The sequence below is a fragment of the Burkholderia sp. S-53 genome (assembly GCF_025560745.1).
GTDB lineage: Bacteria > Pseudomonadota > Gammaproteobacteria > Burkholderiales > Burkholderiaceae > Burkholderia > Burkholderia pyrrocinia.
Genome location: NZ_CP090483.1, coordinates 1,189,701 through 1,305,043, shown reverse-complemented (window position 1 = coordinate 1,305,043; position 115,343 = coordinate 1,189,701). Strand labels below are relative to the sequence as shown.

Sequence of the window (115,343 nt, the reverse complement as noted above, 5' to 3'; positions counted from 1 at the left end):
CCACTACGCGACCGAGAATCTCGGCCCGTTCGCGGGATTCGTCACGGGCTGGACCTACACGCTCGAAATGGTGATCGTCGCGATCGCCGACATCACCGCGTTCGGCATCTACATGGGCTTCTGGTTTCCGGACGTCCCTCAATGGATCTGGGTGCTCGGGGTCGTCGCGATCATCTGCGGGCTGAACCTGTGCCACGTGAAGGTGTTCGGCGAGCTCGAATTCTGGCTGTCGATCATCAAGGTCGGCGCGATCGTCGCGATGATCGGCGGCGGTGTCGCGATCCTGCTGACCGGCATGCATTTCGGCCGTTCGGCCGACGTGCCGACGTTCGCGAACCTGTGGAACCATGGGGGCTTTCTGCCGAACGGTGTCGGCGGGCTGATCGCGTCGCTGTCGGTCGTGATCTTCGCGTACGGCGGGATCGAGGTGATCGGGATGAGCGCCGGCGAAGCGAAGGACCCGGAGCGCGTGATTCCGCGCGCGATCAACGCGGTGCCCGCGCGCATCCTGCTGTTCTACGTGCTGACGATGGTCGTGCTGATGTCGATCAGCCCGTGGACGGGCGTCGGTAACGAAGGCAGCCCGTTCGTGCAGATCTTCTCGGCGCTCGGCGTGAAGTCGGCCGCGACGATCCTCAACCTGGTCGTGATCAGCGCGGCGATCTCCGCGATCAACAGCGACATCTTCGGCGCGGGCCGGATGATGTTCGGGATGGCGCGGCAGGGCCAGGCGCCGCGCGTGCTGATGACGACGTCGCGGCACGGCGTGCCGTGGGTCACGGTGCTCGTGATGGCGGGCGCGCTGCTCGTCGGCGTGCTGCTCAACTTCCTGATGCCGAAGGACGTGTTCCTGGTGGTCGCGGCGATCGCGACGTTCGCCACGGTGTGGGTGTGGCTGATGATCCTGCTGTCGCAGGTGGCCATGCGCCGCCGCCTGTCGAGCGCCGAAGTCGCGGCGCTGAAGTTCAAGGTGCCGCTGTGGCCGGTGGCGCCGGCACTGACGATCGCGTTCATGGGTTTCGTGATCGTGATGCTCGGCTGGTTCGACGATACGCGTGTCGCGCTGTATGTCGGCGCGGCGTGGCTCGCGCTGCTCGCGGTCGTGTTCTACGCACGGATCCGCCCGAAGTTCGCACCTGCGTCACGTTGACGCACGGCTGACCTGCCTGCGCGGCGCGCCGGTTTCGGCGCCCGCTTCTTTCCCGGCTCCGCGCGGCGCCTGCCGCGCCGCGCAGCCGCGGACTTCCCCCCCTTCGCTTGCGCGATGCGCACGGCCCGGCCGGGCCGCGCACCGGCACGTCAGTGCGATGCCGCGCTCGCGGCCTCGGCCGGGTGGGCCTCGTCGTACGCGCGCTTCTGCGAAACCGCGTTGTACAGGATCGTCCCGATCACGAGCAGCACGGCCACGACGATCAGGATGCTCACGTTGCGGACAGGGTTCTTCTTGCGCTGATCGTTCATGGTCGGTACGTCTCCGGTCAAATTCGTCGAAGCGGGCATTCTACGCGCTTGCGCCACCGCCGCGCCGTCCCGTTTCCGATCCCCGCCCCTGCCTCCCCTGCCGCTCGCCGCAAGCTTTCATTTGATAATCGTTCCCATTTCGATCTAGAATCCGGAGTCTTTCATTATGTAATGTTCCGGGTCGCTCGGGCGGCAGGCGCGCCCCGGAACGCTCCCTCGTCCACCTGCCCCATCGGAGTCTCCATGTCGAATCCGCGCACCCGCCTGCTGCCGCTCGCCGGCGCCCTCGCCCTTGCCGCGGCCGCATTCGCGCCGCTGGCCCATGCGGCCGAGGAAGTGAGCCTGTACACCACCCGCGAGCCGAAACTGATCCAGCCGCTCATCGACGCGTTCACGCAACAGAGCGGCGTCAAGGTCAACACGGTGTTCGTGAAGGACGGCCTGCTCGAGCGCGTGAAGGCCGAAGGCGCGCAGTCGCCGGCCGACGTGCTGATGACGGTCGACGTCGGCAACCTGCTCGATCTCGTCGACGGCGGGCTCACGCAGCCGGTGCGCTCGAAGGCGCTCGACGACGCGATTCCCGCGAACCTGCGCGGCGCGAACGGCGACTGGTACGCGCTGTCGCTGCGCGACCGCGTGCTGTACGTCGAAAAGGACCTGAAGGTCGACGCATTCCGCTACGAGGATCTCGCCGATCCGAAATGGAAGGGCAAGGTCTGCATCCGCTCGGGCCAGCATCCGTACAACACGGCGCTCGTCGCCGCGATGATCGCGCACGACGGCGAAGCCGCGACCGAGAAATGGCTGCGCGGCGTGAAGGCGAACCTCGCGCGCAAGGCGACGGGCGGCGACCGCGACGTCGCGCGCGACATCCTCGGCGGCATCTGCGACGTCGGCCTTGCGAACGCGTACTACGTCGGCCACATGAAGAATGCCGAGCCGGGCACCGACGCGCGCAAGTGGGGTGACGCGATCAAGGTCGTGCGGCCGACGTTCGCGAACGCGAAGAGCGGCGGCACGCACGTGAACATCAGCGGCGCGACGGTCGCGAAACACGCGCCGCACAAGGCCAACGCGGTGAAGCTGCTCGAGTACCTCGTGTCGCCGGAAGCGCAGGCACTGTATGCGCAGGCGAACTACGAATACCCGGTGCGCGCGAACGTGAAGCTCGACCCGGTGATCGCGAGCTTCGGCACGCTGAAGGTCGATCCGCTGCCGCTGGCGGACATCGCGAAGCATCGCAAGCAGGCGAGCCAGCTCGTCGACAAGGTCGGCTTTGACAACTGACGTATCGTCCGCCGGCGCGCGCCGCCAGCCGTATCGGCCGCGCCTGCGGCCGCGCTCGGGCAGCCTGTGGCTGCTCGCGGCGCTGGCGATCGCCGCGGCGGTCGCGGCGCCGCTCGCGGTACTCGTGGCCGCCGCGTTCGACGCCGATCTCGCGCACTGGCGGCATCTCGCCGAATTCGTGCTGCCGCAGGCGCTCGTCAATACGCTGCTGCTGCTCGCGGGCGTCGGCGCGATCGTGTCGATCGTCGGCACCGGCTGCGCATGGCTCGTCACCGCCTACGACTTTCCCGGCCGCCGGATGCTGACGTGGGCGCTGCTGCTGCCGCTCGCGGTCCCCACCTACATCGTCGCGTTCGCGTATCTCGACCTGCTGCACCCGATCGGCCCCGTCCAGGGCGCGATCCGCTGGCTGCTCGGCTTCGACAGCCCGCGCCAGTTCCGCCTGCCGGACCTGCGTTCGCTGCCCGGCGCGATCTTCGTGCTCGGCTTCGTGCTGTATCCGTATGTGTACCTGAGCACGCGCGCGATGTTCGTCACGCAGTCCGCGAGCCTGCTCGAAGCCGCGCGCACGCTCGGCGCGGGGCGCGTCACGACGTTCTGGCGTGTCGTCGTGCCGCTCGCGCGGCCCGCGATCGCGGTCGGCGTCAGTCTCGCGCTGCTCGAAACGCTGAACGACATCGGCGCGTCGGAATTCCTCGGCGTGCAGACGCTGACCGTGTCCGTCTACACGACGTGGATCACGCGCTCCGATCTCGCCGGCGCCGCGCAGATCGCGCTCGCGATGCTCGCGATCGTCGTCGGGATGATCGTGCTCGAACGCTACGGGCGCCGCCGCCAGCGCTACGCGCATGGCCGGCGCATGCGGCCGATCGCAGCGCGCCAACTGACGGGCGCGGCCGCGTTGGGCGCCGCCGTGCTCGGCTGGCTGCCCGTGCTGCTCGGCTTCGGCGCGCCGGCCGCGTACCTCGCGGTCGAGACCGGCAAGCGGCTGCATCTCGTCGGCGGCGTGTCCGCACAGTTGATGACGGGGCTCGCGAACACTCTGACGATCGCCACCGCCGCGACCGCCGCGACGCTCGCATGCGGGCTCGTCGTCGCATGGGCCGCGCGCGCGCAACGCGACAGCGCCCGCGCGGGCCCTGCCCGCGTGTGTGCACGGATCGCGAGCCTCGGCTACGCGGTGCCGGGCACCGTGCTCGCGATCGGCCTGCTGATCCCGTTCGCGGCGGCCGACCGGCTGTTCGGCGCGATGCTCGGCCGCGACGGACTGATGCTGATGGGCTCGGCGACCGCGCTCGTGATCGCTTACACCGTGCGCTTTCTCGCGATTCCGGCCGGCAGCATCGAGGCCGGCCTCGCCCGCATCCCGCCGTCGCTCGAGCAGGCGTCGCGCTCGCTCGGCGAGACGGCCGGCGGCACGCTGCGCCGCGTGCACCTGCCGCTGCTGCGGCCCGCGCTCACGACGAGCGCGCTGCTGGTGTTCGTCGACGCGATGAAGGAACTGCCGGCGACGCTGCTGCTGCGTCCGCTGAATTTCGACACGCTCGCGACCTGGCTGTATGCGGAAGCCGCGCGCGGCACCTATGAGGAAGGCGCGGTCGCCGCGCTCGCGATCGTGCTGGCCGGGCTCGTGCCCGTGATCCTGCTCGCCCGCACCCGCCACAAGATCGGAGCCTGAACCCGTGAACCTGCTCGAACTCGACGACCTCTGCGTCGCCTACGACACGCCGCAAGGCCGCCGCACGGTGGTCGACGGGCTGAGCCTCGCGCTGCCGCGCGGCGATATCGGCTGCCTGCTCGGCGCATCGGGCTGCGGCAAGACCACCGTGCTGCGCGCGATCGCCGGCTTCGAACCCGTGCGCATGGGGCGCATCGTGCTGGACGGCGCGCCCGTCGCGGCGCCGTCGCTCGACGTGCCGCCCGAGCGGCGGCGCATCGGCATGATGTTCCAGGACTACGCGCTGTTCCCGCACCTGAGCGCGGCCGACAACGTCGCGTTCGGCCTGCGGCGCCTGCCGAAGGCCGAACGCCTGGCACGCGTCGCGGATATGCTCGAACTCGTCGGCCTCGCCGAATCCGGCAGCGCCTATCCGCACGAACTGTCGGGCGGCCAGCAGCAACGTGTCGCACTCGCGCGTGCGCTCGCACCGTCGCCGGAACTGCTGCTGCTCGACGAGCCGTTCTCGAATCTCGACGTCGATACGCGCGAGCGGCTCGCGTTCGAGCTGCGCGACATCCTGAAGCGCACGGGCCATACCGCGATCCTCGTCACGCACAACCAGGCCGAAGCGTTTGCGATCGCCGACCGGATCGGCGTGATGAAGGACGGCCAGCTCGCGCAATGGGACACGCCGTATGCGCTGCATCACCATCCGGCCAGCCCGTTCGTCGCGGATTTCGTGCGCCGCGACGCGCTGGCCGACGAACGTGCGCGCGCGCTGGCGCGCGGCCGCTGAGTCCGCGCCGCCGGCGCGATCCGCAACGGTGCCGCGTCGGTCGCGCGTCAAGCCGGCTCGGCAAGATCGCGCACGGGCAGCGCGGTCGAATACTTGATCTGCTCCATCGCGAACGACGAGCTGACGTCGAACAGCGGCACCGCGCGAATCAGCTGCTTGTAGACGCGGTCGTAGTCGTCGATGCCGGCGACGACGACGCGCAGCAGGTAATCGGTCTCGCCGCTCATCCGGTAGACCTCGACCACTTCCGGCATGTCGCGCACGGCCTGCGTGAAACGCTGCGCCCATTCCTCGGTGTGCTGGTTCGTGCGGATCGCGACGAACACGGTCGTGCCGACTCCGAGCTTGCGCGGATCGCACAGCGCAACCTGTGCGCGTATCGCGCCGGTTTCCTTCAGCCGCTGCACGCGCTTCCAGCACGGCGTCTGTGACAGGTTCACGCGCTGCGCCAGTTCCGCGATCGGCAGCGTGGCATCCGCCTGCAACAGCTCCAGCAGCTTGCGATCGATGGCGTCCATTTCTCCAGTCCCTCGTAGATAGAAATTTATTCTATGCATGCTGCACAACGGGGAACAATATGGAAACCGCCTGTCTGCGTCGACCGGTATAAATACCAATCCGGTACGAGCATCCGCCGCGCGCCGGCACGCGTCCGTCCAGGCGAAAAAGGCGACTCCACCCGTCAAGGTGGAATCGCCTCCAGTGCCGCCCGTTGCGGCTTGCACGCCGCGGCCGGGCCAGGCCGGCCCTCACGCGTCGCCAGCCGCCCGACCGCTCAATACGCGACCGTCGCGATCTCGCGCACGAAGCTTCCTTGCTCGAGCGCATCGACGAACGCGACCGCGTAGTCTTCCGCCGAGATCTTGCTGTTGCCCTGCGCGTCGACGATCAGCTTGCCGGCACCCGTGCGGAATGTGCCCGTGCGCTCGCCCGGCGCGATCATCGCGGCCGGCGCGAAGAACGTCCAGTCGAGATCGCCGGCCGTCTTCAGGTAATCGAACGCATCGCGGTGCGCAAGCGCGACCGCCTTGTACGCTTCCGGGAAGCCGTCGCTGTCGACCAGCTGCTTGCCGGGCGCGACTTCGAGCGAACCGGCGCCGCCCACCACGACGAGCCGCTTCAGGCCCGCCTGACGCGTGCCGGCAACCAGCGCCTTCGCCACCGCGACGACCTTCGCCGCATCGTCCTGCTTCGGGCCGTACGCGCTCGCGACGACGTCATGGCCCGGCAGCACGGCCGCGATGCTGGCCGCGTCGAACAGGTCGGCCGCCTTCGCGGTGATGCCGTCGCCGGCCGCACCGGGATTGCGCGACAGCGCGGTCACGCGATGGCCGCGCCGTGCGGCTTCCGCTGCGATGCGCGAGCCGATCATGCCGGTGGCGCCGAACAGCGCGATATTCAAGGTACGTTGCGTCATCATGATTCTCCGAAAAATGTTACCGAATTGATTACATATAAGACCGAAAAAAAACAGGGCGAATCCCCCGTTGCGCCGATCGCCGCGCCTGCGCGCCGCCCGGCTTCCTGCACTGCCTGCCGCCGGTCACCCGCTGGTGCGCCCTGCCCGTTGCGTACGCTGCTCCAGATCCAGCACATCCGCCGTTACGTCGGCCAGCGTGCGCGTGGCGAGCGATGCCTCCATCGCGCGCTGCGCGTCGCCGATGTAGTCGATCAGCACGCCCTGGATATGCCGCCCGACGAGACACGCGGGATTCGGCGCCTCGCGGTGCAGCGCGAACAATTGTGCATCGTCGACCGCGCGATACACGTCGAGCAGCGTGATCCCGCCGGGCTCGCGCGCGAGCAGCGCACCGCCGCCCGCGCCGAGCTGCGACGTGGTCAGCCCCGCGGCTGCCAGCATCGACAGCAGCCGGCGGATCAGCGCCGGATTCGTGTTCACGCTGCCCGCGATGATGTCGGACGACAGCGGTACGCCTTCCTGCATCGACAGCAAGGCGAGCACGTGGACGGCAAACGCGAACCGGCTGCTGGTATTCATTCCTGACTCACTCGACGACGCCGGCCCGGACTGCGGCCGGCGACAATATGTAACCATAATAATTACATTTTGCGGATTGCGCAAGCCCGCATCATTCTCCGCTTGCGGGCTTCGCGCCCGAAGCGTTCTGCTGGCTCCACTGCTGGAGCTTCTTGCCGGCTTCCGCGATTTTCGCACCGGCTTCCGACGCCGCGTGCCCGACGACCGCGGAAGCCGCCGCGTCGATCTGCGCCTGCGCAGCGGACGCGAGACCGCTCGCGGACAACGGCGGCACGGCCGACGCCGCGGACGCGATACCGGCCTTCGCGGCGTTGATCTGCTGGTTGACGGTGCTCGCGACCTGGTCGAGCGCCTTGGCCGCGTTGTTCGCGGCATCGGCGGCCGCGCTCGCGGCCGTATCGGGTTGGGCGACCGGCGCGCCGGACTTCTCGCAGCCCGCGAGCAGCAGCAGCGCACCGGCAGCCACGGCCGCCAGTGCGAACCCGGGCACGCGACGCGCCCGCGATGTCTTCATGTTCATCAGCAATCTCCGGCCGCGCGTCGCACGGCCTCGTGGTTGGACCGACGTCGATGATACCGCCTGTGGAACAGGCCCAATGACGACCCGTGATTAAAAATGCCTTTCAATTTCGGATTTGTCTGATTCACTCGCACGCGCGACGTCACTAAAGTGGGCACGCTTCAATCCGTTTCGTACGTGTCCCCTTTTCCCTCATGGCTTTCCTCGTCGACTGGCTCATCGCCCTGGCCGCGCTGCTCGCCGCCACCCTGTTCCTGTGCCTGCGCCGGCCGTCGGCGCGCCGCCTGGCCGAGGCCGGACGCCCGCGCCGCGTCGCGTCCGCGCGCCTGCTCACGCAGGCCGTGATCGCCTTCTGGACGGCCGCGCTGATCGTCGCGCAAGGCATCCTCGGCTCCGGCGGCGACGGCCAGTCGCTCGCGGGCTTCGCGGCGCTCGCGTTCGGCGCGTTCGGGCTGACGACCGCCGCCGCGTACTGGTCGGCGTGCGCGTTGCGGCTGCGCCGGCCGCGCGAACTGTTCGCGCGCCACTGACGCGCCAGATCGGTGCGCAACGGCATCTGCCGGCGCACCACGCCGCACCGGTTCGCACATCACGCGCACCAGTTCCGCACGCGCCGCACCACGCGCGTGCACATGATGGGCCCCCGGCTCGCGCCGCGCGTGCGCCGATACCGGGCACGATTCACCGGAATGCCGCGCCGCATGGTGCCAGAGCACCAATTCCGCGCGACCGTTCACCAAGTTGGCTCGATACTTGCGTTCCTTGCCCGTTTTTTGCGCAAGGAAGCCACGGCATGGTTGGTCTGAAATCCGGCGTCGACACACTGTTCCTGTTGATCGGCGCCGTCATGGTGCTCGCGATGCACGCGGGCTTCGCATTTCTCGAACTCGGCACGGTCCGCAAGAAGAACCAGGTCAACGCGCTCGTGAAGATCCTGGTCGACTTCTCGGTGTCGACGCTCGCGTATTTCTTCATCGGCTACACGATCGCGTACGGCGTCGAGTTCTTCGACGACATCGGCACGCTTTCCCAGCACAACGGCTACGCGCTCGTGCGCTTCTTCTTCCTGCTGACCTTCGCGGCGGCCATTCCCGCGATCGTGTCCGGCGGGATCGCCGAGCGCGCGAAGTTCAACCCGCAGCTCGTCGCGACGCTGATCATCGTCGGCTTCATCTATCCGTTCTTCGAAGGGATCGCGTGGAACGAACGCTACGGCGTGCAGGCCTGGCTCACGCACGCGTTCGGTGCGCCGTTCCACGATTTCGCGGGCTCGGTCGTCGTGCATGCGTTCGGCGGCTGGGTCGCGCTGCCGGCCGTGCTGCTGCTCGGCGCGCGCCACGGTCGTTACGCGAAGGACGGCCGGATCGCCGCGCACCCGCCGTCGAACATCCCGTTCCTCGCGCTCGGCGCGTGGGTGCTCGCGGTCGGCTGGTTCGGCTTCAACGTGATGAGCGCGCAGACGCTCGACAAGATCAGCGGCCTCGTCGCCGTGAACTCGCTGATGGCGATGGTCGGCGGCACGCTCGCCGCGTGGATGGCCGGCCGCAACGACCCGGGCTTCACGTACAACGGGCCGCTCGCGGGCCTCGTCGCGGTGTGCGCGGGCTCCGACGTGATGCATCCGATCGGCGCGCTCGTCACGGGCGCGGCGGCCGGCGCGCTGTTCGTCGCGATGTTCACCTGCGTGCAGAACAAGTGGCGCATCGACGACGTGCTCGGCGTGTGGCCGCTGCACGGGATGTGCGGCGCGCTCGGCGGCCTCGCGGCCGGCGTGTTCGGCCTGCCGGCGCTCGGCGGCCTCGGCGGCGTGTCGTTCCTGTCGCAACTCGTCGGCACGCTCGGCGGCATCGCGATCGCCACCGCCGGCGGCACGCTCGTCTACGGCGCGCTGAAAGCGACCGTCGGGCTGCGCCTCGACCGCGAAGCCGAATTCGACGGCGCGGACCTGTCGATCCACCGCATCTCGGCGACGCCCGAACGCGATTGAGCGCCTGACGGACGCCCGACACATCATTACGCTTTCAATTCAAAAAACTTTCATCGAGCGTCCTTACACTTCCGTCCAGTTTTCAATTTGCCTTCGCGAAGCTTGCCGATCGCCTGCTTCCGTTTCGCGAAGGCCATTCTTCCAACAACTGAAACTGGACTCCACATGCCCGCGTTGCCCAATGCCGCCCGTCGTCAGGCCCTGAAGATCCTCGCCGGCGCGCCGATGCTGCCCCTTTCCGGACTCGCGCTGCCGGCCCTGCTGACGGGTTGCGGCGGCGACGACAATCCGGCGTCGACGCCGGCCCCGGTCGCTGCCGCCTATACGTCGGCGGCGTTCTCGGCGATGGCCGCACCCACGCTCGACAACGCGGCCGCAATGGCCACGACGACGGTCGGCTCGACGCTGTCGGTGTCGTTCTCGGACGGCTCGTCGCGCAACTTCAAGCTCGCGTACCGGCCGTTCTTCGTGACCGGCGACATGGTGCCGGACGGCAAGGGCGGCACGACGCTCGCGGGCGGCTACTACGACATCAACAACCAGCCGATCATCGACCGTTCGGTAGCCGGCAAGGAGCGCCAGTTCTATTCCGACTGCCCGGACGGCAGCTCGCTGCTCACGCTGAAGAACGCGAATGTGCCCGGCGTGAAGGGCAACACGGTGTTCGCGGTCGTGCAGTTCGAATACACGACGCGCGACCAGGCCAGCGCATCGCAGTACGGCCAGTTGCCGTCGCCGATCGCGGTGCTCACGCTCGACCAGGATCCGGCCAGCGGCGCGCTGAAGGTCGTCAAGTACCACAACGTCGACACGTCGAAGGCGCACGGCCTGTGGATCACCTGCGGCGCGAGCCTGTCGCCGTGGGGCACGCACCTGTCGAGCGAGGAATACGAGCCGGACGCGACGAAGGCCGCGACCGACGCGCAGTTCAAGGCGTTCAGCAAGAACACGTTCGGCGACGAGACGAAGGCGAACCCCTACCACTACGGCCACCTGCCCGAGATCACCGTGAACGCGGACGGCACGGGCACCGTGAAGAAGCACTACTGCCTCGGCCGCATCTCGCACGAGCTGATCCAGGTGATGCTGGACCAGCGCACCGTAATGATGGGCGACGACGCCACCAACGGCGGCCTGTTCATGTTCGTCGCCGACAAGGCGGCCGACCTGTCGGCCGGCACGCTGTACGTCGCGAAGTGGACGCAGACGTCGTCCGCCGGCGCGGGCACGGCGACGCTCACGTGGATCAAGGTCGGCCATGCGACGAGCAGCGAGATCGAAGCGCTCGCGAACACGCTGAAGGCGTCGGACATCATGGACCTGACGACCACCGACCCGAACGATGCGAGCTACACGAAGATCCACTTCGGCGGCAGGTTCAACTGGATGCGCGTGAAGCCGGGCATGGAAAAGGCGGCCGCGTTCCTCGAGACGCACCGCTACGCGGCGCTGCTCGGCGGCAGCATGGCGTTCACGAAGCTCGAAGGCACGACCGTGAACGCGAAGGACAAGATCGTCTACACGGCGATGTCGCGGATCGAGACGTCGATGGTCAAGGGCAACGCGGTGTCGCGCGACGTCGCGGTGGACAAGAAGATCGCCGCGGGCGCCGTCTACGCGCTGAACCTGAAGGGCAGCCAGCGCGACACGGCGGGCAGCGCGATCGACAGCGAATGGGTGCCGGTCGACATGGGCGCGCCGGCCGCGCTCGTCGGCGAGGATCTCGCCGCGGCCGACGGGCTCGGCAACCTCGCGAACCCGGACAGGATCGCGAACCCCGACAACCTGAAGTTCTCCGAAAAGCTGCGCACGCTCTTCATCGGCGAAGACTCGGGCATGCACGTGAACAACTTCCTGTGGGCCTACAACGTCGACACGAAGTCGCTCGTGCGCGTGCTGTCGTGCCCGGCCGGCGCCGAATCGACGGGCCTGCACGCGGTCGACGAGATCAACGGCTGGACCTACATCATGAGCAACTTCCAGCACGCGGGCGACTGGGAATCGCCGCTGCACGACAAGGTCAAGCCGACGCTCGACCCGCTCGTGCGCGCGAACTTCAAGGACCGATTCGGCGCCAGCGTCGGCTACCTGACGGCCGAGCAGACCGGCATCAAGCTCGCGAAGGCCTGACCGCTTCGCGCGAGGGGGGCCTTGCGCGTGGCCGGGCGCCCCTAACCGGGCGTCCCTAGCCGGGCGCCCCTAGCCGGGCGCCCCTAGCCGGGCGCCCCTTTCTTCATCACCGTTCATTCGTCGGCGCTCCACGCCGGTTTGTGCGCGATGCCCAATGCGGGCATCGCGCTTTTTTTGCGCGCACGCCAGCTCGCGCGGCGACCGGTCGCCCGTCAACGCAGGCCGGACGGCGCCCGCCCCGGCAGGTAGCCGCCCGCGAACCCGGACAGGCTCGGGAAGCTCGCCGCCTGGGCAGGCGCGGCCGCGGCCGCGGACGCCGGCGCGGCATCGCTGGCCGGCAGGCTGAGGCCGGGCGCGAGGTACAGAAACTTCCACTTGCGGTAGGTCTCCTCGCCCTCGAAGTCCATGTAGCGCAGTGGAAATCCCGCCCGCTTGACCGTCGCCTGATCCGAGTTGCTGTATACGCCATAGAAACGATCGTCCCGCCACAGGAACGCCCAGTCGTTCTGTCCGGTAATCGGATCCGGATAGGCGCGGCGCAGATGATGCGCCGGCTTGACGAACCGGTTGTCGTCCAGCAGGTCGTCGACGGTTTGCGGGTACGCGCGCGCCAGACGGTAGTAGCGGACGATCGCCTTCCGGTACTGATCGCCGGCGAACAGCAGTTGCCGCTCGTCCTCGCGGCGCCGTTGCAGCGACCAGACATCCAGCGCCCCTGCCAGCGCGATCGACATCAGCATCAGTGCGATCAGCAGCGCCAGCAGCACGAGCCCGCGCTGACGCGCGGCACGCGGACGGCCGCGCATCGCGCGCGCGTGCGCGCCGTCGCGCGCCGTCCGGCCGGCCCGGTTCATTTCGCCGCCCCGGTCGCGGTCGGCGGTGCACCCTGCGGGCTGCTCGCGGGCGCCACGTCGTAGACGCCCGGCTTCGACTCGTCCGGCGACGCGACCGCCGCCCATTTGTCGTCGCCATTCACCGGGTCGAGCGGAACCGAACGCAGATAGTGCTTCGCGACCAGTTCGTCGAGCGTCTCCGGGTACTGGCCGTTGTCGCCGTAGTACTGGTCGATCGCATTGCGCATCACCGCGATGTTCTGCTGCCGGACCTGTTCCTTCCCGCGCTCGATGCTGTGCATGTAGCGCGGCACGGCCAACGTCAGGAGCAGGCCGATGATGGCCATCACGACGACGATCTCGATCAGCGTGAATCCGCGGAACCTGCGCGTGCGAGCGTGTTTCATGTTGCACCGTCACCATTGTTTGTACGGGATGCCGTTGATGCCGACGACCGCGGATTTCGACGTCACGTCGAACACGTCCTTGCCGGCCTCGGTGCTCCCGGACGTATCGCCGGCCGGTGGACCGCCGGCCGCAGGATCCAGCGGCGTGCCGTACGCGCGCACGTCCCAGGTCTCCTCGGCGGGGGTGTCGGGATCGCCGGCGAAGAACGGATCGCGCGGCACCCGGCGCAGGAACATCAGCAGGCCGCCCTTCGGATCCCGCGCGTTCTTCACGCCGGTCACCAGCACGGTCAGCGACGGCGGATAGCCGGACGCTTCCGCTTCCTTTTCGATCTGCCCCGCATCGCTTGCGTCCTTGTACGCGTCGAGCGCGGTGCGGATCTCGCGCAACGCGGTGCTCAGCTCGTGCTCCTTCTGGCGCTGCACGGCCAGCTCGGAAAACGGCATGACCGCGAGCGCGAGGATCGCCACGAGCGCGAGCGTGATCACCATCTCGATCAGCGTGAAGCCACGCTGCCCGGGATGGCCGGTGCAGCCGCTGCGCGTCGTGCCGGTCCGGGTAGCCACGGTTCAATTCCCGTTCTGAATCGGATGAAGCGGGTTTTCGTTCGGGATATCGCCCGCCGGCATCTGCAGCGTCGGAGGCGGCGCCGCTGGTGCTGCTGGCGCGGCCGGTGCCGCCGGCGCGGCAGCCTGCACGGCCGGCGCCGCCACCGGCGTCACGGTCGTGCCCGGGGCCGGCGCGACTTCGTTGCCCGCCGGCCCGGCCGCCTGCGCCGCGCCATCCGCGGGTGCCGCGCCCGCCGCGGGCGCGGGCAGCGCGGGCTGCGGCCTCGCGAAACGCCCGCCGTACGGTTCGGGCGGCGGCGTCGTGCGAGGCGCGGCAGGCATCTGCCCGAACGCGCCGCTCTCCGGCGACGGCTGCGCCCGGATCGCCGCCGCCTCCAGCGGCGACGGCGCCCTGCCGCCCGTGGTGCCGCCGCCCACGCTGCCGGGCATCGGCTTCGTCGCGGGCGTCGCGGCCGTGGCCGCGGCATCTTCCGCGTTCAGCGCCACCGGATCGAGCCGCAACTGGTCGGCGTGCACGTTGACGTCGGTGCCCGACCACACTTCCTGCGTGTCCGCATCCGCCGCAACCTGCGGCCGGACGATGTGCGGCGTGATCTGCAGCACGATCTCGGTCTTCTTGTGATCGCCTTCATGATCCGAGAACAGGCGGCCGAGCAACGGCAGCTGCCCGAGCCCCGGCACCTTGTTCGCGTTGCGGCGGTCCTCGTCCGAGATCAGCCCGCCCATGATCTGGGTTTCGCCGTCCCGCAGGCGCAGGCTCGTCGACGCGCTGCGCGTGCCGATCTGGTACGCGAGCGAGTTCAGCCCTTGCGAATTGCTGCTCTGGATCGTATTGGTGATGTTGCTGACCTCGAGATTCAGCTTGATGCCGACGTCGCCGTCGCGATAGACCTGCGGCTCCACCTCGAGCTTGATGCCGACATCGAGGTACTGGATCATCTGCGTGAACGACGGGCCGCTCGTGCTCGGCGTGCTCGAGCTCGAGATCACCGGCACCTTGTCGCCGATCATGATGCGCGCCTTCTCCTTGTTGCGCGTGCGGATGCGCGGGCTCGCGAGCAGGTTCGCGTCGGTGTCCGTCAGCTTGAAATCCGCGGTGGCGGACAGGCCGCTGACATTCAGCGCATTGACCGGCAGATGGTGCAGCGCGCCCCAGGTATTCGCCGTGCTCGGCGTCGATACCGTGAACGAGTTGGGCCAGTTGATGCCGAGCTGCGACATCCGCTCGTGCGACACCTCCAGCACCTCGACCTCGAGCATCACCTCCGGCTCCGGCAGGTCCTGGGCCGCGATCATCTCGTCGGCGACCTTGATCATGTCCGGCGTGCCGCGGATCGTCACGGTGTTCGCGTGCTCGTCGATCACGGCCTCCTTCACCTTCAACAGGCTCTTGAGCAGCGACTGGACCTGCTTCGCGTCGACGTTCGACAGCTGGAACGTGCGCACCTTGAGCTCCTGGTATTCGAGCTCCTTCGCGGGCGTCGCCGGGTAGATGAACAGCGTGTTGGCGTTCATCTGCTTCTTGTCGAGCTGGTTCTGCAACAGGATCATGTCGACCGTGTCCTGCAGCGACGCGTTCTGCACGAAGATCGTCGTCTTCAGGTCGGCACGCACGTCGCGGTCGAAGATGACGTTCAGCCCCGACGTCCGCGACAACGCCTCGAACACCATCCGCACGTTCGCATCGCGGAACTGCAGCGACACCGGCGTGCGCATGATCGACGAAGCGGCGAGCTTGTCGTCCCGTTCCGAGTGCTGCTGCCGGCGCTTGTCGTCGAGCTCCGATTGCATCCGCTCGGCCATCGTATTGCTCGGATCCTCGACCAGCACGCGATGCACCCGTTCGGCCGCCTGCGCGTACGAGCCGCGCTTCATCATGCGGTCCGCTTCCTGCAGGATCGCCAGATGCTTGCGGTCCTGCTCGATCATCGTGCCGATCCGGCGGGCGCGCTCGCTCGACGGATCGAGCTGGGTCGCCATGTAGTCGGACCGGGCCGCATCGTCGAACTGGTTCTGCTTGCGGAACTGGTCGGCGTTATCGAGCAACTGGTTGACTTCGGCGTTGCGCGCGTGCAATGCGTCGATCTTCACCTGCGCGTTGGTCGGATCGTCGTGCACGTTCGGCACATGCGCGCAGCCGCCGCACGCGAGCAGCGCCACGGCGATCGCCAGCGCGCGTTTCGTCGCGATCCGGCTCGCCGGCGCGTGCCGGAAATCGAACGTCGTGAAGGGCGAAAGGCAGGTCGATGGGCCGCTGTCCCCAGCGCGGCGCACACCCCGTGTGCATGAGGTTTTCATCTACTTTTCCCTTGGAATGGCCACCACCTGCACCTGGTTCAGCGGCAGATAGGTCAGCACCACGTTCGACTCCGAAACCGACTCGACGCGATACTGGCCATCGATCACGTCACCTGGCGAAACGATCAGCAACTGATCGCCGTTGCTGAGAAATACATGCGGCTTCGCCGCCTTGGCGTCCTGCTCGCCGACATAGGTGAACGGCACCGGCGGCGCCGACGGCGGCGCCGGGCGCGTGTCGGGCAGCGTCGGCACTACGACGGGCGGCGGCGGCAGCCATGACGACGCCGTGAACGGGTCGTGCGCCGCTTCGATGGACACCGGCGCGCGCAACGCGGCGAGCTTCTCCTGCGGCGTCGCCGCTGCCGTGCCGGCCGACGCCGGTCGTGGCGCGGCCGCGGACGCGGGCACCGCGGCGTGCGCGGCCGCCGCCGGATGCGCGGCGGTCCGTGCCGGCGGCGTATGCCCGGCGTCGCGATGCAGGCCGCCGAATGCCGGGACCGGCGCCGGCTGCTGCATCGCCGCGACCAGCGCGCGATACCCGGCGCCGGCGACGAGGACGCAGCACAGCGCCAGCGCGATGCGCCGGTGCGATGCGGGCTTCATGACGGCGGAAATCATGGCTGGGCGCTCCGGTAGATGAGTTCGAAGCGCACGCGCGCATCGAGGATGTTGCTGCCCACCGCGGGGCGCTCGACGTGGATTTCCTGCAGCGCCGCGTTCGGCACGTTGTTGAGCACCGACGCCAGAAATTGCCGGATCGCGCCGTACTGATCCTTGACCGGCAGCAGCACCTGATAGCGCGCGAAGCGCGCGCCCGACTCGGTCGTCACCTGGTACTCGGCGGAACCGAGCGTCAGATGGCTGTCGCGCGCCTGCGCGAAGATCGACGCGATGTCGTCCGCGCTGTGCGAGAACCGCGGGAACAGCTCGGGCAACGTGTCGAGCGCCACCGCGTCCGCCTGCGCGCCGCGCGCCTCGACCGGACGATGGCCATGCGCCGGTCGCACGAGCCCGGCCGGCGCCTGCATCGCACGCGTATCGGCTTCCAGGCTCGCGATCGCCGCGACCGCGATGGCCGCCGCGCCGATCAGCAGCAGGCCGACCAGTCCCGGCAGACCGAATGCGCGCCGCAACTCGAAACGCAGCGTGGCCAGGCGGTCCGTCAACCGATCGGTTTTCATGACGTCCTCCAGACGGCCGTGATCTGGAAACGCACCGGCTTGCCCGGTACGTTGTCCTCGACGAGATGACCGGTGAGCGTCGCTTCGCGCAGCACGACGCTCGTCTGCAGATACTTCAGGTACGCGATCATCGCGTCCGGATTCTTCGCTTCGGCCGTGATGCGGATCTGGCCTTGCGCCGGGTTCTGGTCGATGCCGATCAGCGCGACGTCGTGGTCGGGATAGTCCTCGACGAGCGAGAACAGCGTCTGCCACGGCACGGTCAGTTCGCGCAGCACCGCCTGGCTCTGCTTTTCCGCGAGTTTCGCGGCCGCCGTCGGCGGCGGCTTCACGACGTGCCGCTGCGCGAGCGTCCGATGCTCGGCGGCCTCCACGTTCGCCCGCGCGCGGCCGTTCTCCGCATACGCATGCCACAGCCATGCGCCGCACGCGGCCCACAGCAGCACGGCGACGCCCAGCAGGATCACCCCGCTCGTCCCGGTGCGGGCACGGCGCCGGCAAAAGTCGATATCGAGCATCGGCATCATGGTGCGTACTCCATCAGCCGGCACGCGGGCGACGCGTCGGGCGCCGGCCCCGGCAGCCGTACCGCGGCCGCGAATCGCGCGCCGAACGGCGCGAAGTCCGTGTCGATTCCGGTCAGATAGACCGGGCAGTCCTCGCGCTTCAGGCCGGCCCGCGTTGCCGAACGTTCGAACAACTGCTCCGCGAGTTCGGCCAGCCGCGACGCGTCGCCGGACTCGCCGGGAAAGAGGCGTTGCGCATCGTAGGCGGCCCAGCCGCCTCGCTCGATCATGACCGCCTGCATCAACGCATCGGCGACGACAATCAGCAGCGCATCGGCGCCGGCTTTCACCGCGATGCGATTCAGCGTCTCCGGAAGACCCGATCTCAGGCTGCGGATGCGGACCCGGGCGGCAGCCCCCGCGTCGTGGATGCCGTCGTGCAGCGTGCGCGACAGCGCGCCGGCGAACAGCGCGCGGCCGCCCTGCTGCACGCAGAAGCGCACGACCAGCGATGCACCGTCGATCCCGTACGTGTCGGAGAAATGGGCAAGCACGATTTCTTCGAGTTCGCGCATGCGCAACGCGCGGAAGTCGCCGCGCAATATCGCGTGGTGGCACCAGAAATCGTCGAGCACGACGTGCGCGCCGCGCGTCGGCGACCTTGGGACGCGCGCCTGCCCCTGCGCGGCGGCGGCATCGGCCGTGCCGCCGGGCGTTGCGGGTGTCGCGGCCAGCGCGGCGCGCAGCGCGTCGAGCACGCCCGTCTCGCTGCCGAACTGCGCGTCGGGAATCGCGACGCTGACCGGATCGGCGGCGAACGCGCGCTTGCGCAGTCGCCACAGTGCGGGCGAACGGATGCCGACGACGATCTCGCGCGTCCCGACGCCGATTGCAAGCGGGTTATTCAACCATCGTGACACGATTGATCTCCTCGAGCGTCGTTTCGCCGCGCCGCACCAGTTCGATGGCCGCCGACCGCAACGTCGTCATCCCGTGGCGCAGCGCCGCCGCCTTGATGTGCCCGAGCGGCGCGCGCTCCGACAGCAGTTGCCTCAGCTCGTCGTTCATGCGCAGCGCCTCCGCGATCGCACGCCGGCCGCGATAGCCGCTGCCGCGGCACATCGCGCATCCCGCGCCGCGACGAAACAGGTAGCTGCCGGCCGTATCCGGGTCGATGCCCGAGCGCACGAGCGCATCCGCGCCCACGTCGTCGTCGGCCAGGCAATCGGGGCAGCACTGGCGCAGCAGCCGCTGCGCGATCACGCCGTTGAGCGCGGAGACGAAGCTGTACGGATCGACCTCCATGTTCGTGAAGCGGCCGATCACGTCGAACACGTTGTTCGCGTGCACGGTCGTGAACACCTGGTGGCCGGTCAGCGCGGCCTGCACGGCGATCTGCGCGGTTTCCGGATCGCGGATCTCGCCGACCATGATCTTGTCCGGGTCGTGCCGCAGGATCGACCGCAGCCCGCGCGCGAAGGTCAGGCCCTTCGCCTCGTTGACCGGAATCTGCAGGATTTCGCCGAGCTGGTATTCGACCGGATCCTCGATCGTCACGATCTTCTCGAGACCGTTGTTGATCTCGGTGAGGATCGCGTAAAGCGTCGTGGTCTTGCCGCTGCCGGTCGGCCCCGTGACGAGCAGCATCCCGTACGGCATCGACGCCACCGAGCGCATGAAGCGCGTGTCGCCCGGCTGGAAGCCCAATGCCTCGAGCGTCAGGCCGCCCGCGGCCTGGGACAGCTGGTAGCGGTCGAGAATCCGCAACACCGCGTCCTCGCCGAACTGGTTCGGCATGATCGACACGCGGAAATCGATCTCGCGCCCCGCGTACATCGCCTTGAAGCGTCCGTCCTGCGGAACGCGGCGCTCCGCGATATCGAGCTCGGAGATCACCTTCACGCGGGACAGGACCTGGTCGGCGACATCCCGGCCGTCGACGCGGCCCACCACGGTGAGCACGCCGTCGACACGGCACTTGATCATCAGGCCGTTCGCGCGGCATTCCAGGTGGATGTCGCTCGCGAGCATCTTGAGCGCGTCGTAGATCGTCGAATTGAGCAGGCGCACCACCGGACTGTCGTCGCTGCTGATGCCCTGCAGCGTCAGCGCGAGCGACGCCGGATCGGGTGCGTTCTGGATCGGATCGTCGAACGCGAGCGAGTCCATCGCGCGGATATCCTTCTCGCGCACGGTCAGATACGCGTTGAGATCCCCGGCGCTCGCGAGCGCCCAGCCGTACGGCACCGCCGGCCGCGCACGCATCCGGTGTTCGACCCAGCCGCGCGTGCGTGCATCGAGCGGATCGGCGATCGCGAACAACCGCGCGTCGCCGCCCTCGGGATCGCGGAAGCACACGCACAGGCGCGCCGTCGCGTCGACGAACGGCACCGTGTCGAAATCCGGCTCGAGGCGGCCGAGTTCACGCATCCCGATCGGCTTCATCCTGAATTGCGCGGCGAGCTGTGCGCGCATCTCGTCCGCGCCGAGCGCCGTCTGCGCCATCAGCACCTCGAGCGCGCGAATGCCGGAGCCATGTTGATTGCCAAGCGCACGCAGCACGTCGCGCAACGCGGGGCCCGCGTCGGGGAGGTCTTCCGGTGGGGGGGTGACGGTATCCACGCGTGTCTCCAGGGCTCTACTGAATGCTCGACGCGATCTCGAAGATCGGCAGGTACATCAGCACGACGATGCCGCCGATCACCACGCCGATCACGATCATCATCGCGGGTTCGATCAGTCGCGAGATCAGGTCGATCGTGCGCGACACCTGCGCTTCCTGGAACGCGGCGATCCGGTCGAGCACGGGCCCGAGGCCGCCGGTTTTTTCGGCGACCGTCAGCAGGCGGTAGCCGATCGCGTTCGCGAGGCCGGCCTGCTGGAACGCATCGGAGATCCTCGCGCCATTGCGGACCTGCTGCAGCGCGCCCGCGAGCGCGGCCTGGTCCGCGCGGCCGACCAGGCCGCGCGCCAGATCGAACGCGCGAACGGCGGGAATGCCGCCGTCGACCAGCATCGCCGTCGTGCGATAGAACTGGGACTGGCGAAACACGCGGAAATGTTGTCCGATGCCGGGCAGCGCCAGCAGGCGATCGGCGATCCAGATCCGCAGCGCCGGCCGGCGCAGCGCAACGCCGGTTGCCACGGCCAGCACCGCAAGCGCGGCCGCCAGCCCGGCGCCGTGCGCGTGCACCATGCCGCCCCACGCCATCAGCAGGCGCGACATCAGCGGCAGTTCGCGGCCGCTGTGTTCGAGGAGCGACGCGAACCGCGGCACGACGAAGCCGAGCAGAAACAGCACGACGGCCGCGCCGACGAACAGCAGCACGGTCGGATAGATCGCCGCCGACACGACACGCGCGCGCAGCTCGTGGAGCGTTGCGCTATTGCGCGAGTAACGGGTCAGGCTCGCGGCGAGGCCGCCGGTCTGCTCGCTCGCCTTCACGCACGCGACCAGCACCGGCGGGAAGATCGGGCTCGCGTGCTCGAGCGCCGCCGACAGCGACTGCCCCTCCTCCAGTTGCCGCAGCAGGTCGCGATACACCTGCGCGGACGCTTCGCGCCGCACGTTGCCGCCGAGCGTGCGCAATGCGTCGACCACGCCGACGCCCGCGTCGAGCAGCGCCGCGAGCTCGCGCGCGAACATCGCAACGTCGAACCGCGCGCCCGGCATCCCGAACCGGCGCGCGCCGCGCCGCTGCCGCCGCGCGTCCGTGCTCACCGACACGACCCGCAGGCCGCGCGAGCGCGCGAGCGCCGCCGCGGTCGCCGGCGAATCGCTGTCGAGGCGAAGCGTCTGGACCGAGCCATTCGTATCGAAGACACGCAGCACGAACTTCACGTCGACTCTCCTTGCTGACTGCTCACGACAGGCACGGCCGCCGGGCCGCGCCGCCCTACCACGACGAGATCGTCACGTTCTCGCCGGTGCCGCCGCCGCGCCCGTCCTTGCCGAGCGAATACAGGTCGTAGTCGCCATGCTCGCCGGGCGAGCGATACTGGTACGGACGGTCCCACGGATCCGCCGGAACAGCCTTCTGCAGATACGGGCCGCTCCACCGCGGCGCGCTCTGCGGCTTGTTGACGAGCGCGTCCAGCCCTTCCTCGGTCGTCGGATAGACCCCGACGTCGAGCCGATACTGATCGAGGGCCTGGCCGAGCGACACGATCTGCGCGCGGGCGATCTTCACGTTCGACTTGCCGACCTGTTCGAAATACCGTGGCGCGACGAGCCCCGCCAGCAACCCGATGATGACCATCACGACGAGCAGCTCGAGCAGCGTGAAGCCGCGGCTCGCGCGCATGCGGCGAGCAAGCCCGCCGCCCTGCCGCAGATGCTCCGGCACACCGGGCCGGATCGAGGACAATTCGTCGCGCACGGCTTTCTCCCTGTATCGCCTGCCGCTTCAGCACCGCTGAAGCCTTTGATTGCATTCTTGTTCAGGGCGATACGCGTCAGAAGTAGGGAGGGCCGTCCATCGACATGGGTAGATCCCCCCCAGTTGCGCCATGGCGCGATGGAGGGTTTTCACACACGGTCGTCGTCGGTCAGCGCGAGCACGCCGATGTCGATCGCGAAGTGGACGAGGCCGGTCAGGTTCACGATGCCGAGCTTGCGCATCAGGTTCGCACGATGCTTTTCCACCGTTTTCGGGCTGAGCTGCAGGCACTCGCCGACCTGCCGGCTCGTGTGCCCCTCGACGACGAGACGCAGCACCGTGCGCTCGCGGTTCGTCAGCGCATTCCACAAGCGCGCCTTGTGCGCGCTCGCCTCGCGCAGCCCCTGCAGGCCGGCGCGGGCCCGATACGCGTCGAGGCTGATCACGCACTTGCCCTGCATCACGAAGCGCATCTCGCGGACCAGGTCGGCGAACGACGAATCCTTGACGACGTAGCCGTCCGCGCCGGACGCGAACGCCTCCCTGACGTTGTCTTCGCTGCGATGGACGGTGAGGACGATGATCCGCGTACGCGGCGCATCGCGCTTGATCGCGGAGATCGCTTCGAAGCCGCTGCCGCCCGGCATCGACAGGTCCATCAGGATCAGGTCGGGCAGCGTCTGCGCGGCGAGACGGCAGGCCTCGAACCCGCCGCTCGCCTCGCCGACGATGCAGTAGTCGTCCAGCTCGGACACCATGTGGCTGAGACCGAGCCGCAGCAGATGCTGATCCTCGACGATCAGCACGCGATGCTTCTTTTCCAATTTCGACGCTCCCTGACGGACGCGTTGCACTGAGTGCAGTGTTCGGCGCTAATCGGCACTGATGTGCTGCGCCTTCGCGCCCGTGGCTGCGTTGCAAATCCTCGCGATGCCACTGGGCATCGCTGCGGTTTGCGCCTTGCCACGAGCACGAATCCGCTGGCACATAAGCACCGCTTGGCACCGAGCACTACGCTAGTTGGAAGCGACCACGTCGCGATAGGCCGCGAGCAGTTCGGTCGGCGTCGCGAAGCCGTCGATGCGCAGCCACGGCTGGCCGGGTGCGGCCCGCATGAACGTCACCGGCGTGTGAGCCATCTTGTCGCCGCGAAAGACGTTGAACGCGCGCTGCGCCGCGATGCTCGCCTCGACCGTGCCCGTGTAGTGCTGCCATTCGGGCCCGGCTTCGAAATGCGCGGCATAGGCCTTGAGCCGCTCCGGCGTGTCCTGCTCCGGATCGATCGAGATCGACACGATGTGCACCTTGTCGCGGTCGGGGCCCAGCTCGCCCTGCAGCCGCTCGAGCGTCTGGCTGATCATCGGACAGATGGTCGTGCAGGTGGTGTAGATGAACGTCAGGATCACCGGCCTGCCGTCGTCCACTTCCTTGACCAGCGACACGGTCTTGCCGTCGTCGCGCACGAGGTCGACCGACGGCAGCGTGTATTGGGCCGTCGAGTGCATCGTGCCCGGCATCACCGCGTGATGCATGTGCATGCCGGCTGCGGTCGCGGTCCCGGTGGTGCTTGGCGCGGTGTTTGGCGCGGTGTTTGGTGCAGCGTTTGGTGCAGCGTTTGGCGCGGTGTTTGGTGCGGCGTTTGGTGCGGAATTTTCCGTGGCGTCCCCGGTGCTGCTTTCCGCGGTTTTTCCGGGCATGCTTTCGGGTGCGTTTTCGGCGGCATTCTCGACCACGCTCCCGGCAGCGCCCTGCGCGTCGTGCTCCATGACGTGCCCGACGGCGTCCGGCATCGCGTGGTCGCCGGCATTCGCGGCGGTGTCCGGCATCGCGCTGTCGCCGGCACTCGCGGCAGCACCCGGCATCGCGTTGTCGTCGGCGTTCGCGGCAGCACCCGGCATCGCATGTTCCATCACACTCGCGGCGGAATGTTCGCCAACGTGCTCGCTGACGTTCTCGCCCGCGCCGTCGGCGACGCTATCGACGGGCGCGCACCACGCGGCGGTCGCGGCGATCGTGACGCCCGCCACCACGAATGCCCCCATCGTCGATCTGGCAATCCGTTTCATACCGACCTCCCCTGACGATAAACAAGGCAACGGCAGTTTCCGTGCCTCGTCAGCGCAGTGTCTTGAATCTGGTCGCGAGCGTCATGGGATGACGCCCCCCAAAGGCCGGTAGGGTATGTCCGCTTGCTGGAATACCCGCCGGCGACTGCCGGGATATCCCTACGCTTGCGCGCGCCTTCCCCTTGTTGCGACATGCGTCGGTCGCGTCCTAGAATGGCAGAAACCTTACGATTTCCTGAAACCTGCGCATCGGGAGCTCCCATGATTGAACGCCAGCCCGCCAGGCCACAAATCAGGCTGCTCGATCTGATCGATGCGATGCGCAAGCTTCGCGGTGCCGTGCGCGAGGACGATCGCGACGCCGGCATCGTCACCGATGCACGCGGCGCCCCCCTGGCCGTTCTCACCGCCGACGGAACCTTCGTCTCGGCGAATCGCAGCGCCGCGGCGCTGTTCGGCTATTCGAACACCGAGCTCGTCGGCAAGCATCTGTCCGACATGGCGCTCGACGATACCCACGCCGAATTGGCAGACGCATTGTCGCGAGGCACCACTTTTCCCCGTCATTCGTTCACCGCGATGCTCAGCGGGCGAACCGGCCATCCCGCGCAGTTCATGGTGCACCAGCAGGCGCTTCCCGCGACGGCAACCGGCACCCGCCTGTTGCTGACGCTGTTCGAGGAACCGCCGGCCCTCGAGCCCGAGCCGCACGATGCGGCCGCGGCGCGCTACGCGGGTGCGCCTGCCCGCCACGCGTATCTGCTGATGGGCCAGCAGAAGGAGCGCTACCGCCTTGCCGCGGAATTGCACGATGGGCTCGGTCAGGCGTTGACGCTCATCAAGCTGATGAATGAAGACGCGCTGATGCGCATTCGTCGCGGCGAAATCGACGAGGCGGCGAATCTGCTCGATTCGACGGTGCTCAGGATCCGCGAAACGATCGGCGAAGTCCGGCAGATATGCGGTGAATTGCGGCCGCCGATGCTCGACAAGCTCGGCCTGTCGGCGGCCCTCGCTTCGCTGTGCCGGCGCATCGAGCGCGACGTGAACACGCTGATGGTCGAGTTCAATTGCGATGTCGACGACGACGACATACCCGACCATCTGAAGGCGGACATGTTCAGGGTCGCGCAGGAGGCGCTCAACAACATCGTCAAGCATGCGGAGGCCACCGAGATCGTACTCGGCCTGCGCCACGACGCCGGCGGCCTGCTGATGACGATACGCGACAACGGCATCGGCTACGAGCATCGCCCGCTGACGACGGAAGACGCGCACACGGACGGGCTCGGCCTGATCGGCATGCAGCATCGCGTCGAGTCGCACGGCGGCACGTTCTCGATCGAGTCGTCGGCCACCACGGGCACGCTCGTCTCGGCGAGCTGGGCCTGCTGACGCGCGCGATCGCGGTCGGTCACGCAGTCGGTCCCGCCATCAATCCCGCCGTCAATCCTTCACGCCGCCGAGCGGATATTCGTCCAGTCTCGCATGCGCGCCGACGTCTTCCGGCGACCCGACGTCGTCGATCGAGTGAGTCGGCGCGTCGTCCGCATTCGGCTCCGCGCACTTCGCCGCGAGCGTGGTCAGCAGGCCCATGCTCATCGCGACCAGCACCAGTTCCGTCAGGTTCGCGAGATGGAGCTTGTGCATCATGCTCGCCCGATACTTCTCGATCGTCTTCGGGCTCAGGTTCAGGTATTGACCGACCTGCCGGTTGGTGCGCCCTTCGGCAATCAGCTTCAGCACGCTGCGCTCGCGCGCGGTCAGGATGTCCCAGGCCTTTCTCGGCGCAGGCATTTCGCGGCCGGTCACGAACGAGTCGACCATGTAGCCGTACACGTCCGCGCTCAGGTGCTTCTTCCCCTGCCTGACCATGCGCATCGCGAGCAGCAATTCGTCGAACGAAACGTCCTTGAGCACGTAACCGTCGACCCCCGCCCGCAGCGCCTCCCGCACATACTCCTCGCTCTGGTGAACCGTGAGCGCGATGATCCGGACCGTCGGCATCCGCCGCTTGATCGTTGCGCTCGCATCGATACCGTTCATTCCGCGCATCGACAGATCCATCAGGATCAGATCGGGAGCCAGCGTCAGCGCCTGATGACACGCCTCCTTGCCGTCCCTTGCCTCGCCGACGACCTCGTAGTCGCCTTGCGCGCACAGCATCGACCTGAGGCCATTTCTCAGCAGGTCATGGTCCTCTGCAATTACAACGCGACATTTGGTATTCACGACCGCCTCTCCCCCGTTCCTCCATTCCTGCGCGGTGTACCGTATCGGCACATCCTGCGCAGTTCCGGAAACGCTCGCTGCGTGGTTTCCCCTGCCCGGATCAATTATTGAAATTCGCGGCAACCGACAGCCATGCGTGTCGCTGCAGCAAGGATCGCGCCACCGCGCTCCGAGCCTGAGGCGGCGGCGAGCCGCATTCCGCCGGTCCGCGGCGCGACCACGCGACCCACCTGAAATGTTTCAAAACTGTATCGATTCCAGGTTTTTCAGCGCGTCAGTGTGATTACCGATGGCGGGAAAGCCACTCGTGTTTCAGCATGGATGAAAACATTCCCGCCGCGGTTACGCCAAATCGAGAAAAAACCAACGGCGCGTAGTAAGGATTGTTAATATTCGGCGATTACTGCCCATTACCCACCGTTACAGGGGTAACAGTTTTGCACCGTTTTTTGCGGCGCCGTTTGGGCCTCGAAGTGTAGGGAGGTGCCCCATTGCCGGTCCGATTTCCCATCGCCGACAATCCAGGTGCAGGAGACCTGGAAGATGCACCGCCGACCTTTATCCGGACTGGGAATCGCGATCGCTGCCGCATGCGTGGCATTCGGCTCGGCGTGGACGTGCACCGCGAACGCGCAAATATTCGGCACGGTCACCAGCACTGGCGCAATCGTCCTCACCAACGAACCCGGCACGACCGGCATGAAGGTGATCGTCGCGAGCGACGCGCCCGCCCCACCCGACATGAAGCACGCCGCCTCGAAGCTGGCCCGCGGCGCGCTGTCCTCGTTCGCCGACGTGATCGACGAAGCGAGCCGCGCGTTTCGCGTTCCACCCGAACTGCTGCGCGCGGTGATCGACGTCGAATCGGGATACAACCCGAAGGCGGTCTCGGACAAGGGTGCGCAAGGGCTCATGCAGTTGATGCCCGACACCGCGCGGCGTTTTTCGAACGGAGACATGTTCAATCCGCGCGACAACGTGCTGGCCGGCGCGCGCTATCTGCGCTTCCTGCTCGACATGTTCAAGGACAACGTCGAACTCACGCTGGCCGCCTACAATGCCGGAGAAAACGCGGTGATTCGCGCCGGCTATCGCATTCCGTCGTCGCCGCAAACGCGCGTGTATGTCCCGCGCGTGCTCGCGCGCTACAAGCGGCTCCTCGATTCGAGTTGATGTGTCCGACTGATGTGTCCGGCCGATGTGGCCGGCCGATGCTTCCGGCAATACGCGCCGCGGCGCCGCAGTCCGTGCGGCGCATACGAACGCGTTGCCGGATATCGCGCTGCCGCGACGCCCGGCAACGTGTGCCGACCCACCGCGGCCGGCCGACGATTCAGGGAAAGGCAGGAACGGTCGGATCTTCGCCTTCGAGATGCGCTTCGGCGTGGTGAAGCTCGATCAGGTGCTCGATCTCGTGGACCCGGTCCTTCGGAATGTCGAGGATCATCAGCAGCTCGCCGCGCTCGATGCCTTCTTCGAAACGCCTCAGGCGTGTACTCGGCACGTTGACGCCGATCATCGACGCCGCCCAGGCCCCGAAGCCGGCGCCGGACAACGTGATCGTCACGAAGCCGGCACCGGCGATCGGCAGGCCCGCGGGCGGGAACGCCAGCGCGATCAGCCCCAGCAGCACCCCGGTCGCGCAACCGACCACCGTGCCGCGTGCGAGCGACGGCAGCAAGTCGCTGCGCTGCGTCAGCGTGGCCTCCTGCAAGCCATCGTGCACGACGCTGTGATTCGCGATGAAATGAATATGCCGCCACTCGACATGCAGCAACAGCAACTCGTCGACGATCGACTGCGCGCATTGCGGCGTCGGCAACAGAAAATAGATGCGTCTCATGGCGACTCCCTCACCTCACATCGGGCATGCAGCGGCCCCTCTAACGACATTCTGGTCCGGCGTGCAACCCGCTTGAAGTGGGAATGCCCACCGAAACACATGGGTAGAAGACGGTAGGACATCATGCGTGCGCGTCAAAGTCGCCCGTAGCTGTGCAGCCCGGACAGGAACATGTTGACGCCGAGGAACGCGAACGTCGTCACGAGCAGGCCCGTGAGCGCCCACCACGCGGCAGCCGCGCCGCGCAGGCCCTTCATCATCCGCATGTGCAGCCACGCCGCGTAGTTCAGCCACACGATCAGCGCCCAGGTTTCCTTCGGGTCCCAGCTCCAGTAGCCGCCCCATGCCTCGGCCGCCCACATCGCGCCGAGGATCGTCGCGATCGTGAAGAACGCGAAACCCACCGCGATCGACTTGTACATCACGTCGTCGAGCACCTCGAGCGTCGGCAGGCGATCGGCGAGCACACCGCGCTCATTCATCAGGTACGCGACCGACACCATCGCCGACAGCGCGAAGCTGCCGTAGCCGATGAAGTTCGCCGGCACGTGGATCTTCATCCACCAGCTCTGCAGCGCAGGCACCAGCGGCTGGATCTGCTGCGCATCGCGCGCGACCGAGTACCACATCAGGAAGCCGACCGCCGCGCTGATGACCAGCAGCACGAACGCGCCGAGCGAGCGCGTGCCGTAGTGGCCCTCGTAATACAGATAGAGCAGCGCGGTGATCAGGCTGAACAGGACGAACACCTCATAGAGGTTCGACACCGGGATATGCCCGACGTCGGCGCCGATCAGGTAGGACTCGTACCAGCGCACCATCAGCCCCGTGAAGCCCATCAGCACGGCGACCCACGTGAGTTTCTGGCCGATCGCGGCGCCGGTTTCCGAGCGCGCGAGCAAGCCGATCCAGTAGAAGATCGTCGCGAGCACGAACAGCGCGCTCATCCACAGGATCGCCGACTGGCTCGACAGGAAGTACTTGAGGAAGAACGCCGTATCGGCGCGCGCGAGATCGCCCTGGTAGATCTGGATCGACAGCAGCGACAGCACGGCGATCGACGCCATCGTCAGCCGCGCGGGCTTCCAGCGCCAGCCGAGCGTGACGAGCGCCGGCACGGCGCCGATCATGATCGCCTTGTCGTAGTAATCCATGCGCGCGTCGTAGTGCACGAGCACATAACCCGCGCCTACGACGAGCGCGAGTGCGAACAGCCAGTCGACCAGCGACAGGCGCGCGAGGAACGAACGGTCGTCGTCGCCCGGCTCGCATGCACGAACGGCGGCGGACGCGTGTTGTTGCCGAGACGGTAGCCTGGCGACCGACGCCGCACTGCCGCGAGGGGATTGCATCGCTTTCATGGTATTCACCGGAACGGAACCGCGCAGGGTTGGAAGAAAAAGAGGCGCCCCGCCTCGGGGAAGACGAGACACCTAAATGATCACTGCCGGCGCCGGTCGTCTGCCCGCCGCGCGGCACGTGCTGCATGCGATACCGATTCGGCGGCGCTTGCTCATTGGTCGGCCGGCGGGCTCGCCGATGGTCCGGTTTCCGGCGAGTTCGTCGGTGCACCGGCTTCCGGCTGGTTCGTCGATACACCGGTTTCCGCCGGGCTCGCCGATACGCCGGCCTCCGGCGGGCCCACCGATACGCCGGATTCCGCCGGGCTCGCCGATGCACCGGCTGCCGGCAGGTTCGCCGGTACGCCGGCTTCCGCCGGAAATGCCTCGACATAGGTCGCGACGGCGCGCATGTCCTGCTCCGTCATGTTCGCGCAGACCGACTTCATGATCGCGCCGCGTGGCCGTGTATCGGTTTCCCGGAAAATCCTGAGCTGCTTCACCACGTAGTCCGCATGCTGGCCGGCGAGACGGGGAAACCGGCTCATGCCCTCGCCATGCTGGCCATGACACCCGATACAGGCCGCGACGCCCTTGTCCGGCAGGCCTCCCACGAAAATCGCCTTGCCCGCGTCGAGCAGCGTGCGATCGCCGGCTTCGCCCGGCGCCGCCTCCTGGCCTGAAAAATAGGTGGCGAGCTCGTCGATCTGCCTGTCGGTCAGATGCGTGAAGCCCCACATGTACCGCTTCGCGTTCGGATCGGCACGCGCGTGGCTCTTGAAGTCGGTCAACTGATCGACGAGGTACTCCTTGCGCTGTCCGGCCAGCTTCGGAAACATCGGCGATACCGACACGCCGGTCGCGCCATGGCAGTTCGAGCACACCTGCAGCGCGATGGTCTTGCCCGGTACCGCCGGGTTGTCAACCTGCCGCGACCGCTCCAGGTCGTGGCAACCCGCCCCGGCCAGCACCATCGCGAGCGAGACGATATGGGCCACCTTGTTCATGTCAGCCACCTCCTTGCCGCAACTTCCTTCGCCTGCCGAATCGATTTCGTTCGACAGGGATACGTGCCCGCATCGCGACGCGATGCGAGATGCGCGACACCCGCTCGCCGCGCGTGCTTCGGTCGGTCCGGTGTGCGGGAAACGCCGGACGGGATGTCAGAACGACGCGACCCATAGATAGAGAAACAGCGTGTCGTTGTCCCTCGCATTGCGTCCCATGCCGTCGTAATTGGTCGCCGCGCCGAGGAACCGGGTGAAATGCGTGTACTGCAGGCCGACGCGCACGTACTGGATCGGTATCCAGAAGATTTCCGGCGTCCAGCCCTGCGTGTTCGGATGGAAGTTCGCGCTGCCCGAATACAGCGCGCTGTCCGGCGTGCCGGTCGTATTGAAGAACGACAGGCTCACGCCGTACTTGTTCTGGTAGATGTACGACGCCTTGAGCCGCAGCGAGTTGAGATTCGCCGACGTGCCGTCTCCCAGCACGAAGTTGTTCGGATCGTGGATGTTCTCGCGCACGTAGCGCGCCTGCGCGGTAATCGTGTGCGGCTCAAGCAGGTACTGGTACTGCGCGTCGAAACCGTAGTCGCGATAACGCGTGACACCGGTGCCGAAGATCGGGAAATTGTTCGGGTCGTTCGGATAAATTTCGGCACTGAAGCCGAACGCGCCGACCATCAGGCTATGCGGCCCCCAGTCGCGCGTCAGCGCGATGCGCGCGTACGGGTTGTAGCCGCGCAGATAGACCTGCGGGTGGACGGGATCCCCCGGCTTGTTCCCATGGCTCAGGAACGACCAGATGCCGTCGGCCGTGCTGTAGGCGGTCAGCTCGGCGTACACCAGCTTGTTCCAGTACAGGTAGGCGCCCGTGCCGACGACCTGTGTCGCAAGGCCCCCGCTTTCAAGGAGCGGCAGGTTCGGGATTTTGGCGGCCGGGCTGATCGTCGACGAAATGTACGGGTAGCCCCAGGCCGGCGCGGTGTTGAAGACGTCCTGCACGGTCGGGTTGTTGTGCACCGTCAGGCCGAGGATCAGGTCGTTCGCGCTGGAGATGATCCGGTCGACGAAGCGGAAGTCGGTGTTGTCCGACGTCCAGTGGCCTTTCCATTTTCCGTCACCGTCCTGGTGATCGTAGTTTATGTAGGTAAACTGAGCGAAACCACCGATCTTGTCGGTAATCTTCCCGGCAAGGAACACGCTCGCGAAATCGAAGATCGGCAGCGCGTTCTTCGGATTGATCTTGTTGCCACTGGAGTCGGTGTTGCCGCGCGTCGTGCTCAGGTCGCCGATGGCCATCGCGGCGATCGGAATCGTGCGCTCGCCGAGCGTATAGCCGTTCAGCTTGAACAGGCGTCCATACGGCGTGAGCTCCGGAAACTGGCCGCCGGCATGACATGCGACGCAGCTCTGCCCGGTCTGGCGCGCGAAGATCGGCAGCGCCCGCGCGGCCGACACCTGCAGCAACGCAAGCACCGCGAGCACGGCCATCCAGCCGCCACGCCTCCAGCGCGGGCGTGCGCGATGGCCGACTAGGAACGTTGTCATGGCTGTTTCCCCCCCATGCTGTTTGTCGCCCCATTCCGACGCGACATGCGCACGTCGGACGATGTCTTCATTGTGCGGAGCGCCCACGAGAACCGACATGGGGCGACTCCCTCCTTACGCGGTCTGATCCCTACTCCATCTCGGCGCGCGCGGCCGCTCAGGGGACGACCCAGCCCCCGTCGGCGGAGAGCTTCACGCGATCCGGCCCGGCGAAGCGGACGATATAGCCGCCCTTCGACGCGAAGCGCTGCCCGGGCGCGAGCGTCAGGCGCGGGTAGTAGCCGGTCAGGATGCGGCGCTCGAGCATGTCCTGGATGCGCTCGACGAGATACTCGCGCACGAACGCATCGACCAGATGGCTGAGCGTCTCGGCGAGCAGGCCGCATGCGAGATACGTGTCAGCCTGCACCTGCGGCGCGACCATCGGAATCTGCCGGATCGAGAACCAGCCGAACGCATAGTCGACGCGCACGCGCCGCCCTTCGGGCAGGTCGAATGGATAGGCGATGCGCGTCACGCCGCGCCAGCTCGTCGGCAGCGGCGTATTGTCGAGCCCGCCGAGCAGCCCCGACATGAATACCGTGTCCGTCGCGGGCGGCACGTGAGCGAGCGCCGCGAGGTCCGGCGGCCGCAGCCACAGCACGAGCACGTCGTCGCGCGGCAGCCGGCGCAACGCGCGCGCGACGCTGTCGCCGGATCCAAGCACGCGATTCGACACGGCGATGCCGTGCGCCTTCAGCGCGGCAGCCAGCGCGCGTGCGCCGCGCTCGCCGTTGTCGCCGGTGCGATAGACCTGCCAGACCGTCTTCACCGCTTGCGGCGCCGGCCGCGCACCGGCTTCGTCCAGGATGCGCTTCGCGATCAGGTCAGACTCGAGCAGCACGCCGCGCGAAAAATACACGGAGTAGAAATCGTGGTCGGTTTCGACCGGCACTTCGACGTTCGGAAACAGGCAGGGCACTGCCTCCGCCTCGCAGAAGTCGTGGACGGGCGCCCAGTTCCTGCCGCCGATCCCCGACACCACGGCCAGCACCGGCTGCTGCGCGAGAAACTGCGTCAGTTGCGCACGCCACGTGTCCGGCGGCCCCTTCAGTTCCCACACATGCAGTTCCCAGCGGCGATTGACCATGAACATCATTTTTCGCGTGGAACGCAGCGGCGGCGTCGTGCCGAACGGAAACGCGTTCTTGTCCGCGAAGTAGTGCTGCAGGACATCGAGCATGCCCGCCCGCTTCACCGGGTCCGCGTCCGGCGTGACGATCGTCGCGAAATGCAGCACCGTGTCCGTCACGCCCGACGGCTTGTGGCGGTCGAGACGCTGCAGATAGCCGGTCAGCGCGGCCATGTCGGCATCGCCGAGCGCGTATTGCGGCATCAGCCTGCCGAGCGGCTTGCCCTCGGAATCGATCCCGTCGCGCACGGCGCGCGCGAGCCGTTCTTCCGTGTACGGCTCGCGGTCGGTGCGCATGCCGGGAACGAACGGGATGTCGAGATCCTCGGCGGTCTGCGCGCGCGGATGCACCAGGTAGCGCCACGTGATCGGCGGGATGGTGTTGTTGCCCTCCTTCGAGCCCAGCCCGCTGCGCCGATGGCAATTGACGCAGGCGGCGGCGGCGCCTTGCAGGCGCACGCCGTCCTGATGCACGGCTTCGAGCGGTGCGCCCGAACCGAGGATGCCGCGCTGGAAGATCGCTTCTCCCGGGTCCGCCGGCACGACGGGCGCCGCGGCTTCGCCGCCGATCGCGTGGCCCGCGCCTGCGCACAACGCGGCCAGCACCACCCACCGCGCCAGCCACCCGCGCGAGGCCAGCGGGCGCGCCGCCGCGAGGGCGCGCAGTCGCCCCCGGATGCCGTTCATGGCCGTGGCGTCGGCCGGCCGGCGCCCGGCGGCGCCGGCGACACGCGCGCGTCGATCGACGGCGGACGGCGTCCGCCCGGCGCGACGGGCCGCGCGAAGAGCGCATCGTCGAGCGGCGGATTCAACGACACCTTGTCGATGATCAGCGTGTCCTTGGTCGTCGAAGCCGCCGTTCCGCTCTCGATCCTGAGCGGGATCTGCAGGCCGTCGATGCGCTTGAAGTTGCCGTAGTTCACCTCCACCGTGAGCGGGCCGCTCGGCCCGCGCACCTGGCGGTCGGTCTTCACGTCCAGGAACGTCCGCCCGTCGATCCACACATGCCGTACCGCGCCGGACGGCAACTTCACCGCGAGGCGGTACGCATCGTGCCCGCCGATCGGGTCGACGCCGTCCAGCGTCACGCCGATGCCCTTCGCATCGTGGTCGATCAGCGGACCGTCGATCACCTGCTCGTCGCGCGCGGACATCAGCTCGCCCGGCGAGTACGGCCGCAGGCCGGCGCTGCCGCTCGCGGCCTGCTTCCAGCCTTCGCGACCGTCGAACACGCGCACGGCCTTCTGGTTCATCACGGTGATCTCGAAGCGCGTTTTGTTCGGCCGCTTCATCGCGAGGATGAACGGCATGTCGCGCACCGGTGCGTTCGGGCTATCCACATGGCCCGACCAGACCATCGTCTGGACCTTGCGCCACGCGTCGAGCCCGCCTCTCGCCGCGATATTCTTCTCGACGATCTGGTCCACGCCGAGGCCCTGCCCCGGCAATTGCTCGCACCCGCACAAGGCCGCCATCGCGCAGCCGGCGAGCACCCACGATCCGATCCGTCCCATGGCGGTCACCTCGTCCGGATCTCGGCCGGCTGACTCGGCGCCTTCGCGAAGGTGAGCGGCGGCTTGCCGAACATCGCGTCGTCGGCCGTCGCGTTGAGCGCGACATGCTCGATCGTGATCCGGTGCGTCTCCTTGACGCCGCTCACGGCAGTCTCGAGCGTGTGCGGCATGACGAGACCGTTCTCCTTCCTGTAGTCGCGATAGAAAACCGTGACGCTGTGCGTCTTGCCGTCCAGCACGCGCGGCTCGCCATCGATCTTCAGTTCGAGGAAGCTCGACGCGTCGACCCACAGGCGGCGCGACGCGCCATCCTTCGACGTCAGCTTCAGCACATACGCGCGATGCCCTTCCACCTGCTCCGTGCCGAGCGCCTGGAGCGTGGTGCCCTTGTTCGCGTAGTCGATCAGCGGACCGTCGAGTTCGGCGGATGACGCGGCGGACTTCAGTTGCGCCGGCGTATACGGCTCGACATCGTTGCGGCCGAGGTACGGCCTGACCAGCCAGCCCTGCGAGCCGTCGTACACCTGCAGCGCGGTTTGCTGCTCGAACTGGATTTCGAGCCGGCTCTTGTGCGGACGCTTCAACGTCAGCGTGAACGGCAGCCTGACGTTCTTCTTTCCGCCCGCATCGAGCTGCCCCGTCATCCTGATCGACGACACCGCCCGCCACGCCTGCAGCCCGCCACGGGCCGCGATATTGCGCTCGGCGATCTGCGCCGCGTCCATACGCGACGCCGACGCCGCCTGCGCATTCCCCGCCGCCGAGGCCGCGGATGCGACCTGGCCGCAAGTCAAAAAGCCGGCGGCGCACGCCACCGAAATCGACTTGAAAAGAAACCGGTTCATGACTGCTCTCCCCGCATGCAGGCCGTCCGTTGCCGATGCACGGCGGCATGCGCATGGTTGTGATTACTCGACCACCAGCCCGTCGATATGCAGCGAATCGATCAGGATGCTGACCCGTTCGCCGCGCTTGATCGGCCCTCCCTTGTTGGAAAACACCATCCAGTATTCGTGTCCGGTCTCCAGCTGACCGGTTTGCCGCAGCGCGCCGATCTGGTCCATCACCGGAATCACGAGCAGCGCGTGGCTCGTTTCGCCGTACAGATAAACGGTCGCTTTGGTGTCGCCGAGCAGCCGCGCCTTCTCCGGATCGGTCACGCGGTAGCTGAAGCGGATCAGGTTGCCCGACGCGGTGCTGCGCACGTGCAGGTCGTCGATGCCCTTCCCCATCTGGTAATAGGCCTTTGCCTGCCGCGGCAGGCTCACCGGCACGTAAGGCGAGTGCCGGCGGGCCGCCGGCTCGGCCGGCGCATCCTGCCCGGCCGCGGCCGCCTGAGGCCGGACCGCGGCGAGGCAGGCGCCGCCCGCGAGCAGCAGCATCGTCGCCGCACGGAAGGCTGAATGCTTCATTGCAGCGCTCCCGCGAGCGGCACGGGCGGCGCCGGCAGCCGCGGCGGCGTGCGCGGTTGCGCACGCGTCTGCGTTTGCGCGCGGTTGCGCGGCGGCGTCTGAGCCGGGTTCTGCAACAGCACGCCCGACTGCGGCCGCGCCAGCGCCGGAGACTGCGTCAACGCACCTGCCGGCAGCGGCCGCGCCCGCGGAGCCAGCCGCAGCGCACCGGCCAGCGGCCGCCGCAGTGCCGGGGCGCGGATCTGCGCCGGGAACCCGCCGCCGTTGAGCAGGCCCGCGATCCCGCCGAAACCCGGCGGGACAAGAGCGGCCAGGCCGGTCGGCTGGCTGCCCAGCGCGAGCGGATCGATCGGCGTACCGCCGCCTAGCAGGCCGCCGAACAGGCCCGGCGCTACGTACTCGACAGCACCGATGTCGTAGCCGTTGGCTTGCGGCCGCCGCGTGCCGAAGATGTCGTGATTCGGCGCGCCGGCGCCCGTGGCCGCCCCGATCGCCGGCGACGTGCCCTTGATCGAGTAGTTGCCCATCATCACGTTGTAACCCGCACTGCCCGGCGTGAGCGCCTCGTTGAACAGCGACAGCGGCCCGTACGACATGTTGATCCACTGGTTGCCTTCATCCGGCGTGGCCGTCGGCATCAGACCGAACAGCGGGTTCGGCATCACCGCGTCGGCAATCCCGGGCGGCACGGCAAAGCCGTTCCCGCCGGCTTCCGGCGGCACCCGCGAACCGTTGCAGTACTGGCCCACCGTCTGCGGATCCGCCGCGATGTTGGTCGCGCCGTAGCCCGCCGTGCTGGTCATGATCGAATGCCGCGGGTTCATGGTCAGCCCGGACTGGTGATTGGCCGGCCCGGTGTCGCCGTACGCGCCGATGTCCCAATAGAACGGCGGGGTCGTGCCGCCCGTCACGCAGAAGCCTGTCGACTGCCCCTTCTGGTTCAGGACCGGGTTCAACGTGACCGCGTTCTGCACGCCGGGTATGTTCGGGTTCGGCTGCGAACTCACCGAGATGTAGAACGAGCGGTTTTGCCAGAACAGGTTGTTGGTCAGCACCGGGTTCGAGAACTTCGTGCAGTTCGGCTCATTCGGGGGACAACGGACTTGCCCCCTGAAATTCGCGGGCGGGACGAACGCGGCCAACAGATTCTGCGTATGACCCGCCGTCTCCAGCCCGGCCGGTTGCTGCGTCGATGCCTCGATGAAGCTCGTGCACGTCGAGTCCGCGCTGTTCGGGCTGCTCGTGCATCCCGGCGGCGGCACGTTCGACTGCGACGCGGCCGGCGTATTGAAGAGCACGCCCGCCGACGCCGTCGCATCGTTCGCGATCACCGTGTTGTTGACGAAGTGCACGCGCACCGCATCCTGCAGCGACACGCCGCCGCCCGACCAGCCGGCCACGTTGTCCGCGATGATGTTGTTGATCACGCGCACCTCGTACCACTTGTTCGGGTTGCCGAGATTGCGTTGCACGTCCGTGCCGTTGACGTTCTGCAGCCGCAGGCCGCCGCCCTTCCCGCTTTCCGCCGTATTGCCCATGATCAGGTTGCCGTCGATCACGAGATCCGGGCCGATGCCGTCGGACAGCTGCGGCGCGCAATCGACGTCGACGAGCGAGTTCTCGCAGAACGTGCCGTCGGGCGGCACCCCCTGCGCGATGATCCCGCCGCCATACGTCGGCAGCGTCGGGTTGTTGCTCTGGTTGAACAACACGACGTTGTGCGACAGGTCGCCGTTGTAGCTGAACCCGAAGTGCGCGACGCCGCCGCCGTCACCGCCGCTGATGTTGCCGCAGACCCAGTTGTAGTTGAAGCGGTAGTAGTCTGCGCCCGAGCACAGGGTCACGCCGCCGGCCGCCGATGGCGTGGTCGAGTTGATCTCGTCGCCGTACGACGCGTTTCCTGTGACGGCGTTGTGGTGAACGTTGACGTACGTGTTGTACATGAACGGCAACTGCGTCAAGCCGTCCGGGGCGATGGTGCCATCCGGCACTTCGACCTGGCCGACCGTGATGCCGCCCGACAGCGTGCCCGCATTGCCGGTCACGCGGTTGTTCGATACCTCCGTGTAATGGTTCCAGCCGTGCAGGAAGATCCCGCCGCCGCCCTGCGAGCTGTTGGTCACCGTGATCCCGTCGATGCGCGACGGGTTGCACAGGAAGTTGCTGTAGTTCGGGTTGTTCGGGTCCGTCGTGCAGTCGTGCTTCGTGAGCAGCGTGCAGATGCCGTTCGCGGTGCAGTTCGTGCTCGGCTGCACGCCCTTGGCCAGCACCGTGATGCCCGCGCCTTCATACGCGCCCATCAGCGACGGCTCCATCAGCAACTCGCCCAGATTGCCGTTTTGCATGCTGTCCCAACCGATCGTCGGCTCGAACGGGATCGGATCCACGTGCCCCTGCATCTGCGTCGAGCATTGATAGGTGCCCGACGGGTCGTACGGGTTGTTGGTCGGCGAGATCGGCTTCGTCGGATCGTACGCGGGCGAAATCTGCCCGCCGTCCAGCGACGTGCCGAACACGCACGCGATCAGCCGGCGCCACGGATCGAGCTTGCCGGACGGATGCGTGTTCGCATTGACCGTCACCGACGCGGCGCCGACGCCTTGCAGCCGCACCGGCTTCCACATCACCAGCATCTCGTTGTACGTGCCGGGACCGACGACGATCATGTCACCCGCGCTCGCATTGTTGATCGCGGTCTGGAGCGCATTGCTCGCGCCGTTCTCGCCGCTCACGTAGGTCGGCGCCTTGCCGCCGATCGTCACCGTGATCGCATCGATCGACCGCTTGCCGTTGCCGGCCGTGATCACGAGCTCGCCGCACTGCGTCGCGGGCGCGCCCATCTGCTGGATCGTGCAGGTCGACGGCACCGTCAGCGACGGGAGCGCCGGAATGCTCAGGTCGGGCGCGAGCACGACGATCTTCGAGTCGCTCCACGACACGACTTGCGCATTGACCCCCGCGATCGTGACCGTGCCGGTGCCCTGCGTGTCGCCGAAGCCGTAGTGGCGCGTGACGAACTTCTGGTTGAACGGCGCCGTGCTCTGGTTCGGTCCCGTGTACGCATGGTTCGGCACCTGCTGGTCGCCCAGCGCGGTGATCGTCAACTGGTTGCCGGGTGCGCTGACCCACGGGCCCGCACCGGCACCGATCGTGTCGCCGGTCACGCTCGAGATCGCCGGCGTCGCATCCGGATACGCGCAGTCGGGCTGGTTGTAGCCATCGGCGAAGGCCTGCACCGGCACCACCGGCGTATCCATGTACTGCGTCTGTCCGGGCATGAACGGAATCTCGTAACAGAACTGGCTGTATGCCGGGTTGTACAGCGGGTCCGACATCGTCTTGCCGGGGTGCTGCGGATCGGGGATCGGGCCCGGATCGTTCATGCACGCGACCATCATCGTCGGCGCATAACCGGTCGGGTTCGGGGGGTTCACTTCCCAGGTCGAGAACGTCAGTCCGTTGTAGATACCCCATTGATCCGAGTAGGTGCGCGAGATTTCGTTGCCGGAGAAATCCTTGAACGAGATCGGCACGTTCGGCACCGCGAACTTTTCGCCGAACTGCGGCGAGTACGGATCGAACTCCGACGAGAAGTCGTCGAGCATGAAGCCCGTGTAGTGCGCGGTGACATGCGTCGAGCTGAAGATCCAGAACTTCGCGAGCACCGATTCCTCATCGGTGAGCATCACCTCCTTGCGATCGCACAGATGCCGGGACGCACCCGCGAACGGCGCGACTTCCTTCGAGCCCGGGAACAGGCTCATGTAGTCCGGCACGATGCGCAACTCGCCGACGCACGGCCAGAACCGCTCGACGCTGCCGGTGTCGCCTTCGGCATGCGGCGTCGAACCGAGGTTCGTGGTCATGTTCTGCGCGTTGTTCTTGTTGTACGTCGAGTTCACCGCGGCCTGGTCAGGGAGGATGAAGATCGCGCCGATCCCGCCGAACTGCTGCGTCACCGGGGCGATGTAGTTGTCGCCGATCAGGATGTTCTTGTCTTCCTCCTTCACCAGTTCGTAGCCCGGCGGCACGATGATCTCGACCACGTACTTGCCGGCCGGCAGCATCGGCGTGCCGTCGACGGGGTTCTTCCCGACGCAGATCGTGCAGTTCGACGCGACCGGCTTGCCGTTCGCATCCGTCGAGGTCACGCTCGGGAACTTGTACATCCCGTCATACGGCGCCGGCTGGATCTGGTTGAACACGTGCATGCCGTCGTAGCACTTGTACTGCGCGTTCGCGGGCAGCTGGCGATGTTGCGGGTCGAGCCAGTTGGTGCTGTTCTTCAGCGTGAAGTAGAACGGGTCGTTCGGATCCTGGCCCGGGCAGTTCATGTTTGGCGTCGCGCCGTCCGCGCGGAAGCCCTGCGCCCAGTCGTCCCAGCTCGCCGTCTTGGTCGTATCGACCAGCGTCAGGTTGGTGGTGCCGTCCGTCGCCGTGCCCTCCTGGTACAGGTTCACCGTGACGTTCGGCACGTTGGGGGTCCACTTCGTGTGGATCAGCAGCGTCGGATCGTCGAACGGCCGCGTCGACGCATAGATCACCTCGCCGCGTATCCCGCCGTTCTCGCCCTTCGCGAACGGCGTCTTGCCGTACTCGATGAACGAGTTCTGGCCGGAGAAGCCCTGCCATGCCTCCGTGCCCGCCCAGGGCGGATCGACCCGCCCGGTCGAGCCGCTGCCGGTCGACGCGCAGTCCGCGTCCGCGCAATACCGGGCGCCCGGCACTTGCAGGTTCGCGGGCAGCGGCACGGTTTCGACCGTGTTCGCGAAGTTCGCGGCCAGCGTCGAATTCCCGCTGCCGGGCACGCCGGTGCCGTCCACCGGACCGCCCGCGTCATACACCACGTGCGTGCCGGTCGACTTGAAGCGCGTCAGGTCGTCGTCGACCACATACCAGTTGAACAGCGGGAAGATCTCGTTGAACGGCGCATAGCCGTTGGCGTCGGTCGAATTGAAGTTCGAGAAGCTGCCGTCGCGGAACCGCATGTTGACCGAAGCCAGCGCGATGCCGGGGTCATCCGGATGCGAGACGCCGTCGCCGTGCAGGTCGATGAAGGTCCGCGTATAGAGGTTCGTCTGCCACTGCAGCACCGACAGGTCGCCGACGTCGACCGTCGTGCTCCCGTTGGCCGCGGGCAGCTGGACCGCCTTGGCCAGCCCGTCGACGATCTGGTCGTTCCATTGATCGAACACGGTGATGCGCGTTGTGCCGCTCGGCAAACCGCTGATCGTGAACCGCCCCTGGTTGTCGCACTTCGTGAAGCCATAGTCCTCGCCGTCCGGATCGCCGACGCTCACATAGCATTGCGAGAACGCCAGCGAATCGTGCGACCCGCTGCTGTACAGGTTCTCGTTCGGCGGACGGCCGTAGTGCAGGTTCGTCACGCGGCCCGTGATCGTGTTCGGGCATGCGCCTTTGTCGCACAGCCCCGTCTTGGCCGCGTTGGTCCTGCGCGCGTTGATGATCTTCGGATTCGCGAAGCCGATCGACACGTGATAGCCGGCCGGCCCGAACTCCTGGAAGTACGCGGGGCCGCCGACCTTGACGAACGCGTCATGCGCCTTCTGTCCGTCGAGCGTGTTGGTCTGCAGCCATTCCTCGCCGCGGCCAATGCGGTCGGCCGCCGGTGTCGCGATCACGCCGTAGCGGCCCGGCATCAGGTTGGCGATGACAGCCTGGCCGACGAGCGGCGACAGCGTCTTGCCATCCGATTCGTATTTCGGGCAGGTCGGAATCATGCCGACCAGGCCGTCGGTCGCCGTCGTGATCGGGCACGCATTGAGCCCGGTGAGCGGGTCGACGGTGCCCTGCAGCGAATTCGACAGCGGCATGTTGAACATGTCGTAGCTCATCTGCCCGGTCGGGTCGCCGGTGCCGCCGGCATCGTCCCAGAGCTTGACCTCGAATCCGCCGAGCCCCGGCTCGCGCGCGGTGCCGAATCCGTCGGACCCGCCGCTGACATCCACTTCGCCGTTCAGCGGCGCATCGTCCTCGAACACGAACACCGACAGCTTCGCGGTCTGGTACGGCGTCTCCGTCAGCAGCACGTTGAGCTGCCCGGCCTGTCCGGCGGCCGTCTGCCCGGCCTTCGCGGCCGCGACCTGCGCGGGCGAAATCGGCGCGCCGCCCATGCTGTGGCCGCACTTGCCGGTGCCCGGCGCGAAATCCGCACCGCTCGGACCCGACGGGCAGTCGAGCGCGATGCTGAATGGCCGCGTGGTGTTGGGCGGCACGCCGCCGCCGTTCGTGAACGTGTTGCCGGCATCGCCGGGCAGGATCGAGATGTAGTAATGCTTGGTCGGATCGAGCGCCACGTACTTCGGATCGACCGGCGTCTGTTGCGTGACGTTCGGGCCGGTACGGCACACGCCGTTGCCGACGTCGCACACGGTCGCCACGTGCGTGTTGGTGACCGGGTCGTACACGGTCTGCCCGGATTCGCATGCCACGGTGCCGACGCAGCCCGCCGCCACCACCGGCATGTAGCTCGTGTGGAAGTTCGTGCCGAGACTCGGAACCGGCAGCGGCGGGCAGTTCGCCGGCCGCGCCGTCGCCGAATTCACCTGGCAGGCCGGATCGATCTGCATCGTGCGGTCTTCCTCGATGATCCAGCGGTAGTCGGTGAGCTGGACCGCCTTGTTCGGCGCGGTCGCATCCGGCGCCATGCTCGGCGCATCCATCACGTTCACGACCAGCCCGCTGCCGGGATTGAAGGTCACGGTCACCGTCCCTGCATTCGCGCTCGTCTGCTTCTGCGTATTGGTGACCTTGTACTGGAACGTCATCGTCTGCGCGGCCGCACCGTTGCCGGCCAGCGGCGCCGTCGTCGGCACCGCGGTAAACGAGCCGTCCGGGTTCAGCGTCACGGTGCCGTTCGTCGCGCTCGACGCGACGATCTGCGCGGTGAGCGGCAACCCGGCCGGATCGCTCGCGCTGGCGAGCACGCCCGGCGCGCCGACCTGGATTTGCGACGCGATGTTGCTCGCGAAACTCGCATTGCCCGCGGTGGGGACCGACAGGCACTTGTTGCTCGTGGTGCAGGCAGTCAACGTCACCTTCGCCGTCACCGGCGGCGTGCCGTTGGTCGACTGATAGACGAAACTGTCGTTCGTCGCGCTGCTCGACAAATAGGTGAACGTACCATCCGTGTTCAGCGTGAGCGTGCCGCTCGCGGGCGGCGTCTGGACCTTCACGCCGTACACGCCGGAGTCGCTCGCGATCACGCCCTTGGCCGGATCCGACACGGCGAGCGTCGTGCCCGGCACGAAGTAGTAGTTCGCGCCCGCGGCGGTCGGCGTTTCGCCGATGCCGGCGGTCGCCGACGGCTGGGCGTTGTTGACCGCGATGTAGCCTTGCATCCCGCCATCGCGCATATTGTTGGTCGACAGGCTCAACTCGCGGTCGTACACCGGCATCGCACCGGCGGCCGGCGCGTTCACCATCACGTCGTAGGTCTTGCCAGCCGCCATGAACACGGCGTTCTGGATGCGCGCTGCGCCGGGCAACACGTTGCCGTCCTCGGCGATCAGCGCGAAGCCGGGAACGGCCGGATTGCCCGTTTGCGAGCCGACCACGGCCGGAACGTGCATGCGCAGCCCGGCGTTCACCAGGCGCACGAGCACCTGCCCGGTCGACGCCGCCACGGTCGCACTCGGCGCAAAGGCCGACGCGTTCGGGTTGGTGCGATCGAAGGCCACGCCGTTGATCAGGTAATAGCGCGGATCGTAGTTCACCACCGGCGGATAGCAGGTGCCGAACGTGATCGACTTCGAGTCGCCGCACCCGCCGGGCTGACCCGACCACGCGGCGGTTTCGCTGAAGCCCTTGGTCGCGACGGCCGCGGCAACCGCGGCATTCTGCACCGGATCGATCTCGCCCATCACGAGCGGCACGTCGGCGTCATAGCAGGACGCCGTATTCGGATAGGCCTGGTTCGTCGATGCGCACGTCGAACTGGGGACGCTCGGGCTCTTTACCACCAGCACCCCGTAGAGGCCCATCGGCCCCTGGATCGACGGGTGCGTGCCCGACTCGAGCAGGTAGGTGCCGGGCTTGAGATTGGCCCAGGTCAGCGTCGTGTGCGATTTCGGATCGGTCGACGGCGCCACCTCGGTCCCGAACGACTCGACGCGCGGCCCTTGCGCGGGCGGCACGAACGATGCCATCGGCGCGGTCGACGTCGCCGTGACGATCGGCCAGGTCGTGGCGGTCTGCGTCGGATGGGCCGGGCTCGGCGTGGTCGTCGGCTTGTCGCCCAAGCCACCGCCCAGCTGGCCGACGATGACGAGCGAGGTCGGCACGGGCGCCGGCAGGTTGTTCGTCAGGTTGATCTGCAACTGCCCTGCCGGCACGGTGATCACCACCGGCGACCAGTTCGCGCCGGCGGCCGGATTCGCCGCCGCGCAGGTGGCATTCGCGGCCGGCACCGTCGCGACGGCGGCCGGCGTGCAGCTGTAGCCCCACATCGGCACGGACTGCCCGTCCGGCATCAACGCCGTGGACGCCTTCGCCGTCAGATTGACGACCGATTGCGCGAAACATGCTTCGCCTGCCGTCAGCAAAATGGATGCCGCGACCCCCGCCTTGAACAGATCAAGGAGCGTCGCCGTGAGCTTGGTGGATCTCATCGCCTTTCTCCCCACCCCTAATTGGATTCGTCGATCGGAAATACCGGAGGATCAACGAGCATCATCATCATCATTCCGCCGGGGAAGATGTTGTTCGTCGTGATCTCGCGCTCGTTATGCGAGTGCCACATGAACGCGAAGCCTGCTTCCGTTGCTGCCGGGTTCAGCTGTACGCCGCTCGGCGGCGTCGTCCCCGTCGGGGCCGTTGCTCGCGTAGTGGCGTCCGGACCGAGATACGGACTGCCGCCATACCAGGCGCCGTTGGTCAGGATGTTCGAGTCCGGCAATGTGACCGGCCCGCCGCTGGCGACCTTGCCGAACGGCGCCTTCTCGAGCGCCTTGCCATGGTCCTGGCACCACTCGTAGTAGTTCGGCGCGTTGCGCGGGGCCGGCGGATTCGACGCCGTCGTGTAGTAGCCGTTCGCGTCCGGCACGCAGACGGAGCCGTCGCCCGCGTAGTGCCCGTAGACGTCCCAGTTCAGGCCCTTGCCGGTCCAGTAGAAGATCCCGTCCATCGTGACGCCCGGCGTCGTGGTGGTCGTGAACAGCAGCGGGCCGGCCGGCAGCCGCGGGTTCGCCGGGTGGCTCGGATCGACCGGGGTGAGCAACAGGTTGCCGTCGCGCGCCAGCACGCGCACGTGATTGCCGTGCTCGTGGAACGGATGCTGCCAGCGGCCGGTGCCGATGATCCGCAGCAGCACCAGTTCGCCCGGATGCATGTGCGGGTTGCCGTTGTACGGCTGGTGCGGGTACTGCGGCGCGTAGTTCGGATCCATGTCGTCCGGCATCGAACGGCCGTTGACCATGAAATAGGCCGGGTGATAAGGCTCGGTCTCGACGGTCATGCAGCCGGTCGGTTTGGTGCACGACGTATTCGCCGCGACCTGCTGCTCCGCCTGCTGATGGATGCGCGGATCCATTTCGGAGAACTGAAAAAGATACTCACGGTCATAGCAGGCTGCGCTGTTGTCGAATGCCGCCACTGCGTTGCGGAAATCGTGCTGGCCGAACGGTCTGCCCGAATCCGGCAGCGCCATGCAGCCCGCCGTGTTGACCGCCGTGTTCGGCAGCACGATGATCGCGCCGTACAGGCCCATCTCGATCTGCAGATCGCCCTGCGTGCCGCTGTAGTACGTATGCGTGCCCGGCGTCGCCGCGACGAACGTGTAGGTGACCGTCGCGCCGTGCTGCGCTTCCTGCCCCAGCAGCCCGGCAACGCCGGAGGTGCCGGTGCAGGTCTTGCCGTCCGGGCTCAGGGTCCCGGTGCACACGACGAAGCCGGGAAACAGCATCGACGTGTTGCCGGCCGCCGCCGGCAGGTTGTTGGTGAGCGTCACCGTGATGATGTCGCCCTGCCTGACGATCAGCGTCGGACCGGGAATCTGCATCGTCGGACAGGTCGCGCCGGCAATCGTCGACGGCGAGAAGACGACCGGCGTCGCGCTGGTCGCCGCGCAGCCGTAGCCCCACGAATAGACGCTCGTGCCATCGGGCTGCGTGATGCGCGCCTCCTGGGCAGTGAGGTTGAATACCTTGCCGGTAATGCCCGGCGCCGCAGCTTGCGCGTGCATCGACAGCAACGCGGCGAGCGTCGCAGCGCCGACGCGGGCGAGCCGTCCAAGGCGGACGAGCGTCGCGGTCCACGCATGGTGAGTGATGTGTCCCACGGCTTTTCTCCTCAGTGCAGGACTTCCCGGCCGGACCTGCCCGACGACTCGGGCAGGCCCAGGTCATCAAAGAGTGCAATGCTTCGTGATCGGATCCACCGCACTGCAGATGTGAACCTCGGTCATCAGGCCGCCGAAATTCTCCTGATCGTTCGACAAGTGATCGAGGTTCGGCGTGTACAGATAGAAAATCTGGCCCGAGTGGTATTTCGACTTGTCGCTCGCGTCGAGAATCAGGTCGAGCGACTCGCCGCCACCGAGCGTGATCGAGTTCGTGTCGTAGGCCATGTTGTTGCCGGCCATGTCGCGCAGCATGCGGGCATTGATCGCGACCACGTGCATCGGAATGCCGAGCGATGCCAGCGTCTGGTATTCGGTCACGTCGAGATCCGAGATCCGCAACAGCGCGCGGCCGCCGGCCGGGATGTTGATCAGCGTCGACAGCGGCTGCGACGGATGCATCGAGCTGTCCGACGCGGGCGTCGACATCGCTCCTTCAGTCACCGTATCCGGATAGCTGCGGCCGTTCAGCAGGAAGAACTTGTCCCTCATGTCGGTGAACGGCTCAGGATTGAACGTCATGCCGACGAAGTGGAAATTCGGATCGAAGCCGTGGATCTGGATCGGGTACTCGACGTCGTACGCGGTCGAGCCGTCGCCGTCGTTGTACGCGTAGAGCGACAGCGTCTCCGGCACGGTCGGCGGGATGTTCGCGTTCGCCGCGCGCACCAGGCCGTTGTTCCGCGGCGGCAGCGGCGTCGAGCACAGGATGTCGTTGCCGCAGCGCGTGCGCAGGTCCGACTGCTGCGTCACCAGCGCCTCGTACAGCGAGACGCCTTTCGGCACGCGGTCCTGGCGCGGCCGCACGTAGATCTGGCCGACCATGCCCATCTGCAGGTGTTCCGGCGGCGTGATGTGGCAGTGCCAGAAATAGGTGCCCGCATCCGGCGCGAGATAGTAGTACGTGAAGCTCGCGCCGATGTTGATCGCGACCGACGCATCCGGCACGCCGTCATAGAACGACGACGCGTTCGGATAGCCGTGGAAGTGCACCGTGTGCCGTTCGAACAGGTCCGGGCGCATGATCATCCCGACGTTCGTGAGCGTGAGGAAGAACTCGTCGTCCTCGTCGATCGCCATCAGCGGCGCCGGCTGGTTGCCGTTCATCACGCCGATGTCCATGATCGGGCGCGGGTCGACGTGGCCGGTGAGCGCACCGCCGGCATCCGGATCGGGGGCAAGGCCGACCGCGCCGTTGTAGGTCGAGTCGGTTCTGGGGTCGCCGACGGTGTTGAACACCGACGCGAGCTCCGTGCCGGGCAGGCCGGCCTTGATGTCCGCGAGCCCGGACAGCGGGCCGAACGCGAACAGGTAGGTCTGCACGCCGTTGGCCATCGTGGCGTAACCGTCGCCGCCCGAGATCTGCTGGCACTTGATCGCGCCGTTCACGGCGCCGGTCGACGTGGAATTCTGGCCCGTGAAGGACGGCTGCTTGTACGCGGGCTCGCCGACGCCGGGCGCCAGCGCGGTCGGATGGGACGGCGTGGTAGGCGGGCATTGAACACGAAACGACTGGGCAAACGAAGGAGCGGCGCACAAGAGGAGCAACAGTGCCGCCACACTGCTGCAATACGCGCGGGTACTGAACATATGACCTCCATCCTAGGGGTCAACCAGCGATACGCGCTGGACGTCATGATCTGCTGCTGACGCGGGCTGGCGACCTCATCGCACTGACCCGTATCTGGATTCTGCAGATGCGCGCGTCGGCCCGGCATGGGTCACCCCCCTACTTTTGCGTAGGGGGGGCCCGGCGAGCGGGGGTGTCATGCTGCTTATGGCGGCGGGTGCGGGGTACAGGCGGGAAGGAAGATCGACGGCGTATTGTGGAAATCGTCCCGATAGCCGAAATTAATTAGAATCATGGGCCGGGCGATGTCGGGCGCGTCGAAAGGCGCGGACTTTGCTGCCGCGGAACGGTGTTCGTTCGATCCTGTCCGACTGGACTGTCGCCGGAAAACGGGCAAAAAAAAGCGCCACGGAGACCGTGGCGCTAAAAAAGTTCTAGCCATTCCGAGGGCCGTGCTAGAACCTGAGAGACTGCGCGAAACATCGTTGCCGGTTAAACTCTTGAAACGATGTTTCGAAAACGTGAGACATTCTTTCCGTTTCCGCCCGACAAGTCAAGCGGTATTTGCACCGGGTCATGTACTTTCCGGCAATGCTCGTTTGAGCGTTTTCCTAATAAACCAAGGGTGAACCCGCAAAATCTCATCAAATGACCAGTTCACCCGCAGAACATGCATCTTTTGACAATCGTCCTACAATACCAACAAAATTGAAATCGAGTTTCGGAAAAAGAGAGAGAGTCCCTCGTGTCGACAACTGTAATCCCTCCCGCGTCCCGGGACCGTGAATCGTCGCCCGACGAGATCACAGCGCTCGCCCGCGGCCTTGCCGTGCTCCGCCGCATCGCGGCTGCCGACGCCCCCGTCAGCAACCGCGAGCTGACCGAATTGACCGGCATCCCGAAGCCGACGGTATCGCGCATCACCGCGACGCTCGTCAGCGCCGGCTTCCTGTTCCAGTTGCCCGACAGCGAGCGCTTCGTGCTCACCGCGTCGGTGCTCGAGCTGAGCCACGGTTTCCTGCGCAACTTCGACATCCGCGCGCGTTCGCGGCCGTTCATGATCGAGCTGGCCGAACGCACGTCGCTGTCCGTGCACCTCGCGGTGCGCGACCGGCTCGACATGGTCGCGATCGACGTGATCCGGCCGCGCTCGGCCGTGCTCGTCACGCGCCTCGAGATCGGCTCGCGGATGGACATCGCGCGCACGGCGGTGGGCCGCGCGTATCTCGCGGCGCTCGAGGACGACGAGCGGCGCCTGCTGCTCGACTCGCTGCGCACGACGGCGGGCGACGACTGGCCGCACGTGTCCGCAAGGCTCAATCCCGCGCTCGACGATGCGATGCGCGAAGGCCATGCGATCGCGATCGGCGAATGGCGCGAGGGCCTGAATGCGGTCGCGGCCGGTTTCGTCGGCCCGTCCGGCCAGCGCTATTCGGTGAATTGCGGCGGCGCGTCGCACCAGTGTCCGCCCGAATGGCTACAGGAACATGTCGTGCCCGCACTGCACGAATGCATCGCGAAAATCACGCGCGAGATCGGCGGCGCGCCGGCCCGGCGCATCGGCGTGTAATCGTTCCGTCATCGTCCTGTCGCGCTCTGTCGAGTTCTGTAACGACCGTAACCCGTTGAAAGATAGACCGCTGGACTGTAACGGGGACGGCACGTACGATCATGCCCATCGTCGCGCCGCATTCGCGGTGCGCACAGCTCTTTTCCCGCGCGGGCCGGGAGGGCCCCGGACCGAGCCGGGTTGCCCCTCCCGGCACCGCTCGCCCACGCGCAGCCATGAGCAGTCCGAATCCCGGCCCGCCGCGCCGTCTTCCTGACAGAACCCGATGGATAACGAACACAAGCCCACGCCCCCTTCGAAAGACCCCGCCTCCCCCGCCGCACGGCGCCCGCGCCGCACGCTGATGATCGGGACGCTCGCGGCGGTCGTCATCGGCGGCCTGTTGTGGTGGCAACCGTGGAGCCGCACGCCGGCGGCAGGCAGCGCCGCGGCCGGCGCGAGCGCCGGCAGTGGTGCGAGCAGCGGCGCCGGCGGCCAACGCGGCCGCGGCGGCCCCGCCGCGATGGCGAACGTTCCGCAGCCCGTGTCGGTCGCGACCGCGACGCAGGGCGAGATGCCGATCGTGCTGTCCGCGCTCGGCACCGTGACGCCGCTCGCGAACGTGACGGTGAAGACGCAGTTGTCGGGCTACCTGCAGTCGGTATCGTTCCAGGAAGGCCAGATCGTCAGGAAAGGCGACGTGCTCGCGCAGATCGACCCGCGCCCGTACCAGGTATCGCTCGAGAACGCCGAAGGCACGCACGCGCGCGACTCCGCATTGCTCGCGACGGCGCGCCTCGACCTGAAGCGCTACCAGACGCTGCTGTCGCAGGACTCGATCGCGTCGCAAACCGTCGATACGCAGGCTTCTCTCGTCAAGCAATACGAAGGGGCGGTGAAGACCGACCAGGCCGCGATCGATTCCGCGAAGCTGAACCTCACGTATGCACGCATCACGGCGCCCGTGTCGGGCCGCGTCGGCCTGCGCCAGGTCGACCCCGGCAACTACGTGACGCCGGGCGACAGCACCGGCATCGTCGTGATCACGCAGCTGCAGCCGATGAGCGTGATCTTCACGACGTCGGAAGACAACCTGCCGCAGATCCTCAAGCAGGTGAACGCGGGCCAGAAGCTGTCGGTCACCGCGTACAACCGCAACAACACGGTGCCGCTCGAGACGGGTTCGCTCGCGACGCTCGACAACCAGATCGACACGAGCACCGGCACGGTCAAGCTGCGCGCGAACTTCGATAACAAGGAAGGCATGCTGTTCCCGAATCAGTTCGTGAACACGCGGCTGCTCGTCGACGTGCTGCGCAACGCGACGATCGTGCCGACGTCCGCGGTGCTGACCGGCTCGATCGGCCAGTTCGTCTACGTCGTGAAACCCGACAACACGGTCACGGTGCGCAAGGTCACGATCGGCCCGGTCGACGGCGAACGCACCAGCATCGTCAGCGGCATCGCGCTCGGCGAGCGCGTGGTGACCGACGGCTCCGACCGCCTGCGCGAAGGCGCGAAGATCTCGATCCCGGCCGACAAGCCGAAAGGCGCATCGGGCGCGCGCGGCGCCGGCGCGGCGTCGGGTGCATCGGGCGCCGGCGGCCAACGCGGCGGACACAAGCACGGTGCGTCGCAAGCAGCGGCCCGATAACGCGCGGGCCGCTCGATGAATCCATCCCGCCTCTTCATTCTCCGGCCGGTCGGCACCGCCCTCCTGATGGCGGCGATCATGCTGGCCGGTCTCGTCGCGCTGCGCTTCCTGCCGCTCGCCGCGCTGCCCGAAGTCGACTATCCGACCATCCAGGTCCAGACCTTCTACCCGGGCGCGAGCCCGGAGGTGATGACCTCGTCGGTCACCGCGCCGCTCGAACGGCAGTTCGGGCAGATGCCGTCGCTGAACCAGATGTCGTCGCAAAGCTCGGCCGGCTCGTCGGTGATCACGCTGCAGTTCTCGCTCGACCTGCCGCTCGACATCGCCGAACAGGAAGTGCAGGCCGCGATCAACGCGGCCGGCAACCTGCTGCCGTCCGACCTCCCCGCCCCGCCGATCTACGCGAAGGTCAACCCGGCCGACGCGCCGGTGATCACGCTCGCCGTCACGTCGAAGACGCTGCCGCTCACGCAGGTGCAGGACCTGGCCGACACGCGCCTCGCGATGAAGATCTCGCAGGTCGCGGGCGTCGGCCTCGTCAGCCTGTCGGGCGGCAACCGCCCGGCCGTGCGGATCCAGGCGAACCCGACCGCGCTCGCGCAGTACGGGATGAACCTCGACGACCTGCGCACGACGATCTCGAACCTGAACGTGAACACGCCGAAGGGCAACTTCGACGGCCCGACGCGCGCGTACACGATCAACGCGAACGACCAGCTCACGAGCGCCGACCAGTACAACAGCGCCGTCGTCGCGTACAAGAACGGCCGCCCGGTGATGCTCACCGACGTCGCGACGGTCGTCGCCGGCTCGGAGAACACCAAGCTCGGCGCGTGGGTGAATTCGGAGCCCGCGATCATCCTGAACGTGCAGCGCCAGCCCGGCGCGAACGTGATCCAGACGGTGGACGCGATCAAGGCGCAGTTGCCGAAGCTGCAGGAAACGCTGCCGGCCGCGCTCGACGTGCAGATCGTCACCGACCGCACGACGATGATCCGCGCGGCCGTGCGCGACGTGCAGTTCGAACTGCTGCTCGCGGTCGGGCTGGTCGTGCTGGTGATGTACCTGTTCCTCGCGAACGTCTACGCGACGATCATCCCGAGCCTGTCGGTGCCGCTGTCGCTGATCGGCACGCTCGCGGTGATGTACATGGCCGGCTTCTCGCTGAACAACCTGTCGCTGATGGCGCTCACCATCGCGACCGGCTTCGTCGTCGACGACGCGATCGTGATGATCGAGAACATCGCGCGCTACGTCGAGGAAGGCGAATCGGGGCTCGAGGCCGCGCTGAAGGGCTCGAAGCAGATCGGCTTCACGATCATCTCGCTGACGGTGTCGCTGATCGCGGTGCTGATCCCGCTGCTGTTCATGGGCGACGTGGTCGGTCGCCTGTTCCACGAATTCGCGATCACGCTCGCGGTGACGATCGTGATCTCGGCGATCGTGTCGCTCACGCTCGTGCCGATGATGTGCGCGAAGCTGCTGCGCCATTCGCCGCCGCCGGAGAGCCACCGCTTCGAGGCGCGCGTGCACCAGGCGATCGACTGGGTGATCGCGCGCTACGCGGTCGCGCTCGAATGGGTGCTGAACCGCCAGCGCTCGACGCTCGTCGTCGCGCTGCTGACGCTCGTGCTGACGGGCCTGCTCTACGTGTACATACCGAAGGGCTTCTTCCCCGCGCAGGATACCGGCGTGATCCAGGCGATCACGCAGGCGCCGCAGTCGATCTCGTACGGCGCGATGGCCGAACGCCAGCAGGCGCTCGCAGCCGAGATCCTGAAGGACCCGAACGTCGAGAGCCTCACGTCGTTCATCGGCGTCGACGGCAGCAACATCACGCTGAACAGCGGCCGGATGCTGATCAACCTGAAGGCGCGCGACGCGCGCACCGAGACGGCCGCGCAGATCATCCGCGACCTGCAGCACCGCGTCGCGAACATCACGGGCATCTCGCTGTTCATGCAGTCGGTGCAGGATCTGACGATCGACTCGACCGTCAGCCCGACGCAGTACCAGTTCATGCTGACGAGCCCGAATTCGGACGAGTTCGCGACCTGGGTGCCGAAGCTCGTCGCGCGGCTGCAGCAGGAGCCGTCGCTCGCCGACGTCGCGACCGACCTGCAGAGCAACGGCCAGTCCGTCTACATCGCGATCGACCGCGCGAGCGCCGCGCGTTTCGGCATCACGCCGGCGACCGTCGACAACGCGCTGTACGACGCGTTCGGCCAGCGCATCGTGTCGACCATCTTCACGCAGTCGAACCAGTACCGCGTGATTCTCGAGTCCGAACCGAAGGACCAGCACTACGCGTTATCGCTGAACGACATCTACCTGCCGTCGGCCGGCGGCGGCCAGGTGCCGCTGTCGTCGATCGCGTCGTTCCACGAGCGGCCGTCGCCGCTGCTGGTCGCGCACCTGTCGCAGTTCCCGTCGACGACGATCTCGTTCAACCTCGCGGCCGGCGCGTCGCTCGGCGAAGCCGTCAAGGCGATCGAAGCCGCCGAGAGGGACATCGACCTGCCCGCGTCGTTCCAGACGCGCTTCCAGGGTGCGGCGCTCGCGTTCCAGGCATCGCTGTCGAACCAGGTGTTCCTGATCCTCGCGGCGATCATCACGATGTACATCGTGCTCGGCGTGCTGTACGAGAGCTACATCCACCCGATCACGATCCTGTCGACGCTGCCGTCGGCCGGCGTCGGCGCGCTGCTCGCGCTGATGATCACCGGGCACGACCTCGACATCATCGGGATCATCGGCATCGTGCTGCTGATCGGCATCGTGAAGAAGAACGCGATCATGATGATCGACTTCGCGCTCGAGGCCGAACGCGTCGAAGGCAAGCCGCCGCGCGAGGCGATCTTCCAGGCGTGCCTGCTGCGCTTCCGGCCGATCCTGATGACGACGCTCGCCGCGCTGCTCGGCGCGGTGCCGCTGATCGTCGGCTCCGGCGCGGGCTCCGAGCTGCGCCAGCCGCTCGGGATCGCGATCGCCGGCGGCCTGATCGTGTCGCAGGTGCTGACGCTGTTCACGACGCCCGTGATCTACCTCGGCTTCGACTCGCTCGCGCGCCGCGTGCGCGGCTGGTTCGAACGCCACGGCCCCGGTGCCGACACGCGCACGGATGCGTAAATGACGACCCCCACGCTCACTTCGTTCGCTGCCCCCCAAGGGGGCGGTCGGCACCCTTGGGGCGGCCCAGCGAGTGCCGACATGAAACGACCCCCACGCTCACTTCGTTCGCGTGGGGGGGCGCAGCCCCCCCATCTGCCGAAAACGCATCCGTCGGAACACGCGGCGGCCCAGCGAGTGCCGACATGAACCTGTCGCGCCCCTTCATCACCCGCCCCGTCGCGACGACGCTGCTCGCGCTCGGCGTCGCGCTCGCGGGCCTGTTCGCGTTCATCAAGCTGCCGGTGTCGCCGCTTCCGCAGGTCGACTTCCCGACGATCTCGGTGCAGGCGTCGCTGCCGGGCGCGAGCCCCGAGACCGTCGCGACCAGCGTGACGAGCCCGCTCGAGCGGCACCTCGGCTCGATCGCCGACGTCTCCGAAATGACGTCGACGAGCACGGTCGGCAACGCGCGGATCATCCTGCAGTTCGGCCTGAACCGCGACATCGACGGCGCCGCGCGCGACGTGCAGGCCGCGATCAACGCGGCGCGCGCCGACCTGCCCGCCGCGCTGAAGAGCAACCCGACCTACCGCAAGGTCAACCCGGCCGACTCGCCGATCATGATCGTGTCGCTGACGTCGGAGACCTCGTCGCCCGCGAAGCTGTACGACGCCGCATCGACGGTGCTGCAGCAGTCGCTGTCGCAGATCGACGGGATCGGCCAGGTTTCGGTGAGCGGTTCCGCGAACCCGGCCGTGCGCGTCGAGCTCGAACCGCAGGCGCTGTTCCACTACGGGATCGGCCTCGAGGACGTGCGCGCGGCGCTCGCGTCCGCGAACGCCAACGCGCCGAAGGGTGCGATCGAATTCGGCCCGCAGCGCTACCAGCTCTATACGAACGACCAGGCCTCCGACGCGTCGCAGTACCGCGACCTCGTCGTCGCCTACCGCAACCGCTCGGCCGTGCGGCTGTCCGACCTGTCCGACGTCGTCGATTCGGTCGAGGACCTGCGCAACCTCGGCCTGTCGAACGGCAAGCGCGCGGTGCTCGTGATCCTCTACCGCTCGCCCGGCGCGAACATCATCGACACGATCGACCGCGTGCGCGCGGCGCTGCCGCAGCTCACCGCGTCGCTGCCGGCCGACATCACGGTCACGCCCGTGCTCGACCGGTCGACCACGATCCGCGCGTCGCTGAAGGACACCGAGCACACGCTGCTGATCGCGGTCAGCCTCGTCGTGATGGTCGTGTTCCTGTTCCTGCGCAACTGGCGCGCGACGCTGATCCCGAGCGTCGCGGTGCCGATCTCGATCATCGGCACGTTCGGCGCGATGTACCTGCTCGGCTTCTCGATCGACAACCTGTCGCTGATGGCGCTGATCGTCGCGACCGGCTTCGTCGTCGACGATGCGATCGTCGTGCTCGAGAACATCTCGCGGCACATCGAGAACGGCAAGTCGCGGATGCAGGCCGCGTTCGACGGCGCGCGCGAGGTCGGCTTCACGGTGCTGTCGATGAGCATCTCGCTCGTCGCGGTGTTCCTGCCGATCCTGCTGATGGGCGGCATCGTCGGGCGCCTGTTCCGCGAGTTCGCGCTGACGCTGTCGCTCGCGATCGCCGTGTCGCTCGCGGTATCGCTCACCGTCACGCCGATGATGTGCGCGCGCCTGCTGTCCGAGTCGCACGACCCGCAAGACGAAGGCCGCTTCGGGCGCTTCCTCGAGCGCTGCTTCGCGCGCATGCAGCGCGGCTACGAGCGCTCGCTGTCGTGGGCGCTGCGCCGGCCGCTGCTGATCCTGCTGACGCTGTTCGCGACGATCGGGCTGAACGTCTACCTGTACATCGTCGTGCCGAAGGGCTTCTTCCCGCAGCAGGACACCGGGCTGATGATCGGCGGCATCCAGGCCGACCAGTCGACGTCGTTCCAGGCAATGAAGCTGAAGTTCTCCGAGATGATGCGGATCGTGCAGGCGAACCCGAACGTGAAGAGCGTCGCGGGCTTCACCGGCGGCACGCAGACCAACTCGGGCTTCATGTTCGTCACGCTGAAGGACCGCACCGAGCGCAAGCTGTCGGCCGACCAGGTGATCCAGCAGTTGCGCCCGCCGCTGGCGGACGTCGCGGGCGCCCGCACGTTCCTGCAGGCCGCGCAGGACATCCGCGTCGGCGGCCGGCAAAGCAACGCGCAGTACCAGTTCACGCTGCTCGGCGATTCGAGCGCCGACCTGTACAAGTGGGGGCCGATCCTGACCGAGGCGCTGCAAAAGCGCCCCGAGCTGACCGACGTGAACTCCGACCAGCAGCAAGGCGGCCTCGAGGCGATGGTGACGATCGACCGCGCGACGGCCGCGCGGTTCGGCATCAAGCCGTCGCAGATCGACAACACGCTGTACGACGCGTTCGGCCAGCGCCAGGTCTCGACGATCTACAACCCGCTGAACCAGTACCACGTCGTGATGGAAGTCGCGCCGAAATACTGGCAGAGCCCCGAGATGCTGAACCAGGTGTGGATCAGCACGTCGGGCGGCAGCGCGAACGGCTCGCAGACCACCAACGCGGCGGCCGGCACCTACGTCGCGACGTCGGCCGGCACGTCGAGCGCCGGCACGTCCACGCAGAGCGCCGCGGCGATCGCGTCCGATTCCGCGCGCAACCAGGCGCTGAACTCGATCGCGGCCAGCGGCAAGTCGAGCGCGTCGTCGGGCGCATCCGTGTCGACGTCGAAATCGACGATGATCCCGCTGTCGGCGGTCGCGACGTTCGGGCCGAGCACGACGCCGCTGTCGGTCAACCACCAGGGGCTGTTCGTCGCGACGACGATCTCGTTCAACCTGCCGCCGGGCGTGTCGCTGTCGCAGGCGACCCAGGTGATCTACCAGACGATGGCGCAGGTCGGCGTGCCGCCGACGATCGTCGGCAGCTTCCAGGGCACCGCACAGGCGTTCCAGCAGTCGCTGAACAACCAGCCGATCCTGATCCTCGCCGCGCTGCTGGCCGTCTATATCGTGCTCGGGATCCTGTACGAGAGCTACATCCACCCGATCACGATCCTGTCGACGCTGCCGTCGGCCGGCGTCGGCGCGCTGCTCGCGCTGCTGCTGTTCAAGACCGAGTTCAGCATCATCGCGCTGATCGGCGTGATCCTGCTGATCGGCATCGTGAAGAAGAACGCGATCATGATGGTCGACTTCGCGATCGACCAGACCCGCAACAACCAGAAGTCTTCGTTCGACGCGATCCACGAGGCGTGCCTGCTGCGCTTCCGCCCGATCATGATGACGACGATGGCGGCGCTGCTCGGTTCGTTGCCGCTCGCGTTCGGCCGCGGCGACGGCGCCGAGCTGCGCGCGCCGCTCGGGATCGCGATCGCCGGCGGCCTGATCGTGTCTCAGGTGCTGACGCTCTATACGACGCCGGTCGTCTATCTGTACATGGACCGCCTGCGCGTGTGGGCCGAGAAACGGCGCAATCGCCGCGGGAATTCGGGCGGGCCGGCGATCGCCGGGGAATGATCGAAGCGGCCGCCCGTCAGGCGGCCGCTGTTCGCGCTTGACCGCGCGCGGCGATCGGCTATCGTGAGTCCATGCCCACCGCGGTGCCCTTCACGGGAACACGCCATGAACGTCCAGCTCAACCATACGATCGTCTGGTGCCGCGACAAGCGCGCGTCGAGCCGCTTCCTCACCGAGCTGCTGGAATTGCCGCCGCCGACGCCGTTCGGCGCGATGCTGGTCGTGCCGCTCGACAACGGCGTGTCGCTCGATTTTTACGAAAAGACGGGGGAGATCACGGCGCAGCATTACGCGTTCCTGACCGACGAAGCCGGCTTCGATCGCGTGTTCGCGCGCATTCGCGAGCGCGGGCTGCCGCACTGGGCCGATCCGGCCAAGCGGCAACCCGGCGACATCTACCACCACAACGGCGGCCGCGGCGTGTATTTCGACGATCCGGACGGCCACTTCCTCGAAGTGATGACGCGGCCGTATGCGCTGAACGGCTAGCTCGGCAGGCCGGCCGGCGTTGCGCCGGCCGGTATTGCGCGGGCCGGGCGCCGCCGCGTTCCCGACGCCCCCGGCCCGGCTGCGGTTACTCGGTAGCCGCCGCCGTCTTGCGCGGACGGCGCGCGCGCGGTGCCGCCTTGCGGGCCGGCTTCTTCGGCTTGGCGGCGGCCGGCGCTTCGGCCGCCGATTCTGCAGCCGATTCGACCGGCGCCGCGTCATGCGACGGCTGCGCGGCGGCAACCTCGGCGCCGGAATCGGCGGCTGCCGGCTCGGCGTGCGTCGCCGCGGCATGCCGGTCGTCGCCGTGCTCCGCGTCGCGATGGGCGTCGTCGGCATGCTTGCCGTGCGCGTGCTTGTCGCCACCGTGCTTCGCCGCGCCATGCGCGGTGTCGTCCGGCTTCCCGGCCTCGTGACGGCCGGCGTTCTTCGCGGCAGCGCCCTTCTTCGCGCCGGTCTTCTTCGCCGCGCTCTTGCGCGCCCGCTTGCGGCCGTCGTTCGCTTCGCCGTGCGGTTCGGCCACGTCGGCCGTGACGGCAGGCGCGACCGCTGCTACGTCGGCGACTTCGGCAACGACCGCCTCTTCCGCTTCGACCTGCACGCTTTCGTGCACGACCGCTTCCGTCCGGTGCCCGCGACGTCGCGGCTCGCGCCCGGCCCGCGCCGGCTCGGCCGCACGCGTGCCATGGTGCGCGGCGGCGCCTTCACCGCCCGCCGCGACCTGCTCCGTGGCCGCCGGCTGGCGTGCCCGCGACACGAACGCGCCCGACTTGTCGTCGCGCCCCACTTCGAGCAGGCCGCGCGCCTGCGCCTCGTCGAGCAGGTTGCCGAACGCGCGGAACCCGTAGTACGACTCGTTGAAATCGGGCTTGCGGCGCTTGATCGCGCTCTTGAGCACCGACGCCCAGATCTTGCCGACGTCGTCGCGCTCCGACGCGAGCGCGTCGAACGTCTCGACCGCCAGCGCGATCGCCTCGGCCTTGCGCGCGTCCATGTCGTGCTTGCGCGACGGCTCGTCGGGCCGCTTCGCGCCACCGTTGCCGGCGCGCTGCTGTTGTTCGCGCTTCGCGAGCGTGCGCTGCTGCTCGCGCACCAGGTCGTCGTAGAAGATGAATTCGTCGCAGTTCGCGACCAGCAGGTCCGACGTCGATTTCTTCACGCCGACGCCGATCACCTTCTTCGCGTTCTCGCGCAGCTTCGACACGAGCGGCGAAAAATCCGAATCGCCGCTGATGATCACGAACGTATCGACATGCGACTTCGTGTAGCAGAGGTCGAGCGCGTCCACGACGAGCCGGATGTCGGCCGAATTCTTGCCCGACTGGCGCACATGCGGAATCTCGATCAGTTCGAAGCTCGCCTCGTGCATCGACGCCTTGAAGCCCTTGTAGCGATCCCAGTCGCAATAGGCCTTCTTCACGACGATGCTGCCCTTCAGCAGCAGGCGCTCCAGCACGGGCTGGATGTCGAATTTCTCGTACTTCGCGTCGCGCACGCCGAGCGCGACGTTCTCGAAGTCGCAGAACACGGCCATGCTGACGTTGTCCAGGGGTAATGCCATGTGTACTCCAACCGGTTGGCCGACGCGTGATAGGGCGTAGCGGCGAAAAATGCATCGCGCACATGATAGCCGGTCGGCGCGTCATTCCCGAATCCGTGTGAACGAATGACCGCCCGAGCGTCCGCCATGTCGCCCGGGGGCCGCGTACCCGCGCCGGGAACCTTCGCCGGTACGCCCGCGCCGGTACGCCCCTTAATACCTGTCCGCCATCGGACCAAATCGACATTACACTTGAGTTATTGGTCGTCCGTCCCTATCTGGAAGGACGACGTATCGAGCAAGGAGCAGTTTCATGACGACGAAGGTACTGCTGATTGGCGCGACCGGCCGCACGGGCCAGGCGTGCGCGGATCTGCTGCTCAAGCAGCCGGAGTTCGAGGTCACGGCGCTCGTGCGCCGGCACGGCTATGCGCTGGCGGGCGCGCGGGTCGTCGAGGCCGATCTGACGAACGATTTCTCGCACGCCTTCCAGGGCATCACGCACGTGATCTACGCAGCCGGCTCGGCCGAAAGGGAAGGCGCGGCCGAAGAGGAGCAGATCGACCGCGACGCGGTCGCCCGCGCGGCCGAATACACGCTTGCCTACAACGCGCAGAAGCTCGTGGTGATCAGCTCGCTGTCCGCGTACCGGCCCGAACAGGGTCCCGACGCGCTGCGCCACTATTCGCAGATGAAGCGCGAAGGCGACGAGCGCGCGATCGCGTCGGGCGTCGACTACGTGATCCTGCGCCCCGGCCCGCTCGCGGACACGCCGGGCGTCGGCAAGATCGCGCTGACCGACGCGTGGCTCGACCCGGCGCCGCCCGTGTCGCGCCAGGACGTTGCCTGGGCCGCGATCGAGGCGATCAAGCTCGGCATCTCGCGCAAGATCGTCGGCTTCGTCGGCGGCGGCGTGCCGATCGAGCAGGCACTGCGCGCGTAGCGCGGCTCCCCGCGCGGCCGGCGCGCGTGTTCCCTGCCCGCGGCCCGCACGACGGGCCGCTTGGGTGCCTGGGCCGGCCGCTTACTGCTTCGGATGCGCGTCGGCCCACGCCTTCACGGCGGCCAGCGTGTTCTCGACGTGCTTGTCGGGCGACAGGCTCGTGTATTCGTACAGAATCTTCCCTTCCGGCGAAATCACGTAGGACACGCGGTTCGCGCGGTCGAGCGCCGGCAGCTTCGCGTCGTATTCGCGGATGATCTTCGCGTCCGGGTCGGCCGCGACCGGGAACTTGCTCCGGCACTCGCTCACCGAGAACTTCGTCAGCGTGTCGATATTGTCTGCCGATACGCCGATCACGGTCGCGCCGTAAGCCTTGTAACGGTCGACCGCATCCGCGAACGCATGCGCCTCGATCGTGCAGCCCTTCGTGAAGGCGGCCGGGTAGAAATACAGCACGACCGGGCCCTGCTTCAGCGCGTCGGCGAGCGAGTACGTGTAAGTCTTGCCGCCCAGCGACGCCTGCGTCGTGAAGTCCGGCGCCGCGGCGCCCGGCTTCAGTTCCGCCTGCGCCATCAGCGCATGGCCGGCCACCAGCGCCGCGACGGCGCCCAGCAACAGTTTTCGCTTCATCTGCGTCCTCATTTCTTATAAAGTCAGCCTCGATGTAGGCCACGTCGGCGTTCGCCTGTCGAACGCACGTGCATGATCCGGTCCCGCGGCAGCGCCACCCGCGCCCGGCCGTTAAAGATTCCGCACAGTCTGCCGTTATTCCTTCCGGACAACCGGTTCCAGCCCTTCACGTCATCGAGAAACATGGAAGCCAACAGGAAACAGACGTCACGCAAGGGCTCCTGGCGCAGTGCCTTGCATACGCTGCGCCGCTTCGCCTGGTCGGGCGGCGCGCTGATGCCCGCGCGCGCCGGTGCGCCGCGCCGCGACGACTCGGTGCGCGACTGGCTGGAACAGACGGTCGGCACGGTGGACTTCCTCGCCCATGTCGACCGCGAACTGCGCTTTCTGTACGTGTCCGACGCGAGCCTGCGCTTCATCGGCTACCACCGCGACTACCTGCACACGCTCACGCTGCGCGACCTGATCGCCGAACAGGATACCGCGGCGCTCGAAGGCCTGCTTGCGCGCGCCGCGCGTTCGGGCCAGGTCGAGAAGGCGACGATGTGCATCGTCAAGTCCCTGACCTACCCGCTGGACGTCGAGATCCGCGCGTTCAAGAGCCGCCACCACGGAGTCGACGGCTTCGCGATCGCGGCGTTCGACGTATCGTCGTGGCGCGCGCTCGAGGCGCGCCTGACGTACGAAATGCACCACGACCCGATGACGGGGCTCGACAACCTGTCCGCGCTCGTGCCCGCACTGATGCGCGCGCAGCAGACGGCCGACGAGGACGGCACCTGCGCGGCGCTGCTGCTGCTCGACCTCGACGACTACCAGCGGATCAACCGCGCGCTCGGCTACGACGCGGGCGACACGCTGTTGCGCCAGACCGCGCAGCGGCTGAAGGCGCTCGTCACGCCGAACGAACGGCTCGCGCGCGTCGCGAGCGACAAGTTCGCGGTCGTACTCGGCGCGCCGGACCGCACGCAGGCGAGCAATGCAGCCGACGCGCTCGCGCGCCGGCTGCAGGCCGCGGTGCGCGAGCCCTACGCGTACCAGGGGCAGACCGTGCACTTGTCCGCGAGCATCGGCATCGCGCTCTATCCGGACGAGCGTGCCGCGCCGCATCGTGCGCAGCACCACAGCCCGCTGCTGCGCCGCGCCGACCACGCGCTCGCGCAGGCGAAAGCATCGGGCGGCAACGCGCTCGCGTTCCATGCGCCCGTCGACGATCCGGCCGACGCGGAACGGCTGAAGCTCGAAGCCGACCTGTACGACGGCGTGCGCAACGGCGAGTTTTCGCTCCATTTCCAGCCGATCACGCACAGCCAGTCGTGCGCGGTGGTCGGCGTCGAGGCGCTGATCCGCTGGCGCCATCCGGTGCACGGCCTCGTGCCGCCGGCGACCTTCATTCCGCTCGCCGAATCGATCGGCCTGATCAACTATCTCGGCAACTGGGTGCTCAAGGCCGCGTGCATGCAGCTCGTCGCGTGGGACCGCCAGGGGCTCGCGCTGCAGTACGTGGCGGTCAACGTGTCGCCGCAGCAGTTCCGCGACCCGCGCTTCACGCAGAGCGTGCGCGAGGCGATCGCGCTGACGGGCATCGACCCGCGCCGCATCGTGCTCGAAATCACCGAAAGCCTGCTGATGCACGACCCCGCGCATGCGAAGGGGCTGCTCGAGGAACTGACCGATCTCGGCATCCGTTTCGCGATCGACGATTTCGGCACCGGCTATTCGAGCCTCGCGTACCTGCAGCGCTTCCCGCTCGCGAAACTGAAGATCGACCGCAGCTTCGTCGAGAACCTGCTGACCTCGCGCAACGACCGCGCGATCGTGTCGGCGGTGGTCGGCCTCGCGCAGACGCTCGATCTCGAGCTCGTCGCCGAAGGCGTCGAGACCGAGGCGCAGCGCGAACTGCTGACGGAGATGGGCTGCAATCACATCCAGGGCTGGCTCGTCTGCCAGGCGCTGCCGTCCGAGGAACTCGCACGGCGCTTCGAGGCGCAGCAGCTGCACCTGCACGCTGCCGCCTGACACGCGGCGAACCGGACAGATCCGTATGTCAATCACCGAACACCTGCCCCGCACCGCGTTGCTCGACAAGCTGTGGGCCCGGATGAACGAACGGGGCGACTTCCCGCTGCTGTCGGAATCGCTGCGCGCGACGATGGCCGCGATGAAGAACGACGATCTCGACTTCACCGCGCTCGTGCGCGTCGTGCTGTCGGATTTCGCGCTCACGCAGAAAGTGCTGCGGCTCGCGAACTCCGCGATGTACATGGCGTTCGGCGGCAACATCACGACCGTCACCCGCGCGCTGATGGTGCTCGGCATGGACGCCGTCGGCCATCTCGTCGTCGGGCTGAAGCTCGTCGACCATTTCCACCACAGCACGCCGCGGCGTATCGACGCGAAGCTCGAACTGAACCGCGCGCTGCTGTCCGGCTGCGTCGCGCGCAAGCTCACCGAGCACGCCGAGCTGCGCGGCGGCGAGGAAGCCGTCGTCTGCACGCTGATGCGCCAGGTCGGCAAGCTGCTGGTGGTCTGCTATCTCGACAGCGAATGGGACCGGATCCGCCGGCGCGCGGCCGAGCTGCACGGCGACGAATCGGCCGCCTGCCTCGACGTGCTCGGCGTCGGCTTCGACGAGATCGGGCTCGAAGCCGCTGCGCGCTGGCGGCTGCCCGACGTGATCCGCGCGGGGATGGCCAACGACGACGGCCACGCGGCCCGCGCCGACGCGTTCGACGACGAATACGACGACGATCGCAACGCCGGCCATGCGGCCGATGACGGCCCGGCCGACCGCGTACGCTGGCTGCGCGCGGTGAGCCGCTGCTCGACCGACGTCGCGAGCGCGCTCGTGATGCCCGCGAGTCCGCAGCGCGACGCGCGCATTGCGACGCTCGCGCAGCACTACGGCGCCGAGCTCGACATGGAATCCGACGCGCTCGTCGAGATCGCCGACCGGCTCGCGCGCGAGGAAGCGAGCGACACCGTGATGCGCGAGATCGTCGAGCTGCGCGCGAACGCCGATGCGATCGCACGGGCGCAGGCCGAGCCCGAGGCCTGCCTCGAAGCCGGCCTCGCGGACCTGCGTGCGCTACCGTCCGAGCATGTGCTGACGCCGGTGCTCGCGCTCGCGTCGGAAAGCCTGCTGGCCGGCCTCGCGTTCACGCGCACCGTGATGTTCGTGCGTCACGACGACGGCACGTTCGCCGCGCGCCTCGGCTTCGGCCCGGATGTCGATACGACGCTCGACCGGCTGCGCTTCGACGAGCGCTTCGAGCCGGACGTGTTTCATCTCGCGATCACGAATTCGGTCGGCATCTTCATCGAGCAGGCGCAGGAACCGAAGATGCTCAAGCGCCTGCCCGCGTGGTATCTGGATGCGTTCGACGACACGCGCGCGTTCGTGCTGCTGCCCGTGCGCGTCGGCACGACGACCGTCGCGCTGCTGTACGGCGACTGGGCCGGCGCGCAGCCCGCGCGCAAGATCACGCAGCAGGAGATGAGCGTGCTCAACGAGCTCGCGCGCGAACTGGGCCGGTTCTTCCCCGCGTAACGCGGGGGCCGGCCGCCCCGCCGCCGCCGTTTCCCGCCGCCCGAAAGCAAACCGGCCGCATCAGCGGCCGGTTTGCTTGCATCGTGCGATCGAACGAAACGCTTACTTGAGCGTCACGGGCACGCTGAAGTACTTCTTCGCGAGGTTGTCGATCGTGCCGTCGGCCTTCAGGTCCTTCAGCGCCTGATCGAGCGCGGTCTTCAGCGCCGCGTCGTTCTTGCGCAGGCCGAAGCCGACGCCCGAGCCGAGGATCTCGGTATCGCTGACCGTGCTGCCCGCGAACGCGAAGCCCTGGCCCTGCGGCTTCGTCAGGAAGCCCTTCGAACCGGCTTCCGAATCCTGGAACGTCGCGTCGAGACGGCCCGACTTCAGGTCGGCATAGGCGAGGTCCTGCGTCTGGTACGGCACGACTTCGACGCCGGCCGGCGCCCACTTCTTCTTCGCGTACGCTTCCTGGATCGTGCCCTGCAGCACGCCGACGCGCTTGCCCTTCAGCGATTGCGGGGTCGGCAGCAGGCCGCTGCCCTGCTTCGCGATCAGCTGGTTCGGAATCGTGTAGATCGGATCGGTGAACGCGATCGCGTGCTTGCGCTGGTCGGTGATCGTCATGTCCGAGTTGATCGCATCGAACTTGCGCGCCTGCAGCGCCGGGATCAGGCCGTCGAAGTCGTTCTCGACCCACACGCACTTCGTCTTCAGCTTCGCGCACACCGCGTTGCCGATATCGATGTCGAAGCCGGTCAGCTTGCCGTCGGGCGTCTTGTATTCGAACGGTGCGTACGAGGCCTCGACGCCGAACCGGATCTCCTTCAGATCCGCGGCAACCGCGCTGCCTGCCGCCACCGCCGATGCCGCCATCACCGCATGCGCGGCCACTTTACGCCAATCCAACTTCATCAGGTGCTCTCCTCGATACTCGAATGTTCCGGAACTACGGGCGCTTGCATCATTGCAGGGTCGGATGACCACGACAATCGCGATGCCGCGCCGTGATGCGGCGCAACAGCCGCAAGGCCGCGATTGTACCAATCCGCGCGGTCCGGTATGGCAAAGCGGGTGACGACGCGCGATGCTGCGCTGCGTGCGCGGCGCCGGTCGGGCGATCCGCCGAACTTGCAAGACGGTGTCGCAAATATGCAAGCCGGGGGGCCACCTGCCGTCCGCCCCCGGCATGCAGGCGACGACGGGATAGCGAAAGGTTTTGGGTCAGGCTAGGGCCGCGTGCCGTCGCGGCTGCGCCATCGGTCGGGACACGCGCTCAGACCAGCGCCGCGAGCGTCTCGCGCGTCGTGTCGACGACGAGCAGGCCCGCGCGCAGGCCCGGCTTCACGGTCGGGTTCGGAAACACGATCCGTTCCTCGTCGTGCGTCACCGTGTAGCGGTAGTCGCCGTCCTGCGCGAGCACCGTGCCGCGCGCAAACGCGGTGAAGTTCGCGACGTCGGCCGCGACGAACAACTCGAGTGCGTCGCTCTGCTTCGTGATCTGGTCGATCACCGTGAACACGCGCGGCAACGTGGCCACGGCATCGCCCCGCGGATGGCCGCCCCACGCACCCGACACGAGCCGGCGCACGGCCAGGTCGGCCGGCGCGAAGCGCGCCAGGTCGTTCTGGCCGAACGGCCGCACCTTGCCGAGTTCGAGCGTGCAGGCGAGCGCGCCGCAGTGCTCCGCCGTGAAATGCGAATACGTGTTGCCCTTCGCCGTATGCAGCAGCACGGCCGCGATGCGCGCATCGCCGAGCCATTCGACCATCGTGCGCGTCGGCGGCGTACCTGTATGCGGCAGCAGCGCGAACTGCTCGAACACCGATGCGCGGATCGCCGTATGCATGTCGATGTGCCAGCGCACGCCGCCGGCCGGTGCCGCCGCGAAGAACGCGGCAGCGGCCGTTTCGAGCTGCACGGCACGCGGGGCTTCGCGGCTCGCGGGCACCTGCGCGTGGCGACCGCTGAACAGGCGGTTCAGGTCGTCGTCGAGATAACGCTCGCCGGCACGCATCGCCGGCACGTTGCCGAGCACGACCAGCAGCCGGCACGCGAGCGGCAGCGCGCCCGATGCGAGATCGCGCACGAGCATCGACAGCAGCTCGATCGGCGCCGTCTCGTCGCCGTGCACGCCGGCCGACACGAGCACGCTCGCGCGCGCCGTGCCGTCAGCTGCGGCCGGTTCGAGCGCGACCAGCCCGTCGCCGAGCCATGACCAGCGCACCGCGCCGCCCGCACAGGCGCCGTCCGTCACGGCCGGCGTGCCGCCGGCCAGCGTGAACGCGAGAAAGTCGTCGAGCGGTACGGCGGCGGACATCCGTGCCTCAGCGCTGGAAGTCATACAACGAACCGACGCGCAGGATCTGCGTGAGCTCGTCGAGCGCCGTGCGCGATTCGTCGAGCAGCGCCGGATCGGCGAGGTCTTCCGGTGCGAGACGGTCGCGATAATGCTTGTCGATCCACGCGTCGAGCGACGCGAACAGCGTGTCGTTGATCCACACGTTCGACGTGACGGCCGCGCGCTCCGCTTCGTTCAGCACGACGCGCAGGCGCAGGCACGCCGGGCCGCCGCCGTTCTTCATGCTTTCGCGCAGGTCGAACACGAGCACGTCGTGAATCGGGCCGTTGCCGGCCGCGAGCTGGTCGAGATAGGCCGCGACGTTCGCGTTCTCGCGGCATTCCTGCGGCACGACGAGCACTTGCGAGCCGTCGGCGCGCGACAGCAACTGGCTGTTGAACAGATACGACGTCACCGCGTCGTTCACGCTCACGGCCGCGTCGGGCACCTCGATCACGTTCAGGCGCGCGCCGCGTGCGTCGAGCGCGGCGGTCAGCGTGTCGTAGATCGCCTGCTTGTTGACGAACGCGCGCTCGTGCGTGAACAGCGTGTCGCGGTTGCCGACCGAGATCACGTCGTTGTGGAACACGCCCGCGTCGATCACGTCCGGATCCTGCTGCGCATAGACCGTCGCCTCTTCGGCGAGCCCGTGGCGATGCGCGACCGCGCGGCTCGCCTCGAAGGTCTGGCGTGCCGGGAAGCGCTTCGGCTCCGGGCCGCGGCGGTATTCCGCGCGACCGTACACGAAGAATTCGATACCCGGCTTGCCGTATTCGGCGCAGAAGCGCGTGTGGTTCGCCGCGCCTTCGTCGCCGAGCGCCGGCGTGCCCGTCAGCGCCTCGTGCACCGCGAAGTGCGCGGGGTCGGCAAACAGCGTCGACAGCGTGCGGCGCGTCGCGTCGTGCTCGATCGCGCGATGCAGCTTGCTGCACAGGTTCGCCGGCGTGAAGTGCACGCGGCCATCGCTCGTATCGGCCGACGGGCTGACGGTGGCCGCGTTCGCGGTCCACATCGCCGACGCCGAGCTCGCCGCGGCGAGCAGCTCGGGCGCCTGCTTCGCGGCCTTCGCGATCACGTCGGCGTCCTTGCCCGAGAAGCCGAGCTCGCGCAACAGGCGCAGCGACGGCCGCTCCTGCGGCGGCAGCACGCCCTGCGCGAAACCGAGATCCGCGAGCTGCTTCATCTTGCGCAGCCCCTGCTTCGCGGCGGCCTTCGGGTTCGCGGCCGACTTCTCGTTGTTGAGCGACGCCACGTTGCCGAACGACAGCCCGGCGTAGTTGTGGGTCGGGCCGACGAGCCCGTCGAAATTGGCTTCTTGTGCGTTCATCGTCGTTCCCTCGATCAGAAATGCAGGCCCGGCGACAGGCTCGCGGGCAAGGTCAGTTGCGTGCTTTCCACCGACGCCATCGGATACGCGCAATAGTCGGCCGCGTAGTACGCGCTCGGGCGATGGTTGCCCGAGCGGCCCGTGCCGCCGAACGGCGCGGCGGACGATGCACCGTTGGTCGGCCGGTTCCAGTTGACGATCCCGGCGCGGATCGTGCGGCGGAAGTGTTCCCAGACCCGCGCGTCGTCGGCCAGCAGGCCGGCGGACAGGCCGAACGCCGTGTCGTTCGCGCGTTCGATCGCTTCGTCGAACGTCGCGTAGCGGACGATCTGCGCGAGCGGGCCGAAATGTTCTTCGTCGGGCAGGTTCGCCACGCCGGTCACGTCGACGATCGCCGCGTTCACGAAACCGAGGCGCGGATCGCGCTGCGTCATCGCGACGATCGGCTGCGCGCCCTGCTCGACCAGGCGCGACTGCGCGTCGACCAGCTTCGCCGCCGCGCGCGCCGAGATCACCGCGCCCATGAACGGCTGCGGATCGGCGTCGAACACGTCGGCCGTGATCTTCGACGTGACGTCGGCGAAGCGCGCGAGGAAGCGGTCGCCGAACGCGCCCTGCGGCACGAAGATGCGGCGCGCGCACGTGCAGCGCTGGCCGGCCGACAGGAACGCCGACTGGATCGTGTGATGCACGGCCGCGTCGATGTCCTCGACTTCGCCGATCACGAGCGGGTTGTTGCCGCCCATCTCGAGCGCGAGCACGATTTCCGGATGGCCGCCGAACTGCTTGTGCAGCAGCGTGCCGGTATCCGAGCTGCCCGTGAAGAACAGCCCGTCGATCTGCCGATGGTTCGCGAGCGCGATGCCCGTGTCCTTCTCGCCCTGCACGAGGTTCAGCACGCCGGCCGGCAGCCCGGCTTCCTGCCACACCTCGACCGTCGCGCGCGCGACGCCCGGCGCCAGCTCCGACGGCTTGAACACGACCGTGTTGCCGGCGATCAGCGCGGGCACGATATGGCCGTTCGGCAAGTGGCCGGGGAAGTTGTACGGGCCGAACACCGCGACGACGCCATGCGGGCGGTGGCGCAGCACCGCGACGCCGTCGGCCATGTCCTGGCGCTTCTCGCCCGTGCGTTCCTGGTACGCCTGGATCGAGATGCCGACCTTCGCGGCCATCGACGCGACTTCGGTGCGTGCTTCCCACAGCGGCTTGCCCGTCTCGCGGCCGATCGCAGTTGCGATCGCTTCCTTGCGTTCGTTGAGCAATGCCGCGAAACGCTTGACGATCGCGCAGCGCGATTCGAAGTCGAGCGCCGACCAGCCGGCGAACGCGCGGCGCGCGCTCGCGACCGCACGGTCGACGTCGGCCGCCGACGCGCTGCCGCCCTGCCACGCGATCTCGTCGGTGCCCGGGTTGCGCGAAGCGAACACGGGGCCCGAGCCTGCGACCCAGGCGCCGTCGATGAAGAGTTCCGTCATGATTCGTTTATCCCTGTTTGACTTTGAGCGGCAGCACGCGGACCGGATCGCCGGCCTTCACGTCGAGCGCGACTGCATCGTCGGCCGACAGCACGAACGCGCCGTTCGCGACCACGCCCGGCGCGACGCCGACGCGGAAATCGGTGAGCGACGTGTTCGACACGAGCGATGTCGGCGGACGGTCACCCTGCACGTCAGGCACGCCGATCGCGACCGGCACGACGACGCTCTCGCGCACCGTGCGCAGGTCGTTCACGTGGCATTCGAGCACGGGGCCCGCGTCGAAGATGTCGACGTGGTTCTGATAGCGCAGCCCTTCCGCCTCGAGCATCTTGCGAGCCGGCAGCGTGTCGCGGTGCGTGAGGCCGACCGCATCCTGCGCATCCTTCGGCAGCAGGTCGACGTACACCGGGTAGCGCGGCATCAGTTCCGCGAGAAACGACTTGCGGCCGTGCGAGCTCAGGTAGTCGGCCGCGTTGAAATCGATCTGGTAGAAGTGCGAACCGACTGCGCGCCAGAACGGCGACGTGCCGTCTTCGTCGAAGTGGCCGCGCAGTTCCGCGCAGATGCGTTCCGGAAAGCGCTCGCGGAACTGCGCGATGAACATGAAGCGCGAGCGCGACAGCAGGCCGCCGACGCCGCCCGTGCGATAGCGCGGGCTCAGGAACAGCGAGCACACTTCCGCATAACCCGTCAGGTCGTGCGAGATGTTCAGCGCGGACATTCGCGTCCACACGCCGAGCTCCTGGCTCGCGTGCACGACCGTGCTCACGCGATAGTTGTAGAACGGCTGCTCGAGGCCGACCTGCGATTCGATCCCGCACACGCCCGCGATGTCGCCCGTCGTCGATTCTTCCATCACGAAGAAGTAGCCGGCCTCGCCGGGCGCGGCCTCGCCCGCCAGCGTGCGGCGCGTGCGCTCGATGCGCGCGGCGAGCGCGTCGCGGTCGGGCTTGAACGTGGTCAGGCCCGGCCCGGTTTCCTTCGCGAGCGACACGAGCGCATCGACGTCGCCCGTTTGTACGACCCGAACGACGATCATGCTGCGTCTCCCTTCAAATCTTCATCGTCGCGGCGGTGCAGCGGCACGCAGCGCACGACATCGCCATCCTTCACATCGAGCGCCGCGCGCACGTCGCCGGCCAGCGGCGCGTCACCCGTATCGCCCGGCAGGTCGGTCAGAACGCAGCGGAACGATTCGCCGCTGCCCGTCGACACCATGTACGCGACGTCGCCCTGCTGGTGCGCGGCCTCGCGCACGACGCGCTCCGCGCCGTGCTTCACGCATGCGGTGCGGTCGACCTGCGCGGTCAGCACCGGGCCCGCGTCGAAGATGTCGACGAAGCGGTCGGGCTCGAAGCCTTCCTCGAGATGGATGTCGTACGCGAGCAGTGCCGTCTCGTTCGGCTCGCCGAGCACGCGCTGCGCGGCTTCCGGCAGCAGCGGCACGTAGATCGGATAGGCCGGCATCACTTCCGCGATGAACGTGCGGCTGCGGCCGCCCGACGCGATATCGACGTCGGTGAAGTTGCGGCCGAAGAACTTGCGGCCCACCGCTTCCCAGAACGGCGATGCGCCGTTGCCGTCGCTGACGCCGAGCAGCAGCGTGAACACTTCGGGCGTGAAGCGGCGGCGGTTCGCGGCGATATACATCATCCGGGCGCGCGAGATCAGGTGCGCGGCCGCGTCGCCGCGCAGCGACGGATCGACGTAGAAGCCCGCGAGCCGGCTCTTGCCGGTCAGCTCGTGCGACATCGTGAGCGCGTGGATCTTGCGGTTCACGTGCAGCTCGCGCGACGCGTGGATCAGTGCGTCGTTGCGGAACGCGTAGAACGGTTCCGAGTAGCCGGCCGCGGCCACGATGCTCGCCGTGCCGAGCAGCTTGCCCGTCGACGAATCCTCGAGCACGAAGAGATAGAACTCCTCGCCGGCGAAGTCGACGTCCGCGCGAAACGAATCCTCGGAGAGCGCCACGCGCGCTTCGAGCGCCGCGCGGTCGTGCGGCAGCGAGTGCAGGACCGGCTGCGCGGTGCGCGCCATGTGCGCGAGCGCATCGAGATCCGTGAGTTTGCCGGGGCGAACAAATAGCATCGTCGTTCCTGTCTGCGATGGGTGCGCCGATCAGCGCGCGGTGGCTTCCTGTGCGGCGAGCACTTGTTCGACGGCCTTCTCGAAGCGCTTGACGCCTTCGTCGAGCAGGTCGAACGGGATCACCAGCGACGGGACGAAGCGCAGCACGTTCGGGCCGGCGATCAGCATGATCAGGCCGTTCTCGGCGGCTGCGGTGACGAAGTCCTTCGCGCGGCCGTCGAACGCGGCGGTGAGTTCCGCGCCGACGAGCAGGCCCTTGCCGCGGATGTCCTCGAAGATGCCGAAGCGCGCGTTGACGCGTTCGAGCGCGCCTTTCAGGCGCACGCTGCGTTCGCGCACGCCTTCGAGCAGTGCCGGATCGCCGATCAGTTCGACGACCTTGTCGGCAATCGCCGATGCGAGCGGGTTGCCGCCGTACGTCGTGCCGTGCACACCGACCTTGAAGTGCGCGGCCAGTTCGTTCGTCGTCAGCATCGCGCCGATCGGGAAGCCGTTGCCGAGCGCCTTCGCGGTCGTCAGGATGTCCGGCGTGACGCCCGTGTCCATGTAGGCGTAGAACTGGCCCGTGCGGCCGACGCCCGTTTGCACTTCGTCGAAAATCAGCAGTGCGTTGTTGGCGTCGCAGGCTTCGCGCAGCGCCTTCAGGAAGGCCGGATCGGCCGGGATCACGCCGCCTTCGCCTTGCACGGGCTCGACGATCACTGCGCAGGTTTGCGGGCCGATCGCTGCCTTTGCGGCTTCGATGTCGTTGTACGGCAGGTGGGTGATGCCGGCCGGCACGGGGCCGAAGCCTTCCGAGTACTTCGGCTGGCCGCCGACGCTGACCGTGAAGAACGTGCGGCCGTGGAACGACTGCACGAACGAGATGATTTCGGCTTTATCGGCGCCGTGGCGATCGAACGCGACGCGGCGTGCGAGCTTCAGTGCGGCTTCGTTCGCTTCCGCGCCCGAGTTCGCGAAGAATGCGCGGTCGGCGAAGGTCAGCGATTCGAGGCGCTTTGCGAGGCGCAGCACCGGCTCGTTCGTGTAGCCGTTGCCGATGTGCCAGAGCTTGCGGCTTTGTTCGTCCAGCACCTTCAGCAGTTCCGGGTGGCCGTGGCCGAGCGACGTCACGGCGATGCCGCATGCGAAATCGATGTACTCGCGGCCGGCCGTGTCCCACACGCGGGAGCCCTCTGCGCGATCCGGCACGAACGGGGCGGGGGAAAATACCGGCACCATCACTTCGTCGAATGTCTGGCGGGTCACGGTCGAGGTCGTCATGGTCGTTCCTTTCGGTTTCGTAAGAGGGTTCAACAGGATCAAGTTTAGGTAAGGGTGACGCAAGCGTCTTGCGGAATTGCGACGGGTTCTATCGGAAGCCCCTTTTTCTGCGGCTATTTTGCCCTTCCGGGCGGGGGGCTGTGGGTTTTGGTGTCAGGGTGGTTTTTTTGGTGGTTCGCCTGTGTTTGTCGTGAAGCACCTGTTGACTTGTCGGTCTATTAGCGTCGCCCCTGCGCGGGGCAGCGGTCACTTTTCTTTGTCTTGCCAAAGAAAAGTAACCAAAAGAAAGGCGCTCGGAAAACGCATGACTTCCCGGTGCCGTAGCCATCCAAGTGGCCCTCGCCTAAGTGTCCGCGCCAGTCAGGAGCCCGGAGTGGTTCGAGCAATGGTTCTGACACCACTCACTACCCAAAAAAGCGGTATACCGCCCGCCAGCTCCATCCTCGCTACGCTCGGCTGCAAGGTACGCATCCCTCAAGCGGTGCTGTTGGTCGATCAGTTTCGGAAATCACGGCACGAACGCGACGCCACGAATCCTATGCACAAGCAGCGCGCTCACTCGATCTCAAGCGCCTCGAACAATATCGAGATGGCCCCTTACGCCGCACCGATACGATTATGACTTTCCGAGAGGGCCAAACGATGAATAGAAGAATTGCAGTTGTGGGCGATAGCCTTTCAAGCGGCGGAACAATTAACCCATACAGCGGACCGCCGTTCCTGGTCCACGGACATCAGGCAGCCTTGATTGGCGGCAGTGCGTTCTGCATTGCATGTCAAAGCACCGGCATCATCGCAAAGGCTGGCGGGCCATATCGACTCAAGTTTCGGGGAGAAGTCGCACTAGATCGCGATATTGTCCTGTGCGGCTGCTCGACTCCGCCGAGCATCACTGCGTTGCTTGCCGGTGAAGCATAGTGTGATGATGGGTTAAGGGGTCTCGGGGAGGTCGTTTCGAGCCGAACGATAACGGGCCACGTCGTGTCGGTCAAGAAAGGCACATTTGATGAGCAAGTCGAGGCGAAAGCTAGCGGCAGTGCTGCCCACGGTCCAGAGGGCTACCCCTATTACATCGAGACGGCAGACGGCCGCATCCATTCCGGCGTGCTCGACACAAGCGGCAAGCTACCGCGCGTCCACACCGGCGACGGATCCGGAGACTACACCATCTATTGGGGAGACGAAGCGATTGCAAAAAAGCACTGCGGGGTAAGCCATGCCTAATCCATCCACGAAGATCCGCACGAACAACACGCCACAATCGAAGAAATCCGTACAGCTTCAAGCGCTGTCCTTTCAAGCGCTTTGGAACGCGTACCCGAAGAAAGACCCCTACGACGACCCCACTGGCGAGTATGAGAATCAATGCGCCATTCGCATGAGCGTCACGTTTCACAGCATCGGAAGCGACATGAAGTCGTTTTCTCAAAACGTATTGAAGCCGATGCCCGGAAAGAAGACGCTAGGCCGTCTGATCCTTGGCGGTAAAGCGACAGCGACGCGCGCGTATGAACTGGCTGAATGGTTAAAGCTTCGCCCGTTCCTTGGGCTTGGCAAACCTGAAAATATCACTGGCCCAGACTGGCAAGACAAGGTAAAAAACCGAACCGGTATCATCTACTTTTTCGGCTACTGGCGACAGGATGGCGACTCTGCCGACGCACTGAGCGGCGGTCATATCGACCTGTGGAACAAGGACACGCTTACGCCATCCGTCGTGAATTTCTTACGCTTCCGCATTGGCATGTCGCGATTCCGAAACCCACTGACAAACAACAACTGGTTCTCCGACCTTGCCAATTCCAAAGAAATCCTTTTCTGGGAAGTGAAATGAAGCGTATGGCGCTCGCTGTACTCGGGTTCGTATGGGGCTTGCTCGTCACATGGGCGACCATCTACGCCCTCAATCACATCCATTGGCCCGAGGTGAAATCACATGCGACGGGCTGCAACGACATGGAACACTGCACATCGCATGCGAAGTTCCTGTGGGGCATGTTCGCTATGCTGTTATGGCCCGCTGTCACATGCGCGATATTAAACGCGGTAGCGTATAAACGATGGTCGGGACGTCGCTGGGGGGGAGCGCTTCTCGTTGTAACGTTGCTCGCCGCGCTGTTCTATTGCAAGCCATACGTCGCACCCTACTTAGGTCTTGCCGGCTAGCCCTATCGCTGCTCTTGGGGATCGGATGTGCGCCGTCGTCGTCCATTTGTCGCACGCCTCCTGGCAAGGTCACCGCAAACACCATCACCTTGCGACATGAATCACCTTGCAGCCGAGCGAAGCGAGGATGGAGCTGGCGGGCGGTATACCGCTCCGTTGGGTGGTGTGATGCGTCAGAACCATTGCTCGAACCACTCCGGTCTCCTGACTGGCGCGGACACTTAGGCAGTGGCCACTCCGATGACCACGGCACCGGGAAGTCATGCGTTTTCACAGCGCCTTTCTTTTGGTTACTTTTCTTTGGCAAGACAAAGAAAAGTAACCGCCGCCCCGCGCAGGGGCGACGCTAATAGACCGACACGATCACAGGTGCTTCACGACAACCCGCAAGCAAACCACGAAACCGCGAATCAATCCTTCCCCCCCCTCTCAACCAACGCGCCCCCGCGAGGCTCACTCCCGGTCTGCTTTTCGAGCCACGCTCGCCGATCTTCCCGGGGCGTCACCCCGAACCTTTCCCGATAGGCATTGGAAAAGTGCGCAGCGGAAGAAAACCCACAGGCGAGACTAACCTGCACGACAGACTTACTCGTGCGCTGCAACTGCGTCCTTGCCTTGAGCAACCGCAAATTGAGGTAATACTTCGAGGGCATCGCCCCAAGATACTGCCGAAACAACCGCTCCAACTGTCGGCGCGAAACGCCGACCAATTCGGCGATCTCATCGGTAGTCAGAGGATCCTCGACATTGGCTTCCATCAACAGCAACGCATCGTTCAACTGAGGATGCCGCTCGCCGGGCGCAGTCACAAAAGGAATCCGCTGGCGTTCCTCGCCACTCCGCAAAGTCCCCGCACCGAGCGCATCGGCGATCCTCTCGGCGAGATCGACACCATGTTCCCGGCCAATCATGGCCAGCATGAAATCCACGGTAGCCTGCCCGCCCGCGCACGTCGCGCGATCCCGATCGATCTCGAAGATCTGCTGCGTGACGATCGAGCGCTCGAACTGCTCGGCGAACTGCTGATACGTCTCCCAGTTCACGCTCACGCGATAACCGGAAAGCTGCCCGGCCATCGCCAGCCACCACACGCCGTGGTGAATGCCGGTCACGACCGGCGTGCGCTGCCCGACCCGCGCGAGACTCGCGAGAAACAACCGGTAGTCGGCGAACTGCTGGAACCGTTCGGTCACGACGATCAGCCAGTCGCACGCGATCGCATCGTTGAACGCCGCATCGGCATGCCACTGCGCACCGCCCGCGAGCGTCACGGGCCGCCCGTCCCACGAACACACCTGCCAGCGGTACAGCAGCCGCCCGTCGATCTCGTTCGCAAGATTCAGCGCATCGACGATCGGACCCACGCCCGACATCGACACGGGCGGCAATGCAACGATCACCACCTGCGTCGTGCGGGTGGCGCCTGCGGGACGAGACACCGGTACCACGTATGAAACCCGCCCTGTCGCGTTACTTGAGACTGCCCGACAGGAACTGCTTCAGCCGCTCGCTCTGCGGGCGCACCAGCACCTCCTTCGGATCGCCCTCTTCCTCGGTCCGCCCCTGATGCAGGAACATCACGTGGTTCGACACGTTGCGCGCGAAACCCATCTCGTGCGTGACGACGATCATCGTGCGGCCTTCCTCGGCGAGCTTCTGCATCACCTTCAGCACTTCGCCCACCAGCTCCGGGTCGAGCGCCGACGTCGGCTCGTCGAACAGCATCACGTCCGGATGCATCGCAAGCGCACGCGCGATCGCTACGCGCTGCTGCTGGCCGCCCGACAGGTGCGACGGATACTGCTTCTCGACGCGCGGCGCGAGGCCGACCTTCTCCAGGTATTCGCGCGCACGCTCCTCGGCTTCCTTCTTCGAAATGCCGAGCACGTGCACGGGCGCCTCCATCACGTTCTCGAGCACGTTCATGTGCGCCCACAGATTGAAGTGCTGGAACACCATCGCGAGCTTCGTGCGGATGCGCTGAAGCTGCTTGTGATCGGCAACTTCGAGTGCGCCGGCGCGGTCGGTCTTCGTGCGGACGGTCTCGCCGTCGACGACGATCTGCCCCGCATTCGGCCGCTCGAGGAAATTGATGCAGCGCAGGAACGTGCTCTTGCCCGAGCCGCTCGCGCCGATGATGCTGATGACGTCACCGGCCTTCGCGTTCAGCGACACGCCCTTGAGCACCTCGTTGTCGCCATAGCGCTTGTGAATGTCGACCGCCGCAAGCTTGGTGGAAGCGGAAGCGCTCGTTTGAGTGATCTCGGCCATCTGGCTCTCCTCGAATTGAAATCAGTGACGGCCGGCCGCGAGATACGCGAGCCAGTGGCGCTCCGCACGGCGAAACGCCGCGACGAGTGCGAACGATACCGCAAGATAGATCAGCGCGGCGATCCCGAACGACTGGAACGCCATGTAGGTCGCGGAATTCGCGTCGCGCGCGACCTTCAGGATGTCGGGCACGGTCGCCGTGAACGCGACGGTCGTCGCGTGCAGCATCAGGATCACCTCGTTGCTGTACAGCGGCAGCGCACGGCGCAGCGCCGACGGCAGGATCACGCGGCGGTACATCGTGAACGGCGTCATCCCGTATGCCCGCGCAGCCTCGACCTCGCCGTGCGGAATCGCACGGATCGCGCCCGCGAAGATCTCGGTCGTGTACGCGCAGGTGTTCAGCGCGAACGCGAGAATCGCGCAGTTGAAGCCGCTGCGGAAGAACGCGTCGAGCAGCGAATGCGAACGCACGAACTCGAGGCTGTACATGCCCGTGTACATCAGCAGCAACTGCACGTAGAGCGGCGTGCCGCGGAACACGTACGTGTAGAACCGCACCGGCATCGACACCCACTTCTTCTTCGACACCCGCGCGACCGCGAGCGGCACCGCGCATACGAAGCCGAGCGAAATCGACGCGACGAGCAGCCACAGCGTCACCGCAAGGCCGGAGAGGCGCTGGCCGTCCCAGAAAAGGAACGCCTTGCCGAATTCCTGGAGGATCTCGATCATAGTTCTGCGTGCCGCACGCCCATGGAATAACGCTTCTCGAGCTGGATCAGCACGAGGTTGGAAACGGTCGTGATCGCGAGGTAGATCAGCGCCGCGACGAGGATGAAGAAGAACATGTTGAACGTGCTCTTGCCGGCGTCCTGCGCGGCCTTCACGACGTCCGCGAGGCCGATGATCGACACCAGCGCAGTCGCCTTCACGAGCACCTGCCAGTTGTTGCCGATCCCGGGCAGCGCAAAGCGCATCATCTGCGGAAACATGATCCGCGCGAACACGCGTGCACCGCTCATCCCGTACGCGGCGCCGGCTTCGAGCTGGCCGCGCGGCACCGACAGGAACGCGCCGCGAAAGGTCTCGGTGAAGTACGCGCCGTAGATGAAACCGAGCGTCAGCACGCCGGCCACGAACGGGTCGATGTCGATCTGGTCCCAGCCGACGAGGTCGGTGAACTGGTTCAGCCAGATCTGGATGCTGTAGAACAGCAGCAGCATCAGCACAAGATCGGGCACCGAGCGGATCAGCGTCGTATAACCGGTCGCGATCGCTCGCACCACCCGGTTGTGCGACAGCTTCGCCACCGCGCCGATCAGCCCCAGCGCCACCGCAGTGGCGAGCGACAGCACCGACAGCTCGATGGTCTGCACGGTGCCGGCCCAGAGGACAGGACCAAAGCCGTAAAGGAACACGCGCGTCTCCAGAGTTGGAATGGATGCCGACGCGAATGCCTGTCCCGCGCCGGGCTGACGCGGATAGTCGCAAGCGAAATTGATTGCCTCAAATCACCTTGCATGCGATTGCTGCATCGCAGCAACCCGCCCCGCCATTTGCGGCCCCGGCCTACGCCGCTGTTTCAAAAGGAAAAAAGCCGCTTCCTGACAGTCGGATGACACGCAGGGAAGCGGACTTTTTGCAATTTTCCGGTCGCTTTTTCGATATAGCGCCAGACGCGGGCCGGCTCACCGCCCCTTCAGGATGTCGGAGCGCGAAGTCGTATAGACAAGCCCGTCCGGGCCGAAATGGACGTTGAAGAACGCGTCGGTGTTGACGCCGTCCTCGAGCCAGCGCCAGCTCCAGACCGTCTCGGGCTTCAGCGGATACTGCGCGATGTCGCCCGGCTTGCCGAGCAGGCGCCGCACCTCGTCCTCGTTCATCCCGGGGCGCACCTTCGCGAAATTCTCGGCGGTCAGCACCTGCGTCGCGCCGGTGTAACGGCCGTTCGCGTCGAGATCGACGAACCACGTCTGGTTGCCCATCGGGCCGCGCGGATATTCGAAACGCTTCGAGCCGTCGGTGAACTCGCGCTCGGTCTCGGGCTTGCCCATCGTGCCGCGTACGTCGGCCTCGGTCGATTCGCCGACCTTGAGCCCCTTCAGCAGCAGCGGCGCGGGCTTGATCGCATTGAAGAAGTCCCTGATACGTTGCACGTCGAGGTTACCTTGCTTGTCGTCGCAGCCAGTCAGCGCCAGCGCGGCGGCCAGCATCGTCACAGGAAGCAGCCGGAAACGGAAAATCATCGGAAGAATTGCGCGTCGAGAAAACACGCGGCAAGCATACCCGCGCGACGCCAAAAGCGCGAGACGGGCACGCGGCCCGTCTCGTGTTCAATGCGTCGTTTCGGTTTCGGTTTCAGCTTCGGCTGCGGGCGCGCGGCTCGCCGGATGCGGCGCGCGTGGCACCACGGGTGCCGCGCCGATGCGGCGGCGTGTGCGCACGAGTTCGGCGAGCTGCCACGAACCGAGCGCGAGGCAGCCGAACAGCACCTCGCGGCCGCGCTTGACCAGCGCGAGCGACAGCGCCGTCTCGCGGTCGACGCCGAACATCTGCGCGAGCAGCACGACGGTCGCCTCCTGCACGCCGAGACCGCCCGGCACCATGAACGCGGCATGCCGCACGGCCTGCGTCATCGCCTCGATCGCGATCGCGCCGCCGATCGACACCGGATGGCCGAGCAACGCGAGCGCCCAGTAGATCTCGAGCGCGCCGAGCACATAGCCGGCCAGCTGCCAGAAGAATGCGCTGAACAGCAGGCCCGTGCGCGACATCAGCCCGTCGATGTCGGCGTCGAGCCGGCGGCCGTCGACGCCCTGCAGCAGCCGGTGCGAATCGCCGAGCAGGCGGCCCGCGAACCGCTCGATCGCGTGGAAGATGCCGCCGCGCCGCATCAGCACGACGCCGAGCACGGGCAACGGCAGCGTCAGCAGCAGCGCGAGGCCGATCGTGCCGCCGCCCATGTTGTCCGTCGTCGCCAGCAGCAGCACGAGGCCGAGCGCCGCAAACGCATACTGGACGACGATCGTCACGAGCACCTCGACGATCACCGACGCCGTCACGCGGCTCGCGTCGGGCACCTGCCAGCGCGCGAGCCGGATGCCGACCAGCTCGCCGCCGATCCCGACCACGGGCAGCAGCCGGTTCACGGCCTCGCGCACGGTCGCGATCCACCACAGGAACGGCAGCGAACTGCGCTTGTCCAGCAGCAGATGCCACGCATACGCATCGAGCAGCAGCGGCAGCGCATGGAACGGCACGAGCCACAGCAGCGCGTAACCGGCGCGCGCGAGCATCTGCGACACGTCGCCGACGCCTTCGTGCAGCCCCAGCGCGAGCAGGATGCCGATGCCGATCGGCCAGCCGAGCCACTTGATCCACTTGGTCATGACGGCTGCGCTCCCGGTGTGCGCGGCGTGTGTGCACCGCGCCGGACCGCACGCTGGCCAAACACGTCGGCAAAACCGCCGGTCGCGACGCCCGCCGCTTGCAACGCGGCGGCGACGCGCGGCGACAGCAGCGCATCCAGTTCGTCGACCGGACGGTAACCGGCCATCGTCGGCGTGATCGGGCCGTCGCCGGCCTCGGCCGGATGGCAGTAGATCTCGCCGACGCCCAGCGGCAGCGTGGCGAGCGCGTCGAGCAGCACGGCCTCGTCCATCGCGCCCGTATGCTCGATCCCGACCACGTAGTCGTTGTGCGCAAGCCCTGCCCGGTCGAGCCGCGCGCGCACGAGCGCGATCCACGGCTTGAGCAGCGCGGGCGCGCTCGTCTCGTACGGCAGCCGCACCGCGCGCAGCCCGTAATCGCGGCCGATCTCGATGATCATCGACAGCACGGTCGGATGCAGGTGGAAATGCTTGTGCGCGTTCACGTGGTCGAGCGGCAAGCCGCTCGCCGCGAACGCGTCGAACTGCGCGCGGATTTCGCGGCGCAGTTGCGCACGCACGTGCGGCAGGAAGAAGAAACGACAGCCGTCCTTCGCCATCGCGTCGCCAAATCGCCCGTCGGGGCCGACGAGCGCGGGAATCTCATGCGCGGGCAGCGTGGCCGGCCCGTCCGCGAGGACGAGATGCAGGCCGACCGCGAGCGACGGCAGCCGCCGCGCGCGTTCGATCGCATCCTGCGCGGCGGGCGCGCCGACCATCAGGCTCGCGGCGTTCAGCACGCCGTCGCGGTGCGCACGCTCGACCGCCGCGTTGACGCGCGGGTGCAGCCCGAAGTCGTCCGCGGTGAAGATCAGCGCCCGCGCCGCCCGCTGCGTCGCCACGAATCAGGCCTCGTGCGCGCGCAGGAAGCGGAAGAACTCGACACCTTCGCGCAGGCGGCGCTTCATCATGTCCCAGCTCGTCAGCATCTCGCGGACGATTTCCCAGATCTTCGACGGACGGAAGTAGAACTGGCGATAGAACTGCTCGAGGTGGTGATAGATCTCGTCGCGCGACAGATGCGCGTAGCCGATCGCCGCGAGCTGCACGCCTTCCTTGCTCACCAGGTTGATGGTCTTGTTCTCTTCCATCCAGCCGTTTTCCACGGCCTGCTTGTAGAGCGTCGTGCCCGGATACGGTGCGGCGAGCGACACCTGGATCGTGTGCGGATTGATTTCCTTCGCGTACTCAATCGTCTTCTTGATGGTTTCCTGCGTCTCGCCCGGCAGGCCGAGAATGAAGGTGCCGTGGATCTTGATGCCGAGCTTCTTGCAGTCCGCGCTGAAGCGGCGCGCGAAATCGGTGCGCACGCCCTTCTTGATGTTCACGAGGATCTGGTCGTCGCCGGATTCGAAGCCGACCAGCAGCAGGCGCAGGCCGTTTTCCTTCATGACCTTCAGCGACTTGTACGGCACGTTGGCCTTCGCGTTGCACGACCACGTCATGCCGAGCTTGCCCAGGCCGATGGCGATGGCTTCGGCGCGCGGCAGGTCGTCGGTGAAGGTGTCGTCGTCGAACATCAGTTCCTTCACTTCCGGCATGTTGTCGCGGATCCACTTCGCTTCCGCGAGCACGTTCTCGACCGAGCGCGTGCGGTAGCGATGGCCGCTGACCGTCTGCGGCCACAGGCAGAACGTGCAGCGCGACTTGCAGCCGCGGCCCGTGTAGATCGACACGTACGGGTAGTTCAGGTAGCCGATGAAGTAGTTGTCGATCTTCAGGTCGCGCTTGTAGATGGGCGCGACGAACGGCAGCTCGTCCATGTTCTCGAGGATCGGACGCGCTTCGTTGTGCTCGATCGAGCCGTCCTTCGCGCGCCAGCTCAAGCCCTTGATCTCGGGGAACGGCTTGCCTTCGGCGATTTCCTTGCAGGTGTAGTCGAATTCCTCGCGGCACACGAAGTCGATGGCCTCGCTCGCCGTGAGCGAGTTGTGCGGATCGACCATCACCTTCGCGCCCACCATGCCGACCAGCATCGACGGCTTCATCTTCTTCAGATCCTGCGCGAACATCGCGTCGGTCGGGAACGACGGCGTGCTCGTGTGGATGATCACGAGGTCGTAGTCGTTCGCAATCTTCAGCGTTTCCTCGACCGACAGGCCGTCGGCCGGCGCATCGACGACGCGGCTGCCCGGCACGAGCGCGGCCGGCTGCGCGAGCCACGTCGGATACCAGAAGGAACGGATTTCGCGCTTCGCCTGATAGCGGGAGCCGGCTCCGCCGTCGAAGCCGTCGTACGAAGGGGCCTGCAAGAACAGCGTTTTCATGAATGCTCCGGTAGCCTGCATAGTTCGTTTCGATTCAACGATTCAGTCAAAAAACCGCGGGCCGCCCTGCCGGCGCCCGCCTCTCTGTCATGTCGCGTCGCGCGGCTTCTCCGCGCAGCGCGTCTCGGCCCTCGGGCCGGGTTCGTCCGGGCGCGGCCCTAGCTGCCGTCCGCCCCTTCCACCGCCGCCGTCGCGCGTTCGCCGCCGACGACCGTCATTCTCGCGCCGCGCCACACGACGTGCGTGCCGAACGCGGCCGCGAGCCACTCGAGCGCGAGCAGCGTGTCGCGCACCGCGACGAGCGGCAGGTCGCGCCAGAACGCGCGCCAGCCGTCCTCGCCGCGCGCATGCAGCACGAGCCGCCCGAATGCGCCGACGGCGGCCGCGGAACCGGCCAGCGTACCCGCAAACGTCCCGTCGAGACGCACCGCGAGCGCCGCGCCGATCGCGAGCCACGGCACGGTAAATGTGATGAACAGGAACGCGAAGCCGGCCGGGTTCAGCGACCGGATCGTACGCAGCCAGCGCGTCTCGCGGTGCCACAACGGTCCGAACGACGGCTCGATCACGTCGGTCGCGACCTCGACTTCCGACAGCACGGTGCGCCGCCCGAGGCGGCGCGGCAGCTCGGCCAGCCAGAAATCGTCGGCCAGCTCGTCCTTCAGCGCGAGAAACCCGCCGATCCGGTCGAGCGTGTCGCGCGTCAGCGCGAGCGTCGCACCGAAGCCGAAGCGGCTCGAGCGGCCGAGGTGCGTGATCCGCACCGACGGCGCGAACCACGCATCGACGAACTGTGCGCCGATTCGCGTCCAGAACCCGCCGACGCTGCGCGCATGATACAGGCACGTGACGACACCGACCGACGCATCGGCGAGCGGCGCCGTCACGCGCTCCAGATAGTCGGGCTTCACCGCGATATCGCTGTCCGCGATCACGATGCGGCCGTACTTCGCGCGCGCCGCGAGATTGATCAGGTTGCTGACCTTCAGGTTCTTGCCGTGCACGCGCGAGTCGATCACGAGCGTGATGTCGCACTCGGGATAGTCGGCGCGCAGCCGCTCGACGACGGCAATGGCCGGATCGGCCGCCGACGCGACGCCGAACAGCACTTCATGACGCGGATGACGCTGCTCGCAGAAGGTCGCGAGGTTTTCGTACAGGTGCGGCTCCGCGCCGCACAGCGGCTTGAGCACGCTGACCGGCTCGAAGCCGTCGCGCGCGGCCGTGCGCGGCGTGCGCGGCCGCGGCGCAAATGCGGCGACGAGCGCATAGCCGGCCGCGGCCAGCGTGAACGCGATCAGGAGCCAGTCGAGCAGCGTGGCGGTTGGCGTCATGCGTGACGCCTCCCGGCGAACTGAACGCCACGGCGAACGCTTGCGCGTGATTGAGCGTGATGCGGTATTCGGACAGCGACGAACGCGGGCACGACCCGACTCCTTGTTCCAGCAGCGTCTGTGTTTGGGGGAGGCACGACCCGTTTTCGGGTGTTGCCATGCCCGGCTTCGCGTGGCGCATCCCCGCGCGACACCCGGACGGGGTGCGGGAAGATTCGAATGGCGAGCATCGGCACAACATGGGCAAGCGCCGGATTTTAGCAGCCCGCGGCACCCCGCGCTCGGCACTACGAGAAACGGACTGGTGCAATTCCGGCAAAGCTGCGCAGTCGGCGCACCATTCAGGCGCAACCGCGTTCACGTTAACGTAAGCACTTTGCAGGCGTATTGCAGTCTTGAAAATCAAACGTTTCGTGCAAATTTGTAGGTCGATGCGGATTCACATCCAATCGCGGTAAAGATTGGTAATTAATCAGCAATTAGATTGATTTTTGCAACAATCACCCATTCGACCCTACACCCCTGTAAGGCGCATGGGTATCGGCGCGCGCCAAGCACGTTCCGGAACCCTTTGGCAAAATTCTTCGCATTTGTTGCGTAAGCGCATCACCGCGCGCCCCCTTTCGAAGGCCACCCGATGACTCCGTTTTCCGTACTCGATCTCGCCCCCATTCCGGCCGGCGCCGACGCCTCGCAGGCGTTCCGCAACACCGTCGATCTCGCGCAGCACGCGGAGCGCTGGGGCTACCAGCGCTACTGGCTCGCCGAGCATCACAACATGCCCGGCATCGCGAGCGCGGCGACCGCCGTCGTGATCGGCCATGTCGCGGGCGCGACGAAGACGATCCGCGTCGGGTCGGGCGGCATCATGCTGCCGAACCACGCGCCGCTCGTGATCGCCGAGCAGTTCGGCACGCTCGCGTCGCTGTATCCGGGGCGCATCGACCTCGGCCTCGGCCGCGCGCCCGGCACCGACCAGACCACGTCGCGCGCGCTGCGCCGCGACCTGATCGGCAGCGCCGACTCGTTTCCGGACGACGTCGCCGAGCTGATGCGCTACTTCGCGGAGCCGGTGCCCGGCCAGCGCGTGCGCGCGGTGCCCGGCGCAGGGCTCGACGTGCCCGTGTGGCTGCTCGGTTCGAGCCTGTTCAGCGCGCAGCTCGCCGCGATGCTCGGGCTGCCGTTCGCGTTCGCGTCGCACTTCGCGCCGGACTACCTGATGCGCGCGCTCGAGATCTACCGCGCGCAGTACCGGCCGTCGGCCGCATGGCCGAAGCCGCATGCGATGGTCGGCGTCAACGTGTTCGCGGCCGATACCGACGACGAGGCGCGGCGCCTGTTCACGTCGCTGCAGCAGCAATTCATCAACCTGCGGCGCGGTACGCCGGGCAAGCTGCCGCCGCCCGTCGACGTACTCGACGCGAACGAGCTCGAACTCGCGAACGTCGCGCATTCGCTGTCGTTCGCGGCGGTCGGCTCGCGCGACACGGTGCGCGACAAGCTGCGCGACCGCATCGCGCAGACGGGAGCGGACGAATTGATCATCACCGCGCAGATCTACGATCACGCCGCGCGGCTGCGCTCGTTCGAACTGGCAGCACAGATCCGCGACGAACTCGCGAACGACGCGCGCTGACGGCGCAAGCGTGCGTCGCCGGCGGCCGGCCCCGCATCACTGCGGGTGCACGGCCGCCAGCCCGTCGAGCAGCGCCTTGTGGAATGCGTCGGGATCCTGGATCTGCGGCGCGTGCCCGAGCGCCGGGAATTCGACGAGCTGCGCGCCGGGGATCGCCGCCTGCGTGCGCTTCGCGAGTTCCGGATAGCGGCCGAGCTTCGCGTGCACGTCGGGCGGCGCGACGTCCTTGCCGATCGCGGTCGTGTCCTTGTCGCCGATCATCAGCAGCGTCGGCACGCGGATCGCACCGAGTTCGTAGACCACCGGCTGCGTGAGGATCATGTCGTAGATCAGCGCGGAGTTCCACGCAACCGCATCGCGACCGGCGCCGCGGTACATCCCGGCGAGCATCTGCACCCAGCGCTCGTACGACGGCGACCATTTGCCCGCGTAGTAGGTGCTCTGCTCGTAGCGGCGGATACCGTCGGCCGTCGTCTTCTGCTCGCGCGCATACCAGTAGTCGACCGACAGCGGCGGCACGCCGAGCGCCTTCCAGTCCTCGAGGCCGATCGGGTTCACGAGCACGAGCTGGTCGGTCGCCTTCGGGTACATCAGCGCATAGCGCATCGCGAGCATCCCGCCCGTCGAGTGGCCGACGATCGTCGCCGACTTCACGCCGATCGACTCCAGCAACGCGTGCGTGTTGCGCGCGAGCTGCTGGAAGCTGTACTGGTAGCGATCGGGTTTCGACGACTTGCAGAAGCCGATCTGGTCCGGCGCGATCACGCGATAGCCGGCGCGGCTCAGCACGCCGAGCGTGTCTTCCCAGGTCCCCGCACAGAAGTTCTTTCCGTGCAGGAGCACGACGGTGCGGCCGTTCGGGTGCGCCGGCTGCACGTCCATGTACACCATCTCGAGGGTTTCGCGCTGCGATACGAACGCGTAGCGGTGCTCGGGCTCCGGGTAGGGAAAGCCCTCCAGGCGCGGGCCGTACGCCGGCCCGTCGTTGCCGGCGGGCACCGGGGCGGCTTCGGCGGCGGAGGTCGCGCATGCGAAGGCAACGCCCGCGCCAAACAGGGCGGCGCGCGCGATGGACAACATCTTGCAAATCGGAAGCATGGCGGTCACGGTGATTGGAAACGCACGCGGCTGGCCAGACGGCGCCACGCCCCGCGATTCTACGCGGTCGGCTGACGACGGCGCGCAACACTCCGGGGCCGCGCGACTTCCGCGCGCGCGACGAACTCGGGTATCGTGTGACGTGACCCTGAAACGCGTGCAGGCGATTCCCATGAAAAACGTCCTCAGCATTCAGTCGCACGTCATCTACGGCCATGCCGGCAACAGTGCGGCCGTATTCCCGATGCAGCGCCTCGGCGTCAACGTCTGGCCGCTCAATACCGTCCAGTTGTCGAATCACATGCAGTACGGCCACTGGGCCGGCAGCGCGATCGATGCCGCGAAGATGGAGCAGCTCGTCGACGGGATCGCCGCGATCGGCGCGCTCAAGCGCTGCGACGCCGTGCTGTCCGGCTTCCTCGGGTCGCCGCCGCAGGCGCGCGCGGCGGTCGAGATCGTGCGTACGGTGAAGACGATGAATCCGGACGCGTGGTACTTCTGCGATCCGGCGATGGGCCAGACGGGCGGCATCCGGCCGGAGCCCGGCGTCGAGGAATTCATGGTCCAGGAGATGCCCGCGCTCGCGGACGGCATGTCGCCGAACCACACCGAGCTGCAGAAACTCGTCGGGCGGCGCATCGAAACCGTCGCCGAAGCCGTCGACGCGTGCCGCGCGCTGATCCGCCGCGGCCCGCAGATCATCCTCGTCAAGCACCTGCACGACCGCAACAGCCCGGCCGACCGCTTCAACATGCTCGCGGTCACCGAAACCGAAGCGTGGATCGGCCAACGCCCGCTGTACGCATTTCCGCGCCATCCGGTCGGCGTCGGCGACCTGACCAGCGCGGTCTTCGTCGCGCGCCGGCTGCGCGGCGACTCCGTGCGCGCCGCGTTCGAGCACACGCTCGCGGCCGTGCACGCGGTCGTGAAGGCCACCTACGATGCGCGCCGCTACGAGCTCGAACTCGTCGCCGCGCAGGACGAGATCGCACGCCCGAGCGAATGGTTCGGCGCGTGGGTGACGGACGCCTGACGCGCCCGCACCGACCTCCGCTTCACCGGCGCGCATGCGCGCCGCCCTGCTTTCCTGCTTTCCTGCTTTCCTGCTTTCCTGCTTTCCTGCTTCCCCTGCTTCGCCATGACCGCCGGCGATACGCGTTCCGATGCCGGTCCGATTCACGTGCAAACGTTTCCGGACTTCACATGAATGACACCGATTCCTCGCTATGCTCGCGGCGGCACGAACTGGCGCAGCCGCATCCTGCGACCCGGGCGCGCCTTTCCCGTAAGTCCTGCCAATCGGCTTCCCTCTTTACCGCACGATAACGACCATGACCCGATCGAACCGTCGTGATTTCCTGCGCGTCGCCGCCGGCACCGCCGGCGCCGCCGCGCTGAACCTCTTTCCGCCCGTGATCCGAGATGCGCTTGCGATTCCCGCGAACCGCCGCACCGGCACGATCCGCGACATCGAACACATCGTGATCCTGATGCAGGAGAACCGCTCGTTCGACCATTACTTCGGCACGATGCGCGGTGTCCGCGGCTTCGGCGACCCGCGCGCGCTGCGTCTCGCGAACGGCAAGTCGGTGTTCCACCAGCCGGTCGGCCCGGCCGAGCTGCTCCCGTTCCACCCGGGCGCGGACAAGCTCGGCCTGCAGTTCCTGCAGGACCTGCCGCACGGCTGGCAGGACATGCACGCCGCTTGGAACAAGGGCCGCTACGACCAGTGGGTGCCGAACAAGGGCACCACGACGATGGCGTACCTGAAGCGCGACGACATCCCGTTCCACTACCAGCTCGCCGACGCGTTCACGATCTGCGATGCGTACCACTGCGCGATCCCGAGCTCGACCGACCCGAACCGCTATTACATGTGGACGGGCTACGTCGGCAACGACGGCACGGGCGGCGGCCCGGTGCTCGGCAACGAGGAAAAGGGCTACGGCTGGACGACCTATCCGGAAGTGCTCGAACAGGCCGGCGTGTCGTGGAAGATCTACCAGGACGTCGGCACGGGGCTCGACGCGAACGGCTCGTGGGGCTGGACGCAAAACCCGTACATCGGCAACTACGGCGACAACGCACTGCTCTACTTCAACCAGTACCGCACCGCGCTGCCCGGCACGCCGCTGTATGAAAAGGCGCGCACCGGCACCAACATCAGCGCGGGCGGCACGCTGTTCGACGTACTGCAGCAGGACGTGAAGAACGGCACGCTGCCGCAGGTGTCGTGGATCTGCGCGCCGGAAGCCTATTCCGAGCACCCGAACTGGCCCGCGAACTACGGCGCGTGGTACATCGAGCAGGTGCTGCAGGCGCTCGTGTCGAATCCCGACGTGTGGAGCAAGACCGCGCTGTTCATCACGTACGACGAGAACGACGGCTTCTTCGATCACGTGCAGCCGCCGTTCGCGCCGCAGTCGCGCGACAACGGGCTGTCGACGGTCGCGACGACCAACGAAGTGTTCGCCGGCGACGCGTCGCACATGGCCGGCCCGTACGGGCTCGGGCCGCGCGTGCCGATGCTCGTCGTGTCGCCGTGGACCAAGGGCGGCTGGGTCTGCTCGCAGACCTTCGATCACACGTCGCTGCTGCAATTCATCGAGGCGCGGTTCGGCGCGCAGTATGCGGTCACTGCGGCGAACGTGTCGCCGTGGCGCCGCACGGTGTGCGGCAACCTGACGTCCGCGTTCGACTTCTCGACGCCTGACGCAAGCTGGCCGCAGCTCCCGGACACGAGCGGCTACGCGCCGCCCGACCGCACCCGCCACCCCGACTACATCCCGGTGCCGCCGGTCGTCCAGCATCTGCCGAAGCAGGAGCCCGGCCTGCGTCCGGCGCGCGCGCTGCCGTACGAACTGTTCGTGCACGGGCGGATCGACAACGCGAGCGGCCAGTTCCGGCTGACCTTCGCGAACACCGGCGCCGCGGGCGCGGCGTTCCAGGTCCAGGCGCGCAACCGCGTCGACGGCCCGTGGAGCTACACGGTCGACGCCGGCAAGCGGCTCTCCGACACGTGGAGCCCTGCGCCGTCGCTCGGCCTGTACGACCTCGACGTGTACGGCCCGAACGGCTTCTACTGCCACTTCCGCAGCCCCGCCGCGTCGGCGGTCGGCCCCGCGAGCGTCAACCCCGAGGTGATCTACGGCTACGACGTCGCGAACGGCAACATCACGCTGCGCCTGATGAACCGCGGCCACAAGGCCGTGCGGCTCAAGGTCACGAGTGCGTACGGCCACGGCCATGCGCGCGAGTTCGACCTCAAGCCGGGTACGCACGTCGACGACTACTGGGACCTGCGCGGCAGCCACGGCTGGTACGACCTGACGATCAGCGACGGCAAACCGCTCGGCTTCCAGCGCCGCTTTGCCGGCCACGTCGAAACGGGCCGCCCGAGCACCAGCGACCCGGCGATCCGCACGACCTCGTCGCACAACGACATCGAAGCCGCATCGGACGCGCTGTCCGACTGACGGCATCCCACGCGCGGCGCGGCCCCGGCGGGCCGCGCCGCCGCTTCGCCCCACACCGCCCGCCCTCCTCCCCGCCCGTTCCGCTCGCGACGGGAAACTCCCGATACCGGCCACCACCGCTCGCGCGGAAGCTGTGCGCAAATCCTCACCGAATGCGCGGCAAATTGCCAAGACCCGTGCATATCGGCGACCTATATATCGAGGCGATCGGGGCTCTTTGCGGAGCCTGACGGGAGATTGTTCCGAGAATCACGATCCCGACCTCCCCGCCCGATTCCGAGAAGCGGTCGAACCGCCCGCCCGTCGCACGCGCCCGGCCCGTCCGAGCGTGTGCGGTACCCACTCGCAGGTATCGAACAAGAGGAACCACATGAAATTCCGTCATTCCCTGCTGTCGGTGTCGCTTGCATCCGCGCTTGCCCTCCTCTCGCAACAGGCCGCCCGGGCCGCCGACGCAACCGACGTGAAGGTCGGCTTCGCCGCGCCGCTCACGGGCGTGAACGCCGGCTACGGCAAGGATCTGCAGAACGGCGTGCAGCTCGCGCTCGACGACGCCGCCGCACAAAAGGTACAGATCGCCGGCAAGCCTGCGCACTTCGATCTCGTCGTGCAGGACGACCAGGCCGACCCGCGCATCGGCGTGCAGGCCGCGCAGGCGCTTGTCGACCAGAACGTGTCGGTCGTGGTCGGCCACTTCAACTCGGGCACGACGATTCCGGCATCGGTCGTCTACGACAAGTCGGGCATCCCGGTGATCGATCCGGCCGCGACCAACCCGACGCTCACGTCGCGCGGGCTCGCGAACATGTTCATGGTGATCGCGACCGATGGCCAGAACGCCGGCAACGCGGGCAAGTACGCGGTCGACGTGACGAAGGCGAAGCGTATCGCGATCATCGACGACCGCACCGCGTTCGGCCAGGGCGAGGCCGACGAGTTCGAGAAGGCCGTGAAGGCCGCCGGCGGCACGATCATCGGCCGCGAGTTCACCAGCAACCAGGCGGTCGACTTCCGCGCGCAGATCACGAGCCTGAAGGGCAAGAACCCCGACCTGATCTTCTTCGGCGGCCTCGATTCTCTCGCCGCGAACTTCATCAAGCAGATGCGCCAGCTCGGGCTGAACGCGCAGTTCGTCGGCGGCGGCGGCGTGAAGGACAACGAGTTCATCAAGATCGCGGGCCCGGCCGCCGAAGGCGCGATGGCGTGGGAATACGGCCGGCCGCTCGACGAGCTGCCGCAAGGGAAGGATTTCGAACAGCGCTTCAAGAAGCGCTTCGGTGTCGACGTGCTGTCGTACGCGCAGTTCGGCTACGACGCGGCCTGGGCCGCAATCAAGGCAATGCAGGCGGCCGGCTCGACCGACCCGAAGGTCTATCGCCCGGCGCTCAAGAAGATCGACTTCGAAGGGGTCACCGGCCGCATCTCGTTCGCGAACGACGGCTCGCTGAAGAGCGGCATGTCGACGCTGTACCAGGTGAAGAGCGGCACGTGGAAGACGATCGTGACGAAGGGAGGCTGATCGGCGGTGCCGGCGGCCGGCGGCGGAAACGCCGCCCGGCCCCGGAGATCGGCGAAGTCACATCGATCTCATATGACGACTGATGTTGACGCGATTCGACCGGGCCTGCGGCAACGCGGGCCGCACCGCCCGGCAGATCAACTGGCCTGCGTGTCGCGCTCGGCCTCGGCCGCTTCGTGCGCGCGGCGCAGCCGCTCGCGGCTGTTGGTGAGGTGCGTGCGCATCGCGGCGCGGGCGGCCTCCGGGTCGTGGCGCGCGATCGCCTCGTAGATATCCTCGTGCTCGTGGTTCAGCCGGCCGACATAACGCTCGAGGTCGTCGCCGGCAAAGCGCGCCGAATTCACGCGCGTGCGCGGGATGATCGACGTGCCGAGCTGCGTCATGATGTCGACGAAATAGCGGTTGCCGGTGGACTGCGCGATCTGCAGGTGGAACTGGAAGTCGAGCTGCGCCGTATCGCGGCCGCCGCCCGCCCCCGTCGCGATCGCATCGAGCGCGCGCCGCAGCGCGGCGAGGTCGGTATCGTTCGCGCGCTGCGCGGCGAGGCTCGCGCACTCGCTCTCGAGGCTGATGCGCAGTTCGAGCACTGCGAGCACGTCGCGCAGCGTCGTGATCGTTGCGGGATCGATGCCGAGCGTCTGGCGGCGCGACGGCTCCAGCACGAAGCTGCCGATGCCGTGGCGCGTTTCGACGAGGCCGCTCGCCTGCATCCGCGAGATCGCCTCGCGCACGACCGTACGGCTCACGCCCTGCGCCGCCATGACTTCGGTTTCGGTCGGCAGCTTGTCGCCGGGACGCAGCGTGCCGTTTTCGATCTGCGCGGTCAGCGCGTCGACGACATCTTGTGCGAGGCTGCGTGCGCGACGGCGCGGCGCGGCGGGAAACGTAGGCACGGACATGAGGCCGGTTCCTTTTTGAATGATCGTAATGTGTGTGGGCCGAGGGTTTACGCGGGGTTTGAGCGACAGCCGATGATTCATTATACTGCGTCACAAGTCATCCGACGACTGATGATCGACGCACGGATCTCCTGTCGACTCAAGCCGGCGTTCCGGCGCCTGCCTGGTCCCATGCGTTACGATCAGCCAGCGTTCGCGTTTGCGCTCCGCTGGTCCGGTTGTCGCTCCCACCCCGTTCCGGGTTGCTGTCGACATGCAGGCCTTGCGCGCCGCGCACGTCGGTTGTCGAATGATCGCACCTCCCGCCGCGCGCGGCAAAGCTTTTGCCGCACGGCATTGCCCATCCTTTCGCCATCGCCGCCCATGAACGCCGTCACAGCCTCGCCTTCCCACGACACGCCGCGCATCGTCGACCTGCAAGCGATTCCGGTCGCCGGCCACGACAGCATGCTGCTCAACCTGAGCGGCGCGCACGGTCCGTTCTTCACCCGCAACCTCGTGATCCTGAAGGACAGCGCGGGCCGGACCGGCGTCGGCGAAGTGCCCGGCGGCGAAAGCATCCGCCGCACGCTCGACGATGCACGCGCGCTCGTCGTCGGCCAGCCGGTCGGCAATTACCATGCGGTGCTCAACGACGTGCGGCGCACCTTCGCCGACCGCGACGCGAGCGGCCGTGGGCTGCAGACCTTCGACCTGCGCACGACGATCCACGCGGTCACCGCGCTCGAAGCCGCGCTGCTCGACCTGCTCGGCCAGCACCTCGGCGTGCCGGTTGCCGCGCTGCTCGGCGAGGGCCAGCAGCGCGAGCGCGTCGAGATGCTCGGTTACCTGTTCTACATCGGCGACCGCACGAAGACCGCGCTGGCCTATCGCGACGGCAGCGGCGCGACCGACGACTGGACGCGCGTGCGCGACGAGCCGGCGCTGACGCCAGAGGCGGTCGTGCGCCTCGCCGAGGCCGCGCATGCGCGCTACGGCTTCAACGACTTCAAGCTGAAAGGCGGCGTGTTCGAAGGCGCCAGCGAGATCGAGGCCGTGACCGCACTCGCCGAGCGCTTCCCCGATGCGCGCGTGACGCTCGATCCGAACGGCGCGTGGTCGCTCGACGAGGCCGTGCGGCTGTGCCGCGACCAGCATCATGTGCTCGCCTATGCGGAAGATCCGTGCGGCGCGGAGAACGGTTACTCGGGCCGCGAGGTGATGGCCGAATTCCGTCGCGCGACGGGGCTGCCGACGGCGACCAACATGATTGCGACCGACTGGCGGCAAATGGGCCATGCGGTGCAGTTGCAGGCCGTCGACATCCCGCTCGCCGATCCGCACTTCTGGACGATGCAGGGTTCGGTGCGTGTCGCGCAGATGTGCCGCGACTGGGGTCTCACGTGGGGTTCGCATTCGAACAACCACTTCGACGTGTCGCTCGCGATGTTCACGCATGTCGCGGCCGCCGCGCCGGGCCAGGTCACCGCGATCGACACGCACTGGATCTGGCAGGACGGCGAACGGCTGACGCGCGAGCCGATGAAGATCGAGAACGGGCTGGTGGACGTGCCGAAGCGGCCGGGGCTCGGCATCGACATCGACATGGATGCGGTCGCGGTCGCGCACGAACTGTACAAGCAGCACGGGCTCGGCGCGCGCGACGACGCGGCGGCCATGCAGTATCTGATTCCAGGGTGGACGTTCAACAACAAGCGCCCCTGCCTCGTGCGCTGAGCACGGACGGACCGGGCGGCGGGCTCGCCCGGTCGGAACGAAATCGGCAGGAATGGTGCTGTTCGTGGCTGGCCCGGCTGAGGTCGGGCCGGAGAGGCCGTGCAGGTGGAACGAGATCCGGGTGGTTGTCGCTATGCCGGACCTGGTCGGCCGAACCAACTAGTCGTAAGCACCTACCCGTCCGGACCTAGCCGGCTGCCCCTACCCGGCCGCCCCAATCCCCCGCGCCATCCCCGATGCGGCGAACACGATGACGACCAGCAGCACAGCCTGCCAATGGCCGATCCGCACATAGGTGCGCGCCCGCCCGATCTCGGGCATCTGCTGCTGCCGCGCGGCGACACGCCAGCGGATCAGCCCGAGCATCGGCACGACCTCGAGCAGCAGGATCAGCACGAGCGCGGTCATCTTCAGATGAAAGAGCGGTTCGTGCAGGTAGTACGCGGTGCCTTTCTCGAACCCGCCGAACGCGCGCATCAGCCCCGTCACGATCAGCACGAGCGCCGACAGCCCCCAGGCTGCATCAGCCTTGAATACGCCGGGCAAGTCGGCCGCCTGCGCCGACGCGATGAGCCGGCGCAACGCGCGGTTGCGTCCTGCGATCGCGGCAAACGCGACGGCGAACGCGCTCAGGTGAACGGCAGCCAGCAACCAACGGACGATCATCACGCCTCCTTGTCGCCCGCGCCCGGTGCGCGAGCCCTGTCAGACGATCTGCTTGAGCGCTGCGTCGAGCGCGAGCACCGCGACGCGGTCGCCGTCAGTCGCGAGCGGCGCGCGCATCACGATCTGCCGGTTATGGCCGACGGCCGCCGGCGAATCCCACAGCAGTTCCACCTTCGGCCGCCGGAACAGGCCGCCGCCGCGCGGCGGCACGGCAGCCGGCTGCGCGTCCGGCGTCGCGGCGGACGCCGCCCGGCCGGGCCAGCGCACCGACAGTTCGCGCGCGTCGTACTGGCCAACCTTGCGGCTTTCCATCCAGACGATCGCGGTGCGCGTCAGCATGTCGAGCGAAATCGCATAACGGCCGACCGCGAAGCGGCGTGCCGCCACGTTGGTGCGCCACAGCGGCCGCGGACGGCAGATCCAGACGATCGCCGCGTAGAGCGCCGGCGCAGCGACAAGCCAGCCGTTGGTCGCCGTCACCGCATGCAGCGCGCCGCGCCAGCCGGCCGCCCACGCGAACATGCCGATCGACCAGACGGCGAACAGGAAACCGATCAGCGCAAAGACGCGCAGCGCCTGGCGCAGCCACTGCGGCAGCGGATGGAACGGCCGCTCGGCGCGCGCGACGGCGCCCGGCAGCGCGAGCAGCAGGAAGATCAGCACGAGGTAGACGAACGCCCACGGCGACGACACCATCGCCGACAGCGATGAGCGATAGCCCATCTGGGACATCGAGAACAGCCAGCGCGCGAGCAGCACGAGACCGATCGCACGCAACGCGAAGATAACACCGGCGCCGGGGGCCGGCGCTGCGCGCGTGGTTTTCGTTCTCGCCAAGACTGCTCTCCTCTGGATGATCGTGCGGAGCCGGATTTCACGGCACGGCCATTATAGGGACATTACCGTCTGGACAGACGGCAGGATGGCGTGCCGGGCCGCTTCAGGGTCCGTTCGCGACGTCGGGCGCGGCGAGAATACAACAGATCCGCGCCGCGGATGTGACAACGCCCCGCCGGGAACCCGGACGGGGCGTCGATGACGGCCGCGCGCCGCAGCGCGGCGGCGGCCGGCGAATCAGCTTGCGTTGACTTCGCGCAGCACGGTGCGGCGCTTCTGGCGCAGCAGTTCCTCGTAGCCCTTCACGTAGTTCTGCGCCATCACCTTCGACGAGAAACGTGCTTCGAACGCGGCGCGGACCTTCTCGCGCGGCAGCGTATCGAGGCGCTTGAGCGCCGCGACGGCCGACAGTTCGTCTTCGACGACGAAGCCCGACACGCCGTTGTCGATCACTTCCGGCACCGAGCCGCGCTTGAACGCGATCACCGGCGTGCCGCAGGCCATCGCCTCGATCATCACCAGGCCGAAGGGCTCCGGCCAGTCGATCGGGAACAGCAGCGCGTGCGCGTTGCCGAGGAATTCGGTCTTTTCGGACTCGCTGATTTCGCCGATGTACTCGACGTGCGGCAGCGCGAACAGCGGCTTGATCTTTTCTTCGTAGTACGCGCGATCGGCCTTGTCGAGCTTCGCGGCGATCTTGATCGGCAGGCCGGCCTGCTCGGCGATGCGGATCGCCGTGTCGACGCGCTTCTCCGGCGAGATGCGGCCGAGGAACGCGAGATAGCTCGGCTTCACGTTCGGGATCGGCGTCAGCAGGTTTTCCGGCAGGCCGTGATAAACGGTCGACAGCCAGTTCGCCTGCTGCAGCGGGATGCGCTGGTTGTCGGAGATCGACACGACCGGCACGTCGCTGAATGCGTTGAAGATCGGCTGCAGTTCCGGCAGGTCGAGACGGCCGTGCATCGTCGTCAGATGCGGGACCGGCTGGCGCGAGAACAGCGAAAACGGGTAATAGTCGATGTGGCAGTGCAGGACATCGAACTCTTCCGCGCGGCGGCGCACCTGCTCGAGGAGCAGCATGTGCGGTGCCATCACGTCGCGGATCGTCGGGTCGAGGCGCAGCGCCTGCGGCCAGCACGCTTCGAGCTTCGCGGAAGTTTGCGAATCGCCGCTCGCGAAGAGCGTGACGTCATGCCCCATCTCGACAAGTGCTTCGGTGAGGTAGGACACCACTCGCTCGGTACCACCGTACAGCTTCGGGGGGACCGCTTCGTGCAACGGAGCGATTTGGGCGATTCGCATGCGTAACTCCTAAAAAATCGGCTAAAAACCAGGTATGGGTCGGCAACCTGCCGGCGGTCCGGGCTGGATGCATTTCATCCGAAAATCGGACGAATCAGCCTGCCGGGGGCGTCGAACCCGCGCTGCTCAAGGAGCGTCGGCGACGCGACAGGCATAGAACGTTTGAAACGAAGACCCGTTGACAGGGGTTCGTAAAAAACCTGGAATCGAACCCGGAGCCGATTATCTAGGGTTAATCCCGATACGGCGCACAACATTTCAAACACTTTACTTTGTTACAAAGGCGCAACACTTTGCAACCCGCGGACTTGGGTGTCCGTTCTAGAGTGGAAGGCCCTTTTGGCGATCCTTGTCCCCCGTGACTGCCGGCAGCGTGATTCCGGCACATGAGGCAGGACGGGATGCCGGATTTTATCTCAAAATCGATCGCGAGCCCCTGGCCAAGGCAAGATTCGCGCAGCGCAAGGCACGGCCTTGTTTACAATGCCGGATTATTCAGTCCGGGCGAACGCCGGCATGCGATCCAGCCGCCACGCTCAATCACCGAATCACCGCACGCATATTTTGGAATCTCTCACCCCTGCCCAGCGCAACGCCCACAACGCGAAGCTGTCGAGCTACGCGCACCGGCCGATCGCGTTCCTGTTCCGCTACATCCGCCTCCATCCCGTCGCACACCTCATCGTGCTATGCAGCGTGGTGGCCGCCGTCGGCTGCGCGCTCGGCTCGCAATACGCGATCAAGCACCTGATCGACGTGCTGGCGACCGGACGCCATCACCCGGGCCCGCTGTGGAGCGCGTTCGCGCTGCTCGTCGGCCTGATCGCGGCCGACAACCTGCTGTGGCGCGTCGGCGGCTGGGTCGCCGCGCACACGTTCGTCGCGGTCACCGGCGATCTGCGGCGCGACCTGTTCCAGTACCTGATCGGCCATTCGCCGACCTACTACTCGGAAAAGCAGCCGGGCACGCTCGCGAGCCGCATCACGGCCACGTCGAACGCGGTCTACACGTCGGAGAACACGATGGCGTGGAACGTGCTGCCGCCGTGCATCGCGGTGATGGGCGCGATCCTGATGATCATCGTCGTCAATCCGCTGATGGCCGCCGGCCTGCTCGGCTGCTCGGCCGTGCTGTCCGTCATCCTGTTCAAGCTCGCCGGGCGCGGCTCGGCCCGCCACCATGCGTTCGCGGCAAAGGCCGCGGCGGTCGACGGCGAGCTCGTCGACGTGATCGGCAACATGGGCCTCGTGCGTGCGTTCGGGATGACGCTGCGCGAACAGAAGCGTTTCGGCGCGACGGTCAAGGCCGAGATGGACGCGCGCCAGCAGAGCCTGCTCTATCTCGAGAAGCTGCGCCTGCTGCACGCGGTGATCACCGCGATGCTGTCCGCCGGCCTGCTCGGCTGGGCACTGTGGCTGTGGGACCAGGGCCGCGCGACGTCGGGCGACATCGTGCTCGTCAGCTCGCTGGGCTTCACGATCCTGCACGGCACGCGCGACCTCGCGGTGGCGCTCGTCGACGTCACGCAGCACGTCGCGCGCCTGTCCGAAGCCGTGAAGACGCTGCTCGAGCCGCACGGGATGCAGGACCGCTCCGACGCGCAGCCGCTGTCGGCCAAGGGTGGGCGCGTCGACTTCGAGCGCGTGACGTTCGCGTATCCGCACCGCCGCGCGATTCTCGACCACTTCGATCTCCATATCGAACCGGGCCAGCGCGTCGGCCTGATCGGCAAGTCGGGCGCCGGCAAGTCGACCGTGCTCGCGCTGCTGCAGCGCTTCTACGACACGCAGGACGGCGTCGTGAAGGTCGACGGCCACGACGTGAAGACGATCACGCAGGACAGCCTGCGCCACGCGATCGCGCTCGTGCCGCAGGACATCTCGCTGCTGCACCGGACGATCTACGACAACATCGCATACGGCCGCCCCGACGCGACCCGCGACCAAGTGCTCGCCGCCGCCCGCGACGCGCGCTGCGCGGAGTTCATCGAGGCGATGCCGGAAGGCTATGACACGATCGTCGGCGACCGCGGCGTCAAGCTGTCGGGCGGCCAGCGCCAGCGCATCGCGATCGCGCGTGCGATCCTGAAGGATGCGCCGATCCTGCTGCTTGACGAAGCGACGTCGGCGCTCGACAGCGCGTCCGAGGAAGCGATCCAGAGCGCGCTCGACCGCCTGATGGTCGGCCGCACCGTGATCGCGATCGCCCACCGCCTGTCGACGCTGCGCAACTTCGACCGGATCATCGTGATGAGCAACGGCAAGGTGATCGACGACGGCAGCCCCGAGGTACTGCGCAATCGCCCCGGCCTGTATCGCGACCTGCTCGCGAAGCAGCACGGCCGCCATCATGCGGCACCCGACGGAAACGCACCGACCGGCGAACGCGTGGCCTGACGCGTCCGCGCACAGCCGATAAAAAAGCCGCCGTGCTTCACGCACGGCGGCTTTTTTCATTGCATCGGGAGCGGCCGGACGACATCGCGCGGAATGCGCCGCGCGATGCGCCGGACCTACCGGCTAGCCATGCTGCAGATCGCGCAGGAAGTTGTCGCGCCACACCGAGACGTTGTTCTCGCGAAGCTGCGCGATCATGTCCGAATAACGCGCGCGCCGCTCGGCGAGCGGCATCGTCAGCGCCTGCGACAGCGCATCGGCCATCCCGTCGATATCGATCGGATTGACGATCAGCGCGCCCGTCAGCTCACGCGCGGCGCCTGCGAAGCGCGACAGCACGAGCACGCCCGGATCGTCCGGATTCTGCGCGGACACGTACTCCTTCGCGACGAGGTTCATCCCGTCGCGCAGCGGCGTCACGAAACCCACGCGGGCGAGCCGGTACAGCGCGGCGAGTACCTGGCGGTCGTACTGGCGGTGAATGTAGAGGATCGGCGCCCAGTCGAGCTCCGCGTAGCGTCCGTTGATGCGCCCCGACTCCGCTTCGAGCTGCAGGCGGATGTCCTGGTACGCGCGCAGGTCCGCGCGCGTCGACGGTGCGATCTGCAGGAACGACACGCGGTTGCGGATCGACGCCTGGTGCTCGAGCAGTTTCTCGAACGCGCGGAACCGCTCGACGAGCCCCTTCGAATAATCGAGCCGGTCGACGCTCATGATCAGTTGCCGCCCGCGCAGCGACGTCGCGAGCGTGCGTACGGCCTTGCCGTGCTCGCCCGCCTGCGCGAGCGACGCGATCTCGTCCGGATACACGCCGATCGGATAGGCGGCCGCGTGCAGCGTCTGGCCGAACGCGTGCACGCGCATCGTGTGGCCGTCGCGCTCGACCTCGCCGCCCGCCTCGAATTCGACGTAATCGCAGAACGCGCGCAGGTCGGGCTCGGTCTGGAACCCGAGCAGGTCGAACGCGCACAGCGACTCGACGAGTTCGCGGTGCGGCGGCACGTTGACGAGCACCTGCGCGGCCGGAAACGGGATGTGCAGGAAGAAGCCGATGCGATTCTTCACGCCGGCCTCGCGCAGCGCACGCGCGAACGGGATCAGGTGATAGTCGTGCACCCAGATCACGTCGTCGTCCTGCAGCAGCGGCACGAGCTGCTGCGCCAGCCAGACGTTGACGCGGCGGTAGCCGTCGAATTCGTGGCGGTCGTACTGGATCAGATCCGCGCGGTAATGGAACGCGGGCCACAGCGTCGCATTCGAGAAGCCGCGGTAGTACTGGTCGTAATCGCGGCGCGACAGGCCGACGGTCGCGAACGTTACCGGCCCGCGCTCCTCGATGCGGATCTGCGGCGCGCCGGATGCGACGACCTCGCCGCTCCAGCCGAACCACATGCCGCCCGTCTCCTTCAGCGCGTCGTAGACGCCGATCGCGAGGCCGCCCGCCGCCGGTTCGCCTTCCGAAATCGGTGCGACGCGGTTTGAAACGATGATGAGCCGGCTCATGCGTGCGGCTGCCCCGCGCCGAGCCAGCACGCGATCTGCTCATGCAGCGCATCGACCGAGTCGAGCCGCATGCGGGCGGACGACTCGCCCGCGCCGACCTTGATCGTCAGGCCGCCGCGCGCGTTGACCACCGCGAAGCCCTTCTCGTCGGTCAGGTCGTCGCCCGCGAACAGCGGCACGCGGCCCGCGAACGGCGGCTCGTCGAGGAACGCGGCCAGCGCGCGCCCCTTGTCGACGCCCTTCGGCTTGATCTCGAACACCATCTTGCCGGGCTGCAGCACATACGCATCGGCATAGTCGGCGACGAGCCGCTCGGTCGCTTCGCGCGCCGCCGCTTCGCGCTCGGGCGCGTTGCGGTAGTGCAGCGCGACGGCCGCGCCCTTGATCTCGAGCAGCATGCCCGGATGACGATCGACGACGGCCGCGAGCTCGCGCTCGATGCGCAGCAGACGTTCGTCGTTGAAGCCGATGCGCTGCGTGTCGCCGTTCGCATCGCGGCGCTCCGCGCCGTGCAGGCCGGCGATCGGCAGGCCGGGCATCTTCAGGAACGTGTCGAGGTTGTCGATGCCGCGCCCGGACACGATCGCGACCGCGCCATGCGAGCGGCGGCGCAGCTCGTCGAGCAGCGTCAGCAGCGACGGCGGAACGTGAATGCTGTCGGGCGTCGGCGCCAGCTCGACGAGCGTGCCGTCGAAGTCGAAGAAGAACGCGGTATCGGTCAGGGACAGGGAAGCCGGAACGGATTGCATCGATTCGATAGTCTGAGGGTCGGCCGGCACGGGCCGGGCCGCCGCTGCGCGAATGGAATTGTGCGCATCTTACCGCGCCTGCGCACCGAGATGGGCGAATCCGGTGCATCGCAAGCAGCGCGCCGCCGGCCGCGTCAACTGCGACATATTGCCCCGCTCGCCCGCGCCGTACGGGTTTCGAAAGGACGCGGGCGCGCGAACTGCGCTACAGTCGCAACCGCCAGCCGCGCGACGCATGGCGCCGCGCCGGCCGGCCACCATTTCGTCCGATCGAGCCCCAGGATGTCGCCTGCCCGTCCCGCGCCACACCGGCGCTTCTCCCGCTTCATCCGCACGGCCGCGGCCCTCGCCGCCGCCGTGGCGCTCGCCGCGTGCACGCACGACGAGCCGCGCTGGAACCTGACCAACGTCACGGGCCACCTGCCCGACCTGTCGTTCACGCTGACGGGCGGCGACGGCCGTCCGGTCGACGCCGATGCGTTCCACGGCCGCGTCTCGCTCGTCTACTTCGGCTACACGCACTGCCCCGATGTCTGCCCCGAAACGATGGCGCGGCTGATGGAAGTGCTCGCGAAGCTCGGCCCGCAGGCGAACGACGTGCGCATCCTGTTCGTCTCGGTCGATCCCGCGCGCGACACGCCGCAGGCGATGCAGTCGTATGTCGCCGCGTTCGACGCCGCGCATGCGCGCGGCCTGACCGGCACCGACCGTCAGATCGAATCGCTCGCGAAGCGCTATCGCGTCGCGTACCAGATGGAAAAACGCGATCCGTCCGGCGGCTACGAAGTCACGCACAGCTCGGCCGTCTACATCTTCGATGCAACCGGCCGCGCGCGCCTGCTCGCAACCGACCGCGACTCGCCCGACGCCATCGCCGCCGACGTGCGCCGGATCATCGGCACCGCCTCAACTACCTGAATGCATTCCGACATGAAGACGAAGACTACCTTCAAGACGCTCGCCCTCCTCGCCGCGCTGTGCGCCGGCGCCCACGCGTATGCCGCCGGCGCGATCACCGCGCAGAACGCATGGGTGCGCTGGCTGCCGAACAAGCTGCCGGCCGGCGGCTACGTGACGCTCGTGAACACGGGCGACAAGCCGGTCGATCTCGTCGACGTCGACAGCCCCGACTACGGGATGACGATGCTGCACCAGACCGTCTCGAACGGCTCGACGCAGAAGATGGAAATGGTCGACAAGCTGACGATCCCCGCGCGCGGCAAGGTCGACATCGCGCCGGGCGGCTACCACTTCATGCTCGAGGAGCCGAAGCACGCGATCAAGCCCGGCGACACCGTGCACCTGCGCCTGAAATTTTCCGACGGCGAAACGGTCGACGCACCGTTCGCGGTGAAGTCTCCGGCCCAGGCGAAGTGATACGCGCACGATGAACCTCCTGTACTGGCTCGATCCGTGGGAACCGTCGCCGACCGTCGTCATCGCGGTGCTGACGGCCGCCGTGCTGTTCGCGCGCGGCGTGAAGAAGGCGAAGGTGTCGCCGCTGCGGCAGTTCTCGTTCTGGTTCGGGCTGACGGCGCTCTACATCGCACTGCATACGCGGCTCGATTATTTCTTCGAGCACGAGTTCTTCCTGCACCGCGCGCAGCATCTCGTGCTGCACCACCTCGGGCCGTTCTTCATCGCGCTGTCCTATCCGGGCGCGGCGATTCGCGCAGGTATCCCGTTCAGTTGGCGGCAACGCTTCGTGCGTCCGGCGCTCGCATGGGCGCCCGTGCGCGCGACGCTCGACGTGGTGTTCCATCCCGTCGTCGCGGTCGTGCTGTTCGTCGGGCTGATCTATTTCTGGCTGCTGTCGCCGATCCACTTCATCGCGATGCTCGACTGGCGTCTCTATCGCGTGATGAACTGGAGCATGGTGATCGACGGGCTGCTGTTCTGGTGGCTCGTCGTCGACCCTCGCCCGGCGCCGCCCGCGCGACTGTCGCCCGGCCGCCGGATCCTGATCGTCGTCGCGGCAATCCCGCCGCAGATCGCGCTCGGCGCGCTGATCTTCTTCACGCCGCACGAGCTGTATCCGATCTACTCGATCTGCGGCCGCGCGTTCACGTGGCTGAGCCCGCTGCGCGACCAGCAGATCGGCGGGCTGCTGCTGTGGATTCCCGGCTCGATGATGAGCGTGATCGGCGCGCTGATCGCGCTGCGGCACTGGCTGCGGCTGTCCGCGCGCGGGCGCCTGATCGGCGAACGGGCCGTGCAGCGCACGGACAAGCCGCCGGTGGCACACGCCGCGCACTGACTGCGGCGCGGCGCGTGGACAATCATGCGCGCGTGCTGCTCATCCACACGTGCGGGATGCCGTCCTCGTCGTGCACGTCCGAACTCGGCGTAAAGCCGAATGCCCCGTAAAAGCGCTGCAGGTGGGCCTGCGCATGCAGGCTCACGGGCGTGTCCGGCCACTGCGCGCGGATATGCTCGAGCGCACGCGACAGCAGCCCGTTGCCGAGCCCCGCGCCGCGAAACGCAGCGGTCGTCAGCACGCGGCCGATGCGCACATCGGTGTTCTGCGCATCGGGCAGCAGCACGCGCAGATAGCCGGCCAGGCGGCCGGCCGGATCGTACGCGGCCAGGTGCCACGCGGCCTGGTCCGCGTCGTCGATGTCGCGATACACGCAGTTCTGCTCGACGACGAACACCGCGCTGCGCGCTTCGAGGATCGAGTAGATTTCGTGCGCCGTCAGCGCGTCGAAGGATTTCCAGCGCCAGTCGAGATCGGCGGCGCTCGGGGATGCGGCGGGTGCGGATGCGTTCATGTGCGGTCCTGATTCGGGCGCGCCGGCCGGCGCGCGGCAATCGTCGATTATGCCTCGAAGCGCACACGGCGCGAGACCGTCCACCCACGCGCGAAAAAAAGGCCCCGCATTGCGCGGGGCCTGTCCGTCATGCCGGCATCTGGCCGAAGCGGCCGCTGTTGAAGTCGTCGATCGCGGTACGGATCTCCGCTTGCGAGTTCATCACGAACGGTCCGTACCCGACGACGGGCTCGTCGATCGGCTCGCCGCTCAGGATCAGCAGCTTCGCGTCGCCGTTCGCTTCGATCTCGACGTCGCGGCCGTCGCGCCCCAGTTGCACGAACTGCGCTTCGCGGGCGACCGTCTCGCCGTTCACCTGCACCGTGCCGCTCAGCACGACCACCGCGAGCGTACGCCCTTCGGCGATCGGGAAGCGCGCGTGGCCGCCTGCCACGAGCCGCACGTCCCACACGTCGATCGGCGTGTGCGTGCGGGCCGGGCCGCGCCGCCCGTCGAGCTCGCCCGCGATGATCCGCGCACGCCCCGCGCCGTCAGGCAGCTCGACCACGGGGATGTCCGCGTTCAGCAGCGTCTGGTAGCCGGGCGCGCCCATCTTGTCCGCGGCGGGCAGGTTCACCCACAACTGCACCATCTCGAGCGGGCCGCCCCGCTTCGTGAACGCCTCCGAGTGGAATTCCTCGTGCAGGATCCCGCTCGCGGCCGTCATCCACTGCACGTCGCCCGGGCCGATCGTGCCGCCCGCGCCGGTCGAGTCGCGGTGCGCGACTTCGCCGTCATAGACGATCGTCACCGTTTCGAACCCGCGGTGCGGATGCTGGCCGACACCGCGCGGCGCCGTCGCCGTCCCCGGCTCGAACGTCGCGGGGCCTGCGTAATCGAGCAGCAGGAACGGGCTCAGGTGCGTGCCGTGAGACTGGTAGCTGAACATCGAACGCACCGGGAAACCGTCGCCGACCCAATGGCCGCGCGGCGCACTGTACACACCCTGGATCTTCTTCATTGCCCTCTCCAAATTGCGGCGAAACACGTGTTTCGCATCCTGAGTAGGAATATAGAGGTGGAACGATCGATCCGGTAGACTGCCAAAATCGCACTCAGCGTTCCATTTCATGAACGATAAAGAGCGGGATCTGAACGATCTCTACTACTTCGTGCAGGTCGTCGAGCATGGCGGCTTCGCGCCTGCCGGGCGCGCGCTGGACATGCCGAAATCGAAGCTGAGCCGCCGCATCGCGCTGCTCGAGGAACGGCTCGGGATGCGGCTGATCCAGCGCTCGACGCGCCGCTTCACGGTCACCGACGTCGGCCAGACCTATTACGCGCATTGCCGCGCAATGCTCGTCGAGGCCGATGCCGCCGACGAGGCGATCGCGTTGCTGCACGAGGAGCCGCGCGGCATCGTGCGCGTCAGTTGCCCGATCGTGCTGCTCGATTCGCTGGTCGGTGCGATGATCGCCGCGTTCATGGCCGCGTGCCCGCGCGTCGAGATCCACCTGGAAGCGACCAACCGGCGCGTCGACGTAGTCGGCGAAGGGATCGACGTCGCGATCCGCGTGCGCCCGCCGCCGCTCGAGGACAGCGATCTCGCGCTGCGCGTGCTGGCCGAGCGCGGCCAGTGCCTCGTCGCGAGTCCCGCGCTGCTGCGCGAGCGTGGCGTGCCGGCCGTTCCCGCCGATCTCGCGCGCCTGCCGAGCCTCGATCACGGCGTGCCGCAGTCCGGGCACGTGTGGCGGCTGCGCGGGCCGGACGGCGCCCAGGCCGAAATCCATCACCAGCCGCGCTTCGTGACGGGCGGCATGCTCGCACTGCGCGCGGCGGCCGTCGCAGGCGTCGGTGTCGTGCAGTTGCCGACGATGATGGTGCGCGACGAGGTCGCGCGCGGCGAACTGGCGACCGTGCTGCCGGACTGGGCGCCCCGCCGCGAGATCGTCCATGCGGTGTTCGCGTCGCGGCGCGGGCTGCTGCCCGCGGTGCGGGCGCTGCTCGATTTTCTGGCGGAGCGGTTCGCGGAACTCGAGCCCGATTGAACCCGACCGAGCGCGCCGCGTCGCACACAACGGCGCGCTGCAGACCGCGCGCGCGTGCCGTAGACTGCGGTACGCGCATCGCGCATTTTGCGTATCGCGCATGTTCACAACCCCTATCGCTTTCCCGCCATGTTCACGCTGTCCAACGACCCCAACGCCTCCAAGGCCGATCAATACGCGACGCTCGTCGAGCAGGCGCGCGCGCTCGTCGGATCCGAACGCGATCTGATCGCGAACGCGGCGAATTTCGCCGCGCTTGTCTACCACTCGCTCGACCGCCTCAACTGGGCCGGCTTTTACTTCTTCGACGGATCGGAACTCGTGGTCGGGCCGTTCCAGGGCAAGCCCGCATGCGTGCGGATCGCGCTCGGCAAGGGCGTGTGCGGCACGGCCGCGCAGACGCGCGAGACGCAGGTCGTGCGCGACGTGCATGACTTCCCCGGCCATATCGCATGCGATGCGGCTTCGGAATCGGAAATCGTCGTGCCGCTCGTGGCCGGCGACGGCACGCTGATCGGCGTGTGGGACGTCGACAGCCCGGTCGCCGCGCGCTTCGACGACGAAGACCGCCAAGGCATGGAAGCGCTGTGTCGCGTGTTCGTCGAACACGCGTGGCAAAAGGCGCGCGGTTAAGCCTCCCGCAGCCGGTCGCCGAAATCGCGCGCGACGCGCGCCGCGCGACCTCCAGCGAAACGGGCCCCGCGACGGGGCCCGTTCAATTGTGCCGCTGCGCCGCCATATGCGGCGTACTGCAGGCGTCAGGCCGCGTGCGTGCCGGAAACTGCCACGAATGCCTGCGGCTTCTCATCGTCGGTCAGCACCTCGAAGCCCGTTTCCGTCACCACGACCATGTGCTCCCATTGCGCGGACAGCGAATGGTCCTTCGTGACGACCGTCCAGCCGTCCGCGAGCACGCGCGTGTCGCGCTTGCCCGCGTTGAGCATCGGCTCGATCGTGAAGATCATCCCCGGCCGCAGCGGCACGCCGGTGCCCGGGCGGCCGTAGTGAAGCACCTGTGGCTCGTCGTGATAGACGTCGCCGATGCCGTGCCCGCAGTACTCGCGGACCACGCTGAACCCTTCGCGATGCGCGACCTGCTGGATCGCATAACCGACATCGCCCAGCGTCGCGCCCGGACGCACCGCGCGGATGCCCGCGTGCATCGCCTCGTAGGTCGCCGCGACGAGGCGGCGTGCGAGTTCGCCCGGTTCGCCGACGAAATACATGCGGCTCGTATCGCCGTACCAGCCGTCCTTGATCACCGCGATATCGAGGTTCACGATGTCGCCGTCGCGCATCGGCCGCGACGTCGGAATGCCGTGACAGACCACGTGGTTGACCGACGTGCACAGCGTCTTCGGATAGCCGTGGTAGCCGATGTTCGCCGGGATCGCGCCGAGCACGTCGACGATGTAGTCGCGGCAGCGCGTGTCCAGCTCGTCGGTGGTGACGCCAGGCTTCACGTGCTCGGTGATCATCGTCAGCACCTGCGACGCGAGCTTCGCGGCCTCGCGCGACTTGGCGATTTCTGCGGTGCCGCGGATCGGGATTTCGCGCTTCGCCATTACGCCACCTGCTCGATGCCGTGCGCGACCGGTTCCACCGGCCCGGTGTCGCCGCCCCGTGCTTCGGCCTCGATCAGCATCCGGCAGATGTCGCCATAGGACAGCGCCGGATTGAGTTCCGACAGCATGCCGACACGCAGCCAGTGTTCGGCCTGCGCATTGATCGAACGGCTCAGCGCCGTGCTCGTCGAGCGCAGCCGTTCGTGCATGTGCTCGGAAATCTTGATGATGCCCATATATCCCCAATTAAACGAAACGTAGTCACATCGTATATTACGCTGCGTGCGACGGGCGGGCAAGCCGTTCGGATGCCGTCGCGCCATCGGCCCGCCGCGGCAGTGCCGTTGACACCGAATTCCAGTTTGCTGGAGAATGAATCCATCATGCAAGAATCAGTGACGACCGCTGCCGACGAAACCGGCATCAACGAGCGCATTGCCCGGCGCGTGCGCGACCTGCGCACGGCTCGAGGCTACACGCTCGATGCGCTGGCCGCGCGCTCCGGCGTCAGCCGTTCGATGATCTCGCTCATCGAACGCGCGTCGGCCAGCCCGACTGCCGTCGTGCTCGACAAGCTCGCGGCAGGTCTCGGCGTGTCGCTGGCCGGGCTGTTCGGCGGCGACCGGGACGACACGCCCGCGCAGCCGCTGGTACGACGCGTGCAGCAGGCCGAATGGCGCGATCCGGCATCCGGCTATGTGCGGCGCAATCTCTCCCCGCCCGGCTGGCCGTCGCCGATCCAGCTTGTCGAGGTCGATTTCCCGCCCGGCGCGCGCGTCGCGTACGACAGCGGTGGACGCGAAAGCGCGCTGCATCAGCAGGTGTGGATCATCAGCGGCCGTGTCGACGTTACGTTCGGCGGCGAGCTTCACGAACTTCACGAAGGCGACTGCCTGGCCATGCGGCTCGATCGGCCGCTCGTCTTCAGCAATCCGTCGCCGCATGCCGCGCGTTATGTCGTCGTGATCTGCGATGTGTCCGCCAGCGGCGGCATTCGGAGCGTGTGATGTACGCCCCGCCCCGTCATGCGATGCGCGCGCCGTGTGCGCGCTTCGCTCTAAACCAACAGGAGCCCGTATGAATTCCCCGAACCAGCGCGACGACGACGTGCGCCTGATCGATTGCAGCGAGGCCGAGCACGCAGCGGCCATCCTCGAGATCCTGAACGATGCGATCGAGAACTCGACCGCGCTGTACGACTACCGGCCGCGCCCGCCGGAAGCGATGGTCACGTGGTTCGCCGCGAAGCGCGCGGGCGGTTTTCCGGTCGTCGGCGCGGTGGACGCGGCGGGCACGCTGCTCGGCTTCGCGAGTTGGGGCACGTTCCGCGCGTTCCCTGCGTACAAGTACACGGTCGAACACAGCGTCTACGTGCACCGCGACCAGCGCGGCCGCGGGCTCGGCGAGCTGCTGCTGCGCGAAGTGGTCCGGCGTGCACGCGAAGCGCAGGTGCATGTGCTGGTCGGCTGCATCGATGCGACCAATGGCGGGAGCATCGCTCTGCATACGAAACTGGGATTCGTGCACTCGGGCACGATCACGGAGGCGGGATTCAAGTTCGGCCGCTGGCTCGATGCGGCGTTCTATCAGCTGACGCTCGACACGCCGGCGCAGCCGGTGGATGGTTGACCGTCTGCAGGCCGTTGCATTCGCAACGGCCGCGAAGCCGCGCAGAAAAGAAGAAAATATCCCGCTGTCGCGATAATGCCGTTCAGTTAAGCGACTGAACGGCATCATCGCGAATGCGGGGCTTTTCTCTTCCGAACTCAAGGAAAGCGGCACCCCCGAATCGATCGTCCTTGACAAGTTCCGACGAACGATCGGCGTCGAGCAATGTGACTGATCTACCGCCATCGCACCGACTGCGCCGCATCATCCAACTGAAGATGATGAGCGTGCGCCACTAGCCTGCCCGACTACTGCCACCACTTGAGCTAGTTGTCTGATGGCAGATAATTGATGAACCAGATCCCGCCATCTGGAGATGATTGGAACAAGCCCACATTCGGACCGTTAACAGCCGATGCAATCGCCCCCGTAAAGCTTGATTTTGCTTGCCCCACCAGATCAGGGATTCCAGCAGGCCAATAATTAGTGCCATTATTAATCTTGCGAGAAACCGAGTAAACCTGCCCGCTACCGTTCATCCAAAACAATTGAGTATCGTTATCCATAGTTGCAGTCAACACAATGGAGTCCCCGGCAGCCGGAGCATAATCCGGATATGTTGACTCCTCCGGCTGCCAATATCCGGATGCACTGCCAATTCCACTCCCCCCAGTTGCCGTATACGCACAATAATACAAATCATTAACACCAGATGACGGGCTTGTGTTATATGCCGCGTAAACTGCGCCACTATTTGCAGGATCAAAAATCGCAGCCGGACTACCGGAAAATTTCGGCTGCTTTCCTATATGCGAGAAAGCTCCAGCAACAACAAACGCGTCATATTTGCCGACCGCCGTCTGCGTCGCTTGATAAACATTACCATCCGCCTTAAGCGCTACAACTTGGTAGGGGCCCTGACCACCCCCAATCGAAATAACCTTAAACTCGGACACTTTAGTTTCAAAACCCGTTCCGATCGGAGAACTATCCCACCCACCCTTCCAAAAACCAAATTGAGTTTCGGTCGCATGCCACATCCGCCCTTTTTCATCAAGCGCGAATGCCTCAAAAAAACCTTCCTCATTCAGCACCAGCTTTACCTGACCACGAAAGCGGGTACCACTCTCCAAACCACCAGTGATTTGGACAGTTTTAGAAATCGAGATCGTTGCACCCGGATTGATATAACTAATCCGGATATCGTTAAATGCTTCCACGCAAAGCACGCCAAGCCAGCCCGTGGCCGAATCCATGGTCCGGTTTGGGGCCGCAGCGACAGCCGGACTCGATTGAAGCGGCCGCTTGAGAGAGGTCCATGACCCTGGCGTCGCGCTCTGGTCAATCGGGCACACGCTCAACGTACTCGACGAATCCCGTGCAAAGACGTAGATAGAGGCGCTCCCGTTATTGTAATAAATTGGCGCAGTCAAATTCGGCCCGTTTTGATCAAAGGCACAATACCCCCCAATACTACTCCATCCCGTCGTGTTAGAGACCCACAGATCCGAACGACCGCTCTCTTCTCGCGAAAATTCCGTCGACATGATATTTCCCCAATAACAGATAGCGCTACAAATCCCCCTTGGCCGCGCACATCCGCAGCATGCAAGGCAGAATTGTAGAAATCAATAAAAGATAAAAACCATCGCCGCACAAAATCGAGACATCAATTAACAGTAATGACCGGATCCCATTGAAAATACCCAATCACATTCAACTTTCCATCATAAACTTGCTCGGTAATATAAAACCTTATCGAATAATGCTCCTCACCAGGACTCAAAACATCACACGACAAATAATATTCATAAGCAAGTCGCGGAGTAAATTTAAGAGGGTCTATCACAGGCGCCCCATTTACCATGACCTTCGGATTTACGTCCGGCACCGGAATATTGGGAGTTGCGACCTTGGGCGTAGGCTTCGATGTAACCCACTCATTTTTCCGAGGCCCTCGATCAGTCAAAAAAATATCGTAAATAACAGCACAATATTTAATATCACTGGAAAACGTAATTCCAGCCCATCGAATCTGATCGCCGATGGTCGCCCTAATATTCAAATCCGCCGTAGCTTGCGAATCACGATCCTGAAGATAGATACTCGGAGCCACCATGTAAATGTCTTGATGCCAAATGGGAATCGGATTTTCCGCCGTGGATCGAACAGGAGAACTTTGCTTATAAACATAAGCGTTTAAAATTGCACTCACATCAAAAACGATTTCCGTGTCAATTGTCGCCATCTCAACCCCCTTTATGGGTTTAAACTGAATATGAAAGTGCGCACCCACCCAAAGTACACCTCCATACATACCCGATCCATTACATTCAATTACACAAACTCGCCTCAATCCGGGTTGAACCGCACAGATTGCTAACAAATCGGATAACGAAATTGCACATCATTCACGAAACGGAGAGGTTCCTTCCGGGATGATTCGGTCTGCTTGCGTGTCCGCCCGCGACGACGCCCCGAAGAAGCACTCTTTCGATCCGATCACCGTCACGATCAGGGCACCGGACATACTTTTCACGACGTCGGGAATTTTTATTTCGCCGATCGCCAGGTAGCACTCAAACCCGATTACGACGAACAGCGCCACCGTGTACATGCAGGTGAAAGTGTGCGCCGCGTGGTCATGTTCAGCCGCCGTGTACTGGCGAGCGCTTGCCCCGGCGGCATCGAATACACGCCACGACTTCGCGCCCTCCGGCTGTGCGCGCAGATTCGTAGGCCGGCGCTTTCAGCCGCGTCGGCACCACGAACCCGCGCTGCCGCCCTTGCGAGCTGTTCACAAACGACCGCATCTTCGTATCGCCGCCGTCGCGCAGCGTTGTTGGCCGTGAGCCACTTCTTCCCGGGTCGGCCATGTTCGAGCCGGGGAAAGGCGATACCAGCTCATTGATTCGAAACCCTGCGACGCCGTGAAACGTCGCCGTCGCGACCTATCGTCCGCGACGTACCGCACGAATGCGCATGACGTCGTCCACAACGAGCCGCAACGTGGGCAGGTGTATCGGGCTGATTCCGGTCGCGCGCGGCCGTAGACTTCGTGCACAACATCGGCGTCCTCGCTCCAGGTGACGTTCTCCCACGCCAGCTCATGCTCCTCGTCGCAATCGGGGCACGGGGCACGGGGCACCACATGGACGCGCCGATCCGAAGCCGCGTACGCCTGCTGGATGCGAGACAGGCCGTCGACGGTCGGCGTACCACCCAAAGATCATCTTGCGTCGCCGGCCCGAATAGCTGTTGTTCCGCTCCGCCAGCAGCATGATCGAGTCGCCTTGTTCGCGCACGTTCGTGTTCGCGTCCGTCCGGCTCCTCGACCGCAACGACCGGAGCCGGCGTCGACTTCACATCGTCAGGCGCGTTCGACATGATGAACGTCAGGAAGCCGCGCGGCGCCGTATTGCGCGTACAGCTCCGGCGCCAGCTTGTCCGGCAGCACCAACAGTTCCGTTTGAAATGCGCCGACCGTGAGGCCGTACGCCTGTTCGAGCTGCGCCGCGTCGACGAGCTGCCCTTTTCTTTTCCGCCAACGTCGGCAGCTTGATCTCGCGATCGACACGTTCGGTCATCGCGCGCTCAGCGACGCAGCAATGCGCCCCATACCGCCGCAGTTACCGCACGGTTCATATTCACGAAATACCGGCGGGCCGTTACGGCCGCCGAAGAACGGTATATGCACCTCAGACATGCCTACCTTCGTGGTGCCCGCGCACACGCTGCATGGTTCCGCGACCGGCATCGCAACGCGTACACAACGCGCGACCCCGCGCGCCGCATTCGACGCACTGATCGTTCACCCACTCATCCAGCAAGCGAATCGCGAACCGCTCGACAATGTCGACGGTCGCGCGCTCGACCGCATGCCCCGCCCGCTGATCACGGCGCTCGTCTCGTGTGATGCCCGTAAAGCGCCCCGGCGTGCGGATCATCTGCGCCAACAGCAGCGACGCCCGTCGAACCATCGCAGGCGTCGCCTGCGGCCCGGCCTTGATCCGGATAAGCAACCGATCGAGACCGTTCGCAAAGGCGAGTGCGCTGCTCGGTCCTCCAGCCGTCGTCAGCACATACGAGAATGCGTACGTCCGGATGCGCCGCACGCAGATACTCGCGAATTGCATCCAACGTTGTCGAGATCATTCCCCGCTGCTGGACGACTTCCGCAGGTACGATGCCGGCACCTGGCAACTGCTCGATGTGAGCAACGTACGCATCGCCCTCCTCTTCGGACTGGAACGTCAGGGAAAGTGGCTTTGAAAGGAACTCGAACGTCGGATGATGTACTCCCGCGTTACGGAGGGTCGTAATCGCGTGGTTGCCATGCGCTGCCGCGAACTCGCCTGCACGGCCAAAGAGCCGACTTAGGCGTGGTCTCGTGTGTTTCTTGAGTGGTTAGAGGCGACTTTGTGCCACTCTAGGCGATTTTCTTACAATGATGAAAGCAAGACAGAAAAAGAAAAGCCCCGCCGAAGCGGGGCTTTTTCTCTTCCTACCTGGAGGCGCGAGCCGGAGTCGAACCGGCCTAAACGGCTTTGCAGGCCGCTGCATAACCGCTTTGC

The 115,343-nt window shown here is 66.8% G+C and carries 97 protein-coding genes, 1 tRNA gene and 2 pseudogenes (2 of these 100 cut by a window edge); 34 read left to right on the top strand and 66 right to left on the bottom strand.

Annotation, left to right across the window (positions count from 1 at the left end; all coding sequences use genetic code 11):
• Positions 1-1,150: the 3' portion of an amino acid permease gene (locus LXM88_RS11140; RefSeq protein WP_262542202.1), read on the top strand. 218 nt of this gene lie to the left of the window's left edge; only the last 1,150 of its 1,368 coding nucleotides appear in the window; its start codon lies beyond the left edge, outside the window; it ends in the stop codon at positions 1,148-1,150.
• Positions 1,151-1,299: 149 nt separating this feature from the next.
• On the opposite strand, the gene LXM88_RS11135 is transcribed toward LXM88_RS11140, so the two are convergent.
• Positions 1,300-1,461, bottom strand: coding sequence for a hypothetical protein (locus LXM88_RS11135; RefSeq protein WP_262542199.1), 162 nt, complete (start codon positions 1,459-1,461; stop codon positions 1,300-1,302).
• Positions 1,462-1,704: 243 nt separating this feature from the next.
• Here LXM88_RS11135 and LXM88_RS11130 point away from each other — a divergent pair, with 243 nt between their 5' ends.
• From LXM88_RS11130 to LXM88_RS11120, 3 genes are read left to right on the top strand one after another with little or no spacing between them, the layout of a single operon-like run.
• Positions 1,705-2,748: a Fe(3+) ABC transporter substrate-binding protein gene (locus LXM88_RS11130; RefSeq protein ID WP_262542196.1), complete on the top strand. Its 1,044-nt coding sequence runs from the start codon at positions 1,705-1,707 to the stop codon at positions 2,746-2,748.
• Positions 2,738-4,426 carry an ABC transporter permease gene (locus tag LXM88_RS11125; RefSeq protein WP_262542194.1) on the top strand — a complete coding sequence of 563 codons (1,689 nt, stop codon included), beginning with the start codon at positions 2,738-2,740 and terminating at the stop codon, positions 4,424-4,426. Before LXM88_RS11130 ends, LXM88_RS11125 begins: the two co-directional genes overlap by 11 nt.
• 4 nt (positions 4,427-4,430) lie before the next feature.
• On the top strand, positions 4,431-5,204 hold the full coding sequence (locus LXM88_RS11120) for an ABC transporter ATP-binding protein (protein ID WP_262542192.1): 774 nt from the start codon (positions 4,431-4,433) through the stop codon (positions 5,202-5,204).
• A gap of 47 nt (positions 5,205-5,251) precedes the next feature.
• On the opposite strand, the gene LXM88_RS11115 is transcribed toward LXM88_RS11120, so the two are convergent.
• From LXM88_RS11115 to LXM88_RS11100, 4 genes are all read right to left on the bottom strand, one after another.
• A complete protein-coding gene (locus LXM88_RS11115; RefSeq protein ID WP_011351482.1) occupies positions 5,252-5,722 on the bottom strand; it encodes an Lrp/AsnC family transcriptional regulator in 471 nt (156 codons plus the stop codon).
• Between the two features lie 257 nt (positions 5,723-5,979).
• On the bottom strand, positions 5,980-6,621 hold the full coding sequence (locus LXM88_RS11110; protein ID WP_262542177.1) for an NAD(P)-dependent oxidoreductase: 642 nt from the start codon (positions 6,619-6,621) through the stop codon (positions 5,980-5,982).
• Between the two features lie 126 nt (positions 6,622-6,747).
• Positions 6,748-7,203 carry an Rrf2 family transcriptional regulator gene (locus LXM88_RS11105; protein WP_262542175.1) on the bottom strand — a complete coding sequence of 152 codons (456 nt, stop codon included), beginning with the start codon at positions 7,201-7,203 and terminating at the stop codon, positions 6,748-6,750.
• 91 nt (positions 7,204-7,294) lie between these two features.
• Complete coding sequence (locus tag LXM88_RS11100; protein WP_262542174.1) at positions 7,295-7,723, bottom strand: hypothetical protein; 429 nt, start codon at positions 7,721-7,723, stop codon at positions 7,295-7,297.
• 194 nt (positions 7,724-7,917) lie between these two features.
• On the opposite strand from LXM88_RS11100, the gene LXM88_RS11095 reads away from it, so the two are divergent.
• The 4 genes from LXM88_RS11095 to LXM88_RS11080 all read left to right on the top strand — a co-directional run bounded on the left by LXM88_RS11095 (position 7,918) and on the right by LXM88_RS11080 (position 11,840).
• Entirely contained in the window at positions 7,918-8,253 is a 336-nt protein-coding gene (locus LXM88_RS11095; RefSeq protein WP_262542172.1) for a hypothetical protein, read from the top strand.
• 12 nt (positions 8,254-8,265) lie between these two features.
• On the top strand, positions 8,266-8,529 hold the full coding sequence (locus tag LXM88_RS11090) for a hypothetical protein (RefSeq protein WP_262542170.1): 264 nt from the start codon (positions 8,266-8,268) through the stop codon (positions 8,527-8,529).
• Entirely contained in the window at positions 8,517-9,710 is a 1,194-nt protein-coding gene (locus LXM88_RS11085) for an ammonium transporter (RefSeq protein ID WP_262542168.1), read from the top strand. Before LXM88_RS11090 ends, LXM88_RS11085 begins: the two co-directional genes overlap by 13 nt.
• Before the next feature lie 165 nt (positions 9,711-9,875).
• Positions 9,876-11,840 (top strand): PhoX family protein, encoded by a 1,965-nt coding sequence (locus tag LXM88_RS11080; RefSeq protein WP_262542166.1) that lies wholly within the window; start codon positions 9,876-9,878, stop codon positions 11,838-11,840.
• 212 nt (positions 11,841-12,052) lie between these two features.
• On the opposite strand, the gene LXM88_RS11075 is transcribed toward LXM88_RS11080, so the two are convergent.
• The 13 genes from LXM88_RS11075 to LXM88_RS11015 form a co-directional block, all read right to left on the bottom strand.
• The gene (locus LXM88_RS11075; protein ID WP_262542164.1) at positions 12,053-12,646 is read right to left on the bottom strand and encodes a type II secretion system protein; all 594 of its coding nucleotides are present in this window, start codon (positions 12,644-12,646) and stop codon (positions 12,053-12,055) included.
• 44 nt (positions 12,647-12,690) lie between these two features.
• Entirely contained in the window at positions 12,691-13,080 is a 390-nt protein-coding gene (locus tag LXM88_RS11070) for a type II secretion system protein (RefSeq protein ID WP_262542162.1), read from the bottom strand.
• Positions 13,081-13,089: 9 nt separating this feature from the next.
• Positions 13,090-13,647: a type II secretion system protein gene (locus LXM88_RS11065; RefSeq protein WP_262542160.1), complete on the bottom strand. Its 558-nt coding sequence runs from the start codon at positions 13,645-13,647 to the stop codon at positions 13,090-13,092.
• Between the two features lie 3 nt (positions 13,648-13,650).
• A complete protein-coding gene (locus LXM88_RS11060) occupies positions 13,651-15,948 on the bottom strand; it encodes a type IV pilus secretin PilQ (protein ID WP_262542157.1) in 2,298 nt (765 codons plus the stop codon).
• Entirely contained in the window at positions 15,949-16,569 is a 621-nt protein-coding gene (locus tag LXM88_RS11055) for a hypothetical protein (protein WP_262542154.1), read from the bottom strand.
• Positions 16,566-17,132, bottom strand: coding sequence for a hypothetical protein (locus LXM88_RS11050; protein WP_262542152.1), 567 nt, complete (start codon positions 17,130-17,132; stop codon positions 16,566-16,568). Before LXM88_RS11050 ends, LXM88_RS11055 begins: the two co-directional genes overlap by 4 nt.
• Positions 17,129-17,659, bottom strand: a complete 531-nt coding sequence (locus LXM88_RS11045; protein ID WP_262542150.1) for a hypothetical protein — start codon at positions 17,657-17,659, stop codon at positions 17,129-17,131. Before LXM88_RS11045 ends, LXM88_RS11050 begins: the two co-directional genes overlap by 4 nt.
• Positions 17,656-18,558 carry a hypothetical protein gene (locus tag LXM88_RS11040; protein ID WP_262542148.1) on the bottom strand — a complete coding sequence of 301 codons (903 nt, stop codon included), beginning with the start codon at positions 18,556-18,558 and terminating at the stop codon, positions 17,656-17,658. Before LXM88_RS11040 ends, LXM88_RS11045 begins: the two co-directional genes overlap by 4 nt.
• Positions 18,539-20,260, bottom strand: a complete 1,722-nt coding sequence (locus LXM88_RS11035) for a GspE/PulE family protein (RefSeq protein ID WP_262542147.1) — start codon at positions 20,258-20,260, stop codon at positions 18,539-18,541. The genes LXM88_RS11040 and LXM88_RS11035 overlap by 20 nt, the downstream gene beginning before the upstream one ends.
• A 16-nt stretch (positions 20,261-20,276) precedes the next feature.
• Complete coding sequence (locus LXM88_RS11030) at positions 20,277-21,479, bottom strand: type II secretion system F family protein (protein WP_047900254.1); 1,203 nt, start codon at positions 21,477-21,479, stop codon at positions 20,277-20,279.
• Between the two features lie 55 nt (positions 21,480-21,534).
• Positions 21,535-21,942 carry a type II secretion system major pseudopilin GspG gene (gene gspG / locus LXM88_RS11025; RefSeq protein ID WP_174383213.1) on the bottom strand — a complete coding sequence of 136 codons (408 nt, stop codon included), beginning with the start codon at positions 21,940-21,942 and terminating at the stop codon, positions 21,535-21,537.
• 224 nt (positions 21,943-22,166) lie between these two features.
• Complete coding sequence (locus LXM88_RS11020) at positions 22,167-22,841, bottom strand: response regulator (protein WP_262542144.1); 675 nt, start codon at positions 22,839-22,841, stop codon at positions 22,167-22,169.
• 192 nt (positions 22,842-23,033) lie between these two features.
• A complete protein-coding gene (locus tag LXM88_RS11015; RefSeq protein WP_262542141.1) occupies positions 23,034-23,555 on the bottom strand; it encodes an SCO family protein in 522 nt (173 codons plus the stop codon).
• On the opposite strand from LXM88_RS11015, the gene LXM88_RS11010 reads away from it, so the two are divergent.
• Both LXM88_RS11010 and LXM88_RS11005 read left to right on the top strand, forming a co-directional pair.
• Entirely contained in the window at positions 23,554-24,195 is a 642-nt protein-coding gene (locus LXM88_RS11010) for a hypothetical protein (protein ID WP_262542139.1), read from the top strand. The two genes, LXM88_RS11015 and LXM88_RS11010, sit on opposite strands and share 2 nt — an antisense overlap.
• Positions 24,196-24,248: 53 nt before the next feature.
• Positions 24,249-25,478, top strand: coding sequence for a sensor histidine kinase (locus LXM88_RS11005; protein WP_412524134.1), 1,230 nt, complete (start codon positions 24,249-24,251; stop codon positions 25,476-25,478).
• Between the two features lie 51 nt (positions 25,479-25,529).
• Here LXM88_RS11005 and LXM88_RS11000 read toward each other — a convergent pair whose 3' ends face one another.
• Positions 25,530-26,315, bottom strand: coding sequence for a response regulator (locus tag LXM88_RS11000; RefSeq protein WP_262542136.1), 786 nt, complete (start codon positions 26,313-26,315; stop codon positions 25,530-25,532).
• Positions 26,316-26,858: 543 nt separating this feature from the next.
• Here LXM88_RS11000 and LXM88_RS10995 point away from each other — a divergent pair.
• The gene (locus tag LXM88_RS10995; RefSeq protein WP_262542134.1) at positions 26,859-27,488 is read left to right on the top strand and encodes a lytic transglycosylase domain-containing protein; all 630 of its coding nucleotides are present in this window, start codon (positions 26,859-26,861) and stop codon (positions 27,486-27,488) included.
• Positions 27,489-27,648: 160 nt separating this feature from the next.
• Here the strand turns inward: LXM88_RS10995 and LXM88_RS10990 are convergent, their stop codons facing one another.
• The 11 genes from LXM88_RS10990 to LXM88_RS10940 all read right to left on the bottom strand — a co-directional run bounded on the left by LXM88_RS10990 (position 27,649) and on the right by LXM88_RS10940 (position 48,094).
• On the bottom strand, positions 27,649-28,158 hold the full coding sequence (locus LXM88_RS10990) for a DUF1269 domain-containing protein (protein WP_262542131.1): 510 nt from the start codon (positions 28,156-28,158) through the stop codon (positions 27,649-27,651).
• 134 nt (positions 28,159-28,292) lie between these two features.
• The gene (ccsB, locus tag LXM88_RS10985; RefSeq protein ID WP_262542825.1) at positions 28,293-29,510 is read right to left on the bottom strand and encodes a c-type cytochrome biogenesis protein CcsB; all 1,218 of its coding nucleotides are present in this window, start codon (positions 29,508-29,510) and stop codon (positions 28,293-28,295) included.
• A 161-nt stretch (positions 29,511-29,671) separates the two neighbouring features.
• Complete coding sequence (locus LXM88_RS10980; RefSeq protein WP_262542128.1) at positions 29,672-30,505, bottom strand: c-type cytochrome; 834 nt, start codon at positions 30,503-30,505, stop codon at positions 29,672-29,674.
• Positions 30,506-30,661: 156 nt separating this feature from the next.
• Entirely contained in the window at positions 30,662-32,050 is a 1,389-nt protein-coding gene (locus LXM88_RS10975; protein WP_262542126.1) for a cytochrome C, read from the bottom strand.
• A 157-nt stretch (positions 32,051-32,207) separates the two neighbouring features.
• On the bottom strand, positions 32,208-33,908 hold the full coding sequence (locus tag LXM88_RS10970) for a c-type cytochrome (protein WP_262542123.1): 1,701 nt from the start codon (positions 33,906-33,908) through the stop codon (positions 32,208-32,210).
• Complete coding sequence (locus tag LXM88_RS10965; protein ID WP_262542120.1) at positions 33,905-34,735, bottom strand: hypothetical protein; 831 nt, start codon at positions 34,733-34,735, stop codon at positions 33,905-33,907. The genes LXM88_RS10970 and LXM88_RS10965 overlap by 4 nt, the downstream gene beginning before the upstream one ends.
• A 5-nt stretch (positions 34,736-34,740) precedes the next feature.
• Positions 34,741-35,580 (bottom strand): outer membrane lipoprotein-sorting protein, encoded by an 840-nt coding sequence (locus tag LXM88_RS10960; RefSeq protein WP_262542118.1) that lies wholly within the window; start codon positions 35,578-35,580, stop codon positions 34,741-34,743.
• Between the two features lie 63 nt (positions 35,581-35,643).
• Positions 35,644-36,147, bottom strand: a complete 504-nt coding sequence (locus tag LXM88_RS10955; RefSeq protein WP_262542116.1) for a hypothetical protein — start codon at positions 36,145-36,147, stop codon at positions 35,644-35,646.
• Positions 36,144-44,777, bottom strand: coding sequence for a choice-of-anchor Q domain-containing protein (locus LXM88_RS10950; protein ID WP_262542114.1), 8,634 nt, complete (start codon positions 44,775-44,777; stop codon positions 36,144-36,146). Before LXM88_RS10950 ends, LXM88_RS10955 begins: the two co-directional genes overlap by 4 nt.
• Before the next feature lie 17 nt (positions 44,778-44,794).
• A complete protein-coding gene (locus LXM88_RS10945; protein WP_262542112.1) occupies positions 44,795-46,444 on the bottom strand; it encodes a multicopper oxidase family protein in 1,650 nt (549 codons plus the stop codon).
• Positions 46,445-46,510: 66 nt separating this feature from the next.
• Positions 46,511-48,094, bottom strand: a complete 1,584-nt coding sequence (locus LXM88_RS10940; protein WP_262542110.1) for a multicopper oxidase family protein — start codon at positions 48,092-48,094, stop codon at positions 46,511-46,513.
• A gap of 725 nt (positions 48,095-48,819) precedes the next feature.
• Between LXM88_RS10940 and LXM88_RS10935 the strand changes: the two genes are divergently transcribed.
• The 5 genes from LXM88_RS10935 to LXM88_RS10915 all read left to right on the top strand — a co-directional run bounded on the left by LXM88_RS10935 (position 48,820) and on the right by LXM88_RS10915 (position 58,389).
• Complete coding sequence (locus LXM88_RS10935) at positions 48,820-49,644, top strand: IclR family transcriptional regulator (protein WP_262542107.1); 825 nt, start codon at positions 48,820-48,822, stop codon at positions 49,642-49,644.
• A 265-nt stretch (positions 49,645-49,909) separates the two neighbouring features.
• Positions 49,910-51,277 (top strand): MdtA/MuxA family multidrug efflux RND transporter periplasmic adaptor subunit, encoded by a 1,368-nt coding sequence (locus LXM88_RS10930; protein ID WP_262542105.1) that lies wholly within the window; start codon positions 49,910-49,912, stop codon positions 51,275-51,277.
• Positions 51,278-51,292: 15 nt separating this feature from the next.
• Positions 51,293-54,406, top strand: a complete 3,114-nt coding sequence (locus LXM88_RS10925) for an MdtB/MuxB family multidrug efflux RND transporter permease subunit (RefSeq protein ID WP_262542103.1) — start codon at positions 51,293-51,295, stop codon at positions 54,404-54,406.
• Between the two features lie 185 nt (positions 54,407-54,591).
• A complete protein-coding gene (locus LXM88_RS10920) occupies positions 54,592-57,900 on the top strand; it encodes an efflux RND transporter permease subunit (RefSeq protein ID WP_262542101.1) in 3,309 nt (1,102 codons plus the stop codon).
• Positions 57,901-58,005: 105 nt separating this feature from the next.
• Entirely contained in the window at positions 58,006-58,389 is a 384-nt protein-coding gene (locus tag LXM88_RS10915; RefSeq protein ID WP_262542099.1) for a VOC family protein, read from the top strand.
• 85 nt (positions 58,390-58,474) lie between these two features.
• On the opposite strand, the gene LXM88_RS10910 is transcribed toward LXM88_RS10915, so the two are convergent.
• Positions 58,475-59,947, bottom strand: coding sequence for an NYN domain-containing protein (locus LXM88_RS10910; protein ID WP_262542098.1), 1,473 nt, complete (start codon positions 59,945-59,947; stop codon positions 58,475-58,477).
• A 292-nt stretch (positions 59,948-60,239) separates the two neighbouring features.
• On the opposite strand from LXM88_RS10910, the gene LXM88_RS10905 reads away from it, so the two are divergent.
• The gene (locus LXM88_RS10905; protein WP_262542095.1) at positions 60,240-60,869 is read left to right on the top strand and encodes an NAD(P)H-binding protein; all 630 of its coding nucleotides are present in this window, start codon (positions 60,240-60,242) and stop codon (positions 60,867-60,869) included.
• A gap of 81 nt (positions 60,870-60,950) precedes the next feature.
• Here LXM88_RS10905 and LXM88_RS10900 read toward each other — a convergent pair whose 3' ends face one another.
• On the bottom strand, positions 60,951-61,499 hold the full coding sequence (locus LXM88_RS10900) for a peroxiredoxin (protein WP_176046887.1): 549 nt from the start codon (positions 61,497-61,499) through the stop codon (positions 60,951-60,953).
• 276 nt (positions 61,500-61,775) lie between these two features.
• Between LXM88_RS10900 and cdpA the strand changes: the two genes are divergently transcribed.
• Positions 61,776-63,518 carry a cyclic di-GMP phosphodiesterase CdpA gene (gene cdpA / locus LXM88_RS10895; protein WP_262542824.1) on the top strand — a complete coding sequence of 581 codons (1,743 nt, stop codon included), beginning with the start codon at positions 61,776-61,778 and terminating at the stop codon, positions 63,516-63,518.
• 25 nt (positions 63,519-63,543) lie between these two features.
• Positions 63,544-65,049, top strand: coding sequence for an HDOD domain-containing protein (locus tag LXM88_RS10890; protein WP_262542092.1), 1,506 nt, complete (start codon positions 63,544-63,546; stop codon positions 65,047-65,049).
• A gap of 102 nt (positions 65,050-65,151) precedes the next feature.
• On the opposite strand, the gene LXM88_RS10885 is transcribed toward LXM88_RS10890, so the two are convergent.
• From LXM88_RS10885 to LXM88_RS10855, 7 genes are all read right to left on the bottom strand, one after another.
• Positions 65,152-65,946: an ABC transporter substrate-binding protein gene (locus LXM88_RS10885; RefSeq protein ID WP_262542089.1), complete on the bottom strand. Its 795-nt coding sequence runs from the start codon at positions 65,944-65,946 to the stop codon at positions 65,152-65,154.
• A gap of 361 nt (positions 65,947-66,307) precedes the next feature.
• The gene (astE, locus tag LXM88_RS10880) at positions 66,308-67,351 is read right to left on the bottom strand and encodes a succinylglutamate desuccinylase (protein WP_262542087.1); all 1,044 of its coding nucleotides are present in this window, start codon (positions 67,349-67,351) and stop codon (positions 66,308-66,310) included.
• 7 nt (positions 67,352-67,358) lie between these two features.
• Positions 67,359-68,699 (bottom strand): N-succinylarginine dihydrolase, encoded by a 1,341-nt coding sequence (gene astB / locus LXM88_RS10875; protein ID WP_262542084.1) that lies wholly within the window; start codon positions 68,697-68,699, stop codon positions 67,359-67,361.
• A gap of 14 nt (positions 68,700-68,713) precedes the next feature.
• On the bottom strand, positions 68,714-70,177 hold the full coding sequence (astD, locus tag LXM88_RS10870) for a succinylglutamate-semialdehyde dehydrogenase (RefSeq protein ID WP_262542081.1): 1,464 nt from the start codon (positions 70,175-70,177) through the stop codon (positions 68,714-68,716).
• Between the two features lie 7 nt (positions 70,178-70,184).
• Complete coding sequence (gene astA / locus LXM88_RS10865; RefSeq protein WP_262542078.1) at positions 70,185-71,219, bottom strand: arginine N-succinyltransferase; 1,035 nt, start codon at positions 71,217-71,219, stop codon at positions 70,185-70,187.
• Positions 71,216-72,268: an arginine/ornithine succinyltransferase subunit alpha gene (aruF, locus tag LXM88_RS10860; protein ID WP_262542075.1), complete on the bottom strand. Its 1,053-nt coding sequence runs from the start codon at positions 72,266-72,268 to the stop codon at positions 71,216-71,218. Before aruF ends, astA begins: the two co-directional genes overlap by 4 nt.
• Before the next feature lie 30 nt (positions 72,269-72,298).
• Positions 72,299-73,531 carry an aspartate aminotransferase family protein gene (locus tag LXM88_RS10855; RefSeq protein WP_262542073.1) on the bottom strand — a complete coding sequence of 411 codons (1,233 nt, stop codon included), beginning with the start codon at positions 73,529-73,531 and terminating at the stop codon, positions 72,299-72,301.
• A 642-nt stretch (positions 73,532-74,173) separates the two neighbouring features.
• Between LXM88_RS10855 and LXM88_RS10850 the strand changes: the two are divergent.
• Positions 74,174-74,755: pseudogene (locus LXM88_RS10850) on the top strand (PAAR domain-containing protein).
• A complete protein-coding gene (locus LXM88_RS10845) occupies positions 74,748-75,365 on the top strand; it encodes a type VI secretion system amidase effector protein Tae4 (RefSeq protein ID WP_262542069.1) in 618 nt (205 codons plus the stop codon). The pseudogene LXM88_RS10850 and the gene LXM88_RS10845 overlap by 8 nt, the downstream one beginning before the upstream one ends.
• Positions 75,366-76,107: 742 nt before the next feature.
• Here LXM88_RS10845 and LXM88_RS10840 read toward each other — a convergent pair.
• The 9 genes from LXM88_RS10840 to hpnI form a co-directional block, all read right to left on the bottom strand.
• Positions 76,108-77,145 carry a GlxA family transcriptional regulator gene (locus tag LXM88_RS10840; RefSeq protein ID WP_262542067.1) on the bottom strand — a complete coding sequence of 346 codons (1,038 nt, stop codon included), beginning with the start codon at positions 77,143-77,145 and terminating at the stop codon, positions 76,108-76,110.
• A 22-nt stretch (positions 77,146-77,167) separates the two neighbouring features.
• Entirely contained in the window at positions 77,168-77,968 is an 801-nt protein-coding gene (locus LXM88_RS10835) for an ABC transporter ATP-binding protein (protein WP_174382243.1), read from the bottom strand.
• A gap of 21 nt (positions 77,969-77,989) precedes the next feature.
• Positions 77,990-78,703 carry an ABC transporter permease gene (locus tag LXM88_RS10830; RefSeq protein ID WP_204426048.1) on the bottom strand — a complete coding sequence of 238 codons (714 nt, stop codon included), beginning with the start codon at positions 78,701-78,703 and terminating at the stop codon, positions 77,990-77,992.
• The gene (locus LXM88_RS10825; protein ID WP_031400068.1) at positions 78,700-79,389 is read right to left on the bottom strand and encodes an ABC transporter permease; all 690 of its coding nucleotides are present in this window, start codon (positions 79,387-79,389) and stop codon (positions 78,700-78,702) included. The genes LXM88_RS10830 and LXM88_RS10825 overlap by 4 nt, the downstream gene beginning before the upstream one ends.
• Before the next feature lie 270 nt (positions 79,390-79,659).
• Positions 79,660-80,217 (bottom strand): lipoprotein, encoded by a 558-nt coding sequence (locus LXM88_RS10820; protein WP_047900222.1) that lies wholly within the window; start codon positions 80,215-80,217, stop codon positions 79,660-79,662.
• A gap of 87 nt (positions 80,218-80,304) precedes the next feature.
• On the bottom strand, positions 80,305-81,360 hold the full coding sequence (locus tag LXM88_RS10815) for a lysylphosphatidylglycerol synthase domain-containing protein (protein WP_262542058.1): 1,056 nt from the start codon (positions 81,358-81,360) through the stop codon (positions 80,305-80,307).
• Positions 81,357-82,241, bottom strand: a complete 885-nt coding sequence (gene hpnK / locus LXM88_RS10810) for a hopanoid biosynthesis-associated protein HpnK (RefSeq protein ID WP_262542056.1) — start codon at positions 82,239-82,241, stop codon at positions 81,357-81,359. Before hpnK ends, LXM88_RS10815 begins: the two co-directional genes overlap by 4 nt.
• A gap of 3 nt (positions 82,242-82,244) precedes the next feature.
• Positions 82,245-83,687 carry a hopanoid biosynthesis associated radical SAM protein HpnJ gene (hpnJ, locus tag LXM88_RS10805; RefSeq protein WP_400158219.1) on the bottom strand — a complete coding sequence of 481 codons (1,443 nt, stop codon included), beginning with the start codon at positions 83,685-83,687 and terminating at the stop codon, positions 82,245-82,247.
• 137 nt (positions 83,688-83,824) lie between these two features.
• On the bottom strand, positions 83,825-85,000 hold the full coding sequence (hpnI, locus tag LXM88_RS10800; protein WP_262542051.1) for a bacteriohopanetetrol glucosamine biosynthesis glycosyltransferase HpnI: 1,176 nt from the start codon (positions 84,998-85,000) through the stop codon (positions 83,825-83,827).
• A 637-nt stretch (positions 85,001-85,637) separates the two neighbouring features.
• Here hpnI and LXM88_RS10795 point away from each other — a divergent pair.
• Entirely contained in the window at positions 85,638-86,636 is a 999-nt protein-coding gene (locus tag LXM88_RS10795; protein ID WP_262542048.1) for an LLM class flavin-dependent oxidoreductase, read from the top strand.
• 36 nt (positions 86,637-86,672) lie between these two features.
• Here the strand turns inward: LXM88_RS10795 and LXM88_RS10790 are convergent, their stop codons facing one another.
• Positions 86,673-87,734, bottom strand: a complete 1,062-nt coding sequence (locus LXM88_RS10790; protein ID WP_262542046.1) for an alpha/beta fold hydrolase — start codon at positions 87,732-87,734, stop codon at positions 86,673-86,675.
• A gap of 172 nt (positions 87,735-87,906) precedes the next feature.
• On the opposite strand from LXM88_RS10790, the gene pdxY reads away from it, so the two are divergent.
• The 3 genes from pdxY (at position 87,907) to LXM88_RS10775 (ending at position 92,729) form a co-directional block, all read left to right on the top strand.
• A complete protein-coding gene (pdxY, locus tag LXM88_RS10785) occupies positions 87,907-88,767 on the top strand; it encodes a pyridoxal kinase PdxY (protein WP_047900216.1) in 861 nt (286 codons plus the stop codon).
• Positions 88,768-89,065: 298 nt separating this feature from the next.
• Complete coding sequence (locus tag LXM88_RS10780) at positions 89,066-91,210, top strand: phosphocholine-specific phospholipase C (RefSeq protein WP_262542042.1); 2,145 nt, start codon at positions 89,066-89,068, stop codon at positions 91,208-91,210.
• A 370-nt stretch (positions 91,211-91,580) separates the two neighbouring features.
• Positions 91,581-92,729 (top strand): branched-chain amino acid ABC transporter substrate-binding protein, encoded by a 1,149-nt coding sequence (locus LXM88_RS10775; protein WP_262542040.1) that lies wholly within the window; start codon positions 91,581-91,583, stop codon positions 92,727-92,729.
• A gap of 137 nt (positions 92,730-92,866) precedes the next feature.
• Here the strand turns inward: LXM88_RS10775 and LXM88_RS10770 are convergent, their stop codons facing one another.
• Positions 92,867-93,628, bottom strand: a complete 762-nt coding sequence (locus tag LXM88_RS10770; protein ID WP_048249500.1) for a FadR/GntR family transcriptional regulator — start codon at positions 93,626-93,628, stop codon at positions 92,867-92,869.
• A 363-nt stretch (positions 93,629-93,991) separates the two neighbouring features.
• Here LXM88_RS10770 and gudD point away from each other — a divergent pair, with 363 nt between their 5' ends.
• Positions 93,992-95,344, top strand: coding sequence for a glucarate dehydratase (gene gudD / locus LXM88_RS10765; protein ID WP_262542036.1), 1,353 nt, complete (start codon positions 93,992-93,994; stop codon positions 95,342-95,344).
• 201 nt (positions 95,345-95,545) lie between these two features.
• Here the strand turns inward: gudD and LXM88_RS10760 are convergent, their stop codons facing one another.
• The 3 genes from LXM88_RS10760 to LXM88_RS10750 form a co-directional block, all read right to left on the bottom strand.
• Positions 95,546-96,010, bottom strand: coding sequence for a DUF2214 family protein (locus LXM88_RS10760; RefSeq protein ID WP_262542033.1), 465 nt, complete (start codon positions 96,008-96,010; stop codon positions 95,546-95,548).
• 39 nt (positions 96,011-96,049) lie between these two features.
• Entirely contained in the window at positions 96,050-96,847 is a 798-nt protein-coding gene (locus LXM88_RS10755; RefSeq protein WP_262542030.1) for a hypothetical protein, read from the bottom strand.
• A 237-nt stretch (positions 96,848-97,084) separates the two neighbouring features.
• Positions 97,085-98,149: a glycosyltransferase family 4 protein gene (locus LXM88_RS10750; protein WP_047900209.1), complete on the bottom strand. Its 1,065-nt coding sequence runs from the start codon at positions 98,147-98,149 to the stop codon at positions 97,085-97,087.
• Positions 98,150-98,713: 564 nt separating this feature from the next.
• Between LXM88_RS10750 and LXM88_RS10745 the strand changes: the two genes are divergently transcribed.
• The gene (locus LXM88_RS10745; RefSeq protein WP_262542026.1) at positions 98,714-100,546 is read left to right on the top strand and encodes an ABC transporter ATP-binding protein; all 1,833 of its coding nucleotides are present in this window, start codon (positions 98,714-98,716) and stop codon (positions 100,544-100,546) included.
• Positions 100,547-100,669: 123 nt separating this feature from the next.
• Here the strand turns inward: LXM88_RS10745 and otsA are convergent, their stop codons facing one another.
• Positions 100,670-102,049 (bottom strand): alpha,alpha-trehalose-phosphate synthase (UDP-forming), encoded by a 1,380-nt coding sequence (gene otsA, locus LXM88_RS10740; protein ID WP_262542023.1) that lies wholly within the window; start codon positions 102,047-102,049, stop codon positions 100,670-100,672.
• Complete coding sequence (otsB, locus tag LXM88_RS10735) at positions 102,046-102,798, bottom strand: trehalose-phosphatase (RefSeq protein ID WP_262542022.1); 753 nt, start codon at positions 102,796-102,798, stop codon at positions 102,046-102,048. The genes otsA and otsB overlap by 4 nt, the downstream gene beginning before the upstream one ends.
• A 282-nt stretch (positions 102,799-103,080) precedes the next feature.
• On the opposite strand from otsB, the gene LXM88_RS10730 reads away from it, so the two are divergent.
• From LXM88_RS10730 to LXM88_RS10720, 3 genes are read left to right on the top strand one after another with little or no spacing between them, the layout of a single operon-like run.
• Positions 103,081-103,716: an SCO family protein gene (locus LXM88_RS10730; RefSeq protein ID WP_262542020.1), complete on the top strand. Its 636-nt coding sequence runs from the start codon at positions 103,081-103,083 to the stop codon at positions 103,714-103,716.
• A 12-nt stretch (positions 103,717-103,728) separates the two neighbouring features.
• Entirely contained in the window at positions 103,729-104,175 is a 447-nt protein-coding gene (locus LXM88_RS10725) for a copper chaperone PCu(A)C (RefSeq protein ID WP_262542018.1), read from the top strand.
• Between the two features lie 10 nt (positions 104,176-104,185).
• Entirely contained in the window at positions 104,186-105,055 is an 870-nt protein-coding gene (locus tag LXM88_RS10720) for a cytochrome c oxidase assembly protein (RefSeq protein WP_262542015.1), read from the top strand.
• Between the two features lie 22 nt (positions 105,056-105,077).
• Here LXM88_RS10720 and LXM88_RS10715 read toward each other — a convergent pair whose 3' ends face one another.
• On the bottom strand, positions 105,078-105,569 hold the full coding sequence (locus LXM88_RS10715; protein ID WP_175748844.1) for a GNAT family N-acetyltransferase: 492 nt from the start codon (positions 105,567-105,569) through the stop codon (positions 105,078-105,080).
• 127 nt (positions 105,570-105,696) lie between these two features.
• A complete protein-coding gene (locus LXM88_RS10710; protein ID WP_262542009.1) occupies positions 105,697-106,569 on the bottom strand; it encodes a pirin family protein in 873 nt (290 codons plus the stop codon).
• 109 nt (positions 106,570-106,678) lie between these two features.
• On the opposite strand from LXM88_RS10710, the gene LXM88_RS10705 reads away from it, so the two are divergent.
• Entirely contained in the window at positions 106,679-107,596 is a 918-nt protein-coding gene (locus tag LXM88_RS10705; RefSeq protein ID WP_262542007.1) for a LysR family transcriptional regulator, read from the top strand.
• Between the two features lie 129 nt (positions 107,597-107,725).
• Complete coding sequence (locus tag LXM88_RS10700) at positions 107,726-108,229, top strand: GAF domain-containing protein (RefSeq protein ID WP_262542006.1); 504 nt, start codon at positions 107,726-107,728, stop codon at positions 108,227-108,229.
• 125 nt (positions 108,230-108,354) lie between these two features.
• Here the strand turns inward: LXM88_RS10700 and map are convergent, their stop codons facing one another.
• Both map and LXM88_RS10690 read right to left on the bottom strand, forming a co-directional pair.
• A complete protein-coding gene (map, locus tag LXM88_RS10695) occupies positions 108,355-109,161 on the bottom strand; it encodes a type I methionyl aminopeptidase (protein WP_262542003.1) in 807 nt (268 codons plus the stop codon).
• Entirely contained in the window at positions 109,161-109,397 is a 237-nt protein-coding gene (locus LXM88_RS10690) for a ParD-like family protein (RefSeq protein WP_262542001.1), read from the bottom strand. The genes map and LXM88_RS10690 overlap by 1 nt, the downstream gene beginning before the upstream one ends.
• Before the next feature lie 147 nt (positions 109,398-109,544).
• Here LXM88_RS10690 and LXM88_RS10685 point away from each other — a divergent pair, with 147 nt between their 5' ends.
• Entirely contained in the window at positions 109,545-110,168 is a 624-nt protein-coding gene (locus tag LXM88_RS10685; RefSeq protein WP_262541999.1) for a helix-turn-helix domain-containing protein, read from the top strand.
• Positions 110,169-110,238: 70 nt separating this feature from the next.
• Positions 110,239-110,790, top strand: a complete 552-nt coding sequence (locus tag LXM88_RS10680) for a GNAT family N-acetyltransferase (RefSeq protein WP_262541996.1) — start codon at positions 110,239-110,241, stop codon at positions 110,788-110,790.
• A 305-nt stretch (positions 110,791-111,095) separates the two neighbouring features.
• Here LXM88_RS10680 and LXM88_RS10675 read toward each other — a convergent pair whose 3' ends face one another.
• The 7 genes and pseudogenes from LXM88_RS10675 to LXM88_RS10645 form a co-directional block, all read right to left on the bottom strand.
• Positions 111,096-112,025 (bottom strand): hypothetical protein, encoded by a 930-nt coding sequence (locus LXM88_RS10675; RefSeq protein WP_262541994.1) that lies wholly within the window; start codon positions 112,023-112,025, stop codon positions 111,096-111,098.
• 413 nt (positions 112,026-112,438) lie between these two features.
• The gene (locus tag LXM88_RS10670; RefSeq protein ID WP_262541991.1) at positions 112,439-113,065 is read right to left on the bottom strand and encodes an inclusion body family protein; all 627 of its coding nucleotides are present in this window, start codon (positions 113,063-113,065) and stop codon (positions 112,439-112,441) included.
• Between the two features lie 111 nt (positions 113,066-113,176).
• On the bottom strand, positions 113,177-113,377 hold the full coding sequence (locus tag LXM88_RS10665; RefSeq protein ID WP_262541988.1) for a hypothetical protein: 201 nt from the start codon (positions 113,375-113,377) through the stop codon (positions 113,177-113,179).
• 189 nt (positions 113,378-113,566) lie between these two features.
• A complete protein-coding gene (locus tag LXM88_RS10660; RefSeq protein ID WP_318654686.1) occupies positions 113,567-113,995 on the bottom strand; it encodes a phage terminase large subunit family protein in 429 nt (142 codons plus the stop codon).
• A 189-nt stretch (positions 113,996-114,184) separates the two neighbouring features.
• Positions 114,185-114,371 (bottom strand): annotated as a pseudogene (locus tag LXM88_RS10655) (MarR family transcriptional regulator); the annotation flags it as partial.
• A gap of 96 nt (positions 114,372-114,467) precedes the next feature.
• Entirely contained in the window at positions 114,468-114,905 is a 438-nt protein-coding gene (locus LXM88_RS37260) for a hypothetical protein (RefSeq protein WP_412524133.1), read from the bottom strand.
• Between the two features lie 373 nt (positions 114,906-115,278).
• Positions 115,279-115,343: transfer RNA gene (locus LXM88_RS10645), tRNA-Cys, on the bottom strand (it continues 9 nt past the right edge of the window).

What these genes read in the sequence shown, in the direction of transcription:
- LXM88_RS10925 (WP_262542103.1), top strand. Translation starts at nt 51,293, where the DNA reads ATGAATCCATCCCGCCTCTTCATTCTCCGGCCGGTCGGCACCGCCCTC.
- aruF (WP_262542075.1), bottom strand. Translation starts at nt 72,268, where the DNA reads ATGCTATTTGTTCGCCCCGGCAAACTCACGGATCTCGATGCGCTCGCG.
- LXM88_RS10790 (WP_262542046.1), bottom strand. Translation starts at nt 87,734, where the DNA reads ATGCTTCCGATTTGCAAGATGTTGTCCATCGCGCGCGCCGCCCTGTTT.
- gspG (WP_174383213.1), bottom strand. Translation starts at nt 21,942, where the DNA reads ATGCGCGCGAGCCGCGGCTTCACGCTGCTCGAGCTGCTCGTCGTGATG.
- LXM88_RS10990 (WP_262542131.1), bottom strand. Translation starts at nt 28,158, where the DNA reads ATGAGACGCATCTATTTTCTGTTGCCGACGCCGCAATGCGCGCAGTCG.
- LXM88_RS11110 (WP_262542177.1), bottom strand. Translation starts at nt 6,621, where the DNA reads ATGACGCAACGTACCTTGAATATCGCGCTGTTCGGCGCCACCGGCATG.
- LXM88_RS11105 (WP_262542175.1), bottom strand. Translation starts at nt 7,203, where the DNA reads ATGAATACCAGCAGCCGGTTCGCGTTTGCCGTCCACGTGCTCGCCTTG.
- pdxY (WP_047900216.1), top strand. Translation starts at nt 87,907, where the DNA reads ATGAAAAACGTCCTCAGCATTCAGTCGCACGTCATCTACGGCCATGCC.
- LXM88_RS11050 (WP_262542152.1), bottom strand. Translation starts at nt 17,132, where the DNA reads ATGAAAACCGATCGGTTGACGGACCGCCTGGCCACGCTGCGTTTCGAG.
- LXM88_RS10700 (WP_262542006.1), top strand. Translation starts at nt 107,726, where the DNA reads ATGTTCACGCTGTCCAACGACCCCAACGCCTCCAAGGCCGATCAATAC.
- LXM88_RS10900 (WP_176046887.1), bottom strand. Translation starts at nt 61,499, where the DNA reads ATGAAGCGAAAACTGTTGCTGGGCGCCGTCGCGGCGCTGGTGGCCGGC.
- LXM88_RS10685 (WP_262541999.1), top strand. Translation starts at nt 109,545, where the DNA reads ATGCAAGAATCAGTGACGACCGCTGCCGACGAAACCGGCATCAACGAG.
- map (WP_262542003.1), bottom strand. Translation starts at nt 109,161, where the DNA reads ATGGCGAAGCGCGAAATCCCGATCCGCGGCACCGCAGAAATCGCCAAG.
- LXM88_RS11055 (WP_262542154.1), bottom strand. Translation starts at nt 16,569, where the DNA reads ATGATTTCCGCCGTCATGAAGCCCGCATCGCACCGGCGCATCGCGCTG.
- LXM88_RS10780 (WP_262542042.1), top strand. Translation starts at nt 89,066, where the DNA reads ATGACCCGATCGAACCGTCGTGATTTCCTGCGCGTCGCCGCCGGCACC.
- LXM88_RS10705 (WP_262542007.1), top strand. Translation starts at nt 106,679, where the DNA reads ATGAACGATAAAGAGCGGGATCTGAACGATCTCTACTACTTCGTGCAG.
- LXM88_RS10715 (WP_175748844.1), bottom strand. Translation starts at nt 105,569, where the DNA reads ATGAACGCATCCGCACCCGCCGCATCCCCGAGCGCCGCCGATCTCGAC.
- LXM88_RS10730 (WP_262542020.1), top strand. Translation starts at nt 103,081, where the DNA reads ATGTCGCCTGCCCGTCCCGCGCCACACCGGCGCTTCTCCCGCTTCATC.
- LXM88_RS11010 (WP_262542139.1), top strand. Translation starts at nt 23,554, where the DNA reads ATGCCGGCTGCGGTCGCGGTCCCGGTGGTGCTTGGCGCGGTGTTTGGC.
- LXM88_RS10905 (WP_262542095.1), top strand. Translation starts at nt 60,240, where the DNA reads ATGACGACGAAGGTACTGCTGATTGGCGCGACCGGCCGCACGGGCCAG.
- LXM88_RS10930 (WP_262542105.1), top strand. Translation starts at nt 49,910, where the DNA reads ATGGATAACGAACACAAGCCCACGCCCCCTTCGAAAGACCCCGCCTCC.
- LXM88_RS10920 (WP_262542101.1), top strand. Translation starts at nt 54,592, where the DNA reads ATGAACCTGTCGCGCCCCTTCATCACCCGCCCCGTCGCGACGACGCTG.
- hpnI (WP_262542051.1), bottom strand. Translation starts at nt 85,000, where the DNA reads ATGACGCCAACCGCCACGCTGCTCGACTGGCTCCTGATCGCGTTCACG.
- LXM88_RS10965 (WP_262542120.1), bottom strand. Translation starts at nt 34,735, where the DNA reads ATGGGACGGATCGGATCGTGGGTGCTCGCCGGCTGCGCGATGGCGGCC.
- LXM88_RS10820 (WP_047900222.1), bottom strand. Translation starts at nt 80,217, where the DNA reads ATGATTTTCCGTTTCCGGCTGCTTCCTGTGACGATGCTGGCCGCCGCG.
- LXM88_RS10955 (WP_262542116.1), bottom strand. Translation starts at nt 36,147, where the DNA reads ATGAAGCATTCAGCCTTCCGTGCGGCGACGATGCTGCTGCTCGCGGGC.
- LXM88_RS10690 (WP_262542001.1), bottom strand. Translation starts at nt 109,397, where the DNA reads ATGGGCATCATCAAGATTTCCGAGCACATGCACGAACGGCTGCGCTCG.
- LXM88_RS11045 (WP_262542150.1), bottom strand. Translation starts at nt 17,659, where the DNA reads ATGATGCCGATGCTCGATATCGACTTTTGCCGGCGCCGTGCCCGCACC.
- LXM88_RS10725 (WP_262542018.1), top strand. Translation starts at nt 103,729, where the DNA reads ATGAAGACGAAGACTACCTTCAAGACGCTCGCCCTCCTCGCCGCGCTG.
- LXM88_RS10980 (WP_262542128.1), bottom strand. Translation starts at nt 30,505, where the DNA reads ATGAACAAGGTGGCCCATATCGTCTCGCTCGCGATGGTGCTGGCCGGG.
- astD (WP_262542081.1), bottom strand. Translation starts at nt 70,177, where the DNA reads ATGACGGAACTCTTCATCGACGGCGCCTGGGTCGCAGGCTCGGGCCCC.
- hpnJ (WP_400158219.1), bottom strand. Translation starts at nt 83,687, where the DNA reads ATGCAGGCTACCGGAGCATTCATGAAAACGCTGTTCTTGCAGGCCCCT.
- otsB (WP_262542022.1), bottom strand. Translation starts at nt 102,798, where the DNA reads ATGCAATCCGTTCCGGCTTCCCTGTCCCTGACCGATACCGCGTTCTTC.
- LXM88_RS11070 (WP_262542162.1), bottom strand. Translation starts at nt 13,080, where the DNA reads ATGAAACACGCTCGCACGCGCAGGTTCCGCGGATTCACGCTGATCGAG.
- LXM88_RS11100 (WP_262542174.1), bottom strand. Translation starts at nt 7,723, where the DNA reads ATGAACATGAAGACATCGCGGGCGCGTCGCGTGCCCGGGTTCGCACTG.
- LXM88_RS10835 (WP_174382243.1), bottom strand. Translation starts at nt 77,968, where the DNA reads ATGGCCGAGATCACTCAAACGAGCGCTTCCGCTTCCACCAAGCTTGCG.
- LXM88_RS11085 (WP_262542168.1), top strand. Translation starts at nt 8,517, where the DNA reads ATGGTTGGTCTGAAATCCGGCGTCGACACACTGTTCCTGTTGATCGGC.
- LXM88_RS10845 (WP_262542069.1), top strand. Translation starts at nt 74,748, where the DNA reads ATGCCTAATCCATCCACGAAGATCCGCACGAACAACACGCCACAATCG.
- LXM88_RS10675 (WP_262541994.1), bottom strand. Translation starts at nt 112,025, where the DNA reads ATGGATTCGGCCACGGGCTGGCTTGGCGTGCTTTGCGTGGAAGCATTT.
- LXM88_RS11135 (WP_262542199.1), bottom strand. Translation starts at nt 1,461, where the DNA reads ATGAACGATCAGCGCAAGAAGAACCCTGTCCGCAACGTGAGCATCCTG.
- LXM88_RS10970 (WP_262542123.1), bottom strand. Translation starts at nt 33,908, where the DNA reads ATGAACGGCATCCGGGGGCGACTGCGCGCCCTCGCGGCGGCGCGCCCG.
- LXM88_RS10815 (WP_262542058.1), bottom strand. Translation starts at nt 81,360, where the DNA reads ATGACCAAGTGGATCAAGTGGCTCGGCTGGCCGATCGGCATCGGCATC.
- LXM88_RS10960 (WP_262542118.1), bottom strand. Translation starts at nt 35,580, where the DNA reads ATGAACCGGTTTCTTTTCAAGTCGATTTCGGTGGCGTGCGCCGCCGGC.
- cdpA (WP_262542824.1), top strand. Translation starts at nt 61,776, where the DNA reads ATGCCCGCGCGCGCCGGTGCGCCGCGCCGCGACGACTCGGTGCGCGAC.
- LXM88_RS10830 (WP_204426048.1), bottom strand. Translation starts at nt 78,703, where the DNA reads ATGATCGAGATCCTCCAGGAATTCGGCAAGGCGTTCCTTTTCTGGGAC.
- LXM88_RS10975 (WP_262542126.1), bottom strand. Translation starts at nt 32,050, where the DNA reads ATGACAACGTTCCTAGTCGGCCATCGCGCACGCCCGCGCTGGAGGCGT.
- LXM88_RS10910 (WP_262542098.1), bottom strand. Translation starts at nt 59,947, where the DNA reads ATGGCATTACCCCTGGACAACGTCAGCATGGCCGTGTTCTGCGACTTC.
- LXM88_RS10950 (WP_262542114.1), bottom strand. Translation starts at nt 44,777, where the DNA reads ATGAGATCCACCAAGCTCACGGCGACGCTCCTTGATCTGTTCAAGGCG.
- ccsB (WP_262542825.1), bottom strand. Translation starts at nt 29,510, where the DNA reads ATGCAATCCCCTCGCGGCAGTGCGGCGTCGGTCGCCAGGCTACCGTCT.
- gudD (WP_262542036.1), top strand. Translation starts at nt 93,992, where the DNA reads ATGAACGCCGTCACAGCCTCGCCTTCCCACGACACGCCGCGCATCGTC.
- LXM88_RS10890 (WP_262542092.1), top strand. Translation starts at nt 63,544, where the DNA reads ATGTCAATCACCGAACACCTGCCCCGCACCGCGTTGCTCGACAAGCTG.
- LXM88_RS11080 (WP_262542166.1), top strand. Translation starts at nt 9,876, where the DNA reads ATGCCCGCGTTGCCCAATGCCGCCCGTCGTCAGGCCCTGAAGATCCTC.
- LXM88_RS37260 (WP_412524133.1), bottom strand. Translation starts at nt 114,905, where the DNA reads ATGCAATTCGCGAGTATCTGCGTGCGGCGCATCCGGACGTACGCATTC.
- LXM88_RS11095 (WP_262542172.1), top strand. Translation starts at nt 7,918, where the DNA reads ATGGCTTTCCTCGTCGACTGGCTCATCGCCCTGGCCGCGCTGCTCGCC.
- astE (WP_262542087.1), bottom strand. Translation starts at nt 67,351, where the DNA reads ATGTCCGCCGCCGTACCGCTCGACGACTTTCTCGCGTTCACGCTGGCC.
- LXM88_RS11130 (WP_262542196.1), top strand. Translation starts at nt 1,705, where the DNA reads ATGTCGAATCCGCGCACCCGCCTGCTGCCGCTCGCCGGCGCCCTCGCC.
- LXM88_RS10680 (WP_262541996.1), top strand. Translation starts at nt 110,239, where the DNA reads ATGAATTCCCCGAACCAGCGCGACGACGACGTGCGCCTGATCGATTGC.
- LXM88_RS10750 (WP_047900209.1), bottom strand. Translation starts at nt 98,149, where the DNA reads ATGCGAATCGCCCAAATCGCTCCGTTGCACGAAGCGGTCCCCCCGAAG.
- LXM88_RS10915 (WP_262542099.1), top strand. Translation starts at nt 58,006, where the DNA reads ATGAACGTCCAGCTCAACCATACGATCGTCTGGTGCCGCGACAAGCGC.
- LXM88_RS10710 (WP_262542009.1), bottom strand. Translation starts at nt 106,569, where the DNA reads ATGAAGAAGATCCAGGGTGTGTACAGTGCGCCGCGCGGCCATTGGGTC.
- LXM88_RS11060 (WP_262542157.1), bottom strand. Translation starts at nt 15,948, where the DNA reads ATGAAAACCTCATGCACACGGGGTGTGCGCCGCGCTGGGGACAGCGGC.
- LXM88_RS11115 (WP_011351482.1), bottom strand. Translation starts at nt 5,722, where the DNA reads ATGGACGCCATCGATCGCAAGCTGCTGGAGCTGTTGCAGGCGGATGCC.
- LXM88_RS11075 (WP_262542164.1), bottom strand. Translation starts at nt 12,646, where the DNA reads ATGCGCGGCCGTCCGCGTGCCGCGCGTCAGCGCGGGCTCGTGCTGCTG.
- LXM88_RS10995 (WP_262542134.1), top strand. Translation starts at nt 26,859, where the DNA reads ATGCACCGCCGACCTTTATCCGGACTGGGAATCGCGATCGCTGCCGCA.
- LXM88_RS11015 (WP_262542141.1), bottom strand. Translation starts at nt 23,555, where the DNA reads ATGCACATGCATCACGCGGTGATGCCGGGCACGATGCACTCGACGGCC.
- astB (WP_262542084.1), bottom strand. Translation starts at nt 68,699, where the DNA reads ATGAACGCACAAGAAGCCAATTTCGACGGGCTCGTCGGCCCGACCCAC.
- LXM88_RS10795 (WP_262542048.1), top strand. Translation starts at nt 85,638, where the DNA reads ATGACTCCGTTTTCCGTACTCGATCTCGCCCCCATTCCGGCCGGCGCC.
- otsA (WP_262542023.1), bottom strand. Translation starts at nt 102,049, where the DNA reads ATGAGCCGGCTCATCATCGTTTCAAACCGCGTCGCACCGATTTCGGAA.
- LXM88_RS10720 (WP_262542015.1), top strand. Translation starts at nt 104,186, where the DNA reads ATGAACCTCCTGTACTGGCTCGATCCGTGGGAACCGTCGCCGACCGTC.
- LXM88_RS10940 (WP_262542110.1), bottom strand. Translation starts at nt 48,094, where the DNA reads ATGTTCAGTACCCGCGCGTATTGCAGCAGTGTGGCGGCACTGTTGCTC.
- LXM88_RS10770 (WP_048249500.1), bottom strand. Translation starts at nt 93,628, where the DNA reads ATGTCCGTGCCTACGTTTCCCGCCGCGCCGCGCCGTCGCGCACGCAGC.
- astA (WP_262542078.1), bottom strand. Translation starts at nt 71,219, where the DNA reads ATGATCGTCGTTCGGGTCGTACAAACGGGCGACGTCGATGCGCTCGTG.
- LXM88_RS10855 (WP_262542073.1), bottom strand. Translation starts at nt 73,531, where the DNA reads ATGACGACCTCGACCGTGACCCGCCAGACATTCGACGAAGTGATGGTG.
- LXM88_RS10760 (WP_262542033.1), bottom strand. Translation starts at nt 96,010, where the DNA reads ATGATCGTCCGTTGGTTGCTGGCTGCCGTTCACCTGAGCGCGTTCGCC.
- LXM88_RS10775 (WP_262542040.1), top strand. Translation starts at nt 91,581, where the DNA reads ATGAAATTCCGTCATTCCCTGCTGTCGGTGTCGCTTGCATCCGCGCTT.
- LXM88_RS10885 (WP_262542089.1), bottom strand. Translation starts at nt 65,946, where the DNA reads ATGAAGTTGGATTGGCGTAAAGTGGCCGCGCATGCGGTGATGGCGGCA.